Here is a 111,587-nt window from a genome sequence, read left to right as displayed (position 1 = left end):
GAAAAAAGCTGAAGTCGCCGCGTTGATCTGTGACCTGCCGCTGAAGGACAGGCTGATCTATGGCGCGCTTGATAAAGCGGCGAAGGACGGTCGCCCCGCGCCCACATGCGATGACCTGCTCGAGGTGTCGGGCTATTCCGCGGTGAGTTCGACCGTCGGAGCGGTGCAGCGGCTCGAACAGCGCGGCCTGATCGAGGTGCGCCGGTACCAGCGCAGCCGCCAGATCATGATCGTCGAATCGGGGCAGTGGACCGCGCGTCCGCTCAACCAGGCGCCGCACTGGCGCGACCGACCGCGCGACGTGCCTTCGCCCTCGCCCGTCATCGTCAAGGCCCGCGACGTCGATGTCAGCGTCGAGATCATGAAGTGGGCCGCGGGCCGGGGCGTCAGCTTCAGCGAGGCGCTTGCCGATCTCGTCTTTGTCGGTTGGAAAGTGGAGATGGAACGTGGGTGAGTTTGTGGCGCCGGCGCCGATCGATGGCGAAATGCATAATCATTACCTCCTCCGCGTCGTTGAGGCGTTTGTGGATCATGCCAACGCGCTGTTGCGCGAACGCGAGTATCAGCGGCAGGTCGCCATGGCGTCTCGCAGAGCTGGTTTCCAGGCGGAAGTCGGCGACTGGATGATGGTGTGCTTCGGGCCCGAGATCGCAGGCGATATGCTTGAGCGCGGCGACCGGTTCATCGAAGAGGCGTTGGAGCTCGCACAAACCGTGTCCGGCTTCAACGCCGAGCGCGCGCATGCTTTGGTCGATTATGTTTTCGGTCGCGCCGTTGGGGAGCGCGGGCAGGAGGTCGGCGGCGTCATGGTGACGCTCGCGGCACTCTGCAACACGTTCGGTCTGTCGATCAGCGGCGAAGCCGACCGTGAACTCGCTCGCATCTGGACGAAGGTCGATGTGATTCGGGCGAAGCAAGCTGCGAAACCGACGGGCTCGGCTCTGCCCGTTGCGCGAGGTGATGGTGGCTAAAGCGCCCGCCTCGAAGAAAACTGGAGCGAAGAAGCCCGCCAAATCCGCCGCGCCGGCAAGGAAGCGCGCGGCGCCGCCGTCGCGCGACCCTGAAACCGGCCTCACGGTGCGGCAGCGCGTGTTCGCCGATGAATATCTTACCGACCTGAACGGCGCGCGCGCCTATCGCGCCGCGGGATATAAGGGCAGCGACAACGTCTGCGCGGTCGAGGCCCACAAGCTCCTAAGCAATCCTAAGATCGCGGCCTATGTCGCGGCCGCGATGGCGAAGCGCGCCGAGCGCACCGAGATCACGCAAGACATGGTGCTCGAGCGCTGGTGGCAGATCGCGACGGCCGACCCGAACGACGTGATCCAGTTTCGTCGGATCTGCTGCCGCTACTGCTACGGCAAGAACTTCGAATATCAGTGGGTCGATGAGGCTGAATTCACGGGCGCGCTGATGGTCGCTCGTCTCGCCAATGAGGCCGAGAAGGCGAAGAAAAAGCCCGGCCCGTCGATCGCGCTGCCGACGGACGCGGGCGGTTTCGGATTCGTGCGCTCTGATCCGCCGCATCCCAAATGTACGAAGTGCCGCGGCGAGGGCAATCCCGATGTCTATGCGCACGACACGCGCACCCTGAAGGGCAACGCCCGCCTGCTCTATGCCGGGGTGAAGATCACGCAATCGGGCTTCGAGATGAAGGTGCACGACCAGATGGGCGCGCTCGACAAGGTCGCGCGTCACCTCGGCATGTATAAGGACAAGCTCGAGCACGACGTGACCGACGATCTGGTCGCAGCGCTTCAGGCCGGAAACAAGCGGGTAGCGGATGGCGCGGGCTAATACGCAGCTGGCGCTGGGCGAGCGTATCGGTGAATTCAGGTGGGACCCGCTCGGCTATACGCTCTTCGCATTCCCGTGGGGCAAGCCTGGCACCGACCTCGAACGGCATAGCGGGCCGCGCAAGTGGCAGATGGATGAGCTCCGCCAGCTGGGCGAGCATCTGCAGAATCCGGAAACGCGCCATATGCCCTATCGCAGCGCGAAGGCGTCGGGGCACGGCATCGGCAAGTCGGCGCTGATCGGCATTATCTCGAAGTGGGCGCTCGATACCTGCGTCGACACGCGCATCGTCATCACCGCCAACACCGAAACGCAGCTGCTGACAAAGACGTCGCCCGAAATAGGGAAATGGGCGCGGCTCGCCATCACCCGCGATTGGTTCAAGCACAATGCGACCAGCCTCGTTTCGACGCTGCCGGGGCGCGATAAGTCGTGGCGCCTTGATCTCGTCACCTGGTCGGTGACCAACACCGAGGCGTTCGCGGGCCTGCATAACGAGGGCAAGCGCATCGTCGTGATCTATGACGAAGCCTCGGGCATCGCCGACAAGGTCTGGGAAGTGACGCTCGGCGCGCTCACCGACGCCGATACCGAGATTATCTGGATCGCTTTCGGCAACCCGACACAGAATACCGGCGAATTTCGCCAGTGCTTCGGCAAGAACCGCAATCTCTGGCACACGGCCCAGATCGATAGCCGGACCGTCGAGGGCACGAACAAGGCTTTCCTCGACCTGCTCGTCAAAACCTATGGTGAAGACAGCGATATCGTAAAGGTGCGCGTCCGCGGTATGTTCCCATCTGCAAGCTCAATGCAATTCATCGGCACCGACGTCGTCGACGCGGCAAAGGAGCGCGAGCTCCAGAGCCTCGGCTCCGATCCCGTCATCTTCGGCGTCGACTGTGCCCGATTCGGCGATGACAAGTCGGTGCTTGCCATCCGCTGCGGCCGCGATGCGAAGTCCCGGCCGTGGAAGACGTGGGCGAAACAGGACAGCATGCTCCTCGCCGGCGACATCGCGATCGAGGCGATGCGGTGGAAGCCGGATGCGATCTTTGTCGACGCAGGCAACATCGGCGCGGCCGTGGTCGATCGCCTGCGGCAGCTGGGCGTCGAGAATGTCTTTGAGGTCTGGTTTGGCGGCGAAGGCGGCGCGGCCTACTTCGACAATGGCGTAACGGTCTATACCGGCAACAAGCGGACCCAGATGTGGACCCGCATGCGATCGTGGCTCACCGGTGGAGCGATTCCCGACAATCAGCAGCTGCATGACGACCTGGTCGGGCCGCTCTATAGTTTCGGCGCCGACGAGACGAGCATCGTGCTCGAGCGCAAGAAGGACATGAAGAAGCGCGGCCTCGCCAGCCCCGACGAAGGCGATGCGCTCGCCTGCACCTTCGCCGAGCCCGTGCTGCCACGCGCGGTGCCCTCGTACCTCAACCCCGAGAATTATGGCCAACGGCCCGCCATGGATCGATACGATGAAATCTGACACCCCGTCGCCCGCGAACTTCGACGATTGGTGCAAGCTGTCCGGCCTCGACCGGCATTTCGTGCGCCAGAATTACGCGACCATTCGCCAGCGATATGATCTCGATCCGCTCACGCCGATGCGCCCGCTGCCCCCGCCCACCGTGAAACCACCCGACCGCTACGACGAGATCTAGCCCGATTCAAAGGCCGCGGGGCCGCCCGTAACGCTCTCTTCACAAAGGAGAGCCGCAGGCATGTGCACCCCCAAAGCCCCCGATATGCCGACCCAGCCGGAACGGCAGTCGATGAAGCTGCCTGACGAAGGGCTCGACCTCACACAGGATTCGTCGAAACGCCGCCGCGCCATCATGGCAGGCATTATCACGTCGCCGCAGGGCGCGCTCGGCAGTCCCGCGACCGCCAACCCGACGCTCGGCTAAGATGGCATCGATCCGCCAGGACTGCGAAACTCGCCTCGCGGGGATGAAGACCATCCGCCAGGACTATGAGGCGGAGGTTCGCGACGTCGCGCGGTTCGCGCAGCCCTCGCGCTCGCGCTTCCTGTCGACCGAGAGGAATAAGGGCAGCCGGCGCCGCCAGGCGAATAGCCGCCTGCTCGATCCTCACGGCATCCTCGCCTCGCGCACCCTGACCAACGGCATGACTTCGGGGCTGTCCTCGGCGTCAACGCCTTGGTTCACGTTGAGCGTCGCGGCCGAGTTCCTGGAAGCCGACGGCGTGCGCGCCTGGCTGAGCGACGTCGAGAAGCGCATGTACGCGTTCCTTGCCGCCACCAACTTCTACAGCGCGGCGAAGACCGGCTATGGCGAAACCGGCCTGTTCGGCACCGAGGCGACCGTCATGGTCGAGCACCAGGTGCACGGCGGCGTCTGCCACAGCCTGACCTTTGGCGAATATTGGGTCGCGCTGTCCGACGCGATGCGCCCCGACACGCTCTATCGCCTCTGCCCCATGACGGTGCGCCAGGCGGTGATGTCGTTCGGCGAGAAGGTGCAGCCGTGGGTCCGCACCGCCTATGACCGCAGCGATTACGAGAAGGACGTCGAGATCTATCAGGCGATCGAGCCCGATACGGCCGGCCGCTTCAACTATCGCAGCGTCTATTGGGACGCCACCGACCAGCGCAACGACGCGACGCTGCGCATCACCGGCTATACCGAGCAGCCATTCTGGGCGCCGCGCTGGGATGTCGCGGGCGGCGACGTCTACGGCACCTCGCCCGGCATGGAAGCATTGCCTGCGCTTCGGGAGCTCCAGCTTCAGACCAAGCGGCGCAACGAGGCGATCGACCTCATGGTGCATCCCGAGAAGGTTGTGCCGCCGCATCTGCGCCTGACCGGGCAGCCGCGGTCGATCGTCACCGGCAATGGCGTCCAGAAAGACAATATCGTCGTGCCGTATCAGATGCCGTATCAGGCGGTGCAGGCGATCGAGGTGTCGGCCGATAAGTGCAAAGAGCAGATCGATTCGCTGTTCTATGCCGACCTGTTCAACGCGATCACCAACATGCGCGGCGTCCAGCCCCGCAACATGGAGGAGATCGCCAAGCGCAATGAAGAGAAGCTGACCCAGCTAGGCCCGGTGATCGAGCGGGTCAGCACCGAGAAGCTGACCATCGTCATTGCCCGCGTCTTCAGCCTGATGGAACGGGGCCGTCTGCTCCCGCCCGCACCGCCCGCGCTTCGTCAAACCGACGTGAAAGTCGAGTTCGTATCGATCCTGACCCAGATGCAGCGCATGGTCGGCATTGGCCAGATCGAGCGCAGCGTGTCGTTCGTCGGCAACCTCGCTGGCGCCTTTCCCGAAGCGGCCGACAAGATCGATATCGATCAGACGATCGACGAATATGCGCAGCGCGCCGGCACACCGTCGAAGATCATCCGGTCGACGGCCGATGCGAACAAGCGCCGCCAGGCGCGCGCCGCAGAGCAGCAACAGTCAAAGATGATGGAAGCCGCGCCCGCGCTCAATCAGGGCGCTGATGCGGCCCGCCTGCTCAGCGAGACCGACGTCGGCGGCGCGCCACTCCTCGATACGTTGCTCGGCGCATGATGACCGACCGCGATCGTACGGCGCTGCTCGACAGTCCCTTGTTCAAAGAATTCCTCTTTGAGGCGATTCAACTCGCTGGCATCTGGGTGCCAGCCAATGGGCATGACCCACGTGATCTCGCTTTTGCCGAGGGACGTCGAAGCCTGGGGCTGGATTTGCTGCAATTGGCCGATCGCGGCCAGCCGAAGGCCCTGCGCACTCCCGAGGCGCTGGCGACCATCAACGCAATCATCCTGACAGCCCTCAACACCCCTTCGAAACCCGAGGAGAAACCACGTGCGGACCGCTATGACGATATTCCCGACTAAATCGACCGCCCTTCGCGCCGGCCTTCTGGCCTCCGCAGCGTTCATGTCCCCCGTGGAGCGCGCCATGGGCCGCTTTATGCGTGCGCCCGACGATCACGGCGACGCGGGCGGCGGCGGCGAAGGCGCAGGCGCCGGTGCTGGCGATCAGGGCGCTGGTGACGCAGGCGCGGGCGACGGCGGTGACGCCAGTGCTGGCGATGCGGGTGCCGGAGATGCTGGCGACGCCGGAGACGGCGACGATGGCGGTACCGCGCTGGGCGACGGTGCTGGTGATGACGACGGCGATGATGGCGATGCCGGAGACGGCGAAGGTGACCAGTCCGAAGGCGCGCCCGAAGCCTATGACCTCACGACCGAAGGCGTCGAGCTCGATCCCGAAGTGTTGGGCGAGGCCGAGCCGATCCTGCGCGAGCTCAACCTGTCCAACGACCAAGCGAAGACGCTGGTGCCGATCGCGGCGAAGATGATGGACCGCGCTGTCGATGCGACGGTCAACGACATCGTCGCTCGCGGCAACGCTCAGCGCAAGGCGTGGCTCGATGAGGCCAAGGGCGCGGAAGATATCGGCGGCGCCAAGTGGGACGCCAGCATGCACGCCGCGGCGAAGGGGCTCGATGCCCTCGGCTTCGTCAGGGCCGACAAAGCAAACAATGTCGAGGCTCATCCTTTCCGGCTCGCGCTGGAATCGACGGGCTTCGGCAATCACCCCGACATGATCCGCCTCTGCGCAAAGCTGGGCGAGCTCGTGTCGGAGGACGGTGATTTCGTGCGGGCGGATGCTTCGTCGCCTGCCGCGAAAGGTGATGTTGCGAAGCGTCTTTATCCAAACGACTAACTAGGGGGAAATTCCCATGGCTATTATCGGCAACACCTACCTTGGCCTCATCGACGTGATGAAGCAGGATGGCAACGAGCTCGGCGAAATCGTCGAGGCGCTGCACACGCTCAACCCGATCATGAAGGACGCGAACGTCGTCACCTGCAATATGGGGACGAAGCATCGGTCGAACATCCGCACGGGCCTGCCCAGCGTCAGCTGGGGCGCGATCTACGAGGGCATCAAGCAGTCGAAGTCGACCACGACGCAGGTCGACGACGTCACCGGCTTCGTCGAAGGTCTCTCGACCGTCGACAGCCGCCTGCTCAAGATCGCCGGTGAAAACGCCGCGAAGGTCCGCATGTCGGAATCGACCGCGTTCCTCGAAGCGATGGCGCAGGAGGCTGAAAAGACCTTCTGGTACACCAACATCGGTTCGGCGCCGCGCAAGTTTCACGGCTTCTTCGCGCGCTATAACAGTCTCGCCAACCCCAACGTCATCAGCGGCGGCGGTGTTGGCTCGGACAATACCTCGATCGCGATGATCACCTGGGGCGACCAGGCCGCCTCGATCATCACGCCGAGCGGCATGTCGGCTGGTGTCGATCGCGAAGACAAGGGCGAGCACCGCGTCCTCGATGCCAATGGCGATCCCTACTACGCCAAGGACGAGCTCTTCACGCAGCACCTCGGCTTCACCAACAAGGACTGGCGCTATAGCGGCCGCGTCGCGAATATCGACGTGTCCGATGTCATCGCCGGCACCAAGGCGGTGAACCCGCTGCTCCGCAAGCTGTTCTACAAGCTTCAGGGCCGCCGCAACTACGGCATGGAAAATCAGGGCGGCATCATCGGTGCCACGCGAACCGTGATCTACATGAACCGCACCCTGCTCGAAGCGCTCGACGCCGAGGGCACGAACGCCGGCTCGTCGGACAACTTCGTCCGTCTCACCCGGCGCGAGATCCAGGGCGAAGAGGTGCTGACGTGGCGCGGCATGCCGATCCGCGACACCGACAACATCCTCAACACCGAGGCTGCGGTCGCTTAACGTACCGGGGCGGCGTTGCTTCGGCGCGTCGCCTCCGGTCTTCCAGGAGAAGACAGATGAGCATTTTCGACATCACCAATCTGTTCGGCGAGGATCAGGCCATCACGGCCGATGCCGCTTCGACGAACAGCATCGACCTCGGCGCCACCGGCACCCCGTTCGGTGCATCCGCCGCGCTCGTCCGCGATATCGGCAAGGGCTGCCATGTGCCGCTCTCGATCAGCGTGACCGAGACGTTCAACAACCTCACCTCTCTGGAGGTGTCGCTGCAGGTCGACGCCGATCCCGCTTTTGGCTCGCCGAAGACGGTGGCGAAGGCGAGCTATCTGCTCGCCGAGCTCACCATCGGCAAGCAGCTCCCGTTCCCGGATTACATCCCGGAGGGCACCAATGAGCGCAACATGCGGCTCTTCTACGACGTGACCGGCACCGCGCCGACCACCGGGAAAATCACCGCGGGTGTCGTTGCTGCCCGTCACACTAACTTCGTGGGAGGCCAGTAAGATGTCGGACGAATTCAAGACGTTCCGCGCCAACGCCGAGGGCTTCGACGGCGACAAGGTCCGCGTCGAAGGCGAAGTGTTCACCACGAACATTCCGCAGGGCAGCTGGATGGACCTGCTCGACAAGGACGGCAATGTCGTCGAGCGGCCGAAGCACACGCCGGAGCTCGGCGAAGTCGATCTCAAGGCCGACGTCGATGTCGTCAGCGCCGCGGCGGCCGAGAAGCTGAAGAAGGCACTCTCGGATAAAGACGACGAGATTGCCGCGCTCAAGAATCAGCTGGCTGCCAAGGGCACCGCTGCACCGGCGAAACCCACCGCAGCGAAGCCTGCAACGGGCAAGGCTGCCGCCGCAGCCAAACCGGCAGGCAAGGCTGCTGCCGCGGCGCCCGCAGCTGGTGATGAAAAGCGGAACCTGCTCGAAGCCCTGACCGACGACGAGCTCCGCAAGTTCGTCACGGACAAGACGAAGGCGGAACCGGCCGCCGATGCCACGCGCGAGCAGCTGATCGAAGCGGCTATCGCAGACTGATACGCCTGCGGGCGGAAGGGGGAAGGGTCGAGAGCGCAACCTCTCGGCCCTTTTTCGTGGGCGATTCAAGCCCGCGCAGGACGGGCTAGCAATGTGCGGTCGGCCGCATCCGGCCATTTGGGTGCACCTCCGAACATAGGGAGAATGATCATGATCCTTTCACGCTACCGAATTACCATTGTCGCCGCGTCGCTGTTCGCAGTCGCCGCGCGCGCCACAGACACCGTCATCTCGGCCATCGACGGCTTCGTCGATCGATGTGTCGAGTTCATCGTTTCGGCTTTCAAGATGGGCGCGCCGCGCGTTGCTATCGACGGGCCGAGCTTCGACCGCACGATCAGTCGCGAACCACTCGCCCGCTCGCTGCTCGAATCGCTTCGGCACGAAAAGGGCGTACCGCGCTTCGGCGCCGCCCGTAATATCTGATCCGGCTGGGTCGCACAGCAGAAGGGCGCCGGGGCAACTCGGCGCCCTTTTCGTTGTCCTCTACTGTCAGTGGGCGCCCGTGAACTTTCTCCCGGTGCCGCTGAGCGGCGCCGATTCAAGCGCGCTGCGCGCCGTCTTACTGCCCGATCATGACCACCGTCGCGCTCTGCAATCAGGCTTTGATCGATCTCGCCGCGCCGCCGATCCAGTCGCTCAATGAGCCGTCGAACGAAGCGCGCGCGTGCGCCGCGGTCGCGTTCGTCATCATGGACGAACTGCTCGACTGGACCGAATGGCAGTGGACCGAAACCTATCAGGTGCTGGCGCAGATCGGGAACGACCGGCCCGCCGAATGGCTGTTCTGCTATGCCCTGCCCGCTGATTGCGCGACGGCGATCGCGGTGCGCGGCGTTGAAGCAGCGGCCACGTCGCTTCCGCTCGGCGGGCCGGCCACCTTCCCGCACCAGAATGCCATGCCGCTCGCATTCATCGTGGCCGACGGCAAGGTCTATACGAACGTCGCAACCGCAACGCTGGTGTACCATCGCAACGGCGCCTTCCAGCTGCCACCGCTCGTCGCGCGCGCCTATGTCCTCGAACTCGCGGCCCGGACCTGCTTCGCCATCAAGAAGGACAAGAAGCTGAAGGCGGACCTGATGCAGGAGGCGGCCTTCAAGAAGGCCGACGCGATCGCCGACGAGCGGAACAAGTCGCCCCGGTCGGCGCCGCGCTATATCAGCGATGCGGAATATGCTCGCGCCGGCATCCTGGACGAATTTTGATGTTCCGCGCCGGGCAACCGAATTTCAGCCGCGGCATACTGGCGCCGCACCTTCACGGCCGGTTCGACGTCGACGCCTATGCGGCCGGCCTGAAGCAGGGCAAGAACGTCCTGATCCTCAAATATGGCGGTCTGACCAAACGGCCGGGCACGCGGCTGGTAGCAGAGGTGATCGACGGCGCCGAGCCGACCCGCATCATCCCCTTCCAATTCAGCCTGACCCAGACCTATGCCCTCGAAATGGGGCAGGGTTATATGTCGCCCTGCGCGCTCGGCGGCCGGCTGCTCGAAGAAGAGCTCGAAATCGTCGATATCTCAAACGCGGCGAACGCTGAGGTTGAAGCGGCCTTCCACGACTATGCGGTCGGCGAGAAGATCTACCTGACCGGCATCGAGGGGCCGATGGGCGAATTGCTCAACGGCCGGTACTGGGACGTCATGTCCGTCGTCGACGGCAACAAGTTCACGATCGACGCCGACACGAGCGGCGTTGCGGCATTCACCGCCGCCGAGGGCGGCATTACGCGCACCGAAGCGCCGGACCCGCCGCCCGACCCGCCCGTCGTTCCCCCACCTGTCGATCCGGATCCGCCCCCAGGCGTCGGCGGTGGCGGCGGTGGCGGCTTCGGCGGCGGTCCGCGCAACAATCAGAATCCGATCCCCTGATGGGTGTTTCGCGCGCCTATGTCGTGGGCAGCCCGTACAACGGGGTCGAGCTTCCCGAGCTCGACTTCGAGCAGACGGCCGACACCATGTTCCTCGCGCATATCGATCATGCGCCGACGAAGCTGCTGCGCGCGGGCCACACCGACTGGCAGTTCGTCAGTATCACCTTCGGTCCGGCGATCGCCGCGCCCGCTGGCGTCTCCGCCGTCCCCACCGTCACCAACACCGATGAAGCAAATGACGGTGCGGCCTTTTTCCCGCAGACCGACAGCTATGTCGTGACCGCGGTCAACGACGACACGGGGCAGGAAAGCCGCGCATCGGCAGAGGATCCGGCAGTCAATGACCTCACGCTGAAGAAGAACATCAATACGATCACGTGGGGCGCCGTCGCCGGCGCGACCCGCTATAACGTCTACAAAGCTCATAACAGCCAGTTCTTCGGCTATATCGGCACGACCGAGGATCTCAGCTTCACCGACGACAATATCGGGCCCGCGCTCGACCAGGCGCCGCCGCAGGGGTTCAATCCCTTCCCGGGCGCCGGGGATTATCCGTCGACCGTGACGCTGTTCGAGCAGCGCCTGCTCATGGGCCGGACCAAGAATGTCCCCAATGGTATCTGGGGAAGCCGCAGCGGGGGTAGCCAGTTCGAGAATTTCGACCGCTCGCGCCCGCTCCGCGCCGATGACAGCCTCGCCTTCAGCATCGTGGCCGGGCGCGTCAACGCGGTCGAGCAGATGGCATCGACGACGACATTGCTCGCGCTGACCAGTGACGCGATCTTCAGTGTCGATGGCGACGGCAGTGGCGGGGTGCTCACCGCGACCAGCCAGGCCCCCCGCCGCCAGATCGGCCGAGGTTCCGCGCGCCTCGGTCCGCTTATCGTCGACAACGTCGTCTTCTATATGACGTCGACCGGGCACAGCATCCGCACCATCGGCTATAGTTTCGAGGTCGACGGGCTGAAGAGCAACGATATCACCATCTTCAGTCCGCACCTGTTCGACGGGTTCGACATCGTCTCGTGGTGCTATTCGCAGGAGCCGCGGTCACTGATCTGGGCGGTGCGCGCCGACGGCAAGCTGCTTTGCTTCACATGGGAGCAGGAGCAGAATGTCTGGGGCTGGACCATCTGCGAAACCAGCGGTGAGGTGCATTCGGTGTGCTCGATCACCGAAGATGGCGAGGATCGCGTCTACCTGATCGTCAAGCGCATGATCGGCGCCACTGCCCGCTTCTTCGTCGAGCGCATGGCGTCGCATAGCTGGGACACGATATCCGATTGCTGCTTTCTGGATTGCGCGGTCAGCGGCGAATTCGATATCCCGCGCCGCGAGTTCGTCGGCCTATGGCATCTCGAAGGCCGCACCGACGTCGCGGGCCTGGTCGACGGCGTACCGGTCGCAAATCTCACCGTGACGAACGGACGGGTGACCCTTCCCGCGGAAATCGCGGCGGGCCGCAAGGTGACGTTCGGCCTACCCTTCGAGGTGTATATCGAGACACTGCCGGTGCGCGCCAATATTCCGGGCGGCGGCTGGAATGTCGGCCGCAATCAGCAGCCGGGGCCGATCGCGCTGTCGCTCTATGAAACCTCCGGCGTCTATGCCGGCGAAGCGGCGAGCAACCTCGTCTATATGAAGCAGCGCATCGCCGAGGCCTATGGCGCAACCGACGATCTGCTGTCCGGCGATTACCTCATCAATTCGGGCAATCACGAGCAGGGCAAGATCTGCGTCCATATTCAGCAGACCGCGCCCCTGCCCTTCACGCTTCTCGGCGCGTTCGTGGACTTGAGCGTCAATGAGTAGCCGGATTCGGCTGGAGCTCGCCCGCACCAAGCATGTCGGATCGGTGGCGCGCCGGATGCGCGATATCGACGCGCGGGAATGTGCGGCCTTCGGTCACACGCCGAAACAGGCGCTCCGCGAATCGATCCTCAACAGCGACAAAGCATGGACCGCGTTCGTCGACGATCGCCCCGAGGCTATATTCGGCGTGGTCATCAACAGCGCGTTGACCGGCGCCGGGGCGCCTTGGTTCCTCGGCACGGACATCGTCTGGCAGCACGCCCGCGCGCTGCTCTCCATGGGCCCGGCCATGATCGCCCGGCTGCACGATTCAAGCGAAACGCTCGCTGGCTATGTCTCTTGCGAGAACGCTGCGGCAATCCGCATGCTGCGGCGCTGGGGTTTTCAGGTAGGCGACGATCGCCGCCGCGTCGGCGGGGTCCCGTTCTACGGCTTTGAGAAGGTGCGCGATCTTGTGTGATCCGACGACACTGGTACTGGCCGCCACCGCTGTGACGATGGCCGGTCAGGGCTATGCCGCACTGCAAAGCGCTGCCGCCTCGCGGTACGAGGCGCGGGTCGCGACGCAGAATGCCAAGATGGACAGCGAATCGGCGTTCCGCGAAACCGAAAACACGAAGACCGAGGCGCTGGCGCATTACCGGCGCATCGCTCAGCTGAAGGGCGAGCAGCGTGTAGCGCAAGCCGCGAACGGGGTGAGCCTTGATTTCGGTTCGGCAGTCGACGTGCAGAACGACACCGACATGCTCGGCCGGGAAGATGTGCAGCGCATCTATGACCAGGGCGCCGAGAAGGTCCGCGGGTTCGATATTTCGGCCTCCAATTACCGCTCCAGCGCCAAGGCCTCGCGGTTCGCCGCGAAAGGCGCCCTCATCAAGGGCGGGCTCGACATGGCGGCGACGGCGCTCGGCGGCGCGACGCAGTACAGCAAGATGAAGGCGGCATAGTGCGCGCCCAGGTCTATCAGTCCGACCAGGTCGCACCCGCCGAGACGACACGCGAGCGTCACCGTGCTGCCGACGTGGCCGCGGGGGGACTCGCGATCGCGCAGGGCGTAGCCAACCTCGGCCGTGCTGGGGCTGATTACGCGCAAGCGCAGGAGGATATCAATCTCCGCTTCGACGACACCGAAAGCCGGAAGGCTGCGCAGCGGTACCAGACCGGCGCCGCGAAGGTGCTGTCGGAGTTCCAGCTTGAGCAGGGCGCCAACGCTTATACTAAGCGTCCCGCGACCGAAGAGGCGCTCGCGAAATTGCGCGAGGAAACGCTCGGCGCCGCAACGAACGACCGCATGCGCCGCATGGCAGAAGACCGCATCGCGGGGCTATATGGTGCCGACACGGTCAAGATCGGCGAGCACGCTACACGGCAGCTGCGCGTCGAGCAGGATGGCACGCTCAAGGCACAGGTCGTGCTATCGGGCGAAGACGCCGCCGCGAATTGGGACCGGCCGGACCTGATGAGCACCCACATCGATACGATGAAGGCGGCCGTCGACGATCTCGGCGAGCTCAACGGATGGTCGGCCAACCAGGTGCGGCTTGAAAAGTCGAATGCGGTCAGCGCCGTGCACAAGGATGTCGTCAACCGCTTCCTCGCCGAGGATGATATCGATGCGGCGCAGATCTACCTCGAGGCGAACGCCGACGAGATGAACGCCAATGACGAGCTCGCGCTACGCGGCGCGATGAAGGAACCGCTTCTTACCCGCCAGGCACAGGGCGATTTCGACCGCGCCGTCGGGACAATGCCCGTCGCCGAGGGGGCGAGCACCAAGGATGCCGCCCCGGCCGGAACCACCTTCGACGCGATGGTTGCGGTGACCGCGAAGAGCGAATCGGGCAATCGGGAACGTGATGCGGCCGGGCGTCTCATTACCTCACCGGCCGGGGCGCAGGGCAAGATGCAAGTCATGCCGGGCACCAATACCGATCCGGGTTTCGGGGTCAAACCGGCGAAGGATAATAGCGACGCGGAGCGCACCCGCGTCGGCCGCGACTATCTCGCCGCGATGCTGAAAAGATACGGCGGCGATCCGGCAAAGGCGTGGGCCGCCTATAATGCCGGGCCCGGCCGTGTTGACGACGCGATCGCCGGTGGCGGCGACTGGCTTGCCCGATTGCCGAAGGAAACGCGGGACTATGTCGCGAAGAACACGGCCGCGATCGGCGGGGGCAGCGGCGCGCAGCAGTCGCCGCGCACTTGGGACAAGGCCGCGGTCTATAGTCAGATCGACACTCTCGCCGACAAGGAGGGATGGTCGCCCGAACGGCGCGAGCGGTCGAAGCTGTGGGCCGACAAGGAAATCGCGCGCGACGAGCAGCTGAAGGCCCGCGAAGAAAATCAGGCCGAGCGTGATGCGTCCGACTGGGTGCTGAAAAATCCCAACTTCACCGACATTTCCCAGATGCCAGCGAGCATCCGCGATCGCCTGGGCCCAGAGGCACAGCTGCGCTACATGGACGTGGGAAAGCGCAACGCCGCGCCGAAGGAACTGCCAGCGAACGGCGCCGACGCGCTCGCGCTCACCATGATGTCGATCTACGACCCCGATGGGTTCAAGTCGATGTCGCTCGGCGCCTATGCCGGGAAGGTTACCCGCGCCGAGCTCGAGACGCTCGCCACCAAACAGGCGAAGATGCGCACCGAGAAGCCGAAGGATGTCCGCATGCGCAGCGGCATCACGGGCGCGATCAGCTGGGGCGAGAAATACGGCGGCCTCGGCGAATTCAACGAGGATCAGCGCGTCGCGATCTATGGCATCATGGAAACCGATGCGCGCCGGCTGAGCGATGACGGCAAGAAAGAGCTCACCGAGGACGATTATCAGAAGCTGTTCAAGCGCGCGACGCGCGAGGTGCCTACAAAGACCTGGTACGGCGGCTCATCGTCGAAGCCGGTCTATGATATGGGGGCTTCGAACATCCCCGATGCGACGCGCGAGAAGATCGTCACGGCGTACAAGCGCACCAATGGCAAGGAACCGACCGAGGATCAGATCGCGGATTACTGGCGGCGCTACTACGCCAAATAAAGACGCGGCCAGTGTGCGTGTCCGAAGACAGAGGCCGGCCGCGTGCGATATGCACCCTATAGGGCGTGGGGTACCCCGCTAAAAGCTATTTCGCGACAGCATCCTTGAACGCAGCTTCGGCTTCCTTGACGCCGCGCTCCTGCTCGGCGCTCTCCAGCTTCTTGATGCGCTCGAACGCCCGGTCGGTGCCAAGATCTGTAGGCGCTGCAACGGGGCGCTTCAGGCTGACGGCGGCTGCGGCCGCGATCGCCTTTTGATTGTCGTCAACCGTGTCGGCGCGCCCTTCGAGATCCGTGATGCGGTTCTCCAGTTCCTCGATCTTCGTTTCCTGCTCGGCATTGTCGCCCGCGGCGGCGCAACCGGCGAGGAGAAGCGGCAGGAAAATAGCGCGATTCAAGAGCATTTGCGTCATCCCTAGCGTTCCGGGGCAACAGAAGAGGTGCCCCATTGCCCCCGACCCTTCCCGGCCTCGACTATTACGATCAGCGATATCGCCAGCGCAAGACCGACAATGAGCCGGTAGCGAGCATCGATCCTATCGAGGCGGAGATGCGCCGTGAGCGCAACGAACGCACGCGCCTCGACCTCCTGATGACCACATCGCCCGAGACAGTCGGGCGCGCAACGACGATCAGCCGCGAGATCGGCGTCCCTCCGCTCGATGTTGAGGACCGGATGGCCGACGCGACGCGCGGCCGCGACGTGCGTCGGTTCATGACCGTGGCCGAGCGATATCCCGCCATCGGCAAGTGGGCCGCCACCGAGCCGCGCGGCGCCGCTGCGGCCTCGGACGATTGGGACAGCCTGTCCCTCCTCGGAAAGACCTGGCGCTCGACGCGCGAGACCGTGACCGGCGTCGGCCCCAGCCTTGCCGCAGGCCTGTTTTCTCTCGGCGAAAGCATGGAGAGCGCGATCGGCGCGGTGTCGGACGTTGCGGATGCGATCGATCCGAAGCCCGCCATCGCCGGTTTCTTCAGCGACCTGGTCGGCACCTATTTCGGCTATAATCCCCGTTGGGACCTCGCGATGGAGAAGGGGCGCAAGATTTCGGTCGACGCCCGCGCTGCGCGCCGTGCTGCGCTCGATGCCGCGACAGAGGAATGGCGTCCGCAGTCGACCAGCTGGATCGCGCGCGACCTGCTGCGCGGTACCGAATCGACCCCGCTTTCGCTCATGGCGATTCTGACCCGCGACCCGAAGGCCGCGTCGGGCATCATGGGCGCAATGGTCGGCGCCAGCGAATATCAGGACGCGCGCGACGCCGGCAAGGATATCGGCACTAGCCTCGCCTATGGCGGCCGTCAGGGCTTCGTCGAGGCGATCACCGAACGCATCCCCGCATCGAAACTGCTCGGCGACCTCGCCAACCGCACCCCGTTCGGAAAGATGCTGCTCAACCAGATGATCGCCGAAGTGCCGGGCGAACAGGTAGCCACCTTGCTTCAGGACTTCGACAGCTGGGTGACGCTCAACCCCGAAAAGACGATGAGCGAGTTCATCGCCGAACGTCCCGCAGCGGCGGGGCAGACGCTGCTCGCGACGATCGGCGGCGTCGGTACCACGACGCTGACCGTGAAGGGCGCGCAGAAGTTCACAGAGGGCGCCGCGCTACTGGCGGCCCGCTCCGGCGAGGCGCAGCGCGCACAGCAGGAGGGCGCGCTTCTAGAGAACGCCGGCGCCGCGGCGGAGAAGTCGAAGTTGCGCGAACGCGACCCGGATGCCTTTGCCACGCTGATGCGCGAGCTCGCCGAGGATAGCGGCGTCACCGATGTCTATATCCCGGCCGAGGCTATTCAGGAATATATGCAGTCGGGCGATTTCGACGCCGACACATGGGCCGAGTTCGAGGAACAATCGCTCGAGGCGATGGCGACGGGCGGCGATGTCGTCATGCCGGTCGAGCGCGTGCTGTCCGCGTTCCCCGGCACTCCGGCATGGGACGCGCTGCGCGATCATATGCGTCTGTCGCCGGGGGGGATGTCGCGGTTCGAGGCCGAAAGCTTCAACATGGAAATCGCGGAGTTGCGGCAGACCATGGAAGAGCAGGCCGCCGCGATCGACGAATTCGACCGCGAGATGATGGAGGGCCGCGAGGCGCTGATCACCGACGTGGTCGAGAAGCTCCAGTCGGCCGGATATACACCGTCGGTCGCGCGAACGCAGGCCGAGCTCGTAGCGGCGCGGTACGAAACGCGCGCCATGCGCAAGGGCCAGATGCTGACCGGCAAGGAATTCGCCGACGTCGACGTCGTGCAGATCCTGCCCGAGCAGCTGGCGCTGCGCCAAAAGGATGATGGGCTCGACCGCGTCATCAATGCGATGCGGCGCGGGACGCCCGGCGCGAAGCAAGGCCCCTCGCTCCTCGAGTTCATCGCTCGCCGCGGCGGCATCGATGATCCGGGCGGCGATATCGCCAGCATGGGCGGCGATGCGTGGCACCGCGGCGCGCCGTTCCGCAAGCGCCTGGTGCGCTCGGTCGAAAAGGGACAGGCAAGCTTCATCGGCGGCGAGCAGCGCAATACGGCGCACGAGGATGTGCTGCACGCCGCGGTCAACGCGGGGTACTTCCCAGAGCTCGCCGGCCGCGAAGCTACAACCTATGAGGATGCGCTCGACAATAACCTCCTGCTCGACGCGATCGGCGCCGAGCTTCGCGGCGAGACCCGATACGCCAGCGAAAACGACACGACGCTGTCGGATGCGTCGGTCGAGCTCGCGACCCTGCTCGCCAATGAGGGGCTTGATCCAGCCACCGCCACGCGCCGCGAGATCCGGAATGCCGTGGCCGCCTATTCCTCGCGCAATGCCGCCGAGGGGCGGGGTTATCAGCAGGCGGGGCTCCGCGACGATATCCAAGCGGCATGGGACGGCACGCGCACGCGCGGCTTCATCGACCTCGGCCCTGTCCCGCAGGCGCTGGTCGATTATGGCGTCCCGGCCGGCAACCTCCAGATCGGTCGCGGCAAGATCCATTCGATCGCGAACAAGCATGATGTCGATGTTGGCGATATCGCGGGCCTTTCCGCCGCGCTCGAACAGCCTTGGGCGATTTATCCCACGACGCTGAAGGATTCGAACCGCGTCGTTGTCGCGCTGCCCCTGCGAGATTCGCGCGGCGATCCCATCCTTGCCGTCATCGAGCCGAACGGAAAGCTCGCCACGGTCACCAGTGTCTATGGTAAAAAAGGTCGCGGTAGCGTCACGGGTGACGACACGATCCGCGCGGCGATCGCCAATGCGAAGGCGAAGGGCATCGACGTGTTCGAGGGTGCCCCTCCGGCACGTGATCCCGAACCAATATCGGGCATTAGGCCGGAGAAGCGGTCTCGACCCATACTCTCGCTGGGCTCCGAAGGCAAACCGCGGGACCTTGAACAGAGCGGTGATCCGGCATCGCCGCGCGGCCGGATCATCTTTCCGAGCGAAGAATTCACCGGCGCCGCGATCATCGAGCTGTTCAAGTCGCGCAACCTGTCGACCTTCCTTCACGAAACCGGTCACCTGTGGCTTGAGGAGCTTCGCGCCGATGCATTGTCGGAAGAGGCGACCAATCGCCTGCGCGACGACTGGGGCCAGGTCGAGGAGTGGTTTGCGGCGAACGGCCACCCGATCGAGAACGGCGTTATCCCCGTCGATGCGCACGAGATGTGGGCGCGGGGCGTCGAGCAATACCTCATGGAGGGCAAGGCCCCCGTTCCGGCGCTGCGCAGCGTCTTCGAGCAGTTCCGCGCCTGGCTGGTCAGCATCTATCGCAGCGTGAAGGCGCTCCGCTCGCCGCTGACACCGGAGATCCGGCGCGTGATGGACCGGCTCATCGCCACCGACGACGATATTGCCCTCGCCAGCCGCGAACAGAGCGTCGCGCCGCTCCTGACCGACGGCACCGATATGACCGCTGCGGAGTTCGAGGCTTACCAGCGTCTGACGGCCGACGCCCGAATCGAGGCCCGCGGTCAGCTGCTCGACAGGACGGTGCGCGATATTCGGGCCCGCAACACGAAGCGCTATAAGGATATCGCTGCCGAGCTCCGCGACGAGATCGAGGCGAGCGTTTCCGAGCGGCCGGTGTTCCTCGCCATCACCGCGATGCGCGATACCCCGATCGACCGGCGCTGGGTCGTTGACTACATGGGCGACGAAGCGGCCGTGATGCTTCCGCGCGGGGGCCGGCCGGTGATGAAGAATGGCGGCATCCACCCCGACACGGTCGCGGAGCAGGCTGGCTTCCCGACCGGCCGCGACATGATCGACGCCATTATCGAGATGGAGATCGCTCACCGCACCGCACGCGAAGAAGGCGACCTGCGCACGATGCGCGACCGCGTCATCGAGGAAGAGCTCGATGCGATGATGCGCGAACGCTATGGTGAGCCGCTCACCGACGGCAGCATCGAACGCGAGGCGATCGCCGCGGTGCATAATGATTTGCAGGGCGAGGTTATTGCCGCCGAGGTCCGCGTTCTCGGCCGGAAGGCGGGGCAGCCCCCGACGCCCTATTCGGCGGCGAAGGATTGGGCGCGCCAGAAGATCCGTGGCGGCAAGGTCAGCGTCGAGGCGATGCCGGGTGCGCTCCAGCGCTATGCTCGCGCCAGCAAGAAGGCCGCGCGCGATGCGGAGGCGGCCTATCTCGATCGCGACATTGAGGGCGCCTTCCGCGCGAAACAGCAGCAGATGCTCAACAACGCGCTCTATTCCGAGGCGAAGAAGGCGCACGAAGAAGTCGAGGCGGCGCGCGTCCGGCTCAACAATATCGCTTCGAAGCGCGTCATGAAGTCGGTTGACCAGGATTATCTGGAGCAGGCGCACGCTCTGCTAGAGGCGGTCGACATCAAGCGCCGGTCGCAGAAGGGTATCAATCGGCAGGGCAAATGGGAGGAATGGTCATCGCAGCGGCAGGCGGAGGGCTATGACATCGTCGTGCCCTCGTCGTTCGAGGCGACGATCGGCAAGAACAATTGGACCCGGCTCACCGTCGAGCAGCTGCTCGGCCTCGATGAAGCCGTGCGCCAGATCATCCATCTCGGCCGCCTGAAGCGCGAATTGCAGGATGGGCAGGAAAAGCGCGAGTTCGAGGTCACCGTGACCGAGGCGGTGCAGGCCGTCGCGAAGCTGCCCCAGCGCGCGCCGAGCGACCTCATGGAGCCGTCGCGGTGGGATGCGATCAGGTCCAAGGTCGCCGCGGCCGACGCCGCGCTGCTCAAGATGGAGACGGTTTTCGACTGGCTCGACGGCAAGGATAGCAACGGCATCTTCAATCGCATCGTGTTCCGTCCGCTCGTCGACGCGCAGGAGAATGAGCGGCTGCGCATGGCCGACACGCTCGGGCAGCTGCGCGCCGCGCTCGAAAAGGTGGACAAGAAGACGCTGAAAAGCTGGTCGGACAAGATCACCGCGCCCGAGCTCCTCAACCGCGAAACCGGCAATTCGTTCGTCATGACGCGCGAGATGGTCGTGGCGATCGCGCTCAACACCGGCAACCGCGGCAACTTCGACAAACTGCTCGGCGGCTATGGATGGTCGGAGACGGGCGTACAGGCGATGCTCGACCGGGTGATGACCGAACAGGAGTGGAGCTATGTCCAGGAGGTCTGGGACATCATCAACAGCCTGTGGCCCGACATCGAGGCGATGGAGAAGCGCGTCAACGATATCGCGCCGGAGAAGATCGAGGCGCGGCCCGTGCAGACGAAATGGGGCGTGCTGAAGGGCGGCTATTACCCGGTCGTCTATGATCCGCGCCGCAATTACGAATCGGAAAGCTATGCCGCGAAGAGCGACAGCCTGTTCGAGGGCATCTATACCCGCGCGACGACGCCGAAAGGCTTCACGAAAGAGCGCACGAACGTCGAGCGCCCGATCCATCTGAGCCTTGGCGTCATTCACCGGCACGTCGGCGAGGTCATCCACGACCTGACGCACCGCGAGGCGATCATGCAGGCCGACAAATTCTTGCAGGCCCGGCCGATCATGAAGGCGGTCGACGACAGCCTCGGGCCCGAGATCCGCAAGATGTTCCGGCCGTGGCTTCAGCGCATCGCGAATGAATGGGCCTACGACCGCGCCGGGCAGGCGGGCATCGAGGGCTTCATCAAGAAGGCGCGCCTCAATGCGACGATCGTGGGCATGGGCTTCCGCGTCAGCACGATCATGCTTCAGATCGCGGGCTATTCGAACAGCTTCGAGCGCATCGGAGCGCGCTGGGTGGTTCCGCACCTGAAGGACATCGGCAATCCCGCGGCGTGGAATTTCGTGCTCGACAAGTCGAAAGAGGTCCGGGCCCGTATGGACACGCTCGATCGCGACATCCGCGACAATGTCCGCAAGGCGGCCGGGCAGCGCAATCTGAGCGTCGTGAAGAAGTTCGCGTTTCACGGCATCGGCTACATGGACCGTGTCGTCGTCATCCCGTCATGGCTCGGCGCCTATGACAAGGCGATCGCCGAGGGCATGTCCGAAGAGGATGCGATCTACTCGGCCGACAAGGCGGTGCGCCAGTCGCAGGGCGCCGGCTCGGTAAAGGATCTCGCCGCTATCCAGTCCGGCCGGGGCACGTTCGGCGAGGCCGGAAAGCTGCTGACCATGTTCTACAGCTTCATGTCGGGCTTCTATCAGCGACAGCGCACCTTCGGGCGCGATGTGCGGTACGCGAAGCTGGCCGATGCTCCGGGCCTGATCGCGCGCGCCTGGTGGCTGTTCGTCGTTCCGCCGCTCCTCTCCGAGCTCCTCGCGGGCCGGACGCCCGACGATGACGACGACGAAAGCTGGGCGGAATGGGCCATCTCGTCGATGATCTTCCAGATCTTCGGACCGATCCCGGTGCTGCGCGACGTTGGCCCGCCGTTGTGGGCGAAAGCGGCCGACCGGCCTTCTTTCGGATATCGCTTCACGCCCGCGCAGGGCGGCGTCGAGAGCGTGCTCAATGTCGGTTCCGACCTCGGCAAGATCGCCCGGGGCGAAGAGACGAAGCGCGCAACGCGCAACGCGATCGAGATGACGGGCTATTTCACCGGGCTGACCACCGGGCAGATGGGGGTCGCGGCGCAGTTCCTGGTCGATGTCGGGCATGGCGATGCGGATCCGGACGGCATCGGCGACTGGTGGCGCGGCCTCACGAAAGGCAAGATCGAATAGGCCTGCCGATTCAAGCCAGCCAACCCCGCTCCTACCGATGAGGCGATTGGTCTTATTTGGGTGGAATAGATGGCTGTCGACACGACGAACGCCTTTAGCGGGCCGTTCTTCCCCAATGGGGCAACGCTCACCTTTCCGTTCACCTTCACAGCGCCCGGCGCCGACGAGGTGGACGTTCTTCTTCGTGCTGCCGACGGCGCCGAAACCCTCGCAATCGGATATACCGTCGCGATCAATCCGACCGGTGGCGGCAGCGTCACCTTCTCGGTCGCTCCCGCCGCGGGCCCGGAGCTGTTCGTCTTGCTCGAGCCGCGCTTCACCCAGCAAATCGAATTCGAGAACGGCACCGGATGGCTAGCCGAGCCTGTCAACGAAGCTGCTGACCGCGCCGCCGCGCGCGACCAGGTGCTGCGCCGGGACCTCGGCCGGGCGCTGATGTTCCCGATCGGCGACGAGCCGGGACAATTGCCGGCGAAATCGACCTTCGCGGGCAAGTTCATTGGGGGCGATGCCGTCGGCAACCCCGTCGCTCTTCCGGGTACCGGCGCCGACGAAGGCCTTCGCGAGGCGCTGGCTGCATCGGACCCGGCGCTCGGCGCTGCGCTCGCCAGCTATTATGCCCCCGGCGCCGGTGCGGTGAAACGGACAGGCCGCGCGAAGCTTAACGAGCGAATCACGCCCGAGGACTATGGGGCCGGCGGCGTCGACGATGCCGTGCCATTCGCGACGGCGGCGGCGCGTGCGGTAGCCGCGGGGGCATTTTTGCGCGGCCGGCGCGGCGCGGTCTATAATCTCGGCGCCGGCGTCAATGTGCCCGCGGGTTTTCATTTCGACGGCGAAGGCTGCACGATCAAGGTGGCGGATCACGTCGACGTCCTGACGCTGCTCGGCGGCGGTGCCCGGCTTTACAACTGCACGATCGAAGGCCCCGACGACGGCGAGTATAATGCCGCCAACAAGGGTATCGTGCTGCACGGCACTGCCGGCGCGGGCCCGGGCCTCGCGCCGGTGATGGCCGAAGATATCGCGATTGAGGGCGTCACCTTTATCGGTCTGGGGCACACGGCCCTCGATCTTTGGTATTGCAGCGGGATTCGGACCCGCGACCTGGTGTTCCGCCGCCTCGGCTATGCCGGGGTGCTCGGATATTCGATCGAAGATTTCGACGGCAAGGGCTTCGACGTCGACACGATCTATGGCGAGACGGCGAGCGGCGAGATGAACGCTTATGCGCTCACCTTCACCAGCGCGGTGAACGGTGGCGACGACGACCGCTATCCGCCGTCGCGGCGCTGCTACGCGCATGAAGGCAAGGTCAGCAACATGCCGACCTGGCACGCGCTCGACACGCACGGCGGTCGCGTGATCGGCTTCCAGGACTGGGAGCTTTACGACGTCCGCCGCGCGATGGCGCTGACCAACCGCGGCGATGACAGCGCGCAGGATTGTTACGCCAAGCGCATCCGGTCGTTCAACACGTTGCCTTTCGCGCTGGGCGCTGGCGGCGAGCCGACCGCAGCCAGCGTCAACGCCGGGGTCACCTACGGCGGCACGGCCGACAAGCTGAAAAAGGACAGCGCGCTCTGGATCACCGGCATTGCCGGATCCCCGTCGCGCAACATGAAGATCGACGACTTCTTTGCCGAGGGACACGGCCGACCCGGGCAGGTCAATGGCAGCTATTATTTCGAGCATTGCGACGTCGATGCGCGCAGCCTGGTCGACAAGGATGGCTATATCAACGGCGTGTACGCGCCGAACGGCGTTACCGGGTCGATCGAGCATTGGTGCATCAATCCGCTGGCTTGGGACGATGGCGCCTATCCGGGGGGAACCTATGGCGGCAACGCGTTCGATACGGTGCGGCCGCTCGATGCGCGTGGCGGTGACCTGAAGTATCAGGGCCGTTACACGCGCACCGCGGCGCTGCCGGCGAACACCTTCGATCTCGACTTCCTGATTTCCGGCGCCGGGGCGGGCAACAAGGTCGAGCTCGTCGGCAACGGCGTGCGCGGCAAAACGGGCGGCGGTCATTTCATCAGCGGCGATGCGGCCTTTGTCACCGGCAATTACAGCCGCGGCATCGTGCTGACGGCCGGCGTTGGCGAATTCGACGGCGCGGCGCCGAGCGGCAGCGTGCTGTGCTCGCGCGAGGGCGCGGTGATCACGCTCGATTTTCCGACGATCGGGGGCACGTCGACGTCGAACGCGTTCACGCTCGGCATTTTGCCGCCGAACTTTCGGCCGACATCGGCGCAGACCCGCCTGATCCGCATCACCGACAACAGCGTTGCCGGCGTCGGGCTGCTGTCGATCGCGACGAGCGGCTTGCTGACCTTGTCCGTTGGCGCGGGCGGCGTGGCGTGGACCGTTGGGGGGACGAAGAACATCCTGCCGACCAGCGAAAGTTTCTGGGCATGATGGACGGCCCGTTCGCCCATATCATCGGGGTCCTCGGTGCCGCGCTGGTGACCGTGATCTTCGCGCTCATCATCTGGGGCCGGGGCAGTCGGGATGATCTCCCGTGAACGAGCCGAACGAAGCTGATGCGGTCATGGCGCGCCGGATCATCCGGCAGGCCTTCCAGACGTGGAAAGAAGAGCAAGCGCTCGAGGCGAAGGAAACTCGCCGGTGGCTCGGCGGCAGTGCGCCGGCATGGATCGCGATGATCGTGACCATCCTCACCGCCGCCTTTGTCGGCGGCGTCGTTCGTGCCGAGATCTCGGACGCGACCGACACGCTGCAGAAGCACGAGCAGCGGCTCGACGCCAATGACACCAAGATCGCGGACATCAAGGAGCGCCTGGTGCGCATCGAAACGAAGATCGATCAGATCAGGGGAGATCGCTGATGACACTCCAGTTCAACCACGACGCCTTCATGGTCCAGCTGCGCAAGCGGATGAAGGACGGAAAAGTGCCCGCCGACGTCTATCAGGCGATCGTCGACGCGGTGCGGGCCTCACAGGCTGGCTCGATCTCGCCCGCCACCCCGCCGCTCACCGCTGCGGGCGAGCCTCGCTGGCTGGCCTATGCCCGGGCGCACATGGGCACGAAAGAGATCGCCGGTCCCACGCACAACAGCAAGATCGTCGATTGGTTCAAGAAAGCCGGTGCCGCGTGGTTCAAGGATGATGAGACGCCCTGGTGCGGCGCGTTCGCAGCGGGGTGTATGATCGAGGCCGGGCAGCCGATTCCGGCGAAGGGCGAAGCCGTGCGCGCGAAGGCATGGGCTAGCTGGGGCAAAGAAACGCCGCCCCGGGTCGGCGCCGTAGCCGTGTTCGGCCGGGAAGGCGGAGGGCATGTCGGCTTCGTCGTCGGTGAGAACGCGACACATCTCTATATTCTGGGGGGCAACCAGTCGAACGCGGTCAACATCATGCCGATCGCGAAGTCGCGGCTGATCGCATTCCGCTGGCCGGAAAGCCTGCCTCTGTCCGATCAGCGCCTGCCGCAAATGACGGGCGGCGCCGTCTCGAAGAACGAACGCTGATGTTCGCAGCTCTCAAAAAGCTGCTCAAAGACCTGCTCTACACGGGCGGCAATCAGGCGCTCGACATCGCGCGCCTGTCCGCGCTGGGGTCGAGCATCGCTTATTGGGTCGGCGTTTTCATCCTGCTGCACCAAACCGGCAAGTTCGATCCGGTCGAGGTCGGCACCGGCTGGGGGCTGCTCTGCGCCGGCAACGGCGGTTGGGTCTATGCCCGCCAGTCGAAAGAGCCGCCTCTAACTGACACAACCACCACGACAGCCAAGATCGAAACGGTCGAGCGTCGAGCGGCGCCTGAAGCGGAAATGGTCTGATGTCGGTGCTCGCATATCTGATCGAGCCGCACCTCGGCCGCTGGTCGCGTTTCGCGCTGCCCATCGCGTGGATACTGTCGACCGCGACGCTCGGTGCGTTCTGGCTCCTGTTCAGCTGGCTCTTCGTGTGATGGAGTTCCGCACCCGAATCCGATCCGTGCGTCCGAAGCGTGGCGGGCATATCGTCATGCTGCCCACGCCAGTCGACCGCGATGGCGAGAATCTGCGCGGCACCATGATCCAGCATGCGAAGATCATCGCCGACAACAAAGGCGATTTCGACGGTTTCCTCGTCATCGGATTTTGGGCGGACGGCACGAGGTCGCTTGGCTTCCGGATTCCCCAGCGCATCCCGCGTGAGATCCTGCCCTCATACGTCGCCGAGATCCTGCGCACCGACTGCGTCACCGAATGGCAGGCTGAGATGACCTTTGACCAGCGGTTCGAGCGGCTCGAATGAATTCCGGCGCGAGCCGGTGATCGCGCCGCGCGGATACGCGGCCCCCCTGAAGGAAACGACTATGTCCACGCATCTTAAATTCGGATCGGCGCTCTCGGCGCTCATGAACGGCAACCGCATCGCGCGCGCGGGTTGGAACGGCAAAAGCATGTTCCTCTTTCTCAATCCCGGCAGTCACGACTTCGGTAACGACGATGCCGTGCCCAGCTTCATCGAGGGCGTTCCCTCCGAGCTCTTTAACAAGGGCGATACCGGCACCTCTACCCGATTGCCAAACATCAACATGCGCACCGCCTCGGGCTCGACCGTGACGGGCTGGCTGGCCTCGCAGACCGATATGCTCGCCAACGATTGGTGCGTGCTCGCCGACGACGTCGAGCCCGAATAATGCCTTTTCCTCTTCTCCCCATCGTCGGTCCTTTCCTGCTCAAGCGGCTTGTCGGCCGGATTGGGGAGAAGTGGGCGGGCCGCGCCGCGGCGGTGATCTCGTTCACGATCGCCGCCGCGCTGCTGTTCGGGGCAGCCTATTGGATTCGGATCGACGGTTGGAACGACGGCCGCAAGGCTCTGCTCGCTGACCAGGCCAAAACCAAGGCAACAGCCGATGCCGTCCAGCGCGAGAATGAGCGCCAGGCCGAACAGATCCGGCGCGATGAATTGAAAGCGGGCGCCTCGATCGATGCGGCCCAGCAAAAGGAGATCTCCGATGCAACGAAGCAACTTCCTGACGCTCGCCCTTCCGATCGTGCTCGCAGCCGTGTCTGTGTCGAGTTGCGGCAACAGGCCCGACGCAAATCCGAACCTGCGCCTGACTGCTGACAGTTTCGAGCGAGCCGACCGGCCGGAGATGACGCGCGAGGCGCTGGAGAGCGAGGTCGCGAAAGAACTCGTCGACGACGCGCGCGATCAGTGGGGCAAGGATGTCGCGCGTCGCCTCGATGCCGCGTGCCGGATGCTGCAGAAGGTCGCCGTAGCCGATCTGCGCTGCCGGCCGGCCGTCACCGAGTGGGAATAGGAAGCGGCCTGCTGTCGATCGACACGAGCGGACCAAGGAGCAGGCGCTCACCTTCGAGCCATGCGAGCCCGCCCCGGACGGCGGCTCGCTCGGCCGCGCCTTTCGACTTGAACCAGCGGCTTTGACGTAGGCCGCAGCGCCAGCGATATTCCTGCGGCTGCTCCGGCCGGCGCCACGCCTTTCGCCTGACACTCATATCATTCTCTCCGTTTTGCGAGGGTGGACCCGCAGCGCCGCGGCGTGCAGCGGCTGCTCGGTCGACACCGAGGGCTCGACCCCGACGGCACGCATGACGCCCCGCAGCTGGGTCTGGAGGTGCGTCGAACGGCAATAGCTCGCGGTCGTCGGCGTGCCGGAACTGGCTTCGTCGTTGCGCATCTGACGCCAGAAATCGACGAACGGCTCCGGATCGCCCGCGCTGAATATGTGCAGCACCTTGAGCGCCAGGCGCACGCCGTGGCTCGGCGGCGGCGCGCCCGCGCTGGCGAGCTCGACCTGCTCGGCGAGCGTCTTGAGGCTGAGCTCGATCAGCATGTCGCGGTCGATTCGCATGCCACATTAGAACATCGTGTGAACATCACGACAAGCTTGCATCGTACCCAAGGTGACCATAAAGGTTCCCCCACCCCGCGCGAAGGCGCGGAAACCTGTGGGCTCAAAACCGTGCCCCGTGGGGGAACAGTCTTTGATTTTATTGAAGATTGTGATTTCACGGCGAAAACACGGGTTCGAGTCCCGTAGGGGTCACCACGGTCAAGCGAGCGGTCGGCTCGCCTTCCTTCGAAAATTCCCGACCATGCGGCCCCTTCGTCTAGCGGTCAGGACGTCGCCCTCTCACGGCGAAAACACGGGTTCGATTCCCGTAGGGGTCACCAAACATCCTGCCTCCGGATTTCCTGCCGTCCCGTACGGATCGGAGTCACCCGACGCTAAAGGTCGGGTTATATTTGATTTCTCCCGTCGATTATTGAAGGTAACGAACGACGCGAGTCTTTCGGGGGGAGGATATGTTGGCGATCGGGCGGGATCAGGGGCGGGAAAAATGTCCCAGCGGGCGGGCACGGCCGCGATTTTTTGCGGCGTGGCAACGGCTTTTCGGACGTCCTCTGTTTGCCGCGGCCGCGCTGCTCTTTGCGCCCCATGCCTTCGTAGCGGCGGACGAGGCCAAATCGCCCCGGACAATCCCGGTCTTTACGCCCCTGCCGACCAGCGCTTTCGCCGGGATTCCCTTTGTCGAGGACGTCGATCTGTCGCCCGACGGGACGCATATAGCGGGGCTGTTCGGGATCGCGGGCGAACAGCGCATCATGGCGATGCCGATGCTGGGCGACCGGTCGAAGGGCGTTCTGATCTCCGTTCCCGACCAGACGCAGGTCCGCTGGATTCGCTGGGTCGGCAACGACAATATCATCGTCGGCCTGACCGCGCTGATGCCCGTCGAGGGCGAGCGCTGGTATGTGTCGCGCGTCATCGGCATCGATCGGGCCACGGGCAAGATTACAAAGCTGTTGTGGGACAGCGGCGGGCAAAATGCGTCGGACGTCCTCTGGATACCGACCGACGGCAGCCGGGAGATTCTGGTTGCGGCGCAAAACTCGATCTATGGCAATCATCCCGACTTCTGGCCGGCGGTCTATCGCGTCGACGTGGCGACCGGGCGCAAGCGGATCGTCGAACGACCGCGTCCGAACATCGTCGATTGGGGCGCCGATCATCTGGGCCAGGTGCGTTTCGGTATCGGGTATCGCGACACGAGCACGCAATCGAGCCTGCTCTTTCGGGCGAAGGGCGAAGGGTCCTTGCGCGTCATCGACACCGCAAAATTGAGCGCGGAAGAAAATCTGACCGTCCCGTTTCACTTTGTGCCCGGCAGCAACAATGGTTTCGTCATCAAGGACATCGAGGGCGGCCGGGCGGCGGTCGTCGAAGTCGACATTCCGACGGGCAAGGAGGTGCGGACGATCTATGCCGCCAAAGATGCCGACGTCGAAGGCGTGTTGATGGCGTCGAACGGGTCGAAGCTGCTCGGCGTCCGGACCAGCGACCGCAGCACTCCGCTGCGCTGGCTCGACCCCACGATGGCCGCGCATCAAAAAACGCTGGAGGAAGCATCGCCGCAGTCGACGGTGCGGATCGAGAGCCTGAGCGCCGATCAAAGCAAGATGCTCGTCCGGTTCAGCACCCCCGACAATCCAGGCCTGCTGTTCTATTTCGATGCGGCGACGGGCGACCTTCTCAGGCTGGCGGCGATGAACGAGGCGATCGGCGGCAAGCGCCTGTCGCGCGGGCGGATGGTGCAATATAAGGCGCGCGACGGGCTGGAGATCGAGGGCGTGCTGACGATGCCGCGCGGCCGGCGCGACAAGAATCTGCCCTTCATCGTCATGCCCCACGGCGGGCCGTGGGGGCATGACGAGCTGAATTACGACTATTGGGCGCAGTTCCTGGCGGAGCGCGGTTATGCCGTACTCCAGCCCAATTTCCGCGGATCGACCGGCTATGGCGCCGCGTTCGAAAAGGCGGGGCAGGGGCAGATGGGCTTTGCGATGCAGGACGATGTGACCGACGGTGTGCGCTGGGCCGTGGCCGAAGGGATCGCCGACCCGAAGCGCGTCTGTATCGTCGGCGGCTCCTATGGCGGTTACGCCGCGATGTGGGGGCTCGCCAAAGACCCCGATCTGTATCGCTGCGCGATTTCCATCAACGGCGTCGCCAATCTGCGCCGCGAGGTCAATGATTTCGGCGGCGCGATGCGCGAACGCCTCTATCGCGGCCAATGGCAGAAAATGACCCCCGATTTCGCCGCCGTTTCCCCGATCAACGTCATCGCCCGGATCAAGGCACCGCTGCTGCTGATCCACGGCAAGAAGGATGTGACGGTCGATCACGAGCAGTCGGCGCGCATGTATTCGGCGATGACGAAAGCCGGCAAGACGGTCGATTTTGTGTCGGTCCCGCTCGCCGATCATTATTTCACGCGTCAGGCCGATCGCATGACGTTGCTGACATCGATCGAAACCTTCCTTGCCAAGCATAATCCTGCCGACTGACGCGCCCGCCCGATAGGCGGCGGGTTTTTCGCTCGGCAGCGCGGCGGTGTCCGGCCTGTCGGCGGCATGTGCTCCGAAATGGCGCCGCCCTCGACCCTTTCTCGCTGTCGGCGCACGGACTTCGCGGGCAGCATGGCCGGGTGACCAAAAACGGGGGCCATATCCATCTGATCCTGCCCGACCCGACCGAGCGGGCGGCCTGTTTTCGCGTGCTCGCGGCGGGCGCCGACCGGGTCGTGCGCAGCTTTGCCAGCGCCGCGGCGTGGATCGAGGCCGAGGACGGCGATACGGGCGCCATCCTGCTCTTTCATTGGCGTCAGCCGGGTACGATCGACGGGGCGGCGCTGCTCGATCATATCGCGGCGCGTCCGGGAATCGTCGCCTTTGTCGCCGCCGAGCAGCTGAGCATCGCCGAATCGCGCGCGATCCTGCGCGGCGGGGCGCAGGACCTGCTGCCCGCACCGCTCGACCCGCGCCTCGTCCGCCGCACGATCGATGCCGCGCTGGCCGATTGGCGTGCGCGGCAGGACGCGATCGACCGGCACCGCGAAGCCGAAGCGCGACTGGCGGCGCTGACGCCGCGCGAGCGCGACATATTGGATGCCATCGCGGCGGGGCTTGGCAACAAGGCGATCGCGCGTCAGCTCGAACTCAGCCCGCGCACGGTCGAGATTCACCGCGCCAATATCATGCGCCGCGCGGGCGCGGGCAATGTCGCCGAGCTGCTGCGGCTGCAGTTCATCGCCGAATTCGCAGGCGGCGCGCCGTCTAATCCGGTCCGTTTCGGTGCATGATCGCGGCGGAACCCGGCCAGGAACCGCGCGTTGCCCCTATAAGGAAGATGAACGGCGCACCGCCCTTGAGTTGGTCCCCATTGGCGCTGCCGTTCATCCGCATGGGGTCGACCCCACCTGATCCCATGCGAACGAAAGGGCCGGCAGAGAGTTTCTCTCTGCCGGCCCTCTTGTTATCCGGTCACCAGTTATCCGGTCACCAGCGCGCGCTGTTCGGCGCGGCCCATCGACAACAGAATGGGGTCGGCCGCTTGCCGCGCCGCGAAGTCCGCCTTGCCTTGAATCCCCTGCCAGCCGATGCCGATCAGCGATTGCGCGATCGCGCCGCCCAGCGTGTCGCCGGGGCCGGGCAGGATGATGACATCGGGGGCATATTCCCTGAGCGCGACCTGCACCGACAGCGCGAAATCATAAGGCGCGAGGATCTGGTGGCCGAAGGTGTAATCCCAGACCGCGGCCGGATCGCTCGCGTGGCGCCGCCAGATATGGCCGCGGCCGTCGACCAGCGGCAGCGCGGGGCGGCCGAAGAGCGAACCGGGGAGTTCGGCCTTCGCCTTGTCCGAACTGCCGAACATCAGCGGCGTATGGAACGGGCCGTGGCCGGCGAGGCGGAGCGGGTCGCGTCCGGGGGTCGGCGGCGCCGCGACCAGCAGCGCGGCGAGGCCTTCTTCATTGCCCGCGAGCACGAGCATCCCGGCGAGGTCGATCGACAGCGCGAGGGCGTGAGCGGGGCGTGCGTCGATCGCAGCGACAAGGCCGAACAGCGTTTCGCGCAGGCCCGGCACAGGCCGCCAGTCCTCGTCGACCACCTGCAGCAAGATCTGTCCGCCGGGACCGTGCGTCTGGCTGTTGAGCCCCATCGCATTGCTGATGCGGAAGCCGTCCTCGACCGACACCGCGCCGCCAAGCGCGAGCGCGCTGTACCAGCCCATCGAATTGCCCGCGACCGCGACGACGTCGAATTTCTCGCGATCGATGCTGAGGAAGTCGAGTGCGGTCGCGGCGTAGATCAGCGGCGCCGCGACATCGCCGCGCATATGCGTCGCGACGCTGAAACGATCGGCGCCGTCGAGTTCGGTCACCGTCGGCTGGCCGCGATCGCGGCGCTGGGCATCGAAATTGGCAATGAGGCTTTCGAAGCGGGCGCCGTGAAGGCGCGCGATGCTGCCGAGCTCGCCCTTGCCATAGGTGCCGCGCCCCGGGGCGACGACGAGGGCGGTCTTGCGCGCGCTCATGCCAGCAGCTCCTTTGCCGCGGCGACGATCGAATCGCGGCTCGGCAGGGTCAGGGTCGCCGCGCGGCCGAGCGGGATGAAGCTGTCTTCGGCGGCGATGCGCGCGACCTTCTTGTCCGGCGTACGCTCGACGAACAGCGCCATCAGCGCCTCGCTCTGCGATCCGGTGATGCGGCATTCGTCGACGATGAGGATGCGTTTGGCGCCGCCGACCGCGTCGACCAGCTTCGCCTCATCGACCGGGCCAAGCCAGCGCAGGTCGATGACGCGCGCCTTGACGCCGTCGGCCGCGAGCAGCTTTTCCGCCTGCCGCGAATAATAAGTGCCGTTGCCATAGGTGACGATCGCAAGATCGGTGCCGTCGCCAAATACGCCGACGTCGCCGAAGCGGATCGGCGCGCCTTCGCCCGGCGCTTCATAGGTGCTGGTCCACAACCCATCGCCCTCTTCGTGGAGGTCGCGGGTCATATAGAGCGCGATCGGTTCGACGAAGACGATGACGCGCTGTTCCTCGCGCGCGAGCCGCACACATTCGCGCAGCATCGCGACCGCGTCGCGTCCGTTCGACGGCACCGCGAGGATCACGCCCGGAATGTCGCGGAAGACGGCAAGGCTGTTGTCGTTGTGGAAATGGCCGCCGAAGCCCTTCTGATACCCCAGTCCCGCGATGCGGAGGACCATGGGGTTGGTATATTGTCCGTCGGAGAAGAAGCTGAGGGTCGCCGCCTCGCCGCGAATCTGGTCCTCGGCATTATGGACATAGGCGAGGAACTGGATTTCGGGCATCGGCAGGAAGTCGTTGTGCGCCATGCCGATCGCGAGGCCGAGGATCGCCTGTTCGTCGAGCAAGGTGTTGACGACGCGCGCCGAACCGAAGCGCTGATGAAGCTTGGCGGTGACGTTATAGACCCCACCCTTCGGCCCGACATCCTCGCCCGCGACGACGATTTCCTTGTGCGCGAGCATCAGGTCGGCGAGCGCCCAGCTGAGGAGCCGCGCCATATGCTGCGGTTTGTCCATCGCGCCCGCGTCGCTGCCGAACATCGCGGCGCGATCCTCGGCCGACGGGGTGTTCGCGCGAACGATTTCGCGTTTCGGCGGCACCACGCTTTTCATCACATGCGCGGAGGTCGTGATCTTGGGTCGCAGGATGGCAGCCTCGGCCTGCCGCGCCAGCGTCGCGCCGATGTCTTCATAGGCATCGGCGATCTCGGCCGGAGTCATCCAGCCGTGCCCGGCCATCAACGCCGCGCCGGCGAGCAGCGGATCGCGCGCCTCGTCGGCCTCGATCAGCGTCTTGGGCAGATAGGCGCCCTGCACGTCGGACCCGGCGTGACCATAGAGCCGCACCGTCGCCATATGGAGGAAGACGGGTTTGCGATAGCGGCGTGCATAATCGGCCGCCTCGGCGGCGCCGGCATAGGCGGAGACAAGGTCGGTTCCGTCGCATTTGATGTAATGCAGCCCGGCGCGGTGGCGGAATTGCGCCTCGATCCAACCGGTCGGGGTGCGCGTCGAAATGCCGATCCCATTGTCTTCGCACAGAAAGATGAGCGGCATCGGCGAACCCTGGAACGCCGCCCAGCCCGCGGTGTTGAACGCCCCCTGCGCGGTCGAATGGTTCGCCGACGCATCGCCGAAGCTGGTCAATACCACCGCGTCGTCGGGGAGCGGCAATCCGGTCATGCCGAGGCGGCGCGCGATGCCGATCGAAAAGGCGGCACCGACCGCTTTCGGCAGATGCGAGGCGATCGTCGAGGTTTGCGGCGGAATGTTGAGCGGTTTCGACCCGATCACCTTGTGCCGGCCGCCCGAGATCGGGTCTTCGGACGAGGCCGCGAAGCTCAGCAACATGTCCCATGTCGGGGTCTGGCCGGGGACCGACCGCGCACGATGAAGCTGGAACGCATTCGAGCGATAATGGAGGAATGCCATGTCGGTGACGCGCAGCGCCGCGGCGACCGCGGCATTGCCTTCATGCCCCGACGACCCGATCGTATAAAAGCCTTCGCCGCGCGCCTGCAGATGGCGCGACAGCCGGTCCATCTGGCGGCTGGTCAACTGCGACAGAAAGATATCGGTCGCCTCGGCGCGCGACAGCCCGACCATCACGGGATCGGGCGCGTCGGCGCGATCGGGCAATCTGCCCCCCGCCAGCGCTGCCAAGAATTTTTCATGTACCGCTTGCGCCGCGTCCACTTGTCTCTCCTGTCGCGCGGCCGCTGGTTACAAAGGTAACGAACCGGCCCGTTTTGCCGCGCGCTATATCGGGGCAGTTCCACGCGCAAGCATCTCTTGCCTTGCCGCGCTCGCTCGCGCTACCACTTGTCGCGATGATCGACCGGGGCGGGACAAATATTTCAACATGATATCCCTGTGGATCGCCCAGGTGACGGCCGCGTCCCCGCCGCCGAGCCCCGACGGATCGGGGGGATGGCTGCTCGATCCCGAACTCGTCGATCCGGGTTTTAGCCAGACGATCGCGGGCGGCGAGATCCAGACCGCTTTTCCGCCACCGCCGCCGCCCCCACCGCCGACACCCGAGTGGCTGAAATCGCTGTTCGACGCGATCGGCAGTTTTTTCCAGTGGAGCGCCCCCGCCGCCAAGCCGCTGTTGTGGATCGCGGTCGCGGTGGTGGTGCTGTTTCTTCTCTATCATTTCGTCCCCGCCTTTGCGCGCTGGGTCGACAATCTGCCGTTCCGTCGCAAGGCGGGCGAGGCAGATGCCGAGGACGTCGTCGGTCTGGCCGAAGCCGGCGCGGCGCGCGCGCTGCTCGCCGAGGCCGACGCGCTCGCTGCCGAGGGCCGCTTTGGCGAGGCGGTTCACCTGCTGCTCTATCGCAGCGTCGAGGATATCGAAGGCCGTCGTCCGGGGCTGGTCAAACCCGCGATGACGTCGCGCGACCTTGCCGAAGCGCGCGACCTGCCCGCCGTCGCGCAGCGCGCCTTCAGCCGCATCGCCCGCGCGGTCGAGATCAGCCTGTTCGGAGGACGGTCGATCGACGCCGGGGCGTGGCAGCAATGCCGCAGCGCCTATGCCGAGCTGACGGTGCCAAAGAATTGGGCGCGCGCATGAGCGGCGCCACCGCCAACGACGGCTTCAACCCGCGCCTGATCGCCGCCGTGGTCGCGATCGGCATCATCGCCTTTATCGCGCTGTGGGCGCTCGTCGCACTGGGTCCGCAGATCAGCAGCGGCAATGACGGCGGCGGTCACGCGCTGTCGAAAGCGGCGCCGGGCTATGCCGGAATCGTCGATCTGATGGAACGCGGCGGGGCCGGTGTCGATTTGCGGCGCCGGGTCGATACGGCGCGCTATGACGACTATAAACCGCTGCTGGTGCTGACGCCCAAGCATCGCACGCGTCCCGAAGAGATGCTGGAACTGCTCGACGCGCAGGGCGGGCGTTCGACGTTGATCGTGCTACCCAAATGGCAGGCGGCCGCGGTGCCCGGGCAAGCCCCGAAGCCCGGATGGGTCAGCGGCGGATATCCCGATACGCCGCCCGCGCGGCTGCTTCCCGAGGCGCGTTTCGGCAAGGTGAAGATCGCGGCGCGCGCCAGCAAGGCGCAGGCCGTCCCGGTCCATATCGCCGGGCGGTCGCTCGCCGCTTTTCTTCCCGGCAATGTCCAGACGATCGAAGGCGATGAACTCGACGTGCTGGTCGCCGGCCCCGGCGGCGGATCGGTGATCGCACAGCTGCGCGGACAAGACGTCTATATCCTCGCCGACCCGGACCTGATCAACAATCTGGCCTTTGCGTCTCGCGACCGCGCACGCGCCGGCGCGATGCTGATCGACGCGCTCGCCGAATATGCCGACGCCGATGCCCTCGCCTTCGATGTGACGTTGAACGGTTTCGGCGGCCAGCGTTCGTTGCTGCGCTTCGCCTTCGTCCCGCCATTCATCGGCATCACATTGTGCCTGATCGCCGCCGGGCTGCTCGCGCTGTGGCAGGCGTGGATGCGCTTCGGCCCCGCGCTGAAACCCGGACGCGCGATCGCGGTGTCGAAGGCGGCGCTGATCGCGAACAGCGCCGACCTGATCCGGCAGGCGCGCCGCGAGCTCGACGGCGCCGACGCCTTTGTGAAAAGCCAGCGCACCGCGATCGCGCGGCGGCTGCACGCCCCCGCCGGGCTCGACGACGATGCGACCGACCGCTGGATCGACAAGCATCTGCGCGCGGGCAGCGAGCTATTTTCTTCGCTCGCGCGGCGCCTGCCGCTCGCGCGCAACACCCATGAATTTCTCGAGGGCGCACAGGCGCTGCACGACATCAGGAAGGATTTACTCCGTGACAGCCAATAATATCGCGAGCGTCCAGGCGCTCGGTGCCGCGATCGAGGCCGAGGTCGCCAAGGTGGTGTTCGGGCAGGGGCCGCTCACCCGAATGGTGACGATCGCGCTGCTCGCGGGCGGCCATGTCTTGCTCGAAGGCCCGCCGGGGACCGCAAAGACCTTGCTCGCGCAGGCCTTTGCGCGCGCGACTGGACTCGCATTCGGGCGTATCCAGTTCACCCCCGACCTGATGCCCGGCGACATTTTGGGGTCGAACCTGTTCAACTTCCAGACGTCGAGCTTTACCCTGACCAAGGGTCCGATCTTTACCGAATTGCTGCTCGCCGACGAGATCAATCGCACCCCGCCCAAGACGCAGGCCGCGCTGCTGGAAGCGATGCAGGAGCGCCGCGTGACGATCAACGGCGAGGCGCATGTGATGAGCCCGCGCTTCACCGTGCTCGCAACGCAGAACCCGATCGAGCAGCAGGGCGTCTATCCGCTGCCCGAGGCGCAACTCGACCGTTTCCTGTTCAAGCTGGTCGTCGATTATCCCGCCGCCGAGGAGGAGCGGCGCATCGTCGCCGACCATGGCGGTCGCTTCAAGAGCCCCGCGGTTGGCGATTTCGGCGTCACCCAGGTCGCCGATGCGAAAACGATCGATGCGGCGATCGACGTGATCGCGACCGTGCGGCTGGCCGACGAGATCGTCGATTATATCGTCCGGCTGGTTCGCGCGACGCGCGAGAGCGCCGACCTGGAATGCGGCGCCAGCCCGCGCGCCGCGACCTTGCTCGCGCGCGCGGCATGCGCTGCGGCGGCGCTCGACGGCCGCGATTATGTCATCCCCGACGATATCCAGCGCCTCGCCTCCGGCGTCCTGCGCCACCGCGTCATCCTGTCCGCCGCCGCCGAGATCGAAGGCCGTAGCGTCGAGCAGGTCGTGACGGCGCTGCTCGAACGCGAGGAAGTTCCGCGGTGATCTACCCCACCCGGCGCGCGATCTATTTGCTGCTGCTCGGCGCCCCGATGGCGCTCGCGCTCGGGCTGGTGCGGCCCGAGCTGTGGCTTGTCGCGCCCGGCTGGATCGGTGTGATCCTTGCCTGCCTGATCCTCGATTGCGTTGCCGGGGCCAATCCGCGCCAGCTGAGCCTCGATGCGCGTTTTCCGCATCAGGTCGGGGTCGGCGATCCGTTCGACCTGTCGCTCGTTGCCAGCGGCGCCGCGGTGCCGCCGCGCGCCGAAATCGCGCTCGCGCTCGACGAACGGCTGGCCGAGGGCGGACGCCTCGCGGGCGACATGCGCAGGGCTGGTAGCGGAGAAGCGCTGGTCCGCACGCTGTCGCTCACCGCGTCGCGGCGCGGACAGGCGCTGGTCGAGGCTCTGTGGATCCGCTGGGCGGGGCCCTTGGGGCTTGTCTGGAAACAGCGCAAATTTCCGATCGACGGCGCGATCAACATCGTCCCCAGCCTGCGTGCGGTGACCGACGAGGGCAGCCGGCTGTTCCAGCGCAACAGCTGGTTTGGCCTCCGCCAGCAACGTTTCCGCGGCGAAGGCAGTGAATATGAATCGCTCGCCGAATATCAGCCGGGAATGGACCGGCGTGCGATCGACTGGAATGCGTCGGCACGCCACGTCAAACTGCTCGCCAAGGAATATCGCGTCGAACGCGACAACCGCGTCGTGCTGGCGATCGACAGCGGGCGGACGATGGCCGAACCGGTCGGCGGGATGCCGCGCGTCGACCGCGCGGTGTCGGCGGCGCTGCTGCTCGCCTATGTCGGGCTCAAGCTCAACGACCGGATCAGCTTTTTCTCCTTTGCCGCCAAGCCGCAGACGCTGACCCCCGCCTATATGCACACGCAGGATTTCCCGGCGTTGCAGCGCGCCGCGAGCCTGATCGATTATGCGCATGTCGAAAGCAATTTCACCCTCGCGCTGACGACGCTGTCGGCGCAGCTCAATCGCCGCTCGCTGATCATATTGTTCACCGAATTCACCGACGCGACGAGCGCCGACCTGATGATCCGCGCCGCCGGGCGGCTGGTAAAGAAACACCGGTTGCTGTTCGTGGTGATCAAGGACGAGGAGGTCGAGAGCGAGGAACGCCGCCGCCCCGAAAGCGCCGCCGACGTCACCCGATCGAACGTCGCCGCGGCGATGCTGCGCGATCGGCAGCTGGTGATCACGCGGCTCCAGCGGCTTGGCGCCGACGTCATCGAGGTGCCCGCGGATGCGATGGGCGCAAGCGCGGTCGAAGCCTATCTGGGTATCAAGCGGGCGGGTAGCCTGTGATCCCGGTCGCCGGCCCCGCGCGCGCGATCGACGCGCCAAGCTTTTCGACGAGCCGCTTTCGCGCCGAGCGCGAGGCCGACTGGATCGCCTTCGACCTGCTACTCACCAAGCTGGAAAAGAAAGGCGCCGCCGCGCTGACCAGCGACGAGCTGCTGCAATTGCCGCTGCTCTATCGCGCGACACTGTCGTCGCTATCGATCGCGCGCGCGACCAGCCTCGACAAGGCGTTGCTCGATCATCTCGAAGCGCTGTCGATCCGCGGCTATTTCCTCGTTTACGGGGTACGTGAAAGCCGGCTCAATCGCCTCCGCCGCTTTTTCCTCTACGACTGGCCCGCCGCAGTGCGGTCGGTGTGGAAGGAGACCGTGATCATATCGCTGATCATCCTGCTCGGCGCGCTGACCAGCTATTCGCTCGTTGCGAGCAACCCCGAGTGGTATTTCAACTTCGTCGACGAGGAGATGGCGGGCGGGCGCGACCCGCGCGCGACCGTCGAGTTCCTGCAATCGACGCTGGGGCACGGCAAGGCGGTGGCGGGCGAGGGCGAGAGCGGGCTGCACGTCTTTGCGACCTATTTGTTCACGCACAACAGCCGCGTGTCGATCCTGTCCTTTGCGCTGGGTTTCGCCTTTGGCGTGCCGACGATGATGCTCGAATATTATCAGGGCATCGGGCTGGGGGCGATGATGGCGGTCTTTTCCGCCAAGGGGCTGGGCTATGATTTCGGCGGCTGGCTGTTCATTCACGGCACAACCGAGCTGTTCGCCGCCGCGCTGTCGGGCGCCGCGGGCCTGCGCATCGGCACCGCGGTCGTGTTTCCCGGCGCGCGCGGGCGATTGCAGGCGGCGGCAGAGGCCGGGCGCACCGCGGGCAAGGTGATGGTCGGGGTGATCATCATGCTGTTCGTGGCGGGGTTGCTCGAGGGTTTCGGGCGCCAGCTGATTACCGACACGATGCTGCGTTACGCGATCGGATCGATGATGCTGCTGTTCTGGATCGCTTATTATTACATCCCGCGGCGCGAGGATGTGACATGACCGCGGCCGCCGCCAACGCCCGATCACGCGCCGCGCGGGCGAAAAAGATCCGCCAGTTCGTCACGCCCGAGGGGGTCGACCTTGAACTCAAGATCGCGAGTTCGGGGCTGCGTTTCGGGGCGCTGCTGATCGATCTGATGCTGATCGTGCTGGTGCTGTTTCTTTTTTCGCTGGGCATGCTGTGGGTCGGAGCGGCGTCGCAATCTGACGTCACCGTCGTCGTGTGGATGCTCGGCGCTTTCCTGCTGCGCACCTTCTGGTTCATCGGCTTCGAACTGGGCTCGCGCGCCGCAACGCCGGGCAAGCGGATCATGGGCATCCGCGTCGTCGCGCGCGACGGCGGCCGCCTGACCGCCGATGCCGTCGTGGCGCGCAACCTGATCCGCGAGCTCGAACTGTTCCTGCCGCTGATGATGCTGGGGGTCGGCGCCTCCGAAGACATGGTGTCGGGATGGATCATGGTCGCGGGCATCCTGTGGTCGCTGACCTTGAGCCTGTTCCTGCTGTTCAACCGCGACCGGATGCGGATGGGCGACCTGATCGCCGGCACCTGGGTTGTGATGGCGCAACGCGCCAAGCTCGACGCCGACATCGCCACCGACGGTGCGGGCGAGGCGATCCGTTTCAGCGAGGCCGAGCTGGCCGTCTATGGCATTTTCGAACTGCAGGAGCTGGAACGCGTGCTGCGCGGCCGCGATCCGCGCGCGATGCGCGAAGTCGCCGACGCGATCCGCGCCAAGGTCGGACGGCCGGTGGCCGAAGAGGATGACGTCTTCCTGCTTTCCTATTACCGCCAGTTGAAGGCCCGGCTCGAACGCAAACTGCTGTTCGGCAAGCGGCGAGAGGATAAATATGCCAGCGACTGAAACCCCTGCAACCGGGAATGGCGTGACCCAAGCCCTGCATCGGCGCCGATCGGTGCGGGCGTTTACCGGCCAGCCGGTCGACCCGGCACTGCTGAAAACCATCTTCGCCGCTGCGCAACGTGCGCCCTCAGGCGGCAATCTCCAGCCGTGGCAGGCGACCGTGGTGACCGGCGCGCGGTGGCAGGCGGTGAAGGACGCGGTCGCGGCGCGGCTCGCGCTGGGGCGCGAAGGCTATGAGCCCGAATATGACATCTATCCCAAGGGATTGACCGACCCATGGGAGGCCCGCCGCTTCGGCGTCGGCGAGGGGCTTTATGCGTCGATCGGCATCCCGCGCGAGGACAAGGCGGGACGTCTCGCTCAGTTCGTGGAGAATTACCGGGGTTTCGGCGCACCGGTGATGCTTTTCCTCCATTGCTCGCGCATCATGGGGCCGCCGCAATGGTCCGATATGGGCATGTGGCTGCAATCGGTGATGCTGCTGCTTGTCGAACATGGCCTCGCCAGCTGTCCGCAGGAATGCTGGGCGATGTACGGCGCAACGATCCGCCGCACGCTGGCGCTGGACGACGGGCAGATTTTGTTCACCGGGCTGGCGATCGGCTATGCCGACACCGACGCGGCAATAAACCAGTGGGCGGTGCCGCGTGCGCCGCTCGAAGATGTGATCGATTGGCAGGGATTTTGAAGATGATCAGCAAGCACCCGGGTTTTCGCTATGGCGCCCTGGGCGCACTCATGCTCGCCGTTGCCGGCTGCACAGCGATCCCGCAGCCCGAAGCACCGCCGCCCGCACCCCGACCGGTCGCCCCCGCGCCGACGCCCGCGCCGCTGCCGACACCCGCCGGTTCGTGGGAGGACCGCGCGGTCAACGCCGGCGCGTGGCGCTATGACGCAGGCAGCCGGACCGCGGCGTTCGTCCCGACGGGCAGCGCAAACCCGCTGCTGACGATGGCGTGCAGCGGCAGTTCGATTCGCCTGACGTCGGCGCTCACGGGCGATGTCAGCCTGCGCACCAGCGCCGGAACCGACCAGATCCGCTTCGACGGCGGCAGTGCAAGCATGGGCAACCGCGACGCACGCCTCGACCGCATCGCGTTCAGCCGGGGGCGCTTTGCGCTCGAAACCCAGGGCGGCGGCGCCCTGACGCTGCCGGTGCAAGCCGAGATTGGGCGGGTGATCGAGGATTGTCGATAGCGGCGGGGCTTTAGCCCCCCAGCTGGACCGTCCCGCCCTTGATCCAGCCCCAGCGACACGGCCCCTGATATTCGCGGGCACTGGCCACCGACTTGCCGACGCCGCACATGTCCGGATCGGTGCCGGGCGCGGCAAAGATAACGCCGAACCAGGCGTCATTGTCGGCCGCCTCGCACAGCGACACATTCGCGCCGCCCGCCAGCTTGGCCTTGATCGCGCGCGTTTCGCCGGGGGCCCAATAGACGTCGGTGCCGCCCGGCTTGACGCGGCTTATGCTCGAACAGGCGGGCAGGCTTGGCCCTTCGGTGCCGATCATCACCGCGCGCGTCGCGAGCGGTTCGCCCGCGACATTGGGGGCGTTGTCGGCGGGCGGTGCAGGCTGGCTGCACGCGGCGAGCGAGGCGATCAGGAGGAGGGCGAGCGGGGAAGCGAGACTATGTTTCATGCCCGCGAAACTAGCCGCCGCAGCGCGCGCGCGCAACGCTCGTCGCCAGATGGCCGAGAGCCGCATTTTCGCTTGGGTTTTGCCGCCTTCGACCCTATATAATCGCTATGACGGACACCCCTGAAAATGTGGCGCCGAGCGCCAACACCAACCTGCCCAATATCAATGCCTATGGCGCCGATTCAATCAAGGTTCTCAAGGGCCTCGACGCGGTGCGCAAACGCCCGGGCATGTACATCGGCGACACCGACGACGGCTCGGGTCTGCACCATATGGTGTTCGAGGTTTCGGATAACGCGATCGACGAAGCGCTTGCGGGGCATTGCGACCTCGTCCTGATCACGCTGAACAGCGACGGATCGGTCAGCGTCGAAGATAATGGCCGCGGCATTCCAACGGGCATTCATGCCGAGGAAGGCATTTCGGCGGCCGAGGTCATCATGACCCAGCTCCACGCCGGCGGCAAGTTCGAGAACACCAGCGACGATAATGCCTACAAGGTGTCGGGCGGCCTGCACGGCGTTGGCGTCAGCGTCGTCAACGCGCTGTCCGAATGGCTCGAACTGACGATCTGGCGCGATGGCGAAGAGCATTGGATGCGCTTCGAGCATGGCGATTCGGTCGCCCCGCTGAAGGTCAACGGCCCCGCCCCCGCGGGCAAGAAGGGCACGCGCGTCACCTTCTCGGCATCGACCGACACGTTCAAAAATGTCCTCGAATTCGATTTTGAAAAGCTCGAACATCGCTATCGCGAACTGGCGTTCCTCAACTCGGGGGTGCGGATCAAGCTGGTCGACGCGCGCCACGCCGAGCATCTGAGCCACGATCTTTATTATGAGGGCGGCATCGGCGCCTTCGTCAAATATCTCGACCGCAACAAGACCGCGATGCTGCCCGATCCGATTGCAATCAGCAGCGAGCGCGACGGCATCGGCATCGAGGTCGCACTCGAATGGAACGACAGCTATTATGAAAATGTGCTGTGCTTCACGAACAATATTCCGCAGCGCGACGGCGGCACGCATTTGGCCGCTTTCCGGGCCGCGTTGACGCGCACGATCAATGGCTATGGCGACAAGTCGGGTATCCTCAAAAAAGAGAAGGTCTCGCTGACCGGTGAGGATATGCGCGAAGGCCTGACCGCGATCGTTTCGGTCAAGCTGCCCGATCCCAAGTTCAGCTCGCAGACCAAGGACAAGCTTGTTTCGTCCGAAGTCCGTCAGCCGCTCGAGAGCCTGATGGCCGACCGGATGACCGAATGGCTCGAGGAGAATCCCGCCTACGCCAAAGCGGTGATCCAGAAGGTCATCGACGCCGCCGCGGCGCGTGAAGCCGCGAAAAAGGCGCGCGAACTGACGCGGCGCAAGGGCGCGATGGATATCGCGAGCCTGCCCGGCAAGCTCGCCGACTGTCAGGAACGCGACCCCGCCAAGTGCGAACTCTTCCTCGTCGAGGGCGATTCGGCAGGCGGATCGGCGAAGCAGGGCCGTGACCGCAAGGTTCAGGCGATCCTGCCGCTGAAGGGCAAGATCCTGAACGTCGAGCGCGCGCGTTTCGACCGCATCATTTCGTCGAAGGAAGTCGGGACACTGATCCAGGCGCTCGGGACCGGGATTCGCGACGAATTCACGCTTGAAAAGCTACGCTATCACAAGATCGTGATCATGACCGACGCCGACGTCGACGGCGCGCATATCCGCACCCTGCTGCTCACCTTCTTCTATCGGCAGATGCCCGAGATCATCGAAGGCGGTCATCTCTACATCGCCCAGCCGCCGCTCTACAAAGTCGCGAAGGGCCGCAGCGAGGTCTATCTGAAGGACGATACCGCGCTCGAAAATTATCTCGTCGATGGCGGCATCGATGCGCTGATGCTCGAGACGACCGGCGGAGCGCGATCGGGCGCCGATCTGCGCGACCTGATCGAGCATGGCCGCCGCCTGCGCGCGCTGATGCGTTATGTCCCGCGCGGGCATAATTACGGGCTGGTCGAGGCGCTGGCATTGAACGGCGCGCTCGATCCCGAACTCGACAACGCCGGCCGCACCGCTGCGGGTATGCGCGCCGCCGAATGGCTCAACGCCGCCGAACGCGCGCTCACGGGCGGCGCCGAGGCGAAATGGACGATCTTTGCCGGCGACGGCGGTTACACGCTTGAAAAGCGGTGGCGTGGGGTCAGCGACCATCATGCAATCGACGCGGCTTTCCTGGCGAGCCAGGAAGGGCGCCGGCTGCACAAGCTCGCCGCCGAGCAGGCCGAAACCTATGCGCATCCCAGCCGGTTGGTGAAGGGCAGCAGCGCCGCAGCGATGGCGGCCGACGCCGCCGCGCTCGCCGCCGCCGATGCCGCCGAAGACGATGCCGAAGCGAGCGACAGCGACCTGCCCGCGGTCACCGCCGGCAAAGTCACGCCGATCACGCGTCCGTCCGAATTGCTCGAGGCGATCTTTGCGCACAGTCGCAAGGGCCTTGCGATCAGCCGCTACAAGGGGCTGGGCGAGATGAATGCCGAGCAGCTTTGGGAAACCACGCTCGATCCCTCAAACCGTACACTGCTGCGCGTCGAGGCCGAACAGGCCGATGTCGCGCATGAAATCTTCGAGCGGTTGATGGGGGACGAGGTCGAGCCGCGGCGCGATTTCATTCAGACGAACGCGCTGTCGGTGGCGAATCTGGACGTATAGTTTCAGTTTGTTCCGCGAAAAATACATGATTCCGAACACCCGACCGCAAATAGGGTTCAGTTGAACGCGCGGCGGCTTGCCTTGGCGAGCCGCCGCTGCTTTTGGCGCATCCTCTGACAAGGGGATGATGTCATGCGGGTCTTTTCCGCCATGCTGATGCCGCTTCTGCTCACGGTCTCGGCCGCGGCGCAGGACGCCGAAATCGCCAACGACACGGCCGTCGCAATCGACGAGGAAACCGAAATCGGCGGCGGAATGGCAAGCTATTACGGCAACGAACTCGCGGGCAACCGCACCGCGAGCGGCGAACGGTTCGATCCCTCCCAGCTCACCGCGGCGCATCGCTCGCTCCCCTTCGGCAGCAAGGTGCGCGTCACCAACACATCCAACGGCGACAGCGTGATCGTCCGCATCAACGACCGCGGGCCCTTTTCGCACGGCCGCGTGATCGACGTCAGCACCGCGGCCGCACGCGAAATCGGCATGCATCGCAGCGGCACCGCGCGCGTGAAACTGGCGCTGCTCAACGACGACTGAGCATTTCCGTCCTCCGACGGAATCTAATCGAAGACCGACCAGCCGGCGGCATAGGCGAAATGTTCAAGCGCGACCGCGCCGGCAAGCGACGTGCCCGCCTCGTTCAAGGCCGGCGACCAGACCGCGATCGATCCCTGCCCCGGCGCGATGCACAATATCCCGCCGCCAACCCCGCTCTTGCCCGGCAGGCCGACGCGGAAGGCGAATTCGCCGCTGTTGTCATAATGGCCGCAGAGCATCATGATCGCGTTGATGCGCCGCGCGCGGTGCGGTTCGATCAGCTGCTCGCCGGTTAGCGGGTCGCGGCCTTCCATCGCGAGAAACAAGCCCGCGGTCGCGAGCTGGCGGCAGCTCATCGCGATCGCGCATTGGCGAAAATAGACCCCGACGACGGTTTCGACCGGATGCTTCAGATTGCCGAACGAGTCCATGAAGTGCGACAGGCTGCGGTTGCGCGCGCCGGTCTCGGATTCGGAAAAGGCGACGTCGAAGTCGATCCCGACGCCATCGTCGCCCGCGCGTGCCCGCATGAAATCGACGATCTCGTCGGCGACCGCATCGCCGCTGCGCCCGTCGATCAGCCGGTCGGTCGTCGCGATCGCGCCCGCGTTGATCAGCGGATTGCGCGGGATACCCTGTTCGCTTTCGAGCTGGACGATCGAGTTGAACGCGCTGCCCGACGGTTCGCGCCCGACGCTGTCCCACAGCGAACTGCCGACGCGGCGCAAGGCGAGCGCGAGCGTGAAGACCTTTGACACCGACTGGATCGAGAAAGGTTCGTCGGCATCGCCCGAGGTGTGGACGGTGCCGTCGGGCAGCGCGAGCGCGAAGCCGAGCTTGTCCGGATCGACGTTGGCGAGCGCCGGGATGTAACCGGCGACGCGCCCCTGCCCGAGATGCGCGGCGGCGAGCTTCATCGCCTCGTCGATATGATTGCGCAGATCGTCGGTCATCGCGCTCGCCTAGCATAATCGGCGCGCAAAACATGTATTTTCATTTTTCTAGAAATATTCTATTATTTGCAAATCAAATACAGCGAATCGGGAGAAAGAGCTATGGTCGATCAACCGCGAGGCAAGGGGCTTTCGAGCGCCGTCAGCTATCAGGACAGCAAGGCGGCGTTCCGCTGGCTGGAGGATGCGTTCGGATTCGAGCCGCTGTTCGTGCTGCTCGACGAGCAGGGCAATCTCGCGCATTCGGAAATGGGCTATGGCAATTCGGTGGTGATGGTCGGCAATGAATGGTCGGACGACCACAAGAGCCCCAAATCGATCGGCGGCAAGAATACCCAATCGGTGCATGTCCAGCTGAGCGTCGGCGACGATATCGACGCGCATTGCGACCGCGCACGCGCCGCGGGAGCCGAGATCATCGCCGAGCCCGAAACGCAATTTTATGGCGACCGCAGCTACCGCGCCAGGGACCCCGAAGGCCATATCTGGACATTCGGGGTGACCGTCGAGGCGAAGACAGCCGACCAGTGGGACGCCGAGGGCGGCTTCACGACGAAGACGCGGCTCGACGATTGAGCGCCGCCATCGACCGCACGCTCGCCGCGCTCGCCGATCCGCATCGGCGGCGCGCGGTCGAGCTGCTCGGCCAGCGTCCGCGCAGCGCGGGTGAGCTGGCGGGCGAACTGGGCCTCGCCGCCCCGGCGATGAGCCGTCATCTGCGCGCGCTCAAGGAGGGCGGGCTGGTCGAGGACAGCCATCCGGCGTTCGACGCGCGGGTGCGCATCTATTCGCTGAAAGACGGCGCGACGGCGGAGCTCAAGCAGTGGCTCGCCGAGACCGAGGCGCTGTGGACCCACCAGCTCGCGGCCTTCAAGGCGCATGTGGAAACGGGCGAATGAGCGCACCCGAATGACCGCCGCGGTGATCGTCGCGCTGCGTGTCGGCGTATCGCCCGACGTCGCCTTCACCGCCTTCACCCGTGACATCGGCCGGTGGTGGAAGAGTCATCCATTGTTCCAGCTCTCGCGCCAGGGCGACGGCGCGCTGCGCTTCGACCCCGCGGGCCCCGGCGGCAGGCTCGTGACGCGCTTCGACGATGGCAAGGAGTGGGAAGTCGGCGCGGTCCATCATTGGCTTCCCGGCGACCGGCTGACGTTCGGCTGGCGATTGCCGAGTTTCCGGGCGGATCAGGCGACCGAGGTCGATGTGCGGTTCGAAGCGGTCGGCGGCGAAACGCGGGTGACGGTCGAGCATCGCGGCTGGGATAGTATCCCGCAGAAGCATGTCGCGCGCCACGGATTCGAACTGATGCTGTTCCAGCGCAGGTTGGGCGAACATTGGCGCGGGCTGCTGAAGGAAATGGCCGCGGGGGCCTAATCGCCCTCACGCTTTCGGGAGGGGGAAAAGCTTGCCCCGCGCTGCGCGCCGCCCCACGTTCCACTTATGGACCTCCCCGCCCCCTTCACCGACTGGTTCGCCGCGCGCGGGTGGCGGCTGCGGCGGCATCAGGTCGATATGCTCAGCGCAGGCGCGCGCGGCGAAAGCGCGCTGCTCGTCGCGGCGACGGGGGCGGGCAAGACCTTGTCCGGGTTTTTGCCGACGCTCGTCGATCTGGCCGCGCATCCGACCGATCGGCTGCACACATTATATGTGTCGCCGTTGAAAGCGCTGGCGGCCGACGTCGAACGCAATTTGCTCGGGCCGATTGCCGACATGGAACTCGACATCAGCGTCGAGAGCCGCAGCGGCGACACCAGTTCGGACAAGAAGGCGCGCCAGCGCAGCCGCCCGCCCAACATCCTGCTGACCACCCCCGAATCGCTGTCGCTGCTGCTATCCTATCCCGACAGCTTCAACATGTTCGCCGATCTGAAGACGGTGGTGATCGACGAGATTCACGCCTTCGCACCGGGCAAGCGCGGCGACCTGCTCAGCCTCGCGCTTGCCCGATTGCAACACATCGTCCCGACGCTGCGCCGCGTCGGGCTGTCGGCGACGATAGCCGATACCGCCGCCTATCGCGGCTGGCTGGCGCCGAACGGCGATTCGGGAACGGTCACGCTGGTAGAGGGCGAAGCGGGTGCCGATCCCGATATCCGGATATTGCTGCCCGAGGGCGCGGTCCCCTGGGCGGGGCATTCGGGGCGCTGGGCGGTGCATCAGGTGATGGAAGAGATCGCGAAGAACCGCACGACGATCATCTTTTGCAACACGCGCGGGCTCGCCGAATTGACCTTTCAGGAATTGTGGAAGGTCAACGACCTCAGCCTGCCGATCGCGATCCATCACGGCAGCCTCGACCGCGAAGCGCGCCAGCGCGCCGAGGCGGCGATGGCCGAAGGACGCCTGCGCGCGCTCGTCGCGACATCAAGTCTCGACCTCGGGCTCGACTGGGGCAACGTCGACTGCGTGATCCAGATGGGCGCGCCAAAGGGGTCCTCGCGCCTGCTGCAGCGCATCGGGCGCGCCAACCACCGGCTCGACGAGCCGAGCAAGGCGCTGATCGTGCCGGGCAACCGCTTCGAATATCTCGAAGCGCGCGCGGCGCTCGACGCGGTCGAGGCCGGCGAGCGCGACGCCGACCGTTTTCGCCCCGGCGCGCTCGACGTGCTGGCGCAGCATGTGATGGCGCTCGCCTGCGCCGCCCCGTTCAAGGAGGACGAACTGCTCGCCGAAATCCGGTCGGCGACGCCGTATCAATGGATCGACGCGCAGACCTTTGCACGCCTGCTCGGCTTTGTGCGCGACGGCGGCTACGCGCTCAAAAGCTATGACCGCTTCCGCCGCCTCGCCCCCGACGGACAGGGCGGCTGGCGAATCGCGCACCCGCGATTGGCCGCGCAGCACCGGCTCAACGCGGGGATCATCGTCGACGCCCCGACGCTCGACGTGCGGTTCAAAAATGGACGGCGGCTGGGCAGCGTCGAGGAATATTTCGCGAGCACGCTGACCGCGGGGGACACTTTTGCCTTTGCCGGGCTCAGCCTCGAGGTCGAATCGATCCGCGACACCGACCTCTATGTCCGCGCCACAACGCGGCCGGCGCGCATTCCGAGCTATATGGGCGCGCGCATGGCGCTGTCGACGCGGCTCGCCGACCGCGTCCGCGGTTTCCTCGCCGATCCGTCGAGCTGGGAGCGCTTCCCCGAGGATGTACGCTTCTGGCTCGAAATGCAGGCGCTGCGATCGGTGCTGCCGCGCCCCGGCGAACTGCTCGTCGAGACGTTCCCGCACGAAGGCGTGCATTATATGGTGACATATCCGTTCGAAGGGTGGAACGCGCATCAGTCGCTGGGCATGCTGATCACCAAGCGCATGGAGCGCGCGGGGCTTCAGCCCTTGGGTTTCGTCGCGTCGGACTATGCGCTGGCCATCTGGTCGCTGCGCCCGGTCACCGATCCGGCCGCGCTGTTCGACTCGGCGATCCTCGAAGATGAATTTATCGAGTGGGTCGAAAGCTCGCATCTGCTGAAACGCGCATTTCGCGAAGTCGCGGTGATTGGCGGGCTGATCGAGCGCCAGCATCCGGGCAAGCGCAAGACGGGCAAGCAGGTGACCTTTTCGACCGACCTGATCTTTGACGTGCTGCGCAAATATGAGCCCGACCATCTGCTGCTCGAAGCCGCCTGGGCCGACGCCCGCGAGCGGTTGACCGATGTCGCACGGCTCGGCGACCTGCTCGACCGCGCGGCGGGGACGATGCTCCACAAGACACTGCCCCGGATCAGCCCGCTCGCAATCCCCGTGCTCGTGCTGATCGGGCGCGAAAGTATCCCCGCCGCCGACATCGACGACGCGCTGCTCGGCGAGCTGGCCGACAGCCTTGCGGAACAGGCGATGGGACCGGGATAATCGGCGGATTTTCAGGGCATGCCGCGACCGGCGTTTCGCTTGCCGCGAAGGGCGATGAGGCGTAGATTGTGCCCAAACATAATGAGGATGCCAGCGATGACCCAAGCTACCAAGCGGTCCGTCCTGTTCGCGTTGCTGCTCGCCGCGCCCGCGCTGATCGGCGCGACGCCGGTACCGGGCGATCCGGCGCCTGTCCCGGCCGCGGCCGAAGCGGTCACCCCGCCCGTCGTCGTCGTCCCCTTCATCGAGCCCTTCGACCTCGATGCAACGCGGCGCATGTCGGTCAAGGTGATGGTCGGCGGCCAGGGGCCGTTTTCCTTCCTCGTCGATACGGGTGCCGAACGGACGGTGATCGCGCGCGAACTGGCCGAACGGCTTGGGCTGGTGCAGGGCGAAAAGCTGCGGATGGCGACGATCGGCGGCTCGGCGACGGTGCCGAGCTATCGCGTCGCGGCGCTGCAGATGGCGAAGCTGCACCTTGCCTCGGTCAATGCGCCCGCCTTTTTCGGGCGGCATATCGGCGCCGCGGGCCTGATCGGCGTCGACATGCTCGAAGAACGCCGGATCCTGATCGATTTCCGCAAGGAAAGCATGCAGATCCTCGAAACGCGCCGCCGCGCACAGCCGATCATTCGCGACGATGACGCTATCGTCGTGACGGCGCGCAATTCGGCGGGACGCTTGATCCTTTCCGACGCACGGCTGAACGGCAAGCGCATCGACGTGATCGTCGACACCGGGGCGCAGACGAGCGTCGGCAATATGGCGCTGCACAAACTCGTGGCAAGCAAGCGCGCCAACCGCTTTCCCTTTGTCCCGACGATGCTGGCCGCGGTGACCGGCGAAGACGTGCCGGCATTGCGTAGCGCGATCAAACGCATCGTCATCAACGGCATGGACGTCAACGACTTGCCGGTGAGCTTCGCCGACGGTCAGGCGTTCCGTGCGCTGGGCCTCAACGACCGGCCGGCCCTGCTGCTCGGGATGGACAGCCTTGCGCTGTTCGACCGCGTCGAGATCGACTTTCCGAACAGGCGCGTTGTGTTCGACCTGCCCGATGGCGCGAACCGCGACACGCGCCAACGCTTCGCCGCAAACGGAGCCGCTGCTGGGGGCTAGGGCGCTTGCGGCCGGGCGACGGCGGCGCCATAGCGGGCCCATGTCCGCCGCCGCGATTTTCGATTTTGCAGGCCAGCAGTTCCAGATGCTGGCCGACCGCGCGCTGTTCTGGCCGCGTCACGGCGCGCTGATCGTCGCCGACCTGCATCTGGAGAAGGCGAGCTGGTATGCCGCACTCGGTCAGCCGTTACCGCCCTATGACAGCCACGATACGCTCGACCGGCTCGCCGCGCTCACCGCTGAAACCGGGGCGCGGGCAATCTGGTGTCTGGGCGACAGTTTTCATGATCGCGAGGCGGCCGACCGGATAGCCCCCGCGGTCGCGGCGCGATTGTTCGGGCAGGCGGCGTCGGCAAAGCTTTTATGGATCGCGGGCAATCACGACGGGCTGACCGGCGGCGCGTGGGGCGGCGAGGTCGCCGACGAACTTTGCATCGACGGTATCGTCTTTCGTCACCAGAGCCTCGCCGGCGAAACGCGCCCCGAAATTTCGGGGCATTTCCATCCCAAACTGCGGCTCAACATCCGCGGCCGCCATGTATCGCGGCCCTGCTTCGCGGGAGACGAACAGCGTTTGATTCTGCCCGCGTTCGGTGCGTTGACGGGCGGCCTTGCCGTCGAAGATCCGGTCATCGCCGACAATTTTTGCGGTGATTACGAGGCGATGCTGGTCGCGCGGGGTCGCCGGCTCTGCTTCCCGTGCCCCGGCCGAATCGCGGATGACGCTACGGCAAGCCGCACGATCGCCGCCCGCCGGGCGTAAGCCTCGCCGAACGGGCGCTTTTCAGCCTGTGGCCAAAAAGCATCACCCGCCCAAAAACGACGCAAATACGTGCCTCCCGCTGGATCGGCCACGCAATTGAGTTATGCTCCGACTGCAACAAAAATAAATAAATGTTGAGAGGAGTGCCCGATATGAAATCATCTTCCCTTCGTGCTGCCCGTTTGCTGCGTACCAGCGCGCTGGGCGTCTCGATCGCCATGGCCGCGATCGCGGTCCCGGCCTTTGCCCAGGATGCGCCCGCCGACACTGCGACCGACGATAGCGACAACACCCCGATCATCGTGACGGCGCAGGGCCGCTCCCAGCTTCTGTCCGACGTGCCGGTCGCCATCTCGGCCGTCAGCGCCGAAACGCTGCAGAACAGCGGCGCGAACGACATTCGCCAGCTCAATCAGCTCGCTCCGTCGCTGCTCGTCTCGTCAACCGGATCGGAAGCCAATGGCTCGGCGCGTATCCGCGGCATCGGGACCGTCGGCGACAACCCCGGGCTCGAAAGCTCGGTTCCCGTGTTCATCGACGGCGTTTACCGCTCGCGGTCGGGCATCGGCCTCAACGAACTCGGCGAAATCGACCGCATCGAAGTGCAGCGCGGGCCGCAGGGCACGCTTGGCGGCCGCAACTCGTCGGCAGGCCTGATCAGCATCTATTCGAAAAAGCCCGATTTCCAGTTCGGCGCCACGGGTGAGGTCACCTATGGCAATTACGATTACTGGCGCCTCGGCGGCAGCGTCACCGGTCCGATCAGCGACACGCTCGCCGCGCGCATCGACGGCGTGTGGGTGAAGCGCGACGGCTTCCTGCGCGATGCCAACAACAACCGCGACGTCAACAATCGCGACCGCTATTTCGTGCGCGGCCAGTTGCTGTTCGAACCGACCGATGCGCTGTCGGTGCGCCTGATCGCCGACTATACGTCGCGCGACGAGGAGTGCTGCGGCGCGACCTATGTCGGCCCGACGGTCAACCCCACGATCGGCAATCTCAACACGCCGAGCAGCCCCGGCGCGGCGGCGACCGCGACGAGCAACAACATCATCAATGTGCTGCGCGACCTCGGTCAGCCGATCGGTGCGTTCAACCAGGGCTATAGCCGCAACATCTCGGTAACCCCGGGCCGCAGCTTTGCCGGCAAGACGAAGGATTATGGCTTCTCGGGCCAGATCGACTATGACCTCGGCGGCGCCACGCTGACCTCGATCACCGGCTACCGCGAATATCGGTCGAGCCAGGCGGGCGACGTCGATTATGGCACGGTCGATATCCTCTATCGTGCGCCCAGCGACGATAGCTATCGCCAGTTTCATACCTTCACGCAGGAACTGCGTCTGCAGGGCGAGGCCTTCGACGGCAAGCTCGACTGGCTGGTCGGCGGCTTCTACGCCAACGAAAAGCTGACGGTTCGCGACAATCTGCGCTTCGGCACCCAATATGGCCGGTTCGCGACCTGCCGTGTCATTTCGGGCGGCGGGCTTGCCGGCCTCTATTCGCCGACGAACCCGCTCTGCGTCGCCCCCGGTGTCGGTCCGGCGACGATCGCGGGTGCGACCGGCGCATCGGGAGCGGACATCCTCGCGGCGTTCACCGCGCTCGACGGGCTCAGCGATCGCGGCAGCATCAACGACCGCTATTTCCAGAAAGATACCAACTGGGCGCTGTTCACCCACAATATCTTCCACATCACCGACAAGCTCGATTTCACCTTTGGCGTGCGGTATACGAACGACAAGAAGAAGTTCTCGGCGACCTTTACCAACGACAACACGGTCTGCACCACGGTGCAGGGGCTGGTTCTCGACGATCTGTCGAGCACCAATGCCACCGCGCGCGCGCTGGCCGGTGCGCTCATCGGCCTCAGCTGTCAGGGCAATTCGACCGCCGAGCTCAACAATGTGTCGATCCGCGACAAGCGCAGCGAGGATGAGTTTACCGGCACCGCGATCCTGTCGTACAAGCCCATCGATGACCTGATGGTCTACGCCAGCTATTCACGCGGCTATAAGGCGGGCGGCTTCAACCTCGACCGTTCGGCGCTGAAATCGCCGATCCTGCCTTTCGCGGCATCGGGTGGCGCACAGGCCCTGGTCAGCAACCTGCAGTTCGATCCCGAAACGGTGCACAGCTATGAGCTGGGCGCCAAATATTCGAACGGTCCGTTCGGCATGGGACTGACCTTCTTCCGCTCCGACTTTTCGAGCTTTCAGCTGAACACGTTCAACGGCACCGTCTTCCTGGTGCAGAACGTCAACGGATGCGATTCCAGCCTGAATGGCGGCGACCGCGACCAGAGCAAGTTCACCGGCGTGCCGAACTACAACGCGGCGGCGGCGACGACCGGCGCCTGTGCGGCCGATGATGTGAGCTACGGCGTGCGGACCGAAGGCTTCGAGCTCGAAGCCTCGCTGGTTCCGGCGCGCAGCTTCCGCATGACCGCGGGCCTGACCTATGCGAAGACGAAATATCGCAACAATCTGGTCGGCAACGACTCGGGCGCTCCGCTCGATCAGGCGCTCCGCCTGCTCCCCGGCAACAATCTGTCGAACGCGCCCGAACTGGTCGCAACCGGCAGCGTTGCGTGGACCCCCGACATCGGCAGCAGCGGGCTGACCGGTCTGGTCTATATCGATGGCCGCATGACCAGCGATTACAACACCGGTTCGGACCTGTTCCCGCAAAAGGCGCAGGACGGTTATGCACTGTTCAACGCGCGCATCGGCATTCGCGGCCCCGACGAGAAATGGGGCATCGAATTCTGGGGCCAGAATATCTTCAACAAGCAATATGCGCAGGTCGCCTTCAACTCGCCGTTCCAGGAAGGCGGCACATCGACCGGCACCGCCTTTGCCGATCCGCAATATCCGGGCGGCCGTCAGATCTTCTCGCAGTTCCTTGCCGAACCGCGGACCTATGGCGTGACGCTGCGCGGCAAGTTCTGATCGCGGGCAAAGCTTGAGACATCGGGGCGGGGCACATCGTGTCCCGCCCCTTTTTTTGCCCCGGACACGTCAACCCGTCATATCTGACAGCTGTGGCACAAAAGCCGCGCCCCGCGCGCAATGACGTTACGGCACGGGCTTGCGCTGGCTTGGCGCCGCCCAGTCGTGTTACGCTCGCGCAACAAGAAAAAAGACCGCTCTCCCCGCATCGACAGATTTTGTGAGAGGAGGGCCAGTCCCATGAAAAACCATAACCGTCGTGCCGCCTTCATGCTGCGCACAAGCGCCGCCGGCTTGTCGCTTTCGTTCGGCCTATTGGCGATGCCCGCCATGGCACAGGATGCGGGCGCCGAGACCGACGACAGCACGATCATCGTCACCGCGACGCGGCGCAGCGAGGCCCTGTCCGACGTCCCGATCGCCGTTTCGGCGGTCACCGGCGAGACGCTGGAAAAGACGGGGGCGACCGACGTCCGTGCGCTGGGACAAGTGGCGCCCTCGCTGCTGGTGTCGGGCGCGACAAGCGAGGTCAATTTTTCGGCGCGCATCCGCGGCATCGGCACTGTCGGCGAGAATCCCGGCCTCGAATCCTCGGTCGGCCTGTTCATCGACGGCGTCTATCGCAGCCGGACCGGGGTTGGCCTGTCCGAACTCGGCGACATCGAGCGTGTCGAGGTCCTGCGCGGCCCGCAAGGCACCCTGTTCGGCCGCAACTCGACCGCCGGCCTGATCAACATCGTCACCAAGGCGCCCGAGCTTGGCCGTTTTGCGGGCAAGGGATCGGTGTCCTATGGCAATTATGATTATTGGCGCGTCGACGGGATGATCAACGCGCCGCTGGGCGACAAGGCCGCGGTGCGCCTCGACGGCGTCTGGCAGAAGCGCGACGGCTTCATCGAGAATGTCACGCCGGGCGAACCCGATATCAATGACCGCGACCGCTGGCTGGCGCGCGGGCAGCTGATGTTCGAGCCGAGCGAGACGCTGAAATTCCGCCTGATCGCCGATTATAGCGAGCGCAAGGAGAATTGCTGCGGCGGCATCCTGCTAAACCCCGTGCGCAACCTGACACGCGGCGCCGACGGTTTTCCCGTGGCATCCGCGAATACGCTGCTGCCATTGCTGCAACTGCTTGGCGCAAACCATCAGGTTGCACCCGCCGGGTCCAGCTTCGTTCGCCGCCAGTCGACGACACCCGGGGTCACCTATCGGTCGGACACGAAGGACTGGGGCGTTTCGGGCGAACTCGACTGGGAGCTCGGCGCCGCGACGCTGACTTCGATCACCGCCTATCGCGATTACAAGAATGCGCAGGGGCAGGACGCCGATTTCAACACGCTCGATATCCTGCGCCGCACCGATCTCGACCGCCGCTTCCGCCTGTTTACGCAGGAGCTGCGGTTGCAGGGCGAGGCGTTCGACGGCCGGCTCGACTGGCTGGTCGGCGGCTATTATGCGAATGAGAAACTCGATGTCGACGACGACATCAAATATGGCGCCGATTATCAGCGCTTCGCCAATTGCCTTGCCGCCGCGACACTCGCGCCCGCACTGCTCAACCCGGCGTCGGCGACCTGTTCGAACCTGCCCGCCGCAAGTTTTCCCGGGTTCCAGGGAATCGCGGCGCTGCTCGGCGCCGCGCCGCTCAACGGCACCGGCAATAATGGATCGACCTTTCACCAGCGCAGCACCAACTATGCGCTGTTCACCCACAACAGCTTCGACATTATCGAAGACGCGCTGACGCTGACCGTCGGCGCGCGCTACACGCATGAGAAGAAGACGCTGTCGGGCGATGCCAATTTCACGAACACGCTGTGTCCGGCGATCGTCAATTCGTCGCTGCAGGCGCTCGCCAGCCTCGCCTGCGTGATCAACGGCACTGCGCCCGACATCGTCAAAGGCGCGCCGGGAACGAAGTTCAGCGAGGGCCAGTGGACCGGCACCGCGGTGCTGAGCTGGAAACCCGCGCCCGAATGGCTCGTCTACGCCTCGGCGTCGAAGGGATATAAGGCGGGCGGCTTCAACCTCGACTATTCGGCGCTCGACAGGCCGTGCAGCACGACGGCAGGCTCGGCAGCACAGAATGCCGCCTGCACGACGGCGCTGGCGCGGCCGGCGAACTCACCCGGCAACGGCCGCCCCGAAGCGAGCGACCTGCAATTCGCCAGCGAAAAGGTCGATGCCTATGAACTCGGGGTCAAATGGGATGGCCCCGGGATCGACGTCAACGTCGCCGCCTTCTGGCAGGAATATAGCAACTACCAGTTGAACACCTTTAACGGCGTCAATTTCGAGGTGACCAATATCCAGGCGTGCAAGGACGATCTGGGAACGGCTCCGACCGACAATAGTGCCGCCACGGGCGCCTGCGCGTCCGACCGGTTGAAACCGGGGGTCGTCGCGAAAGGCTTCGAGATCGAGACCTTCCTCCGCCCCGCGCGTGATGTCTCGGTCAACATGGGGCTGACCTATGTCGACACGCTCTATCGCCGCGATCTGGTGGGCACCGGCGGGCGAGCGCTGTCGCCGGTGCTGTTCCAGCTGCCCGGGCGCGGGGTGTCGAATGCCGCCAAATATGTCGCCACCGCAGGGATCAGCTGGACGCCGCCGATCGGCGGATCGGGGCTGACCGCGCTCGTCTATCTCGACACGCGGCTGCAGAGCGACACCAACACCGGCTCGAACCTCGACATCGAAAAGGAACAGGACGCCTTCGCGGTGTTCAACGGCCGCATCGGGCTGTTCGGGCGCGACCGTCGCTGGGGCATCGAGCTGTGGGGCCAGAATTTGTTCAACAAGCAATATTATCAGATCGGCGCCGACATGCCGTTGCAGGGATCGGGATCGTTCCGCGCCGTTGCAGCCCCGGCCGCCAGTGGACATCCGGGCACCGCCAACAAATTGTTCGTCGGCTTTCCCGGCGAACCGCGCACCTATGGCGTGACGTTGCGCGGCCAGTTCTGACCGTCTCTCCCCCTCCCCGGACGGGGAGGGTATGGGAGGGTCTGCCGCGGCCGGGCACTGTCGTGGCAGGCCCTTTCGTTTCCGCAGGCCGGTAATCAGCGGGCGCGGGCCGCCTGATGCGCGATGTCGGTCATCAGCTTGCGAAACAGTACCGCGCCCGCCGTGCCCGACGATTTGAGCGCACGCTCGCAATCGAGCAACCGGCTCATCAGCCGCGCGATGCGGACCGAGTCCCAGATATGGAGCTGCGCGGTCACCGCATCGCGTTCTTTCCAGAAGATTCCGCTGGTACGCGCCGACACCACCGTTGCGGGATGCGCGCCGCCATCGACTTCGGCGCGCAGACGCGCGAGCGCCATGGCGCGTATCGCGAGCGCGCGGATGATGCGGATCTCGGCGACGCCGACCGCCGTCGCCGTCGCCAGCATCTCGGGAAGCTCGCGCACTTTCCCGCCGAGCGCGACGTTGATGCACGCGCTGACATCCTCTTCGTGCGTTGCGGCGCCGAGCGCGGCGATGTCGGCGGCGGTCACCTGTCGCTGCCGGTCCGGCCCCGCGTCGAGATAGAGCGCCATCTTCTCGATCTCGCGCCGCATCAGCGCCTGATCGCCCGACACCAGGTCGACGAGCAATTGCGCATCGGCATTGGCGATCCGAAGCCCCTGCTCCTGCCCCGCCGCCATCGCGATGCCGACCAACGCGCGCCGGTCGGGCTGGTAACAGATCGCCGCGACCGCATGATCCGAACCTTCGACCAGCTTGACGAGTTTCGACTTGGCGGTGACCGACGCGCCGGTCGCGATCACCGGATTGATTACGGTGTCGGCGGCAAGCAACGCCTCGACCGCCGCGAGACTGTCGTCGCCGCTGCCGGCGAGTTCGACCCGGATCACGCGTGCGGGCGAAAAGAGCGACATCGACGCGGCTTCGGCGGCGAGCAGCGAGGGGTCCTGCGACAGCTGCGATCCCGTCAGGTCGAGCCGTTCGGCGTCCTTGCCCGCGAGGCCGATCAAATGGCTCGCAACGGCTTCCATCGTCGCTTCATCGGGGCCGGTGAGGAGGGTGAAGCGAACCGCGGGGTCGAGGCGCGACAGGCGTTCGAGTTCGTTCGGCTTGACCGATTTCATTGCCCGGCGGGCGCGGCAGCCGGTTGTCCGCCGCCGCGGTTCGCAAAGACCGCGAGGCGCGCGACGATCTGGTCGGCGACCGCCGAGGACAGGCGTTCGAGCGCCGAGGATTCGGCAGCGATCGTCGCATATTCGCTGCCGACGACGTCGATGCCTGCGTCGGAAAAAGCTGTCGCGTCGAGCAGCACTTCGCCGCTCGCGGCGTCGACAAGCTGGTAGCGCGCGCGCAGGGTGCGGCGTTCGCGCGTCACCGCATCGTCGGCGCGGACGCCAAAGCCGGTGATCGAATCTTCGAGCCGGACGTCGAGCCGCAGACGTTTGCCAGCGCCCTGTCCGCCCTGCGTCGCCTGAAGCCGGTCACGCAAGGCGTTGCGGACGAGCCAGCCATTATGCCCCTCGATCGCCGCGACATCGACATCGGCGAGTATCTGCGCCACCGCCCCCTTGCTGCCATTGGCATATAAGGGACGCAGCCCGCAGCCGCCGAGCATCAGCGAGGCGGCGACGAGCGAGGAGATGAGCAGGGTTCGCATCAGGGAACGATATTCACCAAACGGTCGGGGACCACAATGACCTTCTTCGGCGCGGTGCCGCCCAGCAGCTCGGCGATGCGCGGGCGCGCGAGCGCTGCGGCTTCTACCGCTTCCTTGTCGAGGCCTTTGGCGAGCGTCATCGTATCGCGCAGCTTACCCGCCATCTGGATCGCGATTGTCACCTCGTCATCGACGAGCAGTGCCGGATCGGCGGTCGGCCATGCGGCATCGGCGATCATCGCGGTTGTGCGCTGGCTTTCGGGAAGCGCAGCCCAGGCCTCTTCGGCGAGGTGCGGCAGCATCGGTGCGACGAGCAGGATCAAGGTGCGGCATGCCTCGGCGCGGGTCGCCGAGGGCGGTGCCTTTTCGATCTCGTTGGCGAGCGCGTGAATCTTCGCAACCGCCTTGTTGAAACCCAAGGCTTCGACATCGACGGCGACGCCGGCGATCGTCTGATGCAGCTTGCGCGCGAGGCCCTTGTCCTCGGCCCCGTCGCCGACATTTTCGGTGTCGCCGAACAGGCGCCACAGGCGCTGGACGAAACGCCACGCGCCTTCGATCCCCGCCTCGCTCCACGGCAGGTCGCGCTCGGGCGGGCTGTCGGAGAGCATGAACCAGCGTGCCGCATCGGCGCCATATTGGTCGAGGATCGCGTCGGGATCGACGACATTCTTCTTCGACTTCGACATCTTGATCACGCGGCCGACATCGACGGTATAGCCGTCGGCGGTCAGGATCGCGCCGTCGGGCTTGCGCTCGATTTCGTCGGGGGTGAAGAAGAGCGGCGGCAGGCCTTCGCCTTGTACGCGGCTATAGGTCTCGTGCGTCACCATGCCCTGTGTGAACAGGCTGGCGAACGGCTCCTTGATGTCGATCATCCCCATCTTGTTCAGTGCGCGCGTCCAGAAGCGCGCGTAGAGCAGATGAAGGATCGCATGCTCGATGCCGCCGATATATTGATCGACAGGCAGCCAGCGACGGATCACCTCGGGGTCGAAGGGCTTGTCCGCGGGTGAACTGGCGAAGCGCAGGAAATACCAGGACGAATCGACGAAGGTATCGAGCGTGTCGGTCTCGCGCAGTGCTTCGCCGCCACAGCTCGGGCACGCGACATGCTTCCACGTCGGATGACGGTCGAGCGGGTTGCCGGGGACCGAGAAATCGACATCCTCGGGCAGGATGACGGGGAGCTGGTTCTTGGGAACCGGCACCGTGCCGCAGGCATCGCAATGGATGAAGGGGATCGGGGTGCCCCAATAGCGCTGGCGCGAAACGCCCCAGTCGCGCAGGCGCCATACGGTCGTGCCCTTGCCCCAGCCTTCATGCTCGGCGCGCGAAACGATCGCCGCCTTGGCCTCGTCGATGCTCATCCCGTCGAGGAAATGGCTGTTCACCAGCTTGCCGGGGCCGGTGTACGCCTCGTCGCCGGTGAAATGCTGCGCGGTTTCGTCGCCGTCGGCGATGACGCGGTGGACGGGCAGCTCATATTTGCGTGCGAAGTCGAGATCGCGCTGGTCGTGCGCCGGGCAACCGAAGATCGCGCCGGTGCCATAGTCCATGAGCACATAGTTCACGACCCAGACCGGCAGGTGCAACGCGGGATCGAGCGGATGCTCGACCGCAAGGCCGGTGTCGAAACCAAGCTTCTCGGCCGTCTCGAGCTGCTCGGCCGACGTGCCCTGACGGCGGCATTCGGCGATGAACGCGGTGAGTTCGGGCGAATCCTTCGCCAGCCGTTCGGCAAGCGGGTGGTCGGGCGAAATCGCCGCGAAGCTTGCGCCATAAAGCGTGTCGGGCCGCGTCGTGAAGACGTCGAACCCCGCCGCGCCGCCCGCCATCTTGAAGCTGAACTCCAGCCCCTGCGACTTGCCGATCCAGTTTTCCTGCATCAGCCGGACCTTGTCGGGCCAGCTGTCGAGGCTGCCAAGGCCTTCGAGCAATTCCTCGGCGAAGTCGGTGATCTTGAGGAACCACTGCGACAATTTCTTCTTTTCGACGAGCGCGCCCGAGCGCCAGCCGCGGCCGTCGATCACCTGCTCGTTGGCGAGCACGGTCATGTCGACGGGGTCCCAGTTCACATAGCTGTGCTTGCGCGTGACGAGTCCCGCGGCGAACAGGTCGAGGAACAGCGCCTGCTCCTGCCCGTAATAATCGGGCTCGCACGTCGCAAGTTCGCGGCTCCAGTCGATCGCGAGGCCAAGGCGCTTCAGCTGCGCGCGCATCGACGCGATATTGTCGCGCGTCCAGCCGCCGGGGTGGACGCCCTTTTCCATCGCGGCATTTTCGGCGGGCATGCCGAACGCGTCCCAGCCCATCGGATGGAGCACGTCGTGGCCGGTCATCCGTTTGAAACGCGCGAGAACGTCGCCCATCGCATAGTTGCGGACGTGCCCCATATGGATGCGCCCCGAGGGATAGGGGAACATCTCGAGGATATAGGCCTTCGGCTTGTCGGCCCCATCCGCATTCTTGGAGTCGGTCGTGGCAAAGCTGTTCGCCGCCTCCCACGCCTTTTGCCAGCGGGCGTCGGCGGCGAGGGCGCCAAAGCGCGGTTCGCGGGTCATTCGTCGGTTACCCCGTTTGTCTGTGTTGGTGGCGCGATGGACGCGCCGCCGGATTAGTCCCTGATGGCGCCGCGGCGCAGGTCGCGGGCGCGAGTAAGGATGATTTCCTCAAGCTTTTGAACCGTTGCCGCCTGAACCGGCGCATCGACCCAGGTGCCGCCCTGTGCCACCTGGCGCGAGGCCGCGACACGGAGCGCGTCGGCGCGCAGGTCGCGGTCGAGGATCGACACGGTGACCTTCATCCGCTCGCCGGGGTTCGCCGGGTTCGCATACCAGTCGGTGATCACGACGCCGCCGGACGAATCGGCCTGGAGCAACGGCATGAACGACAGCGCATCGAGCGAGGCGCGCCACAAATAGCTGTTGACGCCGATCGTGGTCACCTGGCTGGCGGCGAGGTCGGCGCGCGGCCGATCCTTCTTCGCGCAGGCCGAAAGCCCGAGTGCCGTAAGTCCGAGCAGCACGACCGTGGCCGAACGACGGCCGAGCTTGGCAGGGACGGAAAGCTGGAACATGCCGATAACACCTTATCTTTTGAACGCCGCCGGAACAGGAAACCGGGCCGCGTATAACGGAATTGTCAGCGTCTCTATCGCCCTTGCCGCCGTCGGGCAAGCGCGGCAATTCAGGCCGCCTCGCCGTTCAGATTCTGGTCAGATTCGGAATGCACTGTGACGATCGCGCAACAATTTCGGCAAAAAGCGGAATCGTTGCAATAATTTGGCGGGATTCGCTGGCAATATCGCGGTGGTCGCCCTATTTGATGAGTCGATTGGGGTTGGAGTCGCAGAATCATGGCGCGCACATCGCGACATCTTTGGAAGGGAAGTCTCACTGCTTTGGCGGTGGCTTCGCTTGCGCTCCCGCCAGCCCTCGCCGCGATGTCGCGCACCGACGGCATCCGCGATACCGCGCTGTCCGAAACATTGCTCGGCCAGTTCACGCCCGCATCGGGTGATCCGCGCCTGATCGCGCGTTACACCCAGATGTCGGCCGAACAGCGCTTCAGCTTCACTCCGGCGCTGACCGACGAAGGCCGCAAGAATCGCGCGATCACCGTCGTGATTCGCGCGCGCGACGACGCATCGAGTGCGACGCGCACGTCGGCCATCGCCGCCGGCCGGACCGCGCCGGTCGCGATCGCGCCGGTCAAATATAATCTCGGCGCGTCGGTCGGTTTCGAGAAATTCGTTACGCCGACGCTGCCGCGCGGTACCGACCTGCGCAACCTGCCGGTCGCGAAGGCGCCCGAGCAGGACGAGAAAAAGTCGCGCTTCGCCACGCGTATGGTCAACCGCCCAAGCGACCCAAGCGGGGCAACCGATCGCGTCACCGCTCCCGGCGAAGCGTCCGCCGTCGATGTCGTCAGCAGCTATCGCCTGACCAAGAATATCGATGTCACCGCGGGCGTGCGGTACAAGAGCGACGACCGCGTCGAACCGCTGACCGATACGCGGCGCGACAGCCAGGCGGTCTATGTCGGAACCGCGTTCCGCTTCTGACGCTGCCGGCGCTTAGCCGCTATCTCGTCCCACGCATCGATCGCCGCCCATCCCGAGCTGATTCGGCTCACGCGCTTTAGTGCGCGTGCGCGCGCCGCCGTCATTCCGCCCAACGCGATCGCCTGCGCGCCCGACAGACGTGCCAGCCGCAACCACGCGGCGCGGCCAAGCGCCCGGGCGCCGGGGTGCGACCGGGTCGAATGGAGCGGCGAGATAAACACGCCGTCCGCCCCGCACCGGCGGGCGCGGCGCGCTTCGCGGGCGTCGTGGACGGGCATCGTTGCCGACAGACCCAGCCGATGGGCCGGCGCCGCGCGGTGCGCCCCATGCTGCCGGAGATGGACGCCATCGGCACCCCAGCGTCGCGCGGTCTGTGGTGAATCGGCAAGCAGCACGGTCAAGCCCCGCGCCCGCGCGGTACGCATCAACCGCCGCAGGAGGCGCCAGCGCGCGCCGGGCGGCAGGCTGTCGTGGCGCAGAACGATCCCGCTGCCGGGCGGAAGCAGCGCCGCGAGTGCGACAATACCGGCCTTGAGCCGCTCGTCGCTGAACAGCCATCGCGTCGGCAGGGGGTGGCGCCCGGTCATCGCCCTTTCTATAGGCGCGTCGCGGGCGCGCGCAACGCGCGGGATGGAAACGAGACGATGAGCGAAGCAGCAGACCGGCTGGCCGACGTGCAGGCCCATATCGCAGACGCCGCGAAACGCGCGCAGCGGCGGACCGACGATATCTGCCTGATCGCGGTGTCGAAGACGCATGAAGCCAGCGCTATCCGCCCGTTGATCGCGGCGGGCCAGCGCCATTTCGGCGAGAACCGCGTGCAGGAAGCCGCGGCAAAATGGCCCGAACTGCGCGCCGAAACCCCCGATGTCACACTCCACCTGATCGGCCAGCTGCAATCGAACAAGGCCGAGGAAGCGATCGCGCTGTTCGACGCGATTCATTCGCTCGACCGCAGCTCGCTGGTGCAGGCGCTTGCGAAAGCTTGCCAAAAGGCGGGCAAACAGCCGCGGCTGTTCGTCCAGGTCAATATCGGCAACGAAGAACAAAAAGGCGGCTGCGCGGTCGCCGACCTGCCCGCATTGCTGACCGAGGCGAGGGACGCCGGGCTGACGATCGAGGGGCTGATGGCGATCCCGCCCGCCGACATCGAACCCGCGCCCTTTTTCGCGCTGCTCGACGAACTCGCCGAACGCCACGGGCTGCCGTTCCGATCAATGGGGATGAGCAGCGATTATGAGACCGCAGTGATGCTGGGCGCGACGCATGTGCGCGTCGGAACGGCGCTTTTTGGAAGTCGCTGAACGGTCGGCCGCAAACGACCTAAGCAAGTCCGCGCCAGCGACTTCGCGGGGGCGAGGGTCATGGTGTTAAACGGGCAACGTCCGCTCCCAACTTCGAGCTGACTTTTCCAACCCGGGAATTGCGCTGCTATTGATATTCGACCGTCACCGGAATGCGTCCGCGATAGTCGCCGTCGTCGAGCGCCGCGACCTGCAGCCGGCCGCCGAAGCGGAATTGCAGGCGGCCGTCGGCGCCGAGCCGCGGTGCGGCGGAGAGGTCGGTGACGAGGCCGGTGACGCGCGCGGTGCGGCCATGGCTGCCTTCGAGATCGACGCTCGCGGGAAGGATGACACGCACCTCGGCGCCGGGTTCGCCGCGTACGGTAACGACGCCGGTCAGCGCAAAACCGCCCAGGTCGACGACATCGCCGCGCACGCGGCGCGCGCCCGACAACGGGTCGAGTTCGACCTCGCCCCCCATTGCACCGACCGCGACGCGGCCCATGTCGAGCTGCGTTTCGACATCGACGCGCAACGGCACCTCGGCCTTGCGAACCGTGGCGCCCTCCACCTTGTCCTGCGCGCAGAGCATGCATTGCGCCGTCGCGGCGGGCACGCCGGCGAAGGCCAGTACAAGTCCAAGGAAAAGACGCAGTTTCACAGTGATAACACTAGCCCAGCCATGGTTAAGCCGCGGTAAAGCAACGGGGGCGCTAATCGCTGGCCAGTTTCCCGCTTTTCGGCCACATGTGCGCGATGAATATATCCCTGCCGTCCCCCCGGCTGAACGCCCTCGCCACTGCGGTGCCGGGGCATGATATCCATCGGGCCTTTATCGAGTGGGCAACGCCGCGGCTGACCGACGATCGGGTGCGCGCGATCTTCACGCGCATGACCACACGGTCGGGGATCGATCATCGCTGGTCGGTGCTTCCCCCCACGCCGACCGGCGGATCGCCAGTCGGGGCCGGCGGATTTTACGATGTCCCCGGTTTGCCGCCGACGTCGGTGCGAATGCGCGCCTATGCAGAACGTGCGCCCGAACTGGCGCTGCAGGCGATTGCAAAACTGGGCGATGCCTTCGATCCGGCGCGCGTCACCCACATCGTTGTCGCGAGTTGCACCGGCTTCGTTGCGCCGGGAATCGATCAGATTCTCGCGCGGCGGCTGGGCCTCGCCCCGACCGTCGAGCGCGTGCTGATCGGCTTCATGGGCTGTTATGCGGGCGTCACCGCGCTGCGCACCGCGCGCCATATCGTGCGGTCCGAGCCCGATGCGGTGGTGCTGGTGGTCAGCGTCGAATTGTCGACGCTGCACCTCAGCCTCGCCGACGAACCTGAACCCTTGCTCGCGATGCTCCAGTTCAGTGACGGCGCAGCAGCGGGAATCGTCTCGACTGCGCCGCACGGATTCGAATTGGGCGAAGGCCGCAGCCTCGCGCTCGACGACAGCGCCGACCTGATCCGCTGGGACATCGGCGACAAGGGCTTCGAGATGACCTTGTCGGGTGAGGTGCCGGGGCGGTTGCGCGAAACGTTGGCCGATTCCGGCGTGCAGCGCGAATTGTTCGGCGATGGCGGCGCGCCGCCGCTGCTTGCGGTCCACGCCGGCGGGCGCTCGGTGCTCGATGCCGTCGAACATGCGCTGGACGTTCCCCCGCCAGCGCTCGACGACAGCCGCGCCGTGCTCGCGCGCTTCGGCAATATGTCGTCGGCGACGATCCTGTTCGTGCTCGCCGACATGATGGCGCGCGGCGCAAAGGGGGAGGGCATTGCCATCGCCTTCGGCCCCGGGCTCGCCGCCGAAGCGATCCGCTTCACCGCACCATGAACCCCTTCACCAGCCTTCGTGCGCCGATCGACGCCGAGGAGGAGATGGACGCGGCCGAGCTGCCGCCCGAACTATATGCCCGCGTCCTCGCCGACCTGTCGCGCATCAACGGCCTGACGATGGCGCCGCGTCCGACACTGCGCTTTCTCGATCGGGTCCGCGCGCGCGGTGTGGGGACACGGCCCTGGCGCATCCTCGACGTGGGGTTCGGCGCGGGCGACATGCTCGCGAGAATATCGCAGTGGGGCGAAAAGCGCGGGGTCGCGCTTGAGCTTGCCGGCGTCGATCTCAATCGCAAGAGCGAAGCGGTGGCCGCGGTGCGGCTCGGCGAACGGGCGCGGCTGATCACCGGCGATTATCGGAGTCTCGCGGGGCAGCGGTGGGATATCATCATCTCCAGCCTCGTCACCCATCATATGACGCCGGCGCAGCGCGCCGAATTCCTGTGCTTCATGGAGGCCGAGGCGGGGCGCGGCTGGCTGGTCAACGACCTCCACCGCCGACGCCTGCCCTTTGCAGGCTATCCGCTGCTCGCGACATTGGCACGGGTCGATCCGATCGTCCGCCGCGACGGGCAATTGTCGGTCGGGCGCAGCTTTCGCCGCGCCGAATGGAAGGCGATGCTCGCCGACGCCTTGCCCGAAAGCGCCGATGCCTGCCGCATCTTTCGCAGCTTCCCCTATCGGCTTTGCGTCGAGCGCGTCCGGTGACCGACGCGATCGTCGTCGGGGCCGGACCCGCAGGGGCGGCGGCGGCGATCGGGCTGGCCCGTGCGGGCGCCGACACGCTGCTGCTCGAACGCACGCACGAAACGGGCGACGCGCTGTGCGGCGGGTTTCTGAGCTGGCAGACGCTGGCCCGGCTCGAAAGGCTCGGCATCGAGCGCGCGACGCTGGGCGGGCAGGCGGTGGCACGGGTCCGGTTGTTCGCAGGCCGGCGGCACAGCGAAACCCCGCTGCCCGCTCTCGCGATGGGCGTGTCGCGCCGGCGTCTCGACAGCGCGTTGCAAGCGGCCGCGAGCGAATCCGGCGCAGCGCTGGAGCGCGGCGTTCATGCAACCGCGCTCGACGATGGCAGCGTGCAGACACGCGATGGCGCCGTTCTGGGCGCGCCCGCGTTGTTCCTCGCGGCGGGCAAACACGGCTTTCGCGGCTTTCCCCGCGACCCCGAACCCTGGCAGCGCGCCGATCCGGTGATGGGGCTGCGGCTCCGGCTGCCGCCGAATCCGGCGCTCGACCGATTGGTCGACGATGCGGTCGAGCTCCATTTGTTCGATCGGGGCTATGCCGGGCTGGTCCGGCAGGAGGATGGCAGCGCCAATTTGTGCCTCGCCGCGCACAAGTCGCGGCTCGACGCGGTCGGCGGAGACCCGGCCGCGCTACTCCGCGCATTGGGCGATGCGCATCCGCGGCTTGGCGAGCGCCTGGCGTTTGCCGACGGGTCGCACGGCATCGATGCGATCGGGCATGTCCCCTATGGCTGGCGGACACGGGATACCGCCCCCGGCCTGTTCCGGCTGGGCGATCAGGCGGGGGTGATTCCGAGCCTCGCCGGCGAGGGGATGGGACTGGCTTTCGCAAGCGCCGCGGCCGCGGTGGCGGCCTGGCATCACGGCGGAGCAAGCGCGGCGCCCGGTTTTCAGCGGAGCCTGTCGGCCCGCATGGCGCGCCCTTTCGCCATCGCGAACCGCGTCTGGCGCGCCGGCGAAAGCCCGCGGACGGCGGGCGGCCTGACCCTTTTGGCGTCATGGGTGCCGCCGCTGGTGCGCTGGGCGATGCACGCGACGCGGATCGCCGGCGACTGAGCCCGCCCCCTTGCCGGACAAGGCTTTCGATCCGATATTATGACCAACAGCGCCGCCGCCGGACACCGGCCCGCGCGCCGAAGGAGCAATCGATCATGGCCGATCCGAAAACCGAAAAGACGCTCGATCCGATGGCGCACCATGTGCTGCGCGAAGGCGGCACCGAACGGGCGTTCACCGGCAAATATACCGATCACAAGGGCGACGGCGTGTATCGCTGCGCCGACTGCGGCGAACCCCTGTTCGACAGCCGCACCAAATATGACAGCGGATCGGGCTGGCCGAGCTATACCGCACCTGCCGAAGGCGGTGCCGTCACCGAAGTAACCGACACCAGCCACGGCATGAGGCGCACCGAAGTGCGCTGCGCCAAATGCGAAGGCCACCTCGGCCATGTGTTCCCCGACGGCCCCGGACCCACCGGCCTGCGCTATTGCATCAACAGCGCGGCGCTTGACTTCGAGGGGCGCGGGCAGGATGAGGCATCAACCGGCAAGGACTGAAAACGCCTTCCCGGACTGACGCATCAGGGGCGCAGTGAGGGAAGGAAATCGGGCTTTGCGCCGCGAAAGACAGCAGGCTTCGTCGAATAAATCGTCATCGTCCAGCAAAGGGAACGGCACGTCCGGTGACGCGCCGTCCCGATTTCGCGTCTGGGTCCGGCGAATCTTCCGCTGGGGCCTTGGCCTTGCGGTTGTCGGCCTTGTCGCGCTTGGCGTCGCGGTCGGCATCGCGGTGCAGCGCATGCCGAGCTTCGAGGAGCTCAAGAAATCGCCCGCGGGCCAGACGATCCGCGTCCGCGCCGCCGATGGCACCGTATTCCTGTCGCTCGGGCCGAATTATGGCCGCTGGCTGACCCTGCGCGAAACGCCGCAGGTGATGCAGGACGCGATGGTCGCGGTCGAGGACCGGCGCTTTCGCTATCATCCGGGGCTCGACCCCGTCGGCATGGTGCGCGCAGCGGCGGTCGCGGTCCAGAATCGCGGCAGCGGACGCCGCCTGCAGGGCGCATCGACAATCACCCAGCAGCTCGCGCGCAATATCTTCCTGTCGAACAGCTATGATTTCAAGCGCAAGGCGCGGGAGATGATCCTCGCGCTCGCGCTCGAATGGAAATTCTCGAAGGACGAGATTCTCGAGCTGTACCTGAACAAAGTTTATTTCGGCGGCGGCAGCTATGGCATCGACGCCGCGTCGAACAGCTTTTTCGGGCATAGCGCGACCGAAATGTCGCTGTCCGAGGCAGCCGTGGTTGCGGGACTTGTGAAGGCCCCGTCGCGCTATTCGCCGACCGCCGATGCCCAGGCCGCGCTCGGCCGCGCCGGCGTGGTACTGAGCGTCATGGTCGACGCCGGGGTTATCACCCAGGCGCAGGCCGACAGCGCCGAACCCGCGAATGTCCAGCTCGCGAAGGAAACCGGGCAGAACAGCGCACGCTATTTCAGCGACTGGGCGCTGCCGCAGCTCGACATGCTGATCGACGAGGGCAGCGACGCACTCGACGTTTATACCACGATCGATCTGGGCATGCAGCGCGCGGCGACCGCATCGATCCAGGCGAACACACCGGGCGGCGTCCAGGGCGCGCTGGTGTCGCTCGACCGCGACGGCGCAGTGCGCGCGATGGTCGGTGGCAAGGATTATGTATCGTCGAACTACAACCGCGCGACGCAGGCGCTGCGCCAGCCAGGATCGGCGTGGAAGCTGTTCGTCTATATGGCGGCGCTGGAAGCCGGTTACAAAGTCGGCGATCAGGTGGTCGACGAGCCCGTGACGATCAACGGCTGGTCGCCGCGCAACTCATCGGGCCGCTTCTCCGGCACAATGGATCTGCGCAGCGCCTTTGCCTATTCGGTCAATACCGTGGCGGCAAAGCTGGGCGACGAAGTCGGTTTTTCCTCGGTCGCCAACATGGCGCGCCGCTTCGGGATCACGACACCGATCAACACCCACCCATCGATGGTGCTCGGCAGCGCCGAGGTCCGCGTCATCGACATGACCGCGGCCTTTGCCGCCGTGTCGCGCGGCGGCGTCTCGGTCCAGCCCTATGGCATCACCAAGGTGACGACCGCCGACGGCCGCCTGCTCTATCAGCGCCCCGCCGAACGCGGGCAAACGCTCGTCGATCATTGGGTCGCCGCGGGGATCACCGACCTGCTCCAGACCGCGGTCAACACCGGAACCGGCAAGGCGGCGCAGATCGGCCGCCCCGTCGCGGGCAAGACCGGGACGACGTCAAGCAACAAGGACGGCTGGTTCCTCGGTTTCTCGAGCGGGATCACGACGGGCGTGTGGATGGGCCGTGACGATGCGAAAGCGGTCGGCGGGCTGCAAGGCGGCCGAGCGCCCGCCAAGGCCTTTGCCGATTATATGCGTATCGCGGTCGCGCGGCGCCCGGTCGAACAGTTCGACACCGAAGTCGTGCTGCCCGAATGGCAACTCGAGGACGAAGGCCAGGCCTATATGGGCGAACCCGGCGAGGAAGGGCTGGTCGACGATAATGGCATGCCGATCGAGCTGCCATATGACAGCCGTCCGCCCGAAGGCACCGAACCCGCGCCGCCGCAATCGGACGACGCGCCGGTGCTCGACCAGCAATGGATCGAGGAGCAGACCGGCCGGCGCGGGCCCGGCGACAATGGCGGGCAGCCCAAGATGATTACGGTTCCGAAAGCGCCGCCGCCGGCCGCCAAGTCACAACCGCCGCGAAACCAGCCGGGCGATTCGAACTAGGCCGGATCAGACCGCGAAACGATAGCGGTGGAGCGCGCGCCCCTCGCGGCGCAACCACTGCCGCGCGATCGCGACATCGCCGTCGTGGAGTTCATCGACAAGCGCGTGAAAATCCGGGCCATGGTCCATATGCCGCAGATGCGCGACCTCGTGCGCCACGGTCGCGCGGCGGACATGATCGGGCGCCATGACGAGCCGCCAGCTGTAGCGCAGATCGCCATCGTGGGTGCAGCTGCCCCAGCGGCTGCGCGGATCGCCGACGCAGACGCGGCCGACCGATAGCCCTGCGGCGGCGGCAATCTCGCGGCTTTCGCGTTCCATCAGATCGAGCGCCTGACCCTTCAGCCAGCGCTCGATGCGCCGGCCAACGCTTTCGGCGGGACCGCCGACGCGCAGACTGTTCGCGTCAAGCCGGATCGCGCGGGGCGCGGTTGGCGTCCAGTCGATGTGGCGGTCGATGCCGAGAAAGGGAACCGCCGCGCCGGGCCCGACGATCACCGGCAAAGCCGCCTTGCCGACCTGCTCCGCCAGCCAGGCCTGTTGTTCGCCCGCCCATTTCAATGCCGCGCGCTCGTTGGTGCGCCGCGGCACCGTCAGCCGCAACTCGCCCCGCGCGCCGTCGAAGACAAGGCGATAGCGGCGCGATTGCGCGTGGCGAACGACGCGCACCGGCCAGGCGTCGTCACCGACCCAGATATGCGGCCCATCGGGCGCGAAGTCAGACGATGCGTTCGACAAGATGATTCTCGAGCGGCCCGGCCATATCTTCGCCAACGGTCCAGCCGACGATCGATTCGCCCGCGCGATGCACGGCGTCGCGGTCGCCGCAGACGAGATAATGCCAGTCGGGCAAAGGCTCGCCTTCGGCACGCAAGCGATAGGCGCAGCTTTGCGGCAGCCATTCGATATCGGCGACTTTCGCCTTGGTCAGCGTCAGGCAGTCGGGAACATGGCGGCGGCGATGCTTGTAATCGCCGCAGCGCGCGGTGGAGAGATCGAGCAGGCGACACGCGACGTTGGTGGGATAGATGCGCCCCGTGTCCTCATCCTCCAGCTTGTGCAGACAGCATTTCCCGCAGCCGTCGCACAAGGCCTCCCATTGGCCGGCGTCGAGGCTGGCAAGCGGCGCTTCCCAGAAGGGTTGCGCCTCACCACGCATCATTTCACCCATTTCGCCAGCTCGGCGGCGACCGCAGCGGGGGCGCCCTCATCGGCATCCGACGAGGGATCATCGAGCGGCAGCAGCGCCAGCGGCTTGCCCGCCGGATCCATCAGGAAGGCAAGCTGGCTGTGCGCCATCAGATAGCGGTCGGGCGCCGAACCCTCGACCTTGTTATATGTCACGACATAGGCCTTCGCGACCGCGGCAATCTGTTCGGGCGTGCCGGTCAGGCCGAGGAGGCGCGGGTGATAACGCGCAACGAAAGGCTTCAGCGCTTCGGGTGTGTCGCGCGCCGGATCGACGGTGATGAACAGCGGGGCAATCTTGGCGCCGCGCGCGGCATCGGTCTTTTCGAACTGCGACAGCCCGCGCATCAGCTTTTGCAGATCGACCGGGCAGATGTCGGGGCAGAAGCTGTAGCCGAAATAGACGAGGCGGTATTTGCCTGCGAAATCGGTGTCGCGAACGGTCTTGCCGGTCTGGTCGGTGAGCGTGAAAGCGCCCCCGATGCGCGCGCCTTCGAGCGGCGGTTTGGCGGACGGTGCGTCGGCCGCGCCGTTGCACCCCGCCAATGCCGCACCAAATAAGACGATCAGGCTTGCGCGGACCAGCCTTTGTCCCATATTTGCGATATTCATCATGCAGCCAGCCTTGGTCGGCTAGCCGCCGAAAATCAACCATTGTCGTCGCATCTGCGGCGGACAAATTGCCCCAGGGGTCGCCGATCATGTTTCGCCGTGCGGAATTCCGCCTCGCTGCCTTTTTCGTCGCACTGGTTGCCGCGACGGGCCTTCTTCTCAGCCCCGCGAAAGCGCAGTTCCGCGGCGGATTTGCCTTTTTGCAGGCGGTCGACAGCCGCGACGGGACCAAGGCGACCGAGGCGCTGAAGGACGATCCGTCGTTCATCAACACGCGGCACCCCGACAATGGCGAAACCGCCCTGATCATCGTCGCCAAACGACGCGACCTGACGTGGCTGCGCTTCCTGCTCGGCAAGGACGCCGACCCGTCGATCGGCGACAAGCAGGGCATGACGCCGCTGATGCACACGGCACTGATCAACTTCACCGACGGCGCCGAGGAACTCCTGAAGGACAAGGCACCCGTCGACCAGGCTAACCGACGCGGCGAAACCGCGTTGATCCTGGCGGTCCAGTCGAAGAATGTTGCCATGGTCCGCCTGCTCGTCCGGCGCGGCGCCAACCCCGACAAGGCCGACCATGTCGCGGGCATGTCGGCGCGCGCCTATGCCAAGCGCGACGACCGCACCGGGCAGATCGTAGCGTTGCTCGATGCCAAGGCAGACGGACCGATTCGCGACCTCGGCCCGAGTTTCGGTCCCAATTGATCAGCACGATGTGATATCTGGATTGACAGTCACATTATAATGTGAGACATGGGCTTCATGTCCACGCAACTCATCGAGCGCATCCGCGCCATCGTCGACGACGGGTCCATGTCCCGTTCGGGCCTCGCGCGCGCCGCCGGCCTTCATGCCAACAGCCTGCGCGATCTCGACTCGCCGGGCTGGAATCCGACCGCCGAGACGCTGCGCAAGCTTGAAAACTGGCTCGCGAACGGCAGCGACCTGTCACCGATGGCGAGCCCCGAAGAGATCATCGCCGAGGCGCGCAACGGCCGCATGTTCATCCTCGTCGACGACGAGGACCGCGAAAATGAAGGCGACCTTGTCATCCCCGCACAGATGGCGACCCCCGACGCGATCAACTTCATGGCGACGCACGGCCGCGGGCTCGTCTGCCTGACACTCACCAAGTCGCGTGTCGATACGCTCGGGCTCGAATTGATGAGCCGCCAGAACGGCACGCGGCACGAAACCGCCTTCACCACCTCGATCGAGGCGCGCGAAGGCGTGACCACGGGCATTTCGGCGGGCGATCGCGCGCGCACCGTCGCGGTTGCGATCGATGCCGGCAAGAGCCGCGACGACATCGTCACCCCCGGCCACATCTTTCCGCTGATTGCGCGCGACGGCGGCGTGCTGGTCCGCGCGGGGCATACCGAGGCGTCGGTGGACATCGCCCGCCTCGCCGGGCTCAACCCGTCGGGCGTGATCTGCGAGATCATGAACGACGACGGCACGATGGCGCGGCTCGACGATCTGGTCCCCTTTGCGCGGCGCCACGGGCTGAAGATCGGCACGATCGCCGACCTGATCGCTTATCGCAGCCGCAGCGACCGGCTGGTCGAATGCGTGTCCGACGAGCCGTTCGAATCGGATTATGGCGGCGATTGGCGGCTCAAATCCTATCGCAACAAGATCGACGGCACCGTCAATCTGGTGCTTCAAAAGGGGCCGGTCGATCCCGAGGGCGTAACGCTCGTCCGGATGCACCCGGTGTCGATCTTCGACGACATCATGGGCCGCCCCGGACCGAAAAAGCGCCGCCTGCAACGCACGATGGACGCGATCGGCGAGGCTGGCGCCGGCGTGATCGTGATGCTGATGCGCCCGCTGCCGGGATCGGCCGACGCCGATGCGACCCCTGCGCCGACCAGCGGCATGGACCTTCGCACCTATGGCATCGGCGCGCAGATTCTCGCTGACCTCGGCGTCCACGCGATGGAATTGCTCACCCCCACCCACAGCAATATCGTCGGTCTCGAAGGCTATGGCCTGTCGGTCGTCGGCGAACGCCCCATTCCCGGAGAAGCATGATGGCCCACGTCCTGATCGTCGAAGCGCGTTTCTATAGCCACCTCAACGACATGCTGCTCGACGGCGTACGCAGCGCGCTCGACGCAGCCGGGCATAGCCACGACACGGTGACCGTCCCCGGCGCGCTCGAAGTGCCCGCGGCGATTTCGCTCGCTGCCGACAGCGGGCGTTACGACGCCTATGTCGCTTTGGGCGTCGTGATCCGCGGCGAAACCTATCATTTCGAAGTCGTCTCGAACGAAAGCGCGCGCGGCATCATGGCGCTGACGCTCGACGGGCTCGCGATCGGTAACGGCATCCTGACCGTCGAGGATGAAGAACAGGCGCTTGCGCGCGCCGACAAGACGCGCAAGGATAAGGGCGGCGAAGCGGCGAAGGCCGCGATCGCCATGCTGGCCCTGAAGGAACAATTCGGCATTGGTTGATCGTCCGCCTCCCAGCCGTTTTTCCGTCGTCGAGCGCGGCGGACGGCTGGTGGTGATCGACAAGCAGACGGGCCAGACACCCCCGAGCGCGGCCGAGCGCATGGACATTCACGATCGCAATCTGGGCGTTGAGCCGATCCGGCCCGAGCGAAAGCAGGCGACCCCCGATATGTCGGCGGCAGCGCGCGCCGAATCGGGACTGAGCGCCCGGCCCGCACCGGCGCAGCAAGTCGTGAAGCCCGCGCTCGCGAATAGCGGAAAGGATCGCATCGCCGCCGCGGTCGCCGAGCGCAACAAGCGGCCCTGGAACGCCGCGCCGGGCGATCGCCCCGCCCTGAAAGCCGATTCGACGCCAGCCCGCACCACGAACCGCCCGGCACCGCAAGTCGGCGGCCGCAAGACGATCGTCACCGGCAAATGGTGGGATGCGAAGGGGCCGCGCACGATCGAGCTGGGCCCTAAGGGTCAACAGATACTCAGCAGCAGCTTCGTTACGCTATTCTTCGCGCTTGTCGTCGCGGCGACCGCCGCGCTCTTTATCGAGCCGTTTCTGCTCGTCGTCGCTGCCTTTCTCCTGTTCCGCTTCGGCGGCAACATTCTTCGGCCCATCGGGGCCGGCATCGTCGACAAGGCGGTCGCAGAGAAGGGGTAAATGATCGATCCCCCCTGCGGCGCTGCCACAGGGAGGATCGATCAGCCTTATGCGTTCACCAGCGCAGGATAGTCGGTGTAGCCTTCGGGGCCCGGCGAATACCAGGTCTGCGGGTTGTCCGCGGCCCATTCGGCGCCGCTCTCGATTCGTTCGACAAGGTCGGGGTTGCCGATGAACGGACGGCCGAACGCAATGGCATCGGCCCTGCCATCGGCCAACGCCGCTTCGGCCTTTTGGACGTCATAGTCGCTGTTGAGGATGAGCGGCCCCTTGAACGCCGCGCGGATCGCCGGCGATTGCTTGGGCACATCGGTCTTTCCGAACGTGCCGTCGGGACCGGGTTCGCGCAGTTCGAGGAAACCGATGCCCAGCGCGTCGAGCGCTGCGGCGGCGACGGGAAACAGCGTTTCGGGCGCACTGTCGTCGACGCCTTGCGTCGCGCCGTTCGGCGACAGGCGCACCGACACGCGGCCGGCGCCCCAGACGCCGATCAGCGCCTCGGTCACTTCGCGCAGCAGGCGGATGCGGTTTTCGACCGAGCCACCATAATCATCGTCGCGCAGGTTGCTGCCGTTGCGCAGAAACTGGTCGATCAGATATCCGTTGGCGCCGTGGAGTTGGACGCCGTCGAAACCGGCCTTCTTCGCATTCTCGGCCGCCTTCACATAATCGCCGATCACGCGCGGCATTTCGTCAATGCGCAGCGGGCGCGCTTCTTCAAGGTCCATACGGCCCACCGGCGTATGCGCGCGGCCTTCGCCGACCGTCGCCGAAGCCGAAACCGGCTGTTTTCCGTCATTAAATACCGAATGGACGAGCCGGCCCATATGCCAGAGCTGCGCGACGATGCGGCCGCCGGCGGTATGCACCGCGTCGGTCACCGGCTTCCAGCCTTCAACCTGTGCATCGGTCCACAGGCCCGGTGCGGACGGCCAGCCAAGGCCTTCCTGCGAAATGCCGGTGGCTTCAGAAATGATAAGACCCGCCGAGGCGCGCTGGCGATAATATTCGCGCGCCAGCTCGTTCGGGACGAAGCCCGGTCCGGCGCGGCCGCGGGTCAGCGGCGCCATGATGATGCGGTTTGGCGCGTCGATCGCGCCCAGCTTGATCGGATCGAATAGGGAAACGGCCATAATTCCTCCACGGCTCACTTTTGCATGGGCGACCCGAACGGTCGCCGCTATGGGCTCCGAAGCTATGGACGTCCCGGCGCCTGCACAATGGTGCGTAGCAAAAGAAAATCTAAATGACAGCGAAGAAGGACAGCATCGACGAAGCACCAGCTATCGGCCCCGGCCGCTGGGCCTTTGCCGCGCTGCTCGGCGGCAACATCGCGCTGTCGCTCGGTGCCATGCTCGTCCGCATGGCCGATACCGGCCCGACGGCTTCGGCTTTCTGGCGGATGACGCTCGCGCTGCCGCTGCTTCTGATCTTCGCGTGGCGCGAGACCGGCGGGCGGATGCCACCACGCCCCGCAGTGCTCATCGCCGCGGTTGCCGGCATTTTCTTCGCACTCGACCTTGCCGCGTGGCACCTCGGCATCCTGCAGACAAAGGTCGCCAACGCGACCCTGTTCGGCAATTGCGCCAGCCTCTTGCTCGTTTTCTGGGGTATTTTCCTGGCCCGCACCCTCCCGCGCGGATGGCAAGCGGCGGCGATCCTGCTTGCCTTTGCCGGGTCAGCGCTCTTGATGGGGCAAAGCTACGAACTGTCGCCTGACTATCTGGTCGGCGACCTGCTCAGCCTGCTCGCCGGCGTGCTCTACACCGGTTACGTCATCCTGATGCAGCGCGTGCGCGGCGAGCTGGCACCCTGGACCGCGCTCGCGATCGCATCGGCGGTGTGTGTGCCCGTCCTGCTCGGCACCGCGCTCGCACTCGGCGAAACGGTGACGCCGCAGAACTGGACCCCTCTGATCCTGCTCGCACTGGTAAGTCAGGTTATCGGCCAAGGGCTGATGATCTGGTCGCTGCCGCGCTTTTCGCCGCTCGTCATTGGCCTGACGCTGTTGGTACAGCCCGCATTCGCCGCGCTGACCGGCTGGATCGGTTTTGGCGAGACGCTCTCGGCCATCGACATTGTCGGCGGGATGATGGTCGGCGCGGCGCTCGTGCTGATCCGGTTGCCGAACCGCGCGGCGCGGCCTATCTGACGTACATGGCTTCGATCCTTCCCGCCGACCCGACGCTCGACGAAATTCGCGCTGCGCTCGCGCCGCTCATTGCCGCGTCGGCGGCGTTCGATGGCTTCGGCCCCGCCGCGCTCGACGATGCCGCGGCGCGGGTCGGCATCGACGCCGATGTCGCACGCCTCGCCTTTCCCGGCGGCGGACGCGAGATGGTCGATGCCTGGTTCGCCGATATCGACGCGGCGATGGAGCAGCGCTGGCCCGCCGAGAAACTCGCGGCGCTGAAGATCCGCGAGCGCATCACGACGCTCGTCGAAACGCGCATCGACATCGTCGCACCGCACCGCGAATCGCTGCGCCGCGCGCTGGCCTTGCTCGCGCTGCCCACCAATGCGCCGCATGCCGCAAAGCTCGGCTGGCGCGCCGCCGATCAGATGTGGCGGCTCGCGGGCGACACCGCGACCGACTATAATCATTACAGCAAGCGCGCGATCCTTGGCGCGGTCTATGGATCGACGATGGCGGTGTTCCTGAACGACGAGAGCGAAGGTTTCGCCGACACGCGCGCCTTCCTCGCCCGCCGGATCGATCAGGTGATGCGTTTCGAAAGCTGGAAGTACCGCCGCGCGGCGCGCGGGGTCGAACGGCCGAGCCTCGCGCGCTTTGTCGGGCGTCTGCGCTATCCGGGCCGATAGTCGGTTTCGATAAAGAACTGGCGCTGACGCGCTGTTATTGATAATCGCTCGCAAATGACAGCTTTGCTCGAAAATTCGCTCGACAAGGCGCCGCTCGGCGTTGCGGTGCGTATTGCCCGAATCGACTGGAATTCGATGTCCGACGACGAAGGACGGCGTTTGCGCGAATTCGGTTTGATGGAAGGGTGCGAGATCACCCCGCTCCACCGCGGCAGCATTTTTTCGCGCGATCCGCTGGCGCTGACAATCGGTCGCATGAAGGTGATCATTCGCAGCAACCAGGCCGCAGCGATCGAAATCGAATCGATAACCGCATGACCGCCGCCATCCCCTCCATCGCCCTCGTCGGCAATCCCAACGCCGGCAAATCGAGCCTGTTCAACGCGCTGACCGGCGCGCGGCAAAAGATCGCAAATTACCCCGGCGTCACCGTCGAGCGGAAGGCAGGGCATGCCAGCTTTGCCGACGGCAGGCCGATCTCGCTGATCGACCTTCCCGGTACGTACAGCCTGACCCCCGCCAGCCTCGACGAGGCCGTCACGCGCGACGTGATCCTGGGCAGGCAGGCGGGCGAGAAACGCCCCGACGCATTGATCATCGTGGTCGACGCCGCGAATCTCGACAATCACCTCTGCTTCGCGCTCGAACTGCTCGCGCTCGGCTTGCCGACGGTGGTTGCACTCAACATGCTCGACCTTGCAACCCGCGATGGGCTGACGCTCGACGCCGAACGCTTGTCGAAAGAACTGGGCGTGCCGGTCGTGCCGACGGTCGCAGTGCGCAAGCGCGGGCTTGTCGATCTGCTCGCCGCGATCGACGGGGCGATCCAGTCGCATCAGCCGCGGAGCGCGGCGCCCGCACCGCAGAATGACGCATCGTTGCACCAGCGCGCCCGCGCAATCGCGAACGCCGCGACGGTGGACGAAACCCCGGTGCGCCGCTGGACCCAGCGCGTCGACAATGTGGTACTCCACCCTGTCGCGGGCCTCGCCATCCTGCTCGCGCTCATGTTCATAATGTTCCAGGCGGTCTTTTCATGGGCCGCGCCGCCCGCCGACATGCTCGAAGGGTGGGTGGGCCTCCTGCAGCAATGGGTCGTCGGCACCTTCCCCGACAATTTCCTGCGCGGGCTGGTGGTCGAGGGATTGCTCGCCGGGGTCGGCGCCGTCGTCGTCTTCCTGCCGCAGATCCTGATCCTCTTTCTCTTCATTCTGGTCCTCGAAGCGTCGGGCTATATGACCCGCGCCGCCTTCCTGATGGACGGGCTGATGGGCAAGGTCGGGCTGTCGGGCCGCGGATTCATTCCCCTGCTGTCCAGCTTCGCCTGCGCCGTCCCGGGCATCATGGCGACGCGCTCGATTCCCGACGAGAAGGACCGGCTGACGACGATCCTGATCGCGCCGCTGATGACCTGTTCGGCGCGGCTACCGGTCTATACGCTGATCATCGGTGCCTTCATCCCGGCACAAACCGTCGGCGGATCGCCGGTCGGCCTGCAGGGGCTGGTACTGTTCCTGCTGTTCATCAGCGGCATCGTCGGCGCGCTGCTCGTCGCGCTCGTCCTTCGCCGCTCGGTGACCAGGGGCAACGCGACGGGCTTCATGATGGAAATGCCGCGCTATCAATGGCCGCGCTGGAACGACATCCTGATCGCGCTGTGGCAGCGCGCGTGGATTTTCCTCCGCCGCGCGGGCACGATCATCGCCGCGACGACCGTCGTCCTGTGGCTGCTGCTCACTTTCCCGCAGGCGCCCGCCGGCCAGAGCCAGGTCGAATATAGCCTTGGCGGCCGCATCGCTAGCGGGCTCGAGGTGGTCGTCAAACCGATCGGCTTCAACCATGACATCGCGCTCGCACTGATCCCCGCGATGGCGGCGCGCGAGGTGGCGGTGTCGGCGATGGCGACCGCCAACGCCATCGACGCGGGGGGCGACGAAGAGGCGATGTCCGAACAGCTCGGCGACCGCATCGCGGGCCGCTGGAGCATCGCCACCGCGCTCGCTTTTCTCGCCTGGTTCGTGTTCGCACCGCAGTGCATTTCGACGATCGCGATCACCCGGCGCGAGACCAATGGGTGGAAATGGCCGCTGTTCATGGTTGGCTATTTGTTCGCGCTCGCCTATGCCGCTGCTGGTATCACTTACTGGACCGCCGTCGCTTTTGGGCTCGGCTGATCCTCCAACTTTCTAGCGGAGCGGAGCGGCAATGGCTGGCAGCGTCAACAAGGTAATTTTGATCGGCAACCTCGGTGCCGATCCCGAGATCAAATCCTTCCAGAACGGCGGCAAGATCGCCAACATCCGCATCGCGACCTCCGAACAGTGGAAGGACCGGATGACCGGCGAGCGCAAGGAGCGCACCGAATGGCATAATGTCGTCATCAACGGCGACGGGCTGGTTGGCGTGGTCGAACGCTATCTGAAAAAGGGCTCGAAGGTTTATATCGAGGGTTCGCTGCGTACCCGCAAATGGCAGGACCGCGACGGCAACGACAAATATACGACCGAAGTCGTGATCGCCGGGATCGGCGGCGCATTGACCATGCTCGACGGCGCCCCGGGTGGCGGCGGCGGTGGCTCGCGCGGCGGCGGCGATTGGGGTGGCGATACCGGCGGTGGCTCGGGCGACAGCTGGAAGCAGGGTAGCTCCGGCGGATCGTCGGGCGGCGGCTTTGGCGGCGGCAGCGGTGGCGCCGGTGGCAGCGGCGGCGGTGGCCGACCGCCGTTCGACGACGATCTGGACGACGACGTTCCGTTCTGAAGACGGATTTAGGCGATGGCTGACCTGATCACCGCCGCGGACGTCGCGCGCGGCGTATGCCGCCTGTTCGCGCAGGCGGGACTGGTCGCCATTCCCGAGGTCCCCCTGCCCAACGGGCGACGCACCGACCTGACCGCCATCGACGCCAAGGGAAATATCATAATCGTCGAAATCAAGGTCAGCCGGGCCGACCTGCATGGCGACGGCAAATGGCCCGACTATTGCGATTGGTGCGACCGCTTTTACTGGGCGCTCGCGTCGGGGCTCGACCCCGCCATCCTCGAAAGCGAAGGCTATCGGCGCGAGACCTCAGGGCTGATCGTCGCCGATCGCTATGGCGCCGCCGTGGTGCGCGAAGCCGCGAGCTGTAACCTCGCACCCGCGCGGCGCAAGGCCGAGCTGCTCAGGATCGGGCGGCTGGCGATGCGGCGGTCGATGGTCGCGGCCGATCCCGAGCTGGCGGCGGGGTGGGTCGAAGGCTAGCGGGCGATCAGAGCGGTTCGGTACGCTCGTAATAGATGCACCAGACCAGCGCCCCGCCCGACAGCGCAGCCCACAGGATCAGGCCGATCCACAGGCCTGCGCCCATCATCACCGGCATGAGGATCAGCACGAGGCCGAGCGCAAAGGAGGCCAGTGCAACCCGCAGGACATTCTTTAGCGGGCGCCGCGTCTGCGTTTCGACATGTTCGACGGCGAATCCGAGCGCGACGATTATCGCCGTCAGCGCGATAGTGAAAAAATCGATGCCGCTGCGAAAGAAGTTCAGCAGGAAAAGGACGGTTGCCGCCAACCACACCGCGTAGCGCCAGCGCATCGAACGCGGGTGCGGTGCGCCGCCTGCGGTCACCCCCGTGCCTGCATCCGGGCGAGGTAGCGCGCGAGGATATCGATCTCGAGATTGACGGGCCGCCCTGCCGCCGCTTCGTTCAGCGTCGTCATCTCCTGCGTATGCGGGATGATGTTGAGCGTGAAATGCGCCTCGCCGTCGGGCTGATCGGTTACGTCGTTGACCGTCAGCGACACGCCGTCAACGGTGACCGAGCCCTTGGCGGCGATATGCGCCGCGAGCGCGGCGGGCGCGGCGACCGTAACGGTCACGCTGTCGCCGGCGGGCACGACCGACACGATCCGGCCGATGTCGTCGACATGGCCGGTGACAATATGTCCGCCGAGTTCGTCACCGATCTTCAACGCGCGTTCGAGGTTGAGGCGGCGCCCCTGATCCCACATCCCCGGCGCGGTGCGGGCGAGTGTTTCACCGCTCGCGTCGATCGCGAACCAGCCGCCGGGACCGTTGCTCCCGTCATCGACGCCCTTTTCGACGACGGTGAGGCACGCGCCCGAGCAGGCGATCGACGCCCCGATGGCAATGCTGTCGATGTCATAGGCGGTGTCGATGACGAGCCGCGTGTCGCCGCGGTCCTCCCGGCTGCGGATGGTGCCGATGTCGGTGATGATGCCGGTGAACATGGGTCGCGTTATCCTTCTCTGGCCCGCTCGTAGACGTCGAGCCGGTCGCTGCCAAGCAGGCGGCTGTCGGCGAGACGCCAGCGGCCATGGGCATCCGCCAGATCGGTCAGGCCGATGTCGCCAAGTACCGCTTTTCCACCACCGATCAGGATCGGCGCGCGATAGAGGAGCAGGCGGTCGACGCGGTCGGCGGCGAGGAACGCCGACGCCGTACCGGCGCCCCCTTCGACCAGGACCGAATCGATATCCTCTATCGCTTCGGGCGAAGCGACGGCGGTCCAGCCCTCCGGCGCTTCGCCGCGGGTGAGCAGCAATTTTTTCGGGCTGCGGTCTTCGAGTCCCGGCAGGCGCACGTCGAGGCGGGGGGCGTCGGCATCAAGGGTTCCGCGCCCGACCAGAATGGCCTGATGGCCCGCGCGTTCGAGATGGCCGTGCGCGCGGGCGCGCGCGCCGGTGATCCAGCGGCTCGATCCATCCGGCATCGCGATGCAGCCGTCGAGCGAGGTCGCGAGCTTGAGCGTGACGAACGGGCGCCCTTCGGTGTGCCGCGTCCACCAAGGCGCCATCGCGGCGCGCGCTTCGGCAGGAAGGACATTGAAGACGACCTCGATTCCCGCCCCCTGCAAACGGGCGATGCCTTTGCCGTCGGTGCGTGGGTCGGGATCCTGCGCGGCGACCACGACACGCGCGACCCCCGCGGCGATCAGCGCATCGGTGCAGCAGCCACCGCGCGGGCTGGCGTGCGCGCAAGGTTCAAGCGTGACATAAACGGTCGCGCCGCGCGCCGCACCGCCTGCTGCGGCAAGCGCCACCGCCTCGGCGTGCGGGCGCCCGCCGGGCCGGGTCCAGCCGCGCGCGACGACCTTTCCCTCGTTGACGATCAAACAGCCCACATTGGGATTGGGCGCCGACGCCGGCCGGCCGCGCCGCGAGAGCGCGACGGCAGCAGCCATCCAATCCGAATCGGCAGGACCCGTCCGCACCGCCGGTCAGCGACCGGGCGCCGCGCCGCCCTGCGGCCCACGTGCGGCGCGTTCGGCAAGCGTCGATCGCTGCTGCGGAGGCAAGGCAGGGGCCTTTTTCAATTCCTCGGCTTCTTCGCCCAGCGTTTCCTGGGTCAGCTTGTCGGCTTCGGACGAATCATATTCGACTCCGAGCCCCTCGGCGAGCCGCTGAAACTCCGCGCGGCGTTTGGCATTCGCGCGCGTCGTTTCCTTCGCCCGGGCAATCCAGTCGGCCCGAATCTCCGCTTCGCTGCGGTTGGCGGTCCAGTTTTCAAAATAGATGATCTTGGTCTTCTCTTTCTCATAGGGAATGAGATGCTCGGAAAAGCCATAGAAAATTACTAGCGGCAGCGCGATCGCAAGCCCCCAGCTCGTCCAGCGGTGCGGGCGCGGTTCGCGGATATAGGCCCAGAAATCGGACAGTCCGCCGCCGACATCCATGTTGTTCAACATTCGCATGGCGCCAATTTAGGCGATCTCGCGTCATATTGCGAGGGGAAGGAGGATTGCGCCGAATGATCGCTGATAACGTTCTCGATTGCAAAAAATGCAATAGCAGATGCTCTTTTCGCAGTTGCAACATTCATTGTGCACTGCAATATGAGCATGCCTTTTAGGCATCCTCTCCCAAAACTTTCACGGGCCACCTTCGGGTGGCCCTTTTTTTTCGACCTTTTTAGTTGATAATCGGCCATTTTTGGGCCGAACGGCGGAAAACCGCGAATCAATCCTGCAACGGAATCCGCTTTTCGAATCGGCGCACCTCGGCGATAAAGCTGCCGGGAAGGGGTGTCGCGCCGCCGCTGTCGAGGTCGATATGCGCGTAGCTGATCTCGATATCGGTCAATCGCTCGCTTTCGCGAAAGATCGCGCAATGCACCGTGAAGCTCGTCCGGCCGAAGCGGCTGACCCGCGAAGCGATCGTGATCCGCTCGTCGAGCCGCGCCGAGCCATGATAGTCGATTTCGCAATGCACTTCGCGAATATCTGTACCATATTGGTGAAAATAGGGTCCGGGCTGCCCCTCGCCCAGCGCACGAAAATATTCGGTCACGCCGATATCGGCGTAGACCAGATAATTGCCGTTGAAGACGATATTCTGCCCGTCGATCTCGTTGAAGCGTACGCGCACGGTCTCATGGACGCGAAAATCCCCCAGCGGAACGTCCCAGTGGCTGCGATCCATGCCGGCCTCAGGCCGCAAGCGCAGCGGGCGCGCGGTCGAGCGGCGCACATGCGGCCTCGAGCCAGCCAAGATCGTCACCGCTCATCCCCGGCGCGAGCTTTTCGAACACCTCCTGATGATAGGCGTCGAACCAGTCGGCCTCGGCGGGCGAAAGTAGCGAAATGTCGACGAGGTTCTGCGCGATCGGGGCGAAGGTGATCGTCTCGAACCCCAGCATGTCCTCCTCGGCGCCGTCGATACGCTGCGGCACCACGATCACCAGATTTTCGATGCGGATGCCGAAGGCACCAGCCTTGTAATAACCGGGCTCGTTCGAGAGGATCATCCCCGCGTGCAGCGGCTCCTCAGTCCCCGCCTGCCCGCCCGCGGGCTTGGCGATGCGCTGGGGCCCCTCATGGACCGCGAGATAGGTGCCGACGCCATGGCCGGTGCCATGCGCGTAATCGACTCCGTCGGCCCACAGATATTGGCGCGCGAGAATGTCGAGCTGGCTGCCGCGCGTCCCCTTGGGGAAGCGCGCAGTCGCCAGCGCGATATGGCCTTTCAGCACTTGAGTAAAACGGCGGCGCATTTCGGCGGTCGGCGTGCCGATCGCGATCGTGCGCGTGATGTCGGTGGTGCCGTCGGCGTACTGCCCGCCCGAATCGACGAGATAGAGCGTGCCGGTCTCGATCGCACGGTTCGTGGTCTCGTCGACCTTGTAATGCGGCAGCGCGCCATTGGGGCCGGCGGCCGAAATGGTGTCGAAGCTCAAATCGACGAGCGCGCCGTTTTCATCGCGAAATTCGCGCAGCTTTGCCGCGGCGCCGAGTTCGTCGAGTCCGCCCTGCGGCGCGACATCTTCCATCCATTGCAGGAAACGCGACACTGCAACGCCGTCGCGGACATGCGCCGCGCGCGTGCCATTGAGTTCGGTGTCGTTCTTGATCGCCTTGGGCAGCACCGCGGGGTCGCGATGCCGCTCGATCTTTGCGCCCGCGGCCTCGAGCGCGGTGAAAATCGCGGCAACCGCGCGGTCGGGATCGACCGCGACCTTCTTGTCCTTGAGATCGGCGAGCGCGGTTTCGAACGCATCGCGATCATGGATCCGCACGCTGTTGCCGAGGTGCGCGCGGACCGCGTCGGTGATCTTTTCGGGCGCGATGAACAGGTCGGCGGTCGCGTCGGCGTGGAGCAGCGCGAAGGCGAGCCCAACCGGCGTGTGGCTGACGTCGGATCCGCGGATGTTGAACGTCCACGCGACCGAGTCGAGCGCGGTCATCACCGTGGTGTCGAGGCCATGCGCCTTCAGCCAGTCGGCGATGACTTCGCGCTTCTCGACCGCGCCTTGCCCCGCCAGTGCGACATCATGGACCGAAACGGCGGCGGCGCTCGGCGCCGGCTGGTCGTCCCAAGCGGCATCGAGCGGATTCGCATCCACAGCGACCAGCTGGGCGCCCTTTTGCGCGAGCGCCCTTCCAAGCGCCCGCGCCCAGTCGATGCCGTGGAGCCAAGGGTCGAAACCGATCTTCTGTCCGGCGCCGACGTTCGCACCCAGCCATTCAGCGACGCTCGATTGCGGGACGCCAACATAGTCGAAGAGCGCGCCGTCGACCTGGTCGCGCACCTGTACCGTATAGCGCCCATCGACAAACACCGCGGCTTTGTGCGGCAGCACCGCCGCAGTTCCGGCCGATCCGCCAAAGCCCGTCAGCCACGCCATGCGCTGGGCATATTCGCCGACATATTCGCTCATATGTTCGTCGCTGATCGGCACGACAAAACCGTCGAGACCGCGCGCGGCGAGTTCAGCGCGGACGCGGGCGAGACGTTCTGCATGGACGGGGCTGGACATGACGCGTTCCTTATTCCTACATCGCGGCAATCCTGCCCAAATCGGGCTACACCGCGGGGGATTTTTCGATGCGCGCTATTTGGATGTTTCTGGCAGCAATTGCCACCCCGCTTGTCGCATCGCCCGCGCTGTTCGCCCAAGAGAAAGACCCCGCATTGACCAGCACCACCCCTGCCCTGCCCGCCGCACCGGTCGCCGAGAAGCGCCCGCACGAGATGACGCTGCATGGCAAGACGCTCTCCGATCCGTACCACTGGCTGAAGGACGAAAGCTATCCGACCGTCGATGACAAGGATGTGCTCGATTATGTGAAGGCCGAGAATGCCTATTTCGATGCCGTAATGAAGCCGCACGCGGCACTGGTCGAAACGCTGTTCCAGGAAATGAAGGGCCGGATCAAGGAAGCCGATTCGAGCGTGCCACAGAAGGACGGCGACTGGATCTACTGGGTCGAATATGAAGAAGGCGCCGAATATAAGAAATGGTACCGCAAGCCCGTCGCGGGCGGGGAACCGATCCTGATCCTCGACGAGGTCGCGATGGCCGCAGGCAAGGAATATTTCCGCCTGTCGGACGTGTCGGTGAGCCCCGACGGCAAACTGATGGCCTATGCCGTCGACGACAATGGATCCGAACGTTTCGAGGTTCGCTTCAAGAATCTGATGACCGGCGAGGCGCTGCCCGACGTCATTCCGGGCACCCTGTCTTCGCTGGTCTGGACCGCGAAAAATGATGCTTTGCTTTACGGTCTCGCCAACGAAAATTGGCGCACCGACAATGTCCGGCTGCACAAGCTTGGCACGCCGGTCGCAGAGGATAAATTGCTCTATAAGGAAGCCGACATCGGTTTCGGGGTCGGCATCGGTAAAACCGCCGCCGACAATTATATCGTCATCGCAACGGGCGATAACGAGACGAGCGAGGTCTATCTGCTGCCCGCCGACAATCCCGAGGCGAAAATGCAGCTGGTGTCGGCGCGCAAGAAGGGCCGCGAATACAGCGTCGATGAGCGCGACGGCACGCTCTACGTCTATACCAACGACGAGCATGCCAATTTCCGCGTCGCGACCGCGAGCTTGAATAAGCCTGCAGATTGGAAGACGCTGATACCCGGCTCCGACGCGAGCTACATCACCGGGCTTGCGATCTTCCGCGACTATTTCGTCATCGAAACACGCGAAAAGGGCGTCGATCAGATCGACATCCGCAAATATGACGCGCCGCTGACGCCCGGCCGGATTCAGTTCCCCGAAGCCACTTATGTCGCGGGCCTCGGCGATAATCCCGAATATCATCAGGACAAGCTGCGCCTCGACTATGAATCGATGGTCACGCCGGACACCGTGTTCGATTATGATCTCGCAAGCCGCAAACTCGAGACGCTGAAAGTTCAGGAAATACCGTCAGGTTATGACAAGAGCGAATATGTAACCGAATTGGTGAATATGCCATCGCGCGACGGGACGCCGGTTCCGGTGTCGCTCGTCTATAAAAAGGGCACGCCGCGCGACGGCAGCGCGCCGATGCACCTCTATGTTTATGGGTCGTATGGATACCGCGTGCCGCCGGGTTTCTCGACGACGCGGCTCAGCCTCGTCGATCGCGGCATGATCTATGCGATCGCGCATGTCCGCGGCGGCGACGACCTTGGCCGCGCCTGGTATCTCGCGGGCAAGACGACCGAGCGCACGAACACGTTCAACGATTTCATCGACGTCGCCAAAGGCCTGATCGCGGCGAAATATACGAGCGCGGGCAAGATTTCGATCGAGGGCCGCTCGGCAGGCGGGCAGGTGATGGGCGCGGTGTATAATCAGGCGCCCGAACTGTGGGGCGCGGTGCTCGCGGGCGTACCCTTCGTCGATGTGATCAACACGATGGTCGACGAAACGCTGCCGCTGACCCCCGGCGAATGGCCCGAATGGGGCAATCCGGTCACCGACAAGGCGGCGTTCGATTATATGCTGTCGTACAGCCCCTACGACAATGTGACCGCCAAGGCCTATCCGCCGATGCTTGTGTCGGCAGGGCTGAACGATCCGCGCGTGACCTATTGGGAGCCCGCGAAATGGGTCGCCAAACTGCGCGCGACGCGCACCAACGATGCGACGTTGCTGCTGCGCACCAATATGGGGGCGGGCCATGCCGGCAAATCGGGCCGCTGGGGCGCGCTGCGCGAAGATGCCGAGGAGTTTGCGTTCGTGCTGACGCAGCTGGGGGTCGAGAAGTAACGGCGACTCGCGAACGATTGGGTTAGCTATGCTGGCCCAATCGCTCCAGCCACGCCTTCGCCTGCTTCGGTTCACCCGGAGCGGTCGAGGCAACCGGGCCGCGCGACGCCTCGAATTCTTCGTGCAAGGCGAACGGCTCCAACCCCAGCGATTTGCGCATCTGGTCTATTTCATCGCCCCGGTCGCACAGGTCGGTGACGACCGGTTCCCATTTGGCTTGGGCAGCGCGATCTTTCGTGTGGCCGAACAAGCCCCAGGAACCGGCCGCGACCCTGTGAAGGGCATCGAGCAGAACCTGCTCATACTCGGCTTCGAGCTCAAGGCGTCGGGAGTCGAGACGCTCAAGGCGATCCACCCGGCTCATCGGGCGTCCAGATATCCGCGCGACACCAGCTCGGATTCCAGCGTCGTGGCGTCCTTGAACTGATGCCCCACTATCCCGACCGATTCGGCGCCCGCAACATTGGCGGCAACATCGTCGATGAACAGCGCGCCCGCCGGGTCGATGCCGAATCGCTCGATGGCAAAACGGTAGATTGCGGGATCGGGCTTCAGAAGTTTTTCGGTTCCCGACACGACAATATCGCGGAAGCGGTCGAAGATCGGCTGGGTCGGGCGGAAGCCTTCCCAGAACTCGTGGCCGAAGTTGGTGATCGCGAAGAGCGGTACGCCCGCATTGTCCAGCCGCTCGACCAGCTCGAGACTGCCGGGCATGGGGCCTGGAATCGTCTCGTTGAAGCGCGTCGCGTAGGCGTCGATCAGCGGCGCATGATCGGGAAACGCGACTTTCAGTTCGAAGACCATTTCGGCGAGCGGGCGGCCGGCATCGTGCTGGAAATGCCATCCCGGCGTGACGACGTGGGTGACGAACCATTCGAGTTCGTCCTTATCAGCGATCAACTTGGCAAAGAGATAGCGCAGGTCCCAGTCGAACAGGACGCGGCCGACGTCGAAAATCACGCTTTGCCGAATCATATGCGCTCCCCACACGCGAAAGCGCCGCCGGAAGCATCCGACGGCGTAACGCTGTTCGTCAAAAGCAAACGGGGCGAAAACACCCCGCGCAAGGGCATTAGCCCTGGCGCGCCTTGAAGCGGCGGTTGGTCTTGTTGATCACATAGGTGCGGCCACGACGGCGGATAACGCGGTTATCCCGGTGGCGGTCCTTCAGCGACTTCAGGCTGTTGCGAATCTTCATGATCTCTGTCCGTAAAATTCAAGCGTTGTACGCGAAGCGGCGCAACTATGGGGATGCGGGGTGAAAGTCAACCGCCTTTCCGGCGGTTTTTAGCCCGCCAGCGCCTTTTGACGCCGCCGCTGCACCGACGAGCCATAGCCCATCGCCTCGCGATATTTGACGACGGTGCGCCGCGCGATGTCGTGACCCTCGGCCGATAGTTTCTGCGCGATCGTTTCGTCCGAGAGAATCGCCTTGCCATCCTCGGCCTCGATCATCGCCTTGATCCGGCTCTTGATCGATTCGGACGACACCGCGCCCTCACCCTCGGTCGCCGAAATCCCGCTCGAGAAGAAATATTTGAGTTCGAACAGCCCGCGCGGGCAGCTGAGATATTTGTTGCTGGTGACGCGGCTGACGGTCGATTCGTGCATGCCGATTTCCTCGGCGACCTGCCGCAAGGTCAGCGGACGCATATGCGCGACGCCGTGGAGGAAAAAGCCTTCCTGCTGCTTCACGATCGCGCTCGCGACCTTGATGATCGTGCGCTGGCGCTGGTCGAGCGCACGCACCAGCCAATTGGCGCTCGCGAGTTGTTCCGACAGCCACGCCTTGCTCTTTGCCGCCGCGCCTGTGGCAAGCTCGGTGTAATAGCGGCGGTTGACGAGCAGCCGCGGCAGCGTGCCGCTGTTGATCTCGACCGCCCAGCCCGCCGCGGTCCGGCGAATATAAAGGTCGGGGACAACCGCCTGCGACCTGTCGCCGCCGAATTTCAGGCCCGGTTTCGGATCATAGCCGCGCAGTTCGCGAATCATGTCGGCGAGATCTTCGTCGTCGACGCCGCAGATGCGCTTGAGTTGCGGAAAGGCGCCCTTTGCAACGAGATCAAGGTGCGCGATCATCGTCGCCATCGCCGGGTCGTAGCGGTCCGCCTCGCGCGCCTGGATCGCAATGCATTCGGCGAGGTCGCGGCCGCCGACGCCGGAGGGGTCGAAGCACTGAACGCCCGAAAGGACCGCCTCGACGAGCGCGAGCGGGACACCGAGTCGCTGCGCCAGTTCGGCCAGGTCGGCGCGCAGATAACCCGTCTCGTCGATCAACGCGACGATCTGCTCGGCGATCATCGCCTCCAGCCCGCTGAACCGCTCGCCAACCTGCGCGAGCAGATGGCCGTGGAGCGTTTCATCCTCGCCAGCGAAGCTGTCGAAGTCGATCCCTTCGCTGTCCGCGCCCGACAGGCCGACATTGTCACTCGCGCTATCGTGATGAAAGCTGTCGGCCGCCAGATCGACGTCGAGATCATTCTCGGTCCCGCCATCCGAAGAAAGCGCCCGGTCGGCATCGAGCGCCGCCGCCTCAGCTACGGGAGCCTCTTCGCCGCGATCGTCACCCGGATCACCCGCGCTGCCGTCGCTTTCGGCCGACGTCGCATCGAGCAGCGGATTGCCCTCGAGCGCCTCGGCCAGATAGGCTTCGAGTTCGAGGTTCGACATCGCCAGCAGCTTGATCGCTTGCTGCAGCTGCGGCGTCATCACCAGCGATTGCGACTGGCGGAGATCGAGGCGCGGACCCAACGCCATGACGGGGCGTCAGCTCGTCACAAGGAGAAACCCTCGCCGAGGTAGAGGCGGCGCACCTCGGGGTCGGCGACGAGTTCGGCCGGCGAGCCGGCAAGCAACACCTTGCCGTCGTAAATGATGCAGGCGCGGTCGACGAGATCGAGCGTCTCGCGCACATTATGATCGGTGATCAACACGCCGATGCCGCGCGTCTTCAGATCGGCGACGAGGTCGCGAATGTCGCTGATCGACAGGGGGTCGATGCCCGCGAACGGCTCATCGAGCAGCATGATCGAAGGGTTTGCGGCGAGCGCTCGTGCGATTTCGGCGCGGCGCCGTTCGCCGCCCGACAGCGCCATCGCCGCCGAATCGCGCAGCCGCGTCAGCCCGAATTCGTCGAGCAGTTCCTCGAGCCGACGTTCGCGCGAAACCTTGTCGGGCTCGCTGAGTTCGAGCACCGCACTGATATTCTGTTCGACGGTCATGCCGCGAAAGATCGAAGTTTCCTGCGGCAGGTAACCAAGCCCCAGAATCGCCCGGCGATACATCGGCAACGCCGTGATATCGGCGCCGTCGAGCATGATGCGTCCGGCGTCGGGCTTCACCAGCCCCATGATCGAATAGAAGCAGGTAGTCTTGCCCGCGCCATTGGGGCCGAGCAGGCCGACAACCTCGCCCTTGCCCACCGACAGCGACACGTCCGAAAGGACGGTGCGTTTGTCATAGCTTTTTGCGATCGAAATGACCGCAAGGCCGTTGCCGGCCGCCGCCTCTTCGCGGACATGCGCCTTATGCTCGGTGACACCATGGTCGCCGTCGGCGGTCAACGTAGCCGGAGTCGCTTCGTCGTCGGTCATTTCACCATGGCTTCCTGTGCAGACATGTGCGGGCGTTACCCGAGGATCGCCGCCAACGTCAATCTGGCAAGATTTTTGCAGGGTTGAGAGAATGCGAGCTCAGTGGCCAGCCTGCGGCCCGCGTACGATCCCCGACAGGGCGAGCTGTTCATCGATCGCGGCGAGCAGCCGGGTCAGCGCTGACTCGTCCTTCGCCTCGGCGCGCGCGACGAGAACGTCCTGCGTGTTCGAGGCGCGGAGCAGCCACCAGCCGTCGTCGGTTAGCACGCGCGCGCCGTCGGTGCGGTCGACGTTCGCGCCCGATGTCGCGAGCCGATCCAGGACTTCATCCACAATGGCGAATTTGCGCACTTCGTCGACCTGGAAGCGCATCTCGGGCGTGTTGACCATCGGCGCCATCGCGCCGCGCAATTCGGTGATGCTCTGCCCGAGTTTCGTTGCGGCCTCGATCAACCGCACCGCGGCGTAGGGCGCATCGTCATAACCATAATAGCGGTCGGCAAAGAAGATATGCCCGCTCATCTCGCCCGCCAGCGGGCTGCCCGTTTCCTTCATCTTCGCCTTGATCAGGCTGTGGCCGGTCTTCCACATCAATGGCGTTCCCCCGAGCTCGGCAACGCGATCGAACAAAGCCTGGCTCGCCTTCACATCGGCGATGACCGTCGCGCCGGGAATGTCCTCAAGCAGCGCCGCGGCATAGATTTGCAGCAGTTGATCGCCCCAGATTACCCGGCCCTCACCGTCGATCGCGCCGATACGGTCGCCGTCTCCATCGAAAGCGACGCCGAAATCGAGGCTCTTCTCCGCGACCAGCTTGCGCAGATCGGCCAGATTCTTCTCTTCGGTGGGATCGGGATGGTGGTTCGGAAAATGGCCGTCGATGTCGGTAAACAACAGATGATGCTCGCCCGGCAGGCGCGCCGTCAATTTCTCGATGACGGTGCCCGCGGCGCCGTTGCCGGCGTCCCATCCGACGCGGAAAGCCTGGCCCGCGAACCCCTCGACCAGCCGGTCGACATAGGCATCGATGATATCGATGCTCTGCGACGTGCCTTCGCCTCCAATATCGACGGACTCCCAGTCGCCCGCAGCGGCCATTTCGCCGATTGCCAAGATATCGGCGCCATAGAAGGGGCGCCCCTGCATCACAAATTTGAAACCATTATAGTCGGGGGGATTGTGGCTGCCGGTTATCTGTATGCCGCCCTCCACATCCTCGGTTGACGCCGCATAATAGAGCATCGGCGTCGGACCGAGCCCGACATTGAGCGCATCGATGCCCGCGGCATTGACACCTTTGATCAACGCATCGGCGAGCATCGGCGACGACAGCCGACCATCGTAACCAACCGCAACGCGCTTGCCCCCCGCACGCCGGACCAGCGTCGCAAAGCTGCGCCCGATGGCGTAGGCGTCGGCGTCCGAGAGCGTTTCGCCGACGACGCCGCGAATGTCATATTCGCGCAGCATCGTGGAGTGGAAGATATGGGTCATCGTCGGTCCTTTTGGGAGGGGAGGCGCGTCAGGCGGCGGCGAACAGGTCGCCGTCGGGATGGAAGCGCTCGCGTGCCGGAAGGTTCAGCCCCCCCATCGCTTCGCGCAGTTCCTGCCGCGCGACGACGTGGCCGATCCCCATGCCGCCCAAATGCGCCTTGTCGAGCAACGTCAGCCCCGCGGGGAAAAGCTCGCGATAGATGACGCGTTCGCCAAGCCCCGGAATGACGCGGAAACCGACACGGCGCGACAGCTGGTTCAGCGCCTCGCCGACGCGGCGCATATTATGCGCATCGACATGCTGGAGCCTGTTGCGCAGAATGATCCAGTCGATCGTCCGCCCGTCGGTCTTCGCCCGCGTCTTGCGCGTGTCCCAGATGAGTTCGGAATAAAAGCTCGGCCGCACGACCTGGAAGGTTTCGGGATCGACCTGGCCGATCAGGTCGAAATCGATGAAGCTGTCGTTGATCGGGGTGACAAGCGTATCGGCGCTCGTTGCCAGATGGCGCGCGAAGACATCGTCGCGGCCCGGCGTGTCGGCGATGATATAATCGGCGTTCTCGCTCAATCGATCGACCTGTGCGTCAAGTTCTTCGATCGTGGAGCCCTCGAACACTTCGAAACATGGCGTCGGCAGCACAATGTCGCGGCGCTTTGCGGTCTGTTCGCGATTTTCGAGATAGCGGTGAAAGGTCCGCTGGCGGGGATCGAGGTCGATCCCCGCAACGCGCCAGCCCTGACTCGCCAAGGCGACCGCGAAATGCACAGCGCAGGTGGATTTACCGGTCCCGCCCTTTTCGTTGGCAAAGATGATGCGGTGCGGTGCGGGCTTCGTCGCTAAGGTCGTCATGGGGCGTTGCGATTTTCCTGTTTGCGCGGCATGGGCGGCCGACGCGCGAAATGATATAGTCGCGCCAATATCGGAGGGCGACCGGGCGTGCAAATCATCCGTGACATCGCAATGCTGCACCGTGCCGTTACGGCACTAAAGCAGGGGGGCAAGAGCGTCGCGCTCGTGCCGACGATGGGCGCGTTGCACGACGGGCATCTGTCGCTCGTGCGCATGGCGAAGCGCGTTGCCGACCATGCCGTCGTCTCGATTTTCGTTAATCCGACCCAGTTCGGACCCAATGAGGATTTCGCCGCCTATCCGCGTGACGAAGCGCGCGACGCCGCATTGCTGGCGGGCGAAGGCACGGCGTTGCTGTGGGCGCCCGACGTAGCGACCGTCTATCCGCCCGGCCACAGCACGCATATCGAAGTCGCCGAACTCGGCGCCGATTATTGCGGCGCCGCGCGCCCCGGTCATTTCGACGGGGTCGCGACCGTCGTCGCCAAATTGTTCAATCAGGTGCGGCCCGATGTGGCCATCTTCGGCGAAAAAGACTGGCAACAGCTCGCGATCATCCGCCGCATGGCGCGCGACCTCGACTTTGCGGTCGACATATTGGGTGCGCCCATCGCACGCGACACCGACGGCCTCGCGCTGTCGTCGCGCAACGCCTATCTCTCGCCCGAACAGCGCGCCGCCGCGACCGCCTTTCCCGACGCGTTGAAGATGGCGGCGACAGCGATCGCGGGCGGCGACGATGTCGCCGAAACGCTCGCCAAGGCGGAGGCCGCGATCGTTGCGGGCGGGTTCGATAGCGTCGATTATGTCGCGCTGGCCGATGCCGACGGCCTTGAAAGACTGGTCGCTTTTCGCAAACCCGCGCGCCTGTTGGCGGCGGCACGGATCGGTAAAACCCGGCTGATCGACAATTTGGCGATTGGCTGATTAATCGCATAACCCACGGATTCTCGAGCTTTTCGGGGCCTATCCACAAGAAAATCGAATCGTCGTTAACGCTTTGTTGACCATAAGCCGCAAGGTTGGGGGCCGAGGTCTCCATGTGGGGTGGAGGCATAGGGGGTTATCATGGCCAACAGTCTGAAGTCTGCCCAATATCTGATCGAGAGCCGTCTGCTCGACGCCGCACGCGGCGACGCGGGTGCCTATTTCGATCTGGGCATTGCCTTTTCCACCGGCACTGGCGGGGTCGATGTCGACCTGATCCAGGCGCATAAATGGTTCAACCTTGCCGCACTCGGCGGCAATGTAGAAGGCCAGCAGTGCCGCGCCGACTTGTCCGACGAAATGAGCCGCGACGAAATCGCCGAAGCGCAGCGTCAGGCCCGTGCCTGGCTCGACGAGACGGCCCGCCGTCCCGCCGCCCGCCGCTTCGCGGCCTAATCCTTCCGCTTGAAGGGCGTATGCCCTTCCAGCCAGTCCATCTCGGCCTCTTCGGCGCGGCGTTCCTGTTCGAGGTAATCCGCGACCGCGCGGCGAAATCCCGGATCGGCAATGAAATGCGCCGACCAGGTGGCGACAGGGCCATAGCCGCGTGCAAGCTTGTGCCCGCCCTGCGCGCCCGCCTCGACACGGGCCAGTCCGCATTCGATCGCAATGTCGATCGCGCGGTAATAGCATAGTTCGAAATGCAGATAGGGGATGTCGATCTGGCAGCCCCAGTAACGGCCGTATAAAGTGTCGGCGCCGAGAAAATGCAGCGCCCCCGCGACCGGCCGCTCATCGCCGTCGTATGCGATCAGCAGGATGATCTGCTCCGCCATCCGCGCGCCCATCAGGTCGAACGCTTCGCGCGTCAGATAGGGCTGCCCCCATTTGCGCGCGCCGGTATCCTGATAGAAAAGCCACATCGCGTCCCAATGTTCAGGGCGGATCGCATCGCCCGTCAGTTCCTCGATGCGCAAACCTTCGGCCGCGCGCGCGCGCTCCTTGCGCAGTTGCTTGCGCTTTGCCGAGGTTAGCGTGGCAAGGAAATCGTCGAAGCTGCGATAGCCAGTGTTCGCGAAATGAAACTGGATGTCGCGGCGGACGAGCCAGCCCGCCTCCTCGAACAACGGCATCTGTTCGGGCGCCACGAACGTGGCATGCGCCGAGGATAGCCCATTCTGTCGTACAACCGTCTCGGCCGCACGGATCAGCAGCAATGCGGCCTCTTTGTCCTGCGCCAGCAGGCGCGGTCCCGGTACCGGCGTAAAGGGCGCTGCGATCTGCAGCTTCGGATAATAATCGCCGCCCGCGCGCGCCCAAGCGTCGGCCCACGCATGGTCGAAGACATATTCGCCCTGGCTGTGCGACTTGAGATAGGCCGGCGCGGCCGCGACCAGGGTGCCAGCCGCATCCTCGACCAGCAGCGGCGTCGCCTGCCAGCCGGTGCCGGGCCCGACGCTGCCCGATTCCTCGAGCAGCGACAGGAAAGCGTGATCGACAAAGGGGTTGCCGCCATCATGCAGCGCGTCCCACGCCGCGGCATCGATCGCCGCGACGCCGGTGCCCAGCGATATCGTCCGCGCCGGTGGATCGGCCTCGGCCATGATTTATGCCGGGCGCACCGCAACGATCGCGTCGGCTTCGACGGCAGCGCCGAGCGGCAGCACCGCAACGCCGACAGCAGCGCGCGCATGGCGACCTGCATCGCCGAACAGCGTTTCGAACAGGTCCGATGCGCCATTCGCGACCTTTGCCTGATCGGTGAAATCGGGCGAGCTGTTGACGAACACGCCCAGCTTTACGATCCGCTCGACGCGCGACCAGTCGCCATCCAGCGCCTGCCCGATCTGGGCGACGAGCATCAGCGCGACGCGCTGTGCGGCATCCTGACCGCCCGCCACATCGACGTCGTCGCCGAGACGACCGGTCACAACCTGCCCGTCGCGGAACGGCAGCTGACCACTGACGTAAAGCAGGCCGCCATGCTCGACGGCCGGCACATAGGCCGCGACCGGCGCGGCGGGCTTGGGGAGTTCGAGGCCGAGTTCGGCGAGTTTTGCGGTGATATCCATGATGAAGTCCTTGTTACGCCGTTTGGGGGGCGGGGGCGGGGATGTTTTCGGCAAGGCGCGCCAATATCCAGTCGCGCGCCGTCGTCCAGTCGTCGATTCGTGCATGCGCATGTTTCGATGGCGCGATCTTGTCGGCGATCGCGGGTTCGCCGACGAGGTGGAGCCGCCACACATCGGGCGCTTCCTGCGCGACCGAATGATGATGCCCCGCAAGATCGTCGATGAACACAGCGACCGACGGCTGATATTCCTCGATCAGGCGGCGCACCGGCTCGCCCTTGCCGCCGCGGCTGCCGATCACCGGCGCGTGGAAGTCGTGGAGCGCAAGCTGTTCGATCCGTGCCTGCTGATGTTCGGGCCCGACATTGGTGAGCACGACGATATCGGCCTCTGCGCCGATCGCCGCCATCGCGGCGAGCGCACCGGCAATCGGGTATTGCCGCGTCATTTCCTTGCGGAAAAACCCGTCGAGCAGCGGCCAGACCTCGGCCGCCTCCAGCGGCGTCCCGCATTCCTTGCGTTTCAGCGCGTTCGCGAAGCTCGCGTCCTCGATGCGGAATATCACGCCATGTTCGGCGTCGACCCATTCGGCAAAGGGCACGACCATGTGCATCAGCACCTCGTCGCAGTCGGTGATGACGAGGGGGCGGTTCATGCGATCGTTCCTTCGGATTGCTGGCCTTCGAGCCGCTGCGCCGCCGCGGCGATGCTGGCGGGTGACACCTGCAACGCATCCGCGCAGGCCACAAGATCGTTTTCGTGCGCGGTCAGGAAGGAAAGGATCGCCGCGAGCGTCGCCTGCTCGCCGAGCGAAGCGCGCAGTTCGTCGGGCGCCAGTCCGGTCAAGCCAAGCAGCCGTTCGGCGCGCGGTTCGTCGCTCAAAATCCAGCCGAGCGCCTGAAGCGCCAGCGCGGCATCGCCATCGTGCAAGTCGTGATTCCCTTCTTCGCGATGCAATTGTGTCATCCGGCCGATTCGCCTAAACGGACCGCGGACGCAAGGTGGGGAACACAAGTAATATGGGCAAGACCATCCTGGTCGTAGAAGATAATGAGCTCAACTTGCGCCTGTTTTGCGACCTGCTCAACGCCCATGGCTATAGCGCGCACCCGGTGCGCGACGGGCGCGACGCACTGGCGAAGGCGCGCGAAGTGTCGCCCGACCTGATCATTATGGATATCCAGCTGCCGCACGTCAGCGGGCTCGAACTGATCGGCCATATGAAGGCCGACCTGACGCTGCGCTCCGTCCCGATCATGGCGGTGACCGCCTATGCGGGAAAGGGCGACGAGGAACAGATCCGCGCCGCCGGTGCCGAGGCCTATGTGTCGAAACCGATTTCGGTGATCAAATTTATCGAAAGTGTCGGGGCGTTTGCCTGACGAAATCAGCCGCGCGAATCCCCCTTTTCGTTCCATGGCGCGGCATAATGAATGGCAACCGCGGCGGCTGACGCCTCGATCACGATATTCCACCAGCGGCTGATCGCGTTCGTTTCGCGGTATTGGGTCATGTCTCGTCTCCTTCGATGGGCCACCGCGGGAGGGGAGCGGGCCTGACCGGCCCCGGCGGCCACGTCTCTTTTACGTCGCACGCCATGGCTATTGGCGCTAAAATTGACCGCTAAAGCGACCAAATTTTGCGTTTCAGGATCTAGCATGCGAAAAAATATCGAACTCGACGATTTCGACCGGCGGCTGCTGGAACTGGTTCGCGAAAACAACCTCGAACCCGCCCGCATTCTGGCTGAGAAGGTCGGGCTTTCTTTGTCGGCCGTGCTCCGCCGCTTGCGTCGGCTGCGCGATGACCGGGTGATCATTGCCGATATCGCCGTCGTCAATCCGGCACTCACCGGATCGGCGCTCACCATGCATGTGCTGGTCCAGATGCAGCAGGCGGGCCCGCAGACGATGGATGGCTTTGCGCGTCAGATCGCACGCCACCCCGAAATCACCGGCGCGTGGGACGTAACCGGCGACGATGATTTTCTGCTGAAGGTGCAAGTCGGTTCGATGGAGGAATATGATGCCTTCACGCGGCGCGCGCTGAGCGAAGACAAAGGCGTCCATTCCTTCAAGACGCTGATCACGATCCGGAACATCATCGAGAATGATATCGCGCGACGCCCGCTGCGCGACTTTTGATACGCCAGCGCCGAACGGCGCGCACGAAAAAGGGCGGCGCAACCGGCCGCCCTTTGGATCTCCGCCTGCGCGGCGATGACGCATTCATACCCCACGCGCCTTCAGCGCATGGGGAAATGCATCACTTGATCTTGGCTTCCTTGAACTCGACGTGCTTGCGAACACGCGGGTCATATTTCCGCACCGACATTTTTTCGGTCATCGTGCGCGGGTTCTTTTTCGTCACATAGAAAAAGCCCGTGTCAGCGGTGCTCACCAGCTTGATCTTGACGGTCGTCGGCTTGGCCATGGCCCTGTTCCTCGAATAAACTGCACATCCGCCGGAGGTCCGACCGATGCGGCGGGACTAGGGGCCCCGACGTTGGTGTGAAAAACATAAAGGGCCGCGCACGAGGCGCCGCCCCCAATATCCGCGCGCCTCTGACCGGATTCGGCGCTTCTGTCAAGCAAAAGGAAAGGGCGGACGGCACAAAACCGCCCGCCCGGGAGGGGTTGGATTTCGCCCCCTAGGCGTTCTTGATCTCGAAACGGACCGTCATCACCTTCCAGCTTTCCTCGGGCACGCCGCCGCGTGTCGCGGGCTTGAAGCGCCATTTGGCAAGGGCGCGGCGCTTCGTTTCCTCAAAGAAACCCTGGCTGTCGGTACTGACGAGTTCGACCGCCTTCACGCGCCCGTCTATACCGATCAGCACGCGAACCTTCGCCGCTCCTTCGATCCCGCCGCGCTGCTCGCGCGCGGGATAATCGGGTTGAAAGGCACCGGCAAAGCGCGGGTCGAGGTCAGCCAGCACTAATTTCGGCGGCGCTGGCGGGTCGGCGGGTGGGACGTAAATGTCACCCGGCACGGGAATGACGGGGCCCAGCACCTTCGGTCCGCTTTCGACAACATTGTCGGTCAAGTCCGTCTTCACGAGCGAATCAACCGTTTCGGTGGTCGAAGCCGACTCGGGTGTGGCCTTCTTTTCGGTCTTTGTTTCCGGTGGCGGCGGATCGACCGGCTTGTAGAGCTCGATCAGTTTGCCGCGGATCGGTTCGGATACCGGTTCCGTCACGATAATCATCGGCGACAATGCAACCGCAACGACCAGCGCGGCGGGCAAGCCCACCGCGAAGAGCGCCGCGACCGGGTGGCGACCGGCGTCGCTGCCATAGCTGTTGCGGGGTAAAGGTACCGCAGGTCCAGCCGGCGCGGTCGTCGCCTCCTGCGCGGTCATGATGGCCGAAATCAGGGGTATCAGGGTCATGGCATCTCTCCTTGCCTCAATGACCCGACCCCGCGGTGTTTTGACCATCGCTGTCGGCCAAGTCAGAATGACGTGATATTATATCATCACGTCGCTTGTCAAGCACATCGATAGGCAAGTATCGAAAGAACGCGGCGGACCGGCTAAGCGGCGGAAAGCCGCGCGACCGCCTGATCCTTGTCGATCAGCGGCAACAGCTCGGCCATGTCGGGGCCATGGTCGCGCGCCGTCAGCGCGCGACGTAGCGGCAGGAACAGCCCGCGGCCCTTCGCGCCGGTCGCCGCCTTCACCGCGCCGGTGAGCGCGTGCCAGGGGTCGCCGCGCCAGTCGATGCCAGGCGCGGCCGCCGCCGCGGCGGCGAGCACCGCGCGGTCGGCTTCGTCTGCCAGCGGCGGCGAAAAGGGCCCGTCGAACACCGCCACCCAGTCGGCCGCCTCGGCCACCGTCAGCAGGTTCGGACGAATCGCGTTCCAGCGGGCCTCGGTGATCGCGGCGGGCAGGCGCGCGCAAATCGCCGCATGGTCGGTGTGGTGCAATATCTTCTGATTGATCAGCGCCAGCTCGCCCTCGTCAAAGCGCGCGGGCGCGCGGCCGAAGCGCGCGAAGTCGATGCTCTCGATCAGCGGGGCCAGCGCGGTCACCGGCTCGACCGGGTCGCTCGTCCCGAGCCGCGCGAGCAAGGCGGCGAGCGCGATCGGTTCGATCCCGGCCTCGCGCAGGCTGGCCATGCCGAGCGAGCCCAGGCGCTTCGACAATTTGCCTTCGGTCCCGACGAGCAAAGCCTCGTGCGCAAAGGCAGGTGGCCCGGCGCCGAGCGCATCGAACATCTGGATCTGCGACGCGGTGTTCGACACATGATCCTCGCCGCGCACGACATGCGTGATTCGCATCGCGATATCGTCGATCACGCTCGGCAACAGATAGAGCCAGCTGCCGTCGGCGCGGCGCACCACCGGGTCAGACATGGTCTTGGGTTCGAAATGCTGCGGCCCGCGGACCATGTCGGTCCACTCGATCGCCGCGTCATGGTCGAGGCGGAAGCGCCAGTGCGGCGCAACGCCTTCGGGGACGGGCGAATCGGCAGGCTTGCGCTCATAAACCGGCGGCAATCCGCGCGAGAGCAAGATCTTGCGCCGGATATCAAGCTCTTCGGGAGTCTCGTAACAAGCATAGACGCGCCCCGCCGCCTTCAGTTTCTCGAACTCGGCCTCGTAGAACGCAAAGCGCGCCGACTGCCGCTCCTCGCCATCGATGTCGAACCCGAGCCAGGCGAGGTCGGCGCGAATCGCATCGACATACTCCTCTTTCGACCGCTCGAGGTCGGTATCGTCGATCCGCAGCAGGAAGCGACCGCCATGCTTGCGCGCCCACAGCCAATTGTGGAGCGCGGCGCGGACATTGCCGACATGCAGGGTGCCGGTCGGCGATGGGGCGAAGCGGGTCACGACAGTCATAGCGCGCGCCTATAGCCTGTTTCGCGTGCCACGCGAGTCAGGCGGTACGAAAACCATGGGTAATCGGATAACGCCGGTCGCGCCCGAAGTTGCGCGTCGACAGCTTGACCCCCGGCGGTGCCTGACGGCGCTTATATTCTGCGAGCATCAGCAGCCTCTCGATCCGCACGACCGAATCGCGGTCGAAGCCGTAGCGCGCGACGACATCGTCGACGCTCGCTTCCTCCTCGACGAGCATGTGCAGCATGCGGTCGAGGTCCATGTACGGCGGCAGGCTGTCCTCGTCCTTCTGGTCAGGGCGCAGTTCGGCGCTCGGCGGCTTGGTGATGATCGTGGCCGGCATCACCGGGGTCACCGCGTTGCGCGACAGGCGCGGGACATTCTCGTTGCGCCACTTCGCGACCGCGAACACCGTCATCTTGTACGCGTCCTTCAGCGGGTTATAGCCGCCTGCCATGTCGCCATAGATCGTCGCATAGCCGACGCTCATCTCGCTCTTGTTGCCCGTGGTCAGCAGCATCGGGCCGAATTTGTTGCTGAGCGCCATCAGCGTCACGCCGCGGATACGCGACTGGACATTCTCTTCGGTGATATCAACGTGCTTGTCGGCGAAGCTGCCCGCGAGCATCGCGTCGAACGCCTCTACCGCGGGGACGATCGAAATCGTATCGAGCCTGCACCCGATCATCGTGGCGCAGCCCGCGGCATCGTCGAGGCTCGACTGGCTGGTGAAGCGGCTCGGCATCATCACGCACCAGACTTTGTCAGCCCCCAATGCGTCGGCGGCGATTGCGGCGCAGATCGCCGAATCGATACCTCCCGACAGGCCGAGCACGACGCCGGGAAAGCCGTTGCGTTCGACATAGTCGCGCAACGACAGGATCATCGCGCTATAGATATCGGCAGGGCGCGCCTCCCATTCGGCGATCGCGCCCGTATCGCAGACCCAGCGGCCGTCGCCACCTTTCGTCCAGCGCGTGACGCGCTCTTCCTCTTCCCAGTCGACCAGCCGGTGCGCCGTCGTCCCGTCGCCATTCAACACAAACGAACAGCCGTCGAAAACGATTTCATCCTGTCCGCCGACGCGGTTGAGAAAGATGAGCGGCAGCTTCGTCTCGGCAACGCGGCCTGCGAACACCTGAGCGAGGCGGCGATCGTCCTTGTCGATCTCATAGGGGCTGCCATTGACCGAGATCAGCAGTTCGGCACCCTCCCCGACCAGATGCCGGCAGACCTTCGGCAGCCAGCCGTCCTCGCAGATCGGCAGGCCGAGCCGGATCCCGCGCCATTCAACAACATCGGGCAACGGGCCGGGGACGAAGACACGCTTCTCGTCGAAAGTGCCATAATTGGGGAGCTCGTGCTTCCGTCGCGTCGCGACGATCTGGCCGCCGTCGAGCAGTGCGACGATATTATAGAGGCTCTCGCCCTCCCACTCGACCGAGCCAACCAGCATCGCCGGGCCGCCGTCGGCGGTGTCCGCAGCCAGATCGGCGAGCAGCCTCGCGGCGCGCTCGGCCAGCGCAGGCTTGAGCACCAGATCCTCGGGCGGGTATCCGATCAGCTGCAGCTCGGGATAGAGGACCAGATCGGCATCGGGATGCCGCGCCCGAACGCTCCGCATCGCAGCGACATTGGCGGCGAGGTCGCCGACGACCTGCGTCATCTGGGCCAGGACGATGGTGAGCGTATCGGCGGCGTGGGTCATGCCGCCGAGCCTTACCCCCGGCGGCTGCGATTGCAATGTCCGAGCTTATCCGAAAAACAGCGTCGACAGATAGCGTCCCGGGATCATCGTGAACCCCCCGGCGATGAACAGGCCGGCATAGACCCCCACCATTGCGCGGCGATGGGCTTCGATGTTGCCGCGCCGGGCATTCCATATGCTGACGGGGATCGAATAGAGCGTCAGGATAGAGAAGATATGGATCGGCCCGATCCCGCCGGTCAGGCTGCGCAGCCAGAAGCTGTCGATCGCCGTCACCACCATCATCAATGCCCAGATGCGTCCGGCCGCCTTGTGCCCCCGCGTCCCCTTCGGACCCCAAAGCACCCACGCGCCCAGCGGCACGGCGGGAACGACGGTCGCAAGATGAATCCAGAGGGCCCATGGCGGGGTATGATAATCATTGCCTTCCCCGCGCATGACATAGCCGAGCACAATCATGGCGGAGAGGCCGACGAGGATCAGGAGCGCGCGGCGGAGGAGCGGCGCAGGGCCGCCGGGACGGGGGGACAAGAGCATCGCGGTAGGCATGAACGTAAATCCTTGGCCGGTTTTCATGGTCGATGGACCAGGACTGCCGCCCCGCCGTTGACGGGCAAGCGCAGCTTCGCCAGCGCGGTGAAAACTTCGCGAAACCGCCACCGATGCCAATTGACGAAGCGCGAAGCGGCGGCCAGACACTTCGCCCATGGCACGCCAGATTGTGGTCGAACTTTTTCTGATGGTGCTGGCAGGTATCCTGCTGGCACTGATCGGCCCCTTTGGCAGCTACGAGCTGCCGCTCACCCAGCGGCTGGTCCTGTGGCCGCTGATGCTCTTGTCGGGCTATCCGGTTTTCCGCGGGTTGGGGATCGTGTCGCGCTGGCTTGGCGAAGTGACGCATATCCCGCAAGTGATCGCCGTTCCGCTGGCGCTCGCGGTCGGGGCGCTGCCGGTGACGCTGCTCGTCGCGCTGCTGTGGTTCCGCGTTCCAGCCGGCGCCGTGCTGCGAGCGCCGGGGCTTGGGCCGCTTTATCTGCAGGTGCTTATCGTCGGACTGATCGTCCATGTCGTCATGCACCTGTTGTTTCGGCCCGTCGCCGGGCATGGCGAGCGACCTCCCGCAACGCCGCTACGCGCCGAGCCGCCCGCTGCCGCAACCGCTCCGGAACCGGCGCTGCCGCTCCCGCCCGGCTTCGGCCCCATCCGCGCACTGAAGGGTGAAGACCATTATGTCCGCGTCATTGCCGACGGGCGCGAGGAGCTGATCCTGATGCGGATGCGCGATGCAATCGACCGGATCGGCAACGCCCAAGGCCTGCGTGTCCATCGCAGCTGGTGGGTGGCGCGGGACGCTGTCGCGTCGGTGCGCCGCGAGGGGCGCACCGCCGTCATTATCCTGACCGGCGGGCATGAAGTGCCCGTCGCGCGCGACATGATGCCGCAATTGCGCACGGCCGGATGGCTTTAACCCCTTCCCCTTACCGTCCCCGCTGGCTAAGGGGCGCGCAATCCTATCCGCCGCGAAAGGGCCGCGCACCCCATGAAACTGATCTCCGGCAACAGCAATCTTCCCCTCGCCCGCGCGATTGCGGACTATCTGGAACTGCCGCTGACCGACACCAGCGTGCGCCGCTTCGCCGACGAAGAAGTCTTCGTCGAAATCCATGAAAATGTCCGCGGCCAGGATGTCTTCGTCGTTCAGCCGACGAACTTTCCCGCCAACGACAATCTGATGGAATTGCTGATCATCAACGACGCGCTTCGCCGCGCCTCGGCGAAGCGCATCACGGCGGTCGTCCCCTATTTCGGCTATGCCCGTCAGGACCGGAAGCCCGGCCCGCGCACCCCGATCTCGGCAAAGCTCGTTGCGAACCTGATCACCACCTCGGGCGCCGACCGCGTGCTCGCGATCGACCTGCACGCCGGGCAGATCCAGGGCTTTTTCGATATCCCGACCGACAATCTCTATGCCGCGCCCGTGATGAGTGCCGATATCCAGGCGCGCTTTGCGGGTAAGAATCTGATGGTCGTGTCGCCCGACGTCGGCGGCGTAGTCCGCGCCCGCGCGCTTGCCAAACGGCTCGACAACGCCCCGCTCGCGATCGTCGACAAGCGCCGTGAGCGCGCCGGCGAATCGGAAGTGATGAACATCATCGGCGATGTGAAGGGCCGCTTCTGCATCCTGATCGACGATATCGTCGATTCGGCGGGCACACTGTGCAACGCCGCCGCCGCGCTGAAGGCCGCGGGCGCCGAAGGCGTCGTCGCTTATTGCACCCACGGCGTGCTGTCGGGCGGCGCGGTCGCGCGCGTCGATGCGAGCGAGCTGACCGAGCTGGTCATCACCGATTCGATTCAGCCGACCGATGCCGTCAACGACAGCAGCAAAGTCCGCGCGCTGACCGTCGCGCCGCTGCTCGGCGAAGCGATCAAGCGCATCGCCGACGAATCGAGCGTCTCCTCGCTTTTCGACTGATCGCGTCAGCGCGCGAACAGCGTACCGACGATCGTTTCCAGTTCGCGCCGAAAGCTCGCGTGATCGGGCGCAGCGTGGACGAGGCCTTTCGCGGTCCAGCACAACGCCTGAGCCATGCTGCCCGCGCGCGACACCGCAGCGCCGGGTCCGCTCAGCCGGATCGTCTGCGCCATGGCCGCAACCAGCTTTCGTTCGGCGGTGCGCACCGCGTCGACCGGCTCGGGCGCCACCATCACCGCGACCTCGATCCCGTGCGGCGAGGCGCGGAGAATCATCATATGCTGGCCCACCCACGCATCGAGCGCGTCGAGCAGGCGGACCACGAGCGTCGCGCCGGGATTCTCCAGACTGCCCAGCGCCTCGGCGAGCGACCGCTCGATCAGCGATTTTATCGCCCATTCGGCGAGCCCGGCCTTCGACCCGAAGCGATTGTAGAGCGCCTGCCGCGATACCCCCGTTGCCTCGGCCAGCTCCTCCATCGACGCCCGGCGAAATCCGAGTCGTGCGAAGGTGATGAGAAAGGCGTCGGCGGAAATGCGGGCGAGCATGGCATCATTTGTACAATAAATATTGATTTTGTATATTTTATATAATCGAGCCATTGGCGGCTTAAAGCTCGTGCTCGGGGTGGCGGGCGCGGTGCGGCTGCGCTAGCGCTGAGCGCATGTCGCTTTCATCCGATCTCATGCTCGCCAACCGCCTCGCCGATGCCGCCGGCGAAGCGATCCGTCCGCTCTTTCGTGCCGCCTTTGCCCATGAGGCCAAGGCCGACGCGTCGCCGGTGACCGAGGCCGACCGCGCCGCCGAAGCCGCGATGCGCCGCCTGCTCGATGCCGAGGCCCCCCGCGACGGAATCATCGGTGAGGAATATGGCGCAGAGCGCCCCGACGCGGCGCGCCAGTGGGTACTCGATCCGATCGACGGCACCGTCAGCTTCATGGCGGGGCGCCCGATCTTCGGAACGCTGATCGCGCTGCTCCAGGATGGCTGGCCCATTCTCGGCATCATCGACCAGCCGATCGCGGGCGAACGCTGGGTCGGCGCGCTCGGACAGCCGACCCTGTTCAACGGCACCCCCGCGCGCACGCGCACCTGCCGCGAGCTAACCGATGCGGTGCTCGCGACGACCGGCCCGCAATATTTCGCCGATCATGATGCTGAACATTTCATGGCGCTCGCGGCGAAGACCGCGCACAAAAGGCTGATCTTCGGGGGCGACTGCTACAATTATGGGCTGCTTGCGAGCGGCCATATCGATCTGGTGGTCGAGGCGGGGCTGAAGCTCCACGATTTTGCCGCGCTGGTACCCGTCGTCGAGGGTGCGGGCGGGACGATGTGCGACTGGAACGGCGATCCGCTCAACGCCGACAGCGCCGGGCATGTCATCGCGCTCGGCGATCCCGCGCGGCTCGAGGATGTGATCGAAGGGCTGGCCTGCCACCATTGAATAGGGCCTTGCGGCGTTAGAAGATGCCGAGGAATTTCTTGCGCTGCTTCTCCTTCCCGTCGGCCGTCTGCTTGCCATCCTCTCCCTTCGCGGTGGTACCTTTTCCGACATCGTCACGCGCATCGCCCTTCGTCGTCCGCTGGGCGCTGGCGCGGGCGCCGGCGAGGACCGGGCCGCACTGCGCCGATTTCGCATCGCCGGGATCGACGAACGGGATGATCAGCGCCGCCGGGGTGGCGACGATCGCCAGCCCGAGCCCGGCGCCGGCGCGGCCGAGCAGCTGGTCGCTGATCGGATCGATGCGCGGCGCCGCGAAATAGCCGCCGACCGCAACCGGCGATTGTCCCGAAAACAGGCTGAGCTTCTTTCCGTCGGCGCGCACCGCCAGATCGAGCGCTTCGGTCCGGAACGAAAAGCCGCCGCGCCCGACAACGACATTTTTTTCGGTGTCGATCAGGATCGGGTCGGCGGCGCTGACGCCGTTCCGCACGGTGAAGGCGATCACCCCGCAGTTGATCTGGACTGGCTTCTTCAGCTTGTCCTCGAACAGTTTCTGCACGAACGTACCGACGTCGAGTTCGGCGAGCTGGATGTTGCGGGTCCAGAAACTGCCCTGCGGCAGGACAAAGGCGATCCGTCCATTCGAACTGGCGAGCGACTGGCGCAGGCTGTCGCCATGGCCGACCATCTGGATCCGCCCGCTGACGGTGCCGGTCGTCCCCGATTTCTCGACGCCGAAGCGCGCGAGCAGGGTTCCAAGTCGCGTCGGCGAAAGGCGGATATCATAGGCGGTGCGTACGACGACGGGACGCGAATCGATCGAAATGTCGCTCGCGACCTTGCCCCCGGCGAGGAGGAAGGTCAGCGGCTTCATTTCCATGAGCCCGCGCTTCAGCGACAGCGTCAGGTCGACATTGCTGACCGGGAAGCTTTCCGCCCGCACCCGCGCGACCCTATAACGCAAATCGGCATCAAAGCCTTTCAGCGCGTCGGCGCGGAGCGGCGAATCGGGGAGGACGCGCGGACGGCCGCCGACGGTCTTGATCGCCCCGCCGGTACCCATCTTGTCGAGCCGGTCCACTTCGTAACCGATGAACGGCCCGGCATCGATGATGTTGAGCGAGCGGGTGGTGACGTCGGCCTTCAGATAGACCCGCCCTTTGGGTTGGCTGACCGACAGCGCGCCCGCGAGGTCGCTGTCGCCGAACAGCCCTTTTATCCCTGTCAGTTTCCAGGTCGATTCCTCATAAGTGAGCGCCGAGGTGACGCGGTAGCGGCGCGTGTCGGGAATCGCGACGCCGAGGAAATCGAACAATCGCGACAGATTCGCGCCGCGGGCTTGCAGGCGCAGGTCGGCGCCTTCGAGTTCGGTCGGCCCGCGAAGCGTGCCCGTCACGTCGAGCGTGTTACCGAGCCCGATCGCATGGAGCGTCAGCTTGTTCCGGCCTCCCGCAACGGTCTCGTTCGGCGAAGCAAGGCCGCCGTTGACGGTAAAGGGCTGTGCACGCATCGTCCCGCGCCCCGAAAAGTGGATCGTCTCATTGATGCGGCTGTCGGTGGCCTTGACCGTATCGACGTCGATATCGGCGAACAGCCGAAGTCGCGGGTCGCGATAAGTGACGCCGCTGCCGGTGATCGCTGCGCGCTCGATATGCGGCAGTTCGAGCGGCTCGGGCAGGCGGGCGCGATCGCCGAAGGTCCAGCTGTTGCGCTTGTTGCCTTCATCCCATTCGAGCGCCACCTGCGCGCCGTCTAAATCGGCGAAGCGAAGAACGCGGTTGCCAAAGATCAGCGGCAGGGTCGCAAGGCGCGTATCCACCCTCTTTGCCGAGAAAAACTGCCTCGCGCGCGCCCAGTCGGGAT

General features: G+C 65.3%; 116 protein-coding genes and 1 tRNA gene (3 of these 117 running past the window's edge). 76 read left to right on the top strand and 41 right to left on the bottom strand.

Going from position 1 to position 111,587, the window contains the following annotated elements:
* Positions 1–2, top strand: partial view of a hypothetical protein gene (locus AC3A43_RS09240; protein WP_487792250.1) — a 2-nt sliver only. It extends 253 nt beyond the left edge of the window; just 2 of its 255 coding nucleotides fall inside the window; its start codon lies beyond the left edge, outside the window; only part of the stop codon is in view: it crosses the left edge, with 2 bases visible at positions 1–2.
* Positions 1–454: the 3' portion of a hypothetical protein gene (locus tag AC3A43_RS09235; RefSeq protein ID WP_487792249.1), read on the top strand. The gene continues 2 nt to the left of window position 1, outside the view; the window shows 454 of its 456 coding nt (coding positions 3–456); the start codon is cut by the window's left edge — 1 of its three bases falls inside, at position 1; it ends in the stop codon at positions 452–454. The genes AC3A43_RS09240 and AC3A43_RS09235 overlap by 4 nt, the downstream gene beginning before the upstream one ends.
* A gap of 4 nt (positions 455–458) precedes the next feature.
* Positions 459–971, top strand: coding sequence for a hypothetical protein (locus AC3A43_RS09230; protein WP_487792248.1), 513 nt, complete (start codon positions 459–461; stop codon positions 969–971).
* Positions 961–1,797, top strand: a complete 837-nt coding sequence (locus tag AC3A43_RS09225; protein ID WP_487792247.1) for a terminase small subunit — start codon at positions 961–963, stop codon at positions 1,795–1,797. Before AC3A43_RS09230 ends, AC3A43_RS09225 begins: the two co-directional genes overlap by 11 nt.
* The gene (locus AC3A43_RS09220; RefSeq protein ID WP_487792246.1) at positions 1,784–3,289 is read left to right on the top strand and encodes a terminase; all 1,506 of its coding nucleotides are present in this window, start codon (positions 1,784–1,786) and stop codon (positions 3,287–3,289) included. The genes AC3A43_RS09225 and AC3A43_RS09220 overlap by 14 nt, the downstream gene beginning before the upstream one ends.
* Positions 3,279–3,464, top strand: coding sequence for a hypothetical protein (locus AC3A43_RS09215; RefSeq protein WP_487792245.1), 186 nt, complete (start codon positions 3,279–3,281; stop codon positions 3,462–3,464). The genes AC3A43_RS09220 and AC3A43_RS09215 overlap by 11 nt, the downstream gene beginning before the upstream one ends.
* Before the next feature lie 60 nt (positions 3,465–3,524).
* On the top strand, positions 3,525–3,710 hold the full coding sequence (locus AC3A43_RS09210; RefSeq protein ID WP_487792244.1) for a hypothetical protein: 186 nt from the start codon (positions 3,525–3,527) through the stop codon (positions 3,708–3,710).
* 1 nt (position 3,711) lies between these two features.
* Positions 3,712–5,343 carry a portal protein gene (locus AC3A43_RS09205; RefSeq protein WP_487792243.1) on the top strand — a complete coding sequence of 544 codons (1,632 nt, stop codon included), beginning with the start codon at positions 3,712–3,714 and terminating at the stop codon, positions 5,341–5,343.
* Complete coding sequence (locus AC3A43_RS09200; protein ID WP_487792242.1) at positions 5,340–5,651, top strand: Bbp19 family protein; 312 nt, start codon at positions 5,340–5,342, stop codon at positions 5,649–5,651. The genes AC3A43_RS09205 and AC3A43_RS09200 overlap by 4 nt, the downstream gene beginning before the upstream one ends.
* 64 nt (positions 5,652–5,715) lie before the next feature.
* The gene (locus AC3A43_RS09195) at positions 5,716–6,486 is read left to right on the top strand and encodes a hypothetical protein (RefSeq protein WP_487792241.1); all 771 of its coding nucleotides are present in this window, start codon (positions 5,716–5,718) and stop codon (positions 6,484–6,486) included.
* Positions 6,487–6,502: 16 nt separating this feature from the next.
* Positions 6,503–7,519: a major capsid protein gene (locus AC3A43_RS09190; RefSeq protein ID WP_487792240.1), complete on the top strand. Its 1,017-nt coding sequence runs from the start codon at positions 6,503–6,505 to the stop codon at positions 7,517–7,519.
* A gap of 56 nt (positions 7,520–7,575) precedes the next feature.
* Positions 7,576–8,022: a Bbp16 family capsid cement protein gene (locus tag AC3A43_RS09185; RefSeq protein WP_487792239.1), complete on the top strand. Its 447-nt coding sequence runs from the start codon at positions 7,576–7,578 to the stop codon at positions 8,020–8,022.
* A gap of 1 nt (position 8,023) precedes the next feature.
* Complete coding sequence (locus AC3A43_RS09180) at positions 8,024–8,554, top strand: hypothetical protein (RefSeq protein WP_487792238.1); 531 nt, start codon at positions 8,024–8,026, stop codon at positions 8,552–8,554.
* A 150-nt stretch (positions 8,555–8,704) separates the two neighbouring features.
* The gene (locus AC3A43_RS09175; RefSeq protein ID WP_487792237.1) at positions 8,705–8,980 is read left to right on the top strand and encodes a hypothetical protein; all 276 of its coding nucleotides are present in this window, start codon (positions 8,705–8,707) and stop codon (positions 8,978–8,980) included.
* Positions 8,981–9,129: 149 nt separating this feature from the next.
* Positions 9,130–9,762, top strand: a complete 633-nt coding sequence (locus AC3A43_RS09170; RefSeq protein WP_487792236.1) for a phage connector family protein — start codon at positions 9,130–9,132, stop codon at positions 9,760–9,762.
* Positions 9,762–10,427, top strand: a complete 666-nt coding sequence (locus tag AC3A43_RS09165; RefSeq protein WP_487792235.1) for a hypothetical protein — start codon at positions 9,762–9,764, stop codon at positions 10,425–10,427. Before AC3A43_RS09170 ends, AC3A43_RS09165 begins: the two co-directional genes overlap by 1 nt.
* Positions 10,427–12,241, top strand: a complete 1,815-nt coding sequence (locus AC3A43_RS09160) for a phage tail protein (RefSeq protein WP_487792234.1) — start codon at positions 10,427–10,429, stop codon at positions 12,239–12,241. Before AC3A43_RS09165 ends, AC3A43_RS09160 begins: the two co-directional genes overlap by 1 nt.
* A gap of 55 nt (positions 12,242–12,296) precedes the next feature.
* Positions 12,297–12,701 carry a hypothetical protein gene (locus AC3A43_RS09155; protein WP_487792233.1) on the top strand — a complete coding sequence of 135 codons (405 nt, stop codon included), beginning with the start codon at positions 12,297–12,299 and terminating at the stop codon, positions 12,699–12,701.
* Positions 12,694–13,188, top strand: a complete 495-nt coding sequence (locus tag AC3A43_RS09150) for a virion core protein, T7 gp14 family (protein WP_487792232.1) — start codon at positions 12,694–12,696, stop codon at positions 13,186–13,188. Before AC3A43_RS09155 ends, AC3A43_RS09150 begins: the two co-directional genes overlap by 8 nt.
* The gene (locus AC3A43_RS09145; protein ID WP_487792231.1) at positions 13,188–15,275 is read left to right on the top strand and encodes a transglycosylase SLT domain-containing protein; all 2,088 of its coding nucleotides are present in this window, start codon (positions 13,188–13,190) and stop codon (positions 15,273–15,275) included. The genes AC3A43_RS09150 and AC3A43_RS09145 overlap by 1 nt, the downstream gene beginning before the upstream one ends.
* An 85-nt stretch (positions 15,276–15,360) precedes the next feature.
* Here AC3A43_RS09145 and AC3A43_RS09140 read toward each other — a convergent pair whose 3' ends face one another.
* Entirely contained in the window at positions 15,361–15,678 is a 318-nt protein-coding gene (locus tag AC3A43_RS09140; protein WP_487792230.1) for a hypothetical protein, read from the bottom strand.
* A 44-nt stretch (positions 15,679–15,722) separates the two neighbouring features.
* Here AC3A43_RS09140 and AC3A43_RS09135 point away from each other — a divergent pair, with 44 nt between their 5' ends.
* From AC3A43_RS09135 to AC3A43_RS09090, 10 genes are all read left to right on the top strand, one after another.
* Positions 15,723–22,406, top strand: coding sequence for a MuF-C-terminal domain-containing protein (locus AC3A43_RS09135; protein WP_487792229.1), 6,684 nt, complete (start codon positions 15,723–15,725; stop codon positions 22,404–22,406).
* Positions 22,407–22,475: 69 nt separating this feature from the next.
* Entirely contained in the window at positions 22,476–24,827 is a 2,352-nt protein-coding gene (locus AC3A43_RS09130; RefSeq protein WP_487792228.1) for a hypothetical protein, read from the top strand.
* A gap of 103 nt (positions 24,828–24,930) precedes the next feature.
* Positions 24,931–25,257: a hypothetical protein gene (locus AC3A43_RS09125; RefSeq protein ID WP_487792227.1), complete on the top strand. Its 327-nt coding sequence runs from the start codon at positions 24,931–24,933 to the stop codon at positions 25,255–25,257.
* Entirely contained in the window at positions 25,257–25,898 is a 642-nt protein-coding gene (locus tag AC3A43_RS09120) for a TIGR02594 family protein (protein ID WP_487792226.1), read from the top strand. The genes AC3A43_RS09125 and AC3A43_RS09120 overlap by 1 nt, the downstream gene beginning before the upstream one ends.
* Complete coding sequence (locus tag AC3A43_RS09115) at positions 25,898–26,209, top strand: hypothetical protein (protein WP_487792225.1); 312 nt, start codon at positions 25,898–25,900, stop codon at positions 26,207–26,209. The genes AC3A43_RS09120 and AC3A43_RS09115 overlap by 1 nt, the downstream gene beginning before the upstream one ends.
* Positions 26,209–26,340: a hypothetical protein gene (locus AC3A43_RS09110; RefSeq protein WP_487792224.1), complete on the top strand. Its 132-nt coding sequence runs from the start codon at positions 26,209–26,211 to the stop codon at positions 26,338–26,340. The genes AC3A43_RS09115 and AC3A43_RS09110 overlap by 1 nt, the downstream gene beginning before the upstream one ends.
* On the top strand, positions 26,340–26,669 hold the full coding sequence (locus AC3A43_RS09105) for a hypothetical protein (protein ID WP_487792223.1): 330 nt from the start codon (positions 26,340–26,342) through the stop codon (positions 26,667–26,669). Before AC3A43_RS09110 ends, AC3A43_RS09105 begins: the two co-directional genes overlap by 1 nt.
* Before the next feature lie 61 nt (positions 26,670–26,730).
* On the top strand, positions 26,731–27,057 hold the full coding sequence (locus AC3A43_RS09100) for a DUF2829 domain-containing protein (RefSeq protein WP_487792222.1): 327 nt from the start codon (positions 26,731–26,733) through the stop codon (positions 27,055–27,057).
* A complete protein-coding gene (locus AC3A43_RS09095; protein WP_487792221.1) occupies positions 27,057–27,488 on the top strand; it encodes a hypothetical protein in 432 nt (143 codons plus the stop codon). The genes AC3A43_RS09100 and AC3A43_RS09095 overlap by 1 nt, the downstream gene beginning before the upstream one ends.
* A 28-nt stretch (positions 27,489–27,516) precedes the next feature.
* A complete protein-coding gene (locus tag AC3A43_RS09090) occupies positions 27,517–27,684 on the top strand; it encodes a hypothetical protein (protein ID WP_487792220.1) in 168 nt (55 codons plus the stop codon).
* A 192-nt stretch (positions 27,685–27,876) separates the two neighbouring features.
* On the opposite strand, the gene AC3A43_RS09085 is transcribed toward AC3A43_RS09090, so the two are convergent.
* Positions 27,877–28,218, bottom strand: coding sequence for a hypothetical protein (locus tag AC3A43_RS09085; protein ID WP_487792219.1), 342 nt, complete (start codon positions 28,216–28,218; stop codon positions 27,877–27,879).
* 266 nt (positions 28,219–28,484) lie between these two features.
* On the opposite strand from AC3A43_RS09085, the gene AC3A43_RS09080 reads away from it, so the two are divergent.
* The 3 genes from AC3A43_RS09080 (at position 28,485) to AC3A43_RS09070 (ending at position 31,528) form a co-directional block, all read left to right on the top strand.
* Positions 28,485–28,559 (top strand) — tRNA-Glu (locus AC3A43_RS09080).
* 132 nt (positions 28,560–28,691) lie between these two features.
* Positions 28,692–30,734, top strand: coding sequence for an alpha/beta hydrolase family protein (locus AC3A43_RS09075; RefSeq protein ID WP_487792218.1), 2,043 nt, complete (start codon positions 28,692–28,694; stop codon positions 30,732–30,734).
* Between the two features lie 140 nt (positions 30,735–30,874).
* On the top strand, positions 30,875–31,528 hold the full coding sequence (locus AC3A43_RS09070; RefSeq protein WP_487792217.1) for a response regulator transcription factor: 654 nt from the start codon (positions 30,875–30,877) through the stop codon (positions 31,526–31,528).
* 188 nt (positions 31,529–31,716) lie between these two features.
* Here AC3A43_RS09070 and AC3A43_RS09065 read toward each other — a convergent pair whose 3' ends face one another.
* Both AC3A43_RS09065 and AC3A43_RS09060 read right to left on the bottom strand, forming a co-directional pair.
* Positions 31,717–32,763 (bottom strand): ACP S-malonyltransferase, encoded by a 1,047-nt coding sequence (locus tag AC3A43_RS09065; RefSeq protein WP_487792216.1) that lies wholly within the window; start codon positions 32,761–32,763, stop codon positions 31,717–31,719.
* Complete coding sequence (locus AC3A43_RS09060) at positions 32,760–34,904, bottom strand: thiamine pyrophosphate-dependent enzyme (protein ID WP_487792215.1); 2,145 nt, start codon at positions 34,902–34,904, stop codon at positions 32,760–32,762. Before AC3A43_RS09060 ends, AC3A43_RS09065 begins: the two co-directional genes overlap by 4 nt.
* A gap of 247 nt (positions 34,905–35,151) precedes the next feature.
* On the opposite strand from AC3A43_RS09060, the gene AC3A43_RS09055 reads away from it, so the two are divergent.
* Genes AC3A43_RS09055 through AC3A43_RS09020 form a run of 8 tightly spaced genes read left to right on the top strand, consistent with a single transcriptional unit; the run spans position 35,152 to position 42,435 of the window.
* Positions 35,152–35,838 (top strand): DUF4129 domain-containing protein, encoded by a 687-nt coding sequence (locus AC3A43_RS09055; RefSeq protein ID WP_487792214.1) that lies wholly within the window; start codon positions 35,152–35,154, stop codon positions 35,836–35,838.
* Positions 35,835–37,070 (top strand): DUF4350 domain-containing protein, encoded by a 1,236-nt coding sequence (locus AC3A43_RS09050; RefSeq protein WP_487792213.1) that lies wholly within the window; start codon positions 35,835–35,837, stop codon positions 37,068–37,070. Before AC3A43_RS09055 ends, AC3A43_RS09050 begins: the two co-directional genes overlap by 4 nt.
* Entirely contained in the window at positions 37,057–38,022 is a 966-nt protein-coding gene (locus tag AC3A43_RS09045; protein ID WP_487792212.1) for an AAA family ATPase, read from the top strand. The genes AC3A43_RS09050 and AC3A43_RS09045 overlap by 14 nt, the downstream gene beginning before the upstream one ends.
* A complete protein-coding gene (locus AC3A43_RS09040) occupies positions 38,019–39,335 on the top strand; it encodes a DUF58 domain-containing protein (RefSeq protein ID WP_487792211.1) in 1,317 nt (438 codons plus the stop codon). Before AC3A43_RS09045 ends, AC3A43_RS09040 begins: the two co-directional genes overlap by 4 nt.
* Positions 39,332–40,372 carry a stage II sporulation protein M gene (locus AC3A43_RS09035; RefSeq protein ID WP_487792210.1) on the top strand — a complete coding sequence of 347 codons (1,041 nt, stop codon included), beginning with the start codon at positions 39,332–39,334 and terminating at the stop codon, positions 40,370–40,372. Before AC3A43_RS09040 ends, AC3A43_RS09035 begins: the two co-directional genes overlap by 4 nt.
* Positions 40,369–41,238, top strand: a complete 870-nt coding sequence (locus AC3A43_RS09030; protein WP_487792209.1) for an RDD family protein — start codon at positions 40,369–40,371, stop codon at positions 41,236–41,238. The genes AC3A43_RS09035 and AC3A43_RS09030 overlap by 4 nt, the downstream gene beginning before the upstream one ends.
* Positions 41,225–41,926 (top strand): nitroreductase, encoded by a 702-nt coding sequence (locus tag AC3A43_RS09025; RefSeq protein ID WP_487792208.1) that lies wholly within the window; start codon positions 41,225–41,227, stop codon positions 41,924–41,926. Before AC3A43_RS09030 ends, AC3A43_RS09025 begins: the two co-directional genes overlap by 14 nt.
* A 2-nt stretch (positions 41,927–41,928) precedes the next feature.
* The gene (locus AC3A43_RS09020; RefSeq protein ID WP_487792207.1) at positions 41,929–42,435 is read left to right on the top strand and encodes a hypothetical protein; all 507 of its coding nucleotides are present in this window, start codon (positions 41,929–41,931) and stop codon (positions 42,433–42,435) included.
* Between the two features lie 10 nt (positions 42,436–42,445).
* Here the strand turns inward: AC3A43_RS09020 and AC3A43_RS09015 are convergent, their stop codons facing one another.
* A complete protein-coding gene (locus tag AC3A43_RS09015; RefSeq protein WP_487792206.1) occupies positions 42,446–42,880 on the bottom strand; it encodes a hypothetical protein in 435 nt (144 codons plus the stop codon).
* 107 nt (positions 42,881–42,987) lie between these two features.
* Between AC3A43_RS09015 and gyrB the strand changes: the two genes are divergently transcribed.
* Both gyrB and AC3A43_RS09005 read left to right on the top strand, forming a co-directional pair.
* The gene (gyrB, locus tag AC3A43_RS09010; RefSeq protein ID WP_487792205.1) at positions 42,988–45,564 is read left to right on the top strand and encodes a DNA topoisomerase (ATP-hydrolyzing) subunit B; all 2,577 of its coding nucleotides are present in this window, start codon (positions 42,988–42,990) and stop codon (positions 45,562–45,564) included.
* A 132-nt stretch (positions 45,565–45,696) separates the two neighbouring features.
* Positions 45,697–46,101, top strand: a complete 405-nt coding sequence (locus AC3A43_RS09005; protein ID WP_487792204.1) for a septal ring lytic transglycosylase RlpA family protein — start codon at positions 45,697–45,699, stop codon at positions 46,099–46,101.
* Positions 46,102–46,124: 23 nt separating this feature from the next.
* Here the strand turns inward: AC3A43_RS09005 and AC3A43_RS09000 are convergent, their stop codons facing one another.
* The gene (locus AC3A43_RS09000; RefSeq protein WP_487792203.1) at positions 46,125–47,054 is read right to left on the bottom strand and encodes a glutaminase; all 930 of its coding nucleotides are present in this window, start codon (positions 47,052–47,054) and stop codon (positions 46,125–46,127) included.
* Positions 47,055–47,156: 102 nt separating this feature from the next.
* Between AC3A43_RS09000 and AC3A43_RS08995 the strand changes: the two genes are divergently transcribed.
* From AC3A43_RS08995 to AC3A43_RS08960, 8 genes are all read left to right on the top strand, one after another.
* On the top strand, positions 47,157–47,630 hold the full coding sequence (locus AC3A43_RS08995) for a VOC family protein (RefSeq protein ID WP_487792202.1): 474 nt from the start codon (positions 47,157–47,159) through the stop codon (positions 47,628–47,630).
* On the top strand, positions 47,627–47,953 hold the full coding sequence (locus AC3A43_RS08990) for an ArsR/SmtB family transcription factor (protein WP_487792201.1): 327 nt from the start codon (positions 47,627–47,629) through the stop codon (positions 47,951–47,953). The genes AC3A43_RS08995 and AC3A43_RS08990 overlap by 4 nt, the downstream gene beginning before the upstream one ends.
* A 10-nt stretch (positions 47,954–47,963) precedes the next feature.
* A complete protein-coding gene (locus AC3A43_RS08985; RefSeq protein WP_487792200.1) occupies positions 47,964–48,431 on the top strand; it encodes an SRPBCC domain-containing protein in 468 nt (155 codons plus the stop codon).
* A gap of 66 nt (positions 48,432–48,497) precedes the next feature.
* Positions 48,498–50,906: a ligase-associated DNA damage response DEXH box helicase gene (locus tag AC3A43_RS08980; protein WP_487792199.1), complete on the top strand. Its 2,409-nt coding sequence runs from the start codon at positions 48,498–48,500 to the stop codon at positions 50,904–50,906.
* A gap of 96 nt (positions 50,907–51,002) precedes the next feature.
* Positions 51,003–52,025, top strand: a complete 1,023-nt coding sequence (locus AC3A43_RS08975) for an aspartyl protease family protein (protein WP_487792198.1) — start codon at positions 51,003–51,005, stop codon at positions 52,023–52,025.
* Between the two features lie 40 nt (positions 52,026–52,065).
* Positions 52,066–52,788 (top strand): ligase-associated DNA damage response endonuclease PdeM, encoded by a 723-nt coding sequence (gene pdeM, locus AC3A43_RS08970; protein WP_487792197.1) that lies wholly within the window; start codon positions 52,066–52,068, stop codon positions 52,786–52,788.
* Between the two features lie 152 nt (positions 52,789–52,940).
* Positions 52,941–55,742, top strand: coding sequence for a TonB-dependent receptor (locus AC3A43_RS08965; protein ID WP_487792196.1), 2,802 nt, complete (start codon positions 52,941–52,943; stop codon positions 55,740–55,742).
* Between the two features lie 240 nt (positions 55,743–55,982).
* On the top strand, positions 55,983–58,709 hold the full coding sequence (locus AC3A43_RS08960; protein WP_487792195.1) for a TonB-dependent receptor: 2,727 nt from the start codon (positions 55,983–55,985) through the stop codon (positions 58,707–58,709).
* Positions 58,710–58,804: 95 nt separating this feature from the next.
* On the opposite strand, the gene holA is transcribed toward AC3A43_RS08960, so the two are convergent.
* From holA to AC3A43_RS08940, 4 genes are read right to left on the bottom strand one after another with little or no spacing between them, the layout of a single operon-like run.
* On the bottom strand, positions 58,805–59,836 hold the full coding sequence (gene holA / locus AC3A43_RS08955) for a DNA polymerase III subunit delta (protein ID WP_487792194.1): 1,032 nt from the start codon (positions 59,834–59,836) through the stop codon (positions 58,805–58,807).
* Entirely contained in the window at positions 59,833–60,369 is a 537-nt protein-coding gene (gene lptE, locus AC3A43_RS08950; protein WP_487792193.1) for an LPS assembly lipoprotein LptE, read from the bottom strand. Before lptE ends, holA begins: the two co-directional genes overlap by 4 nt.
* Positions 60,369–62,933: a leucine--tRNA ligase gene (gene leuS, locus AC3A43_RS08945; RefSeq protein WP_487792192.1), complete on the bottom strand. Its 2,565-nt coding sequence runs from the start codon at positions 62,931–62,933 to the stop codon at positions 60,369–60,371. The genes lptE and leuS overlap by 1 nt, the downstream gene beginning before the upstream one ends.
* Positions 62,934–62,986: 53 nt before the next feature.
* Complete coding sequence (locus AC3A43_RS08940; protein ID WP_487792191.1) at positions 62,987–63,448, bottom strand: DUF3576 domain-containing protein; 462 nt, start codon at positions 63,446–63,448, stop codon at positions 62,987–62,989.
* Between the two features lie 279 nt (positions 63,449–63,727).
* On the opposite strand from AC3A43_RS08940, the gene AC3A43_RS08935 reads away from it, so the two are divergent.
* A complete protein-coding gene (locus AC3A43_RS08935) occupies positions 63,728–64,435 on the top strand; it encodes a hypothetical protein (RefSeq protein WP_487792190.1) in 708 nt (235 codons plus the stop codon).
* Here AC3A43_RS08935 and AC3A43_RS08930 read toward each other — a convergent pair.
* Positions 64,408–65,022, bottom strand: coding sequence for a thiamine phosphate synthase (locus AC3A43_RS08930; RefSeq protein ID WP_487792189.1), 615 nt, complete (start codon positions 65,020–65,022; stop codon positions 64,408–64,410). The genes AC3A43_RS08935 and AC3A43_RS08930 overlap by 28 nt on opposite strands.
* 57 nt (positions 65,023–65,079) lie before the next feature.
* Between AC3A43_RS08930 and AC3A43_RS08925 the strand changes: the two genes are divergently transcribed.
* Positions 65,080–65,739 (top strand): YggS family pyridoxal phosphate-dependent enzyme, encoded by a 660-nt coding sequence (locus AC3A43_RS08925; protein WP_487792188.1) that lies wholly within the window; start codon positions 65,080–65,082, stop codon positions 65,737–65,739.
* A 127-nt stretch (positions 65,740–65,866) separates the two neighbouring features.
* Here AC3A43_RS08925 and AC3A43_RS08920 read toward each other — a convergent pair whose 3' ends face one another.
* Positions 65,867–66,379: a DUF4402 domain-containing protein gene (locus AC3A43_RS08920; RefSeq protein WP_487792187.1), complete on the bottom strand. Its 513-nt coding sequence runs from the start codon at positions 66,377–66,379 to the stop codon at positions 65,867–65,869.
* A 95-nt stretch (positions 66,380–66,474) separates the two neighbouring features.
* Here AC3A43_RS08920 and AC3A43_RS08915 point away from each other — a divergent pair, with 95 nt between their 5' ends.
* The 5 genes from AC3A43_RS08915 (at position 66,475) to AC3A43_RS08895 (ending at position 72,085) form a co-directional block, all read left to right on the top strand.
* On the top strand, positions 66,475–67,548 hold the full coding sequence (locus tag AC3A43_RS08915) for a type III polyketide synthase (RefSeq protein WP_487792186.1): 1,074 nt from the start codon (positions 66,475–66,477) through the stop codon (positions 67,546–67,548).
* A complete protein-coding gene (locus AC3A43_RS08910; RefSeq protein WP_487792185.1) occupies positions 67,545–68,258 on the top strand; it encodes a methyltransferase domain-containing protein in 714 nt (237 codons plus the stop codon). The genes AC3A43_RS08915 and AC3A43_RS08910 overlap by 4 nt, the downstream gene beginning before the upstream one ends.
* Positions 68,255–69,352: an NAD(P)/FAD-dependent oxidoreductase gene (locus tag AC3A43_RS08905; protein WP_487792184.1), complete on the top strand. Its 1,098-nt coding sequence runs from the start codon at positions 68,255–68,257 to the stop codon at positions 69,350–69,352. The genes AC3A43_RS08910 and AC3A43_RS08905 overlap by 4 nt, the downstream gene beginning before the upstream one ends.
* Before the next feature lie 95 nt (positions 69,353–69,447).
* A complete protein-coding gene (gene msrB / locus AC3A43_RS08900; protein ID WP_487792183.1) occupies positions 69,448–69,855 on the top strand; it encodes a peptide-methionine (R)-S-oxide reductase MsrB in 408 nt (135 codons plus the stop codon).
* A 55-nt stretch (positions 69,856–69,910) separates the two neighbouring features.
* Entirely contained in the window at positions 69,911–72,085 is a 2,175-nt protein-coding gene (locus tag AC3A43_RS08895) for a transglycosylase domain-containing protein (protein ID WP_487792182.1), read from the top strand.
* Positions 72,086–72,091: 6 nt separating this feature from the next.
* Here AC3A43_RS08895 and AC3A43_RS08890 read toward each other — a convergent pair whose 3' ends face one another.
* Genes AC3A43_RS08890 through AC3A43_RS08880 form a run of 3 tightly spaced genes read right to left on the bottom strand, consistent with a single transcriptional unit; the run spans position 72,092 to position 73,888 of the window.
* A complete protein-coding gene (locus AC3A43_RS08890) occupies positions 72,092–72,823 on the bottom strand; it encodes a M48 family metallopeptidase (RefSeq protein ID WP_487792181.1) in 732 nt (243 codons plus the stop codon).
* Entirely contained in the window at positions 72,804–73,256 is a 453-nt protein-coding gene (locus AC3A43_RS08885; RefSeq protein ID WP_487792180.1) for a YcgN family cysteine cluster protein, read from the bottom strand. The genes AC3A43_RS08890 and AC3A43_RS08885 overlap by 20 nt, the downstream gene beginning before the upstream one ends.
* Positions 73,244–73,888 carry an SCO family protein gene (locus tag AC3A43_RS08880; protein ID WP_487792179.1) on the bottom strand — a complete coding sequence of 215 codons (645 nt, stop codon included), beginning with the start codon at positions 73,886–73,888 and terminating at the stop codon, positions 73,244–73,246. The genes AC3A43_RS08885 and AC3A43_RS08880 overlap by 13 nt, the downstream gene beginning before the upstream one ends.
* An 86-nt stretch (positions 73,889–73,974) precedes the next feature.
* Between AC3A43_RS08880 and AC3A43_RS08875 the strand changes: the two genes are divergently transcribed.
* From AC3A43_RS08875 to AC3A43_RS08860, 4 genes are read left to right on the top strand one after another with little or no spacing between them, the layout of a single operon-like run.
* On the top strand, positions 73,975–74,595 hold the full coding sequence (locus AC3A43_RS08875; RefSeq protein ID WP_487792178.1) for an ankyrin repeat domain-containing protein: 621 nt from the start codon (positions 73,975–73,977) through the stop codon (positions 74,593–74,595).
* Between the two features lie 57 nt (positions 74,596–74,652).
* Positions 74,653–75,927: a 3,4-dihydroxy-2-butanone-4-phosphate synthase gene (gene ribB / locus AC3A43_RS08870; protein WP_487792177.1), complete on the top strand. Its 1,275-nt coding sequence runs from the start codon at positions 74,653–74,655 to the stop codon at positions 75,925–75,927.
* Positions 75,927–76,352 carry a 6,7-dimethyl-8-ribityllumazine synthase gene (gene ribH, locus AC3A43_RS08865; protein ID WP_487793028.1) on the top strand — a complete coding sequence of 142 codons (426 nt, stop codon included), beginning with the start codon at positions 75,927–75,929 and terminating at the stop codon, positions 76,350–76,352. Before ribB ends, ribH begins: the two co-directional genes overlap by 1 nt.
* Positions 76,345–77,004 carry a hypothetical protein gene (locus AC3A43_RS08860; RefSeq protein WP_487792176.1) on the top strand — a complete coding sequence of 220 codons (660 nt, stop codon included), beginning with the start codon at positions 76,345–76,347 and terminating at the stop codon, positions 77,002–77,004. The genes ribH and AC3A43_RS08860 overlap by 8 nt, the downstream gene beginning before the upstream one ends.
* A 47-nt stretch (positions 77,005–77,051) precedes the next feature.
* On the opposite strand, the gene AC3A43_RS08855 is transcribed toward AC3A43_RS08860, so the two are convergent.
* A complete protein-coding gene (locus tag AC3A43_RS08855) occupies positions 77,052–78,137 on the bottom strand; it encodes an alkene reductase (RefSeq protein WP_487792175.1) in 1,086 nt (361 codons plus the stop codon).
* A 113-nt stretch (positions 78,138–78,250) separates the two neighbouring features.
* Here AC3A43_RS08855 and AC3A43_RS08850 point away from each other — a divergent pair, with 113 nt between their 5' ends.
* The 6 genes from AC3A43_RS08850 to AC3A43_RS08825 are packed head-to-tail and all read left to right on the top strand — an operon-like array spanning position 78,251 to position 83,070.
* Positions 78,251–79,156: a DMT family transporter gene (locus AC3A43_RS08850; protein ID WP_487792174.1), complete on the top strand. Its 906-nt coding sequence runs from the start codon at positions 78,251–78,253 to the stop codon at positions 79,154–79,156.
* 5 nt (positions 79,157–79,161) lie between these two features.
* Positions 79,162–79,827, top strand: coding sequence for a COQ9 family protein (locus tag AC3A43_RS08845; protein ID WP_487792173.1), 666 nt, complete (start codon positions 79,162–79,164; stop codon positions 79,825–79,827).
* A gap of 54 nt (positions 79,828–79,881) precedes the next feature.
* Positions 79,882–80,145, top strand: coding sequence for a FeoA family protein (locus AC3A43_RS08840; protein WP_487792172.1), 264 nt, complete (start codon positions 79,882–79,884; stop codon positions 80,143–80,145).
* On the top strand, positions 80,142–82,001 hold the full coding sequence (feoB, locus tag AC3A43_RS08835; RefSeq protein ID WP_487792171.1) for a ferrous iron transporter B: 1,860 nt from the start codon (positions 80,142–80,144) through the stop codon (positions 81,999–82,001). The genes AC3A43_RS08840 and feoB overlap by 4 nt, the downstream gene beginning before the upstream one ends.
* A 31-nt stretch (positions 82,002–82,032) precedes the next feature.
* The gene (gene ssb / locus AC3A43_RS08830) at positions 82,033–82,587 is read left to right on the top strand and encodes a single-stranded DNA-binding protein (protein WP_487792170.1); all 555 of its coding nucleotides are present in this window, start codon (positions 82,033–82,035) and stop codon (positions 82,585–82,587) included.
* A 15-nt stretch (positions 82,588–82,602) separates the two neighbouring features.
* Positions 82,603–83,070 carry an MmcB family DNA repair protein gene (locus AC3A43_RS08825; RefSeq protein WP_487792169.1) on the top strand — a complete coding sequence of 156 codons (468 nt, stop codon included), beginning with the start codon at positions 82,603–82,605 and terminating at the stop codon, positions 83,068–83,070.
* 7 nt (positions 83,071–83,077) lie between these two features.
* Here AC3A43_RS08825 and AC3A43_RS08820 read toward each other — a convergent pair whose 3' ends face one another.
* The 6 genes from AC3A43_RS08820 to AC3A43_RS08795 all read right to left on the bottom strand — a co-directional run bounded on the left by AC3A43_RS08820 (position 83,078) and on the right by AC3A43_RS08795 (position 88,084).
* Positions 83,078–83,437, bottom strand: coding sequence for a hypothetical protein (locus AC3A43_RS08820; protein ID WP_487792168.1), 360 nt, complete (start codon positions 83,435–83,437; stop codon positions 83,078–83,080).
* Positions 83,434–84,060 (bottom strand): riboflavin synthase, encoded by a 627-nt coding sequence (locus AC3A43_RS08815; protein WP_487792167.1) that lies wholly within the window; start codon positions 84,058–84,060, stop codon positions 83,434–83,436. The genes AC3A43_RS08820 and AC3A43_RS08815 overlap by 4 nt, the downstream gene beginning before the upstream one ends.
* Before the next feature lie 8 nt (positions 84,061–84,068).
* On the bottom strand, positions 84,069–85,013 hold the full coding sequence (ribD, locus tag AC3A43_RS08810) for a bifunctional diaminohydroxyphosphoribosylaminopyrimidine deaminase/5-amino-6-(5-phosphoribosylamino)uracil reductase RibD (protein ID WP_487792166.1): 945 nt from the start codon (positions 85,011–85,013) through the stop codon (positions 84,069–84,071).
* A gap of 36 nt (positions 85,014–85,049) precedes the next feature.
* Entirely contained in the window at positions 85,050–85,517 is a 468-nt protein-coding gene (locus AC3A43_RS08805) for a hypothetical protein (protein WP_487792165.1), read from the bottom strand.
* A 271-nt stretch (positions 85,518–85,788) separates the two neighbouring features.
* Entirely contained in the window at positions 85,789–86,250 is a 462-nt protein-coding gene (locus tag AC3A43_RS08800) for an acyl-CoA thioesterase (RefSeq protein WP_487792164.1), read from the bottom strand.
* Positions 86,251–86,257: 7 nt separating this feature from the next.
* Positions 86,258–88,084, bottom strand: a complete 1,827-nt coding sequence (locus tag AC3A43_RS08795; RefSeq protein WP_487792163.1) for an aminopeptidase P family protein — start codon at positions 88,082–88,084, stop codon at positions 86,258–86,260.
* Between the two features lie 68 nt (positions 88,085–88,152).
* Here AC3A43_RS08795 and AC3A43_RS08790 point away from each other — a divergent pair, with 68 nt between their 5' ends.
* On the top strand, positions 88,153–90,315 hold the full coding sequence (locus tag AC3A43_RS08790; RefSeq protein WP_487792162.1) for a S9 family peptidase: 2,163 nt from the start codon (positions 88,153–88,155) through the stop codon (positions 90,313–90,315).
* Positions 90,316–90,337: 22 nt separating this feature from the next.
* On the opposite strand, the gene AC3A43_RS08785 is transcribed toward AC3A43_RS08790, so the two are convergent.
* From AC3A43_RS08785 to AC3A43_RS08755, 7 genes are all read right to left on the bottom strand, one after another.
* Positions 90,338–90,679 carry a hypothetical protein gene (locus AC3A43_RS08785; RefSeq protein WP_487792161.1) on the bottom strand — a complete coding sequence of 114 codons (342 nt, stop codon included), beginning with the start codon at positions 90,677–90,679 and terminating at the stop codon, positions 90,338–90,340.
* Positions 90,676–91,290, bottom strand: coding sequence for an HAD family hydrolase (locus AC3A43_RS08780; RefSeq protein WP_487792160.1), 615 nt, complete (start codon positions 91,288–91,290; stop codon positions 90,676–90,678). Before AC3A43_RS08780 ends, AC3A43_RS08785 begins: the two co-directional genes overlap by 4 nt.
* 97 nt (positions 91,291–91,387) lie before the next feature.
* Positions 91,388–91,513 (bottom strand): type B 50S ribosomal protein L36, encoded by a 126-nt coding sequence (gene ykgO / locus AC3A43_RS08775; RefSeq protein WP_003046794.1) that lies wholly within the window; start codon positions 91,511–91,513, stop codon positions 91,388–91,390.
* An 89-nt stretch (positions 91,514–91,602) separates the two neighbouring features.
* Positions 91,603–93,072 carry an RNA polymerase factor sigma-54 gene (gene rpoN, locus AC3A43_RS08770; protein WP_487792159.1) on the bottom strand — a complete coding sequence of 490 codons (1,470 nt, stop codon included), beginning with the start codon at positions 93,070–93,072 and terminating at the stop codon, positions 91,603–91,605.
* A 17-nt stretch (positions 93,073–93,089) separates the two neighbouring features.
* On the bottom strand, positions 93,090–93,908 hold the full coding sequence (lptB, locus tag AC3A43_RS08765) for an LPS export ABC transporter ATP-binding protein (protein WP_487792158.1): 819 nt from the start codon (positions 93,906–93,908) through the stop codon (positions 93,090–93,092).
* Between the two features lie 99 nt (positions 93,909–94,007).
* Positions 94,008–95,402 (bottom strand): phosphoglucomutase/phosphomannomutase PgmG, encoded by a 1,395-nt coding sequence (pgmG, locus tag AC3A43_RS08760; protein WP_487792157.1) that lies wholly within the window; start codon positions 95,400–95,402, stop codon positions 94,008–94,010.
* A 28-nt stretch (positions 95,403–95,430) separates the two neighbouring features.
* Positions 95,431–96,252, bottom strand: a complete 822-nt coding sequence (locus tag AC3A43_RS08755) for a division plane positioning ATPase MipZ (RefSeq protein WP_487792156.1) — start codon at positions 96,250–96,252, stop codon at positions 95,431–95,433.
* A gap of 87 nt (positions 96,253–96,339) precedes the next feature.
* Here AC3A43_RS08755 and panC point away from each other — a divergent pair, with 87 nt between their 5' ends.
* Together panC and AC3A43_RS08745 are read left to right on the top strand one after the other, a co-directional pair.
* The gene (gene panC, locus AC3A43_RS08750) at positions 96,340–97,179 is read left to right on the top strand and encodes a pantoate--beta-alanine ligase (RefSeq protein WP_487792155.1); all 840 of its coding nucleotides are present in this window, start codon (positions 96,340–96,342) and stop codon (positions 97,177–97,179) included.
* 141 nt (positions 97,180–97,320) lie between these two features.
* Positions 97,321–97,635, top strand: a complete 315-nt coding sequence (locus AC3A43_RS08745; protein WP_487792154.1) for a hypothetical protein — start codon at positions 97,321–97,323, stop codon at positions 97,633–97,635.
* Here AC3A43_RS08745 and AC3A43_RS08740 read toward each other — a convergent pair.
* Genes AC3A43_RS08740 through AC3A43_RS08725 form a run of 4 tightly spaced genes read right to left on the bottom strand, consistent with a single transcriptional unit; the run spans position 97,632 to position 100,217 of the window.
* Positions 97,632–98,783 (bottom strand): GNAT family N-acetyltransferase, encoded by a 1,152-nt coding sequence (locus AC3A43_RS08740; protein WP_487792153.1) that lies wholly within the window; start codon positions 98,781–98,783, stop codon positions 97,632–97,634. The two genes, AC3A43_RS08745 and AC3A43_RS08740, sit on opposite strands and share 4 nt — an antisense overlap.
* 3 nt (positions 98,784–98,786) lie before the next feature.
* On the bottom strand, positions 98,787–99,251 hold the full coding sequence (locus AC3A43_RS08735) for a RidA family protein (RefSeq protein WP_487792152.1): 465 nt from the start codon (positions 99,249–99,251) through the stop codon (positions 98,787–98,789).
* Between the two features lie 13 nt (positions 99,252–99,264).
* Positions 99,265–99,906: an HAD family hydrolase gene (locus tag AC3A43_RS08730; RefSeq protein WP_487792151.1), complete on the bottom strand. Its 642-nt coding sequence runs from the start codon at positions 99,904–99,906 to the stop codon at positions 99,265–99,267.
* Positions 99,903–100,217 (bottom strand): DUF3572 domain-containing protein, encoded by a 315-nt coding sequence (locus AC3A43_RS08725; protein ID WP_487792150.1) that lies wholly within the window; start codon positions 100,215–100,217, stop codon positions 99,903–99,905. The genes AC3A43_RS08730 and AC3A43_RS08725 overlap by 4 nt, the downstream gene beginning before the upstream one ends.
* A 53-nt stretch (positions 100,218–100,270) precedes the next feature.
* Between AC3A43_RS08725 and AC3A43_RS08720 the strand changes: the two genes are divergently transcribed.
* Positions 100,271–100,633, top strand: coding sequence for a response regulator (locus AC3A43_RS08720; RefSeq protein WP_487792149.1), 363 nt, complete (start codon positions 100,271–100,273; stop codon positions 100,631–100,633).
* Positions 100,634–100,638: 5 nt separating this feature from the next.
* Here the strand turns inward: AC3A43_RS08720 and AC3A43_RS08715 are convergent, their stop codons facing one another.
* Positions 100,639–100,764: a hypothetical protein gene (locus tag AC3A43_RS08715; protein ID WP_487792148.1), complete on the bottom strand. Its 126-nt coding sequence runs from the start codon at positions 100,762–100,764 to the stop codon at positions 100,639–100,641.
* 145 nt (positions 100,765–100,909) lie between these two features.
* On the opposite strand from AC3A43_RS08715, the gene AC3A43_RS08710 reads away from it, so the two are divergent.
* Positions 100,910–101,395, top strand: a complete 486-nt coding sequence (locus tag AC3A43_RS08710; protein WP_487792147.1) for an Lrp/AsnC family transcriptional regulator — start codon at positions 100,910–100,912, stop codon at positions 101,393–101,395.
* Between the two features lie 121 nt (positions 101,396–101,516).
* On the opposite strand, the gene rpmG is transcribed toward AC3A43_RS08710, so the two are convergent.
* From rpmG to AC3A43_RS08685, 5 genes are all read right to left on the bottom strand, one after another.
* Positions 101,517–101,684 (bottom strand): 50S ribosomal protein L33, encoded by a 168-nt coding sequence (gene rpmG / locus AC3A43_RS08705; protein ID WP_037515700.1) that lies wholly within the window; start codon positions 101,682–101,684, stop codon positions 101,517–101,519.
* A gap of 217 nt (positions 101,685–101,901) precedes the next feature.
* On the bottom strand, positions 101,902–102,639 hold the full coding sequence (locus AC3A43_RS08700; RefSeq protein ID WP_487792146.1) for an energy transducer TonB: 738 nt from the start codon (positions 102,637–102,639) through the stop codon (positions 101,902–101,904).
* A 143-nt stretch (positions 102,640–102,782) separates the two neighbouring features.
* On the bottom strand, positions 102,783–104,093 hold the full coding sequence (locus AC3A43_RS08695) for a glutamate--tRNA ligase (protein ID WP_487792145.1): 1,311 nt from the start codon (positions 104,091–104,093) through the stop codon (positions 102,783–102,785).
* A gap of 37 nt (positions 104,094–104,130) precedes the next feature.
* Positions 104,131–105,801, bottom strand: a complete 1,671-nt coding sequence (locus AC3A43_RS08690; RefSeq protein WP_487792144.1) for an NAD+ synthase — start codon at positions 105,799–105,801, stop codon at positions 104,131–104,133.
* Positions 105,802–105,846: 45 nt separating this feature from the next.
* The gene (locus AC3A43_RS08685; RefSeq protein ID WP_487792143.1) at positions 105,847–106,350 is read right to left on the bottom strand and encodes a DUF2306 domain-containing protein; all 504 of its coding nucleotides are present in this window, start codon (positions 106,348–106,350) and stop codon (positions 105,847–105,849) included.
* Positions 106,351–106,507: 157 nt separating this feature from the next.
* On the opposite strand from AC3A43_RS08685, the gene AC3A43_RS08680 reads away from it, so the two are divergent.
* Together AC3A43_RS08680 and AC3A43_RS08675 are read left to right on the top strand one after the other, a co-directional pair.
* Positions 106,508–107,269, top strand: a complete 762-nt coding sequence (locus AC3A43_RS08680) for a LytTR family DNA-binding domain-containing protein (protein WP_487792142.1) — start codon at positions 106,508–106,510, stop codon at positions 107,267–107,269.
* A 72-nt stretch (positions 107,270–107,341) separates the two neighbouring features.
* Complete coding sequence (locus AC3A43_RS08675) at positions 107,342–108,277, top strand: ribose-phosphate pyrophosphokinase (RefSeq protein WP_037515690.1); 936 nt, start codon at positions 107,342–107,344, stop codon at positions 108,275–108,277.
* A gap of 5 nt (positions 108,278–108,282) precedes the next feature.
* On the opposite strand, the gene AC3A43_RS08670 is transcribed toward AC3A43_RS08675, so the two are convergent.
* Positions 108,283–108,825 carry a TetR/AcrR family transcriptional regulator gene (locus AC3A43_RS08670; RefSeq protein ID WP_487792141.1) on the bottom strand — a complete coding sequence of 181 codons (543 nt, stop codon included), beginning with the start codon at positions 108,823–108,825 and terminating at the stop codon, positions 108,283–108,285.
* A gap of 116 nt (positions 108,826–108,941) precedes the next feature.
* Here AC3A43_RS08670 and hisN point away from each other — a divergent pair, with 116 nt between their 5' ends.
* On the top strand, positions 108,942–109,724 hold the full coding sequence (gene hisN, locus AC3A43_RS08665) for a histidinol-phosphatase (RefSeq protein WP_487792140.1): 783 nt from the start codon (positions 108,942–108,944) through the stop codon (positions 109,722–109,724).
* Between the two features lie 16 nt (positions 109,725–109,740).
* Here hisN and AC3A43_RS08660 read toward each other — a convergent pair whose 3' ends face one another.
* On the bottom strand, positions 109,741–111,587 hold the 3' portion of the coding sequence (locus tag AC3A43_RS08660; protein WP_487792139.1) for an AsmA family protein. Its footprint extends 256 nt past the window's final position; only the last 1,847 of its 2,103 coding nucleotides appear in the window; its start codon lies beyond the right edge, outside the window; its stop codon occupies positions 109,741–109,743.

The sequence above is a fragment of the Sphingopyxis sp. Soil_C_28 genome (assembly GCF_057657055.1).
Note: the sequence above shows the minus strand (reverse complement) of the source record. Positions and strands in the feature narration are given on the sequence as shown.

Coding starts and splice junctions, on each gene's coding strand:
- AC3A43_RS09225 (WP_487792247.1), top strand. CDS start 961: ATGGTGGCTAAAGCGCCCGCCTCGAAGAAAACTGGAGCGAAGAAGCCC.
- AC3A43_RS09220 (WP_487792246.1), top strand. CDS start 1,784: ATGGCGCGGGCTAATACGCAGCTGGCGCTGGGCGAGCGTATCGGTGAA.
- AC3A43_RS09215 (WP_487792245.1), top strand. CDS start 3,279: ATGAAATCTGACACCCCGTCGCCCGCGAACTTCGACGATTGGTGCAAG.
- AC3A43_RS09210 (WP_487792244.1), top strand. CDS start 3,525: ATGTGCACCCCCAAAGCCCCCGATATGCCGACCCAGCCGGAACGGCAG.
- AC3A43_RS09205 (WP_487792243.1), top strand. CDS start 3,712: ATGGCATCGATCCGCCAGGACTGCGAAACTCGCCTCGCGGGGATGAAG.
- AC3A43_RS09200 (WP_487792242.1), top strand. CDS start 5,340: ATGATGACCGACCGCGATCGTACGGCGCTGCTCGACAGTCCCTTGTTC.
- AC3A43_RS09195 (WP_487792241.1), top strand. CDS start 5,716: ATGGGCCGCTTTATGCGTGCGCCCGACGATCACGGCGACGCGGGCGGC.
- AC3A43_RS09190 (WP_487792240.1), top strand. CDS start 6,503: ATGGCTATTATCGGCAACACCTACCTTGGCCTCATCGACGTGATGAAG.
- AC3A43_RS09185 (WP_487792239.1), top strand. CDS start 7,576: ATGAGCATTTTCGACATCACCAATCTGTTCGGCGAGGATCAGGCCATC.
- AC3A43_RS09180 (WP_487792238.1), top strand. CDS start 8,024: ATGTCGGACGAATTCAAGACGTTCCGCGCCAACGCCGAGGGCTTCGAC.
- AC3A43_RS09175 (WP_487792237.1), top strand. CDS start 8,705: ATGATCCTTTCACGCTACCGAATTACCATTGTCGCCGCGTCGCTGTTC.
- AC3A43_RS09170 (WP_487792236.1), top strand. CDS start 9,130: ATGACCACCGTCGCGCTCTGCAATCAGGCTTTGATCGATCTCGCCGCG.
- AC3A43_RS09165 (WP_487792235.1), top strand. CDS start 9,762: ATGTTCCGCGCCGGGCAACCGAATTTCAGCCGCGGCATACTGGCGCCG.
- AC3A43_RS09160 (WP_487792234.1), top strand. CDS start 10,427: ATGGGTGTTTCGCGCGCCTATGTCGTGGGCAGCCCGTACAACGGGGTC.
- AC3A43_RS09155 (WP_487792233.1), top strand. CDS start 12,297: ATGCGCGATATCGACGCGCGGGAATGTGCGGCCTTCGGTCACACGCCG.
- AC3A43_RS09140 (WP_487792230.1), bottom strand. CDS start 15,678: ATGCTCTTGAATCGCGCTATTTTCCTGCCGCTTCTCCTCGCCGGTTGC.
- AC3A43_RS09130 (WP_487792228.1), top strand. CDS start 22,476: ATGGCTGTCGACACGACGAACGCCTTTAGCGGGCCGTTCTTCCCCAAT.
- AC3A43_RS09120 (WP_487792226.1), top strand. CDS start 25,257: ATGACACTCCAGTTCAACCACGACGCCTTCATGGTCCAGCTGCGCAAG.
- AC3A43_RS09115 (WP_487792225.1), top strand. CDS start 25,898: ATGTTCGCAGCTCTCAAAAAGCTGCTCAAAGACCTGCTCTACACGGGC.
- AC3A43_RS09110 (WP_487792224.1), top strand. CDS start 26,209: ATGTCGGTGCTCGCATATCTGATCGAGCCGCACCTCGGCCGCTGGTCG.
- AC3A43_RS09105 (WP_487792223.1), top strand. CDS start 26,340: ATGGAGTTCCGCACCCGAATCCGATCCGTGCGTCCGAAGCGTGGCGGG.
- AC3A43_RS09100 (WP_487792222.1), top strand. CDS start 26,731: ATGTCCACGCATCTTAAATTCGGATCGGCGCTCTCGGCGCTCATGAAC.
- AC3A43_RS09095 (WP_487792221.1), top strand. CDS start 27,057: ATGCCTTTTCCTCTTCTCCCCATCGTCGGTCCTTTCCTGCTCAAGCGG.
- AC3A43_RS09090 (WP_487792220.1), top strand. CDS start 27,517: ATGACGCGCGAGGCGCTGGAGAGCGAGGTCGCGAAAGAACTCGTCGAC.
- AC3A43_RS09085 (WP_487792219.1), bottom strand. CDS start 28,218: ATGCTGATCGAGCTCAGCCTCAAGACGCTCGCCGAGCAGGTCGAGCTC.
- AC3A43_RS09075 (WP_487792218.1), top strand. CDS start 28,692: ATGTTGGCGATCGGGCGGGATCAGGGGCGGGAAAAATGTCCCAGCGGG.
- AC3A43_RS09065 (WP_487792216.1), bottom strand. CDS start 32,763: ATGAGCGCGCGCAAGACCGCCCTCGTCGTCGCCCCGGGGCGCGGCACC.
- AC3A43_RS09050 (WP_487792213.1), top strand. CDS start 35,835: ATGAGCGGCGCCACCGCCAACGACGGCTTCAACCCGCGCCTGATCGCC.
- AC3A43_RS09030 (WP_487792209.1), top strand. CDS start 40,369: ATGACCGCGGCCGCCGCCAACGCCCGATCACGCGCCGCGCGGGCGAAA.
- AC3A43_RS09025 (WP_487792208.1), top strand. CDS start 41,225: ATGCCAGCGACTGAAACCCCTGCAACCGGGAATGGCGTGACCCAAGCC.
- AC3A43_RS09020 (WP_487792207.1), top strand. CDS start 41,929: ATGATCAGCAAGCACCCGGGTTTTCGCTATGGCGCCCTGGGCGCACTC.
- AC3A43_RS09015 (WP_487792206.1), bottom strand. CDS start 42,880: ATGAAACATAGTCTCGCTTCCCCGCTCGCCCTCCTCCTGATCGCCTCG.
- gyrB (WP_487792205.1), top strand. CDS start 42,988: ATGACGGACACCCCTGAAAATGTGGCGCCGAGCGCCAACACCAACCTG.
- AC3A43_RS09005 (WP_487792204.1), top strand. CDS start 45,697: ATGCGGGTCTTTTCCGCCATGCTGATGCCGCTTCTGCTCACGGTCTCG.
- AC3A43_RS09000 (WP_487792203.1), bottom strand. CDS start 47,054: ATGACCGACGATCTGCGCAATCATATCGACGAGGCGATGAAGCTCGCC.
- AC3A43_RS08995 (WP_487792202.1), top strand. CDS start 47,157: ATGGTCGATCAACCGCGAGGCAAGGGGCTTTCGAGCGCCGTCAGCTAT.
- AC3A43_RS08985 (WP_487792200.1), top strand. CDS start 47,964: ATGACCGCCGCGGTGATCGTCGCGCTGCGTGTCGGCGTATCGCCCGAC.
- AC3A43_RS08980 (WP_487792199.1), top strand. CDS start 48,498: ATGGACCTCCCCGCCCCCTTCACCGACTGGTTCGCCGCGCGCGGGTGG.
- AC3A43_RS08975 (WP_487792198.1), top strand. CDS start 51,003: ATGACCCAAGCTACCAAGCGGTCCGTCCTGTTCGCGTTGCTGCTCGCC.
- pdeM (WP_487792197.1), top strand. CDS start 52,066: ATGTCCGCCGCCGCGATTTTCGATTTTGCAGGCCAGCAGTTCCAGATG.
- AC3A43_RS08965 (WP_487792196.1), top strand. CDS start 52,941: ATGAAATCATCTTCCCTTCGTGCTGCCCGTTTGCTGCGTACCAGCGCG.
- AC3A43_RS08960 (WP_487792195.1), top strand. CDS start 55,983: ATGAAAAACCATAACCGTCGTGCCGCCTTCATGCTGCGCACAAGCGCC.
- holA (WP_487792194.1), bottom strand. CDS start 59,836: ATGAAATCGGTCAAGCCGAACGAACTCGAACGCCTGTCGCGCCTCGAC.
- lptE (WP_487792193.1), bottom strand. CDS start 60,369: ATGCGAACCCTGCTCATCTCCTCGCTCGTCGCCGCCTCGCTGATGCTC.
- leuS (WP_487792192.1), bottom strand. CDS start 62,933: ATGACCCGCGAACCGCGCTTTGGCGCCCTCGCCGCCGACGCCCGCTGG.
- AC3A43_RS08940 (WP_487792191.1), bottom strand. CDS start 63,448: ATGTTCCAGCTTTCCGTCCCTGCCAAGCTCGGCCGTCGTTCGGCCACG.
- AC3A43_RS08935 (WP_487792190.1), top strand. CDS start 63,728: ATGGCGCGCACATCGCGACATCTTTGGAAGGGAAGTCTCACTGCTTTG.
- AC3A43_RS08930 (WP_487792189.1), bottom strand. CDS start 65,022: ATGACCGGGCGCCACCCCCTGCCGACGCGATGGCTGTTCAGCGACGAG.
- AC3A43_RS08925 (WP_487792188.1), top strand. CDS start 65,080: ATGAGCGAAGCAGCAGACCGGCTGGCCGACGTGCAGGCCCATATCGCA.
- AC3A43_RS08915 (WP_487792186.1), top strand. CDS start 66,475: ATGAATATATCCCTGCCGTCCCCCCGGCTGAACGCCCTCGCCACTGCG.
- AC3A43_RS08910 (WP_487792185.1), top strand. CDS start 67,545: ATGAACCCCTTCACCAGCCTTCGTGCGCCGATCGACGCCGAGGAGGAG.
- msrB (WP_487792183.1), top strand. CDS start 69,448: ATGGCCGATCCGAAAACCGAAAAGACGCTCGATCCGATGGCGCACCAT.
- AC3A43_RS08885 (WP_487792180.1), bottom strand. CDS start 73,256: ATGGGTGAAATGATGCGTGGTGAGGCGCAACCCTTCTGGGAAGCGCCG.
- AC3A43_RS08880 (WP_487792179.1), bottom strand. CDS start 73,888: ATGATGAATATCGCAAATATGGGACAAAGGCTGGTCCGCGCAAGCCTG.
- AC3A43_RS08875 (WP_487792178.1), top strand. CDS start 73,975: ATGTTTCGCCGTGCGGAATTCCGCCTCGCTGCCTTTTTCGTCGCACTG.
- ribB (WP_487792177.1), top strand. CDS start 74,653: ATGTCCACGCAACTCATCGAGCGCATCCGCGCCATCGTCGACGACGGG.
- ribH (WP_487793028.1), top strand. CDS start 75,927: ATGGCCCACGTCCTGATCGTCGAAGCGCGTTTCTATAGCCACCTCAAC.
- AC3A43_RS08855 (WP_487792175.1), bottom strand. CDS start 78,137: ATGGCCGTTTCCCTATTCGATCCGATCAAGCTGGGCGCGATCGACGCG.
- AC3A43_RS08850 (WP_487792174.1), top strand. CDS start 78,251: ATGACAGCGAAGAAGGACAGCATCGACGAAGCACCAGCTATCGGCCCC.
- AC3A43_RS08845 (WP_487792173.1), top strand. CDS start 79,162: ATGGCTTCGATCCTTCCCGCCGACCCGACGCTCGACGAAATTCGCGCT.
- AC3A43_RS08840 (WP_487792172.1), top strand. CDS start 79,882: ATGACAGCTTTGCTCGAAAATTCGCTCGACAAGGCGCCGCTCGGCGTT.
- feoB (WP_487792171.1), top strand. CDS start 80,142: ATGACCGCCGCCATCCCCTCCATCGCCCTCGTCGGCAATCCCAACGCC.
- ssb (WP_487792170.1), top strand. CDS start 82,033: ATGGCTGGCAGCGTCAACAAGGTAATTTTGATCGGCAACCTCGGTGCC.
- AC3A43_RS08825 (WP_487792169.1), top strand. CDS start 82,603: ATGGCTGACCTGATCACCGCCGCGGACGTCGCGCGCGGCGTATGCCGC.
- AC3A43_RS08815 (WP_487792167.1), bottom strand. CDS start 84,060: ATGTTCACCGGCATCATCACCGACATCGGCACCATCCGCAGCCGGGAG.
- ribD (WP_487792166.1), bottom strand. CDS start 85,013: ATGGCTGCTGCCGTCGCGCTCTCGCGGCGCGGCCGGCCGGCGTCGGCG.
- AC3A43_RS08805 (WP_487792165.1), bottom strand. CDS start 85,517: ATGTTGAACAACATGGATGTCGGCGGCGGACTGTCCGATTTCTGGGCC.
- AC3A43_RS08800 (WP_487792164.1), bottom strand. CDS start 86,250: ATGGATCGCAGCCACTGGGACGTTCCGCTGGGGGATTTTCGCGTCCAT.
- AC3A43_RS08795 (WP_487792163.1), bottom strand. CDS start 88,084: ATGTCCAGCCCCGTCCATGCAGAACGTCTCGCCCGCGTCCGCGCTGAA.
- AC3A43_RS08790 (WP_487792162.1), top strand. CDS start 88,153: ATGCGCGCTATTTGGATGTTTCTGGCAGCAATTGCCACCCCGCTTGTC.
- AC3A43_RS08785 (WP_487792161.1), bottom strand. CDS start 90,679: ATGAGCCGGGTGGATCGCCTTGAGCGTCTCGACTCCCGACGCCTTGAG.
- AC3A43_RS08780 (WP_487792160.1), bottom strand. CDS start 91,290: ATGATTCGGCAAAGCGTGATTTTCGACGTCGGCCGCGTCCTGTTCGAC.
- ykgO (WP_003046794.1), bottom strand. CDS start 91,513: ATGAAGATTCGCAACAGCCTGAAGTCGCTGAAGGACCGCCACCGGGAT.
- rpoN (WP_487792159.1), bottom strand. CDS start 93,072: ATGGCGTTGGGTCCGCGCCTCGATCTCCGCCAGTCGCAATCGCTGGTG.
- lptB (WP_487792158.1), bottom strand. CDS start 93,908: ATGACCGACGACGAAGCGACTCCGGCTACGTTGACCGCCGACGGCGAC.
- pgmG (WP_487792157.1), bottom strand. CDS start 95,402: ATGACCCATATCTTCCACTCCACGATGCTGCGCGAATATGACATTCGC.
- AC3A43_RS08755 (WP_487792156.1), bottom strand. CDS start 96,252: ATGACGACCTTAGCGACGAAGCCCGCACCGCACCGCATCATCTTTGCC.
- AC3A43_RS08745 (WP_487792154.1), top strand. CDS start 97,321: ATGGCCAACAGTCTGAAGTCTGCCCAATATCTGATCGAGAGCCGTCTG.
- AC3A43_RS08740 (WP_487792153.1), bottom strand. CDS start 98,783: ATGGCCGAGGCCGATCCACCGGCGCGGACGATATCGCTGGGCACCGGC.
- AC3A43_RS08735 (WP_487792152.1), bottom strand. CDS start 99,251: ATGGATATCACCGCAAAACTCGCCGAACTCGGCCTCGAACTCCCCAAG.
- AC3A43_RS08730 (WP_487792151.1), bottom strand. CDS start 99,906: ATGAACCGCCCCCTCGTCATCACCGACTGCGACGAGGTGCTGATGCAC.
- AC3A43_RS08725 (WP_487792150.1), bottom strand. CDS start 100,217: ATGACACAATTGCATCGCGAAGAAGGGAATCACGACTTGCACGATGGC.
- AC3A43_RS08720 (WP_487792149.1), top strand. CDS start 100,271: ATGGGCAAGACCATCCTGGTCGTAGAAGATAATGAGCTCAACTTGCGC.
- AC3A43_RS08715 (WP_487792148.1), bottom strand. CDS start 100,764: ATGACCCAATACCGCGAAACGAACGCGATCAGCCGCTGGTGGAATATC.
- AC3A43_RS08710 (WP_487792147.1), top strand. CDS start 100,910: ATGCGAAAAAATATCGAACTCGACGATTTCGACCGGCGGCTGCTGGAA.
- rpmG (WP_037515700.1), bottom strand. CDS start 101,684: ATGGCCAAGCCGACGACCGTCAAGATCAAGCTGGTGAGCACCGCTGAC.
- AC3A43_RS08700 (WP_487792146.1), bottom strand. CDS start 102,639: ATGACCCTGATACCCCTGATTTCGGCCATCATGACCGCGCAGGAGGCG.
- AC3A43_RS08695 (WP_487792145.1), bottom strand. CDS start 104,093: ATGACTGTCGTGACCCGCTTCGCCCCATCGCCGACCGGCACCCTGCAT.
- AC3A43_RS08690 (WP_487792144.1), bottom strand. CDS start 105,801: ATGACCCACGCCGCCGATACGCTCACCATCGTCCTGGCCCAGATGACG.
- AC3A43_RS08685 (WP_487792143.1), bottom strand. CDS start 106,350: ATGCCTACCGCGATGCTCTTGTCCCCCCGTCCCGGCGGCCCTGCGCCG.
- AC3A43_RS08680 (WP_487792142.1), top strand. CDS start 106,508: ATGGCACGCCAGATTGTGGTCGAACTTTTTCTGATGGTGCTGGCAGGT.
- AC3A43_RS08675 (WP_037515690.1), top strand. CDS start 107,342: ATGAAACTGATCTCCGGCAACAGCAATCTTCCCCTCGCCCGCGCGATT.
- AC3A43_RS08670 (WP_487792141.1), bottom strand. CDS start 108,825: ATGCTCGCCCGCATTTCCGCCGACGCCTTTCTCATCACCTTCGCACGA.
- hisN (WP_487792140.1), top strand. CDS start 108,942: ATGTCGCTTTCATCCGATCTCATGCTCGCCAACCGCCTCGCCGATGCC.